Source organism: Rhodospirillales bacterium (assembly GCA_016710335.1).
GTDB lineage: Bacteria > Pseudomonadota > Alphaproteobacteria > Rhodospirillales > Defluviicoccaceae > JADJXQ01.
This window is the reverse complement of sequence record JADJXQ010000005.1, coordinates 227419-342761: the sequence shown is the minus strand read 5'-3', so window position 1 is coordinate 342761 and position 115343 is coordinate 227419. Positions and strand designations below refer to the sequence as shown.

At 66.7% G+C, this 115343-nt stretch carries 94 protein-coding genes and 5 pseudogenes (2 of these 99 only partly in view); 43 read left to right on the top strand and 56 right to left on the bottom strand.

Features of this window, described 5'->3' with window-relative positions; translation table 11 throughout:
• From IPM60_11280 to IPM60_11265, 4 genes are all read right to left on the bottom strand, one after another.
• Positions 1-1479 carry the 5' portion of a hypothetical protein gene (locus IPM60_11280; protein ID MBK8908457.1) on the bottom strand. Its footprint begins 981 nt before the window's first position, so 1479 of the gene's 2460 nt are visible here — the first part of the coding sequence; it begins with the start codon at positions 1477-1479; its stop codon lies beyond the left edge, outside the window.
• A 148-nt stretch (positions 1480-1627) separates the two neighbouring features.
• A complete protein-coding gene (gene ubiB, locus IPM60_11275) occupies positions 1628-3163 on the bottom strand; it encodes a 2-polyprenylphenol 6-hydroxylase (protein MBK8908456.1) in 1536 nt (511 codons plus the stop codon).
• Between the two features lie 18 nt (positions 3164-3181).
• A complete protein-coding gene (ubiE, locus tag IPM60_11270; GenBank protein MBK8908455.1) occupies positions 3182-4012 on the bottom strand; it encodes a bifunctional demethylmenaquinone methyltransferase/2-methoxy-6-polyprenyl-1,4-benzoquinol methylase UbiE in 831 nt (276 codons plus the stop codon).
• Between the two features lie 106 nt (positions 4013-4118).
• Positions 4119-4493, bottom strand: coding sequence for a hypothetical protein (locus IPM60_11265; GenBank protein ID MBK8908454.1), 375 nt, complete (start codon positions 4491-4493; stop codon positions 4119-4121).
• Between the two features lie 199 nt (positions 4494-4692).
• Between IPM60_11265 and IPM60_11260 the strand changes: the two genes are divergently transcribed.
• Both IPM60_11260 and IPM60_11255 read left to right on the top strand, forming a co-directional pair.
• The gene (locus IPM60_11260) at positions 4693-5211 is read left to right on the top strand and encodes a peptide deformylase (protein MBK8908453.1); all 519 of its coding nucleotides are present in this window, start codon (positions 4693-4695) and stop codon (positions 5209-5211) included.
• A gap of 34 nt (positions 5212-5245) precedes the next feature.
• On the top strand, positions 5246-6193 hold the full coding sequence (locus IPM60_11255; GenBank protein ID MBK8908452.1) for a methionyl-tRNA formyltransferase: 948 nt from the start codon (positions 5246-5248) through the stop codon (positions 6191-6193).
• Positions 6194-6203: 10 nt separating this feature from the next.
• Here the strand turns inward: IPM60_11255 and IPM60_11250 are convergent, their stop codons facing one another.
• Positions 6204-7247 (bottom strand): hypothetical protein, encoded by a 1044-nt coding sequence (locus tag IPM60_11250; protein ID MBK8908451.1) that lies wholly within the window; start codon positions 7245-7247, stop codon positions 6204-6206.
• 146 nt (positions 7248-7393) lie between these two features.
• Here IPM60_11250 and truA point away from each other — a divergent pair, with 146 nt between their 5' ends.
• Entirely contained in the window at positions 7394-8131 is a 738-nt protein-coding gene (gene truA / locus IPM60_11245) for a tRNA pseudouridine(38-40) synthase TruA (protein ID MBK8908450.1), read from the top strand.
• A gap of 191 nt (positions 8132-8322) precedes the next feature.
• Here the strand turns inward: truA and IPM60_11240 are convergent, their stop codons facing one another.
• From IPM60_11240 to dapD, 3 genes are read right to left on the bottom strand one after another with little or no spacing between them, the layout of a single operon-like run.
• The gene (locus IPM60_11240; protein MBK8908449.1) at positions 8323-8904 is read right to left on the bottom strand and encodes a hypothetical protein; all 582 of its coding nucleotides are present in this window, start codon (positions 8902-8904) and stop codon (positions 8323-8325) included.
• Positions 8901-10055 (bottom strand): succinyl-diaminopimelate desuccinylase, encoded by a 1155-nt coding sequence (gene dapE, locus IPM60_11235; GenBank protein MBK8908448.1) that lies wholly within the window; start codon positions 10053-10055, stop codon positions 8901-8903. The genes IPM60_11240 and dapE overlap by 4 nt, the downstream gene beginning before the upstream one ends.
• A gap of 47 nt (positions 10056-10102) precedes the next feature.
• The gene (gene dapD, locus IPM60_11230; GenBank protein MBK8908447.1) at positions 10103-10954 is read right to left on the bottom strand and encodes a 2,3,4,5-tetrahydropyridine-2,6-dicarboxylate N-succinyltransferase; all 852 of its coding nucleotides are present in this window, start codon (positions 10952-10954) and stop codon (positions 10103-10105) included.
• 258 nt (positions 10955-11212) lie between these two features.
• On the opposite strand from dapD, the pseudogene IPM60_11225 reads away from it, so the two are divergent.
• Both IPM60_11225 and murJ read left to right on the top strand, forming a co-directional pair.
• Positions 11213-13994, top strand: a pseudogene (locus IPM60_11225) ([protein-PII] uridylyltransferase).
• Between the two features lie 31 nt (positions 13995-14025).
• The gene (gene murJ, locus IPM60_11220; protein MBK8908446.1) at positions 14026-15576 is read left to right on the top strand and encodes a murein biosynthesis integral membrane protein MurJ; all 1551 of its coding nucleotides are present in this window, start codon (positions 14026-14028) and stop codon (positions 15574-15576) included.
• 74 nt (positions 15577-15650) lie between these two features.
• Here the strand turns inward: murJ and IPM60_11215 are convergent, their stop codons facing one another.
• Entirely contained in the window at positions 15651-16337 is a 687-nt protein-coding gene (locus tag IPM60_11215; protein MBK8908445.1) for a hypothetical protein, read from the bottom strand.
• Positions 16338-16497: 160 nt separating this feature from the next.
• Positions 16498-18036, bottom strand: a complete 1539-nt coding sequence (locus IPM60_11210; GenBank protein MBK8908444.1) for an AMP-binding protein — start codon at positions 18034-18036, stop codon at positions 16498-16500.
• A 262-nt stretch (positions 18037-18298) separates the two neighbouring features.
• On the opposite strand from IPM60_11210, the gene glgC reads away from it, so the two are divergent.
• The 4 genes from glgC to IPM60_11190 all read left to right on the top strand — a co-directional run bounded on the left by glgC (position 18299) and on the right by IPM60_11190 (position 23084).
• Positions 18299-19579, top strand: coding sequence for a glucose-1-phosphate adenylyltransferase (glgC, locus tag IPM60_11205; protein ID MBK8908443.1), 1281 nt, complete (start codon positions 18299-18301; stop codon positions 19577-19579).
• A 1127-nt stretch (positions 19580-20706) separates the two neighbouring features.
• A complete protein-coding gene (locus tag IPM60_11200; protein ID MBK8908442.1) occupies positions 20707-21099 on the top strand; it encodes a DUF1127 domain-containing protein in 393 nt (130 codons plus the stop codon).
• An 82-nt stretch (positions 21100-21181) separates the two neighbouring features.
• Positions 21182-21868 carry a CBS domain-containing protein gene (locus tag IPM60_11195; GenBank protein ID MBK8908441.1) on the top strand — a complete coding sequence of 229 codons (687 nt, stop codon included), beginning with the start codon at positions 21182-21184 and terminating at the stop codon, positions 21866-21868.
• Between the two features lie 58 nt (positions 21869-21926).
• Positions 21927-23084: a PAS domain S-box protein gene (locus IPM60_11190; protein MBK8908440.1), complete on the top strand. Its 1158-nt coding sequence runs from the start codon at positions 21927-21929 to the stop codon at positions 23082-23084.
• 175 nt (positions 23085-23259) lie between these two features.
• Here IPM60_11190 and IPM60_11185 read toward each other — a convergent pair whose 3' ends face one another.
• On the bottom strand, positions 23260-23538 hold the full coding sequence (locus IPM60_11185) for a BolA family transcriptional regulator (protein ID MBK8908439.1): 279 nt from the start codon (positions 23536-23538) through the stop codon (positions 23260-23262).
• A 155-nt stretch (positions 23539-23693) separates the two neighbouring features.
• On the opposite strand from IPM60_11185, the gene cobS reads away from it, so the two are divergent.
• Positions 23694-25325: a cobaltochelatase subunit CobS gene (gene cobS, locus IPM60_11180; protein MBK8908438.1), complete on the top strand. Its 1632-nt coding sequence runs from the start codon at positions 23694-23696 to the stop codon at positions 25323-25325.
• Positions 25326-27140: pseudogene (locus tag IPM60_11175) on the top strand (cobaltochelatase subunit CobT).
• 490 nt (positions 27141-27630) lie between these two features.
• Here the strand turns inward: IPM60_11175 and IPM60_11170 are convergent.
• Both IPM60_11170 and IPM60_11165 read right to left on the bottom strand, forming a co-directional pair.
• Positions 27631-29094: a HAMP domain-containing histidine kinase gene (locus tag IPM60_11170; protein ID MBK8908437.1), complete on the bottom strand. Its 1464-nt coding sequence runs from the start codon at positions 29092-29094 to the stop codon at positions 27631-27633.
• Between the two features lie 18 nt (positions 29095-29112).
• Positions 29113-29283 carry a hypothetical protein gene (locus IPM60_11165; protein ID MBK8908436.1) on the bottom strand — a complete coding sequence of 57 codons (171 nt, stop codon included), beginning with the start codon at positions 29281-29283 and terminating at the stop codon, positions 29113-29115.
• 176 nt (positions 29284-29459) lie between these two features.
• Here IPM60_11165 and IPM60_11160 point away from each other — a divergent pair, with 176 nt between their 5' ends.
• A complete protein-coding gene (locus tag IPM60_11160) occupies positions 29460-30731 on the top strand; it encodes a hypothetical protein (protein ID MBK8908435.1) in 1272 nt (423 codons plus the stop codon).
• An 876-nt stretch (positions 30732-31607) separates the two neighbouring features.
• Positions 31608-31772 (top strand): cell wall hydrolase, encoded by a 165-nt coding sequence (locus IPM60_11155; GenBank protein MBK8908434.1) that lies wholly within the window; start codon positions 31608-31610, stop codon positions 31770-31772.
• Positions 31773-31892: 120 nt separating this feature from the next.
• On the opposite strand, the gene IPM60_11150 is transcribed toward IPM60_11155, so the two are convergent.
• A complete protein-coding gene (locus tag IPM60_11150) occupies positions 31893-33203 on the bottom strand; it encodes an aspartate aminotransferase family protein (protein ID MBK8908433.1) in 1311 nt (436 codons plus the stop codon).
• Positions 33204-33448: 245 nt separating this feature from the next.
• On the opposite strand from IPM60_11150, the gene IPM60_11145 reads away from it, so the two are divergent.
• A complete protein-coding gene (locus IPM60_11145) occupies positions 33449-33793 on the top strand; it encodes a hypothetical protein (GenBank protein ID MBK8908432.1) in 345 nt (114 codons plus the stop codon).
• Between the two features lie 2 nt (positions 33794-33795).
• On the opposite strand, the pseudogene IPM60_11140 reads toward IPM60_11145, so the two are convergent.
• Both IPM60_11140 and IPM60_11135 read right to left on the bottom strand, forming a co-directional pair.
• Positions 33796-35015 (bottom strand): annotated as a pseudogene (locus IPM60_11140) (argininosuccinate synthase).
• A gap of 82 nt (positions 35016-35097) precedes the next feature.
• On the bottom strand, positions 35098-35760 hold the full coding sequence (locus IPM60_11135; GenBank protein MBK8908431.1) for a DsbA family protein: 663 nt from the start codon (positions 35758-35760) through the stop codon (positions 35098-35100).
• Positions 35761-35866: 106 nt separating this feature from the next.
• On the opposite strand from IPM60_11135, the gene IPM60_11130 reads away from it, so the two are divergent.
• Positions 35867-36523, top strand: a complete 657-nt coding sequence (locus tag IPM60_11130; GenBank protein MBK8908430.1) for a hypothetical protein — start codon at positions 35867-35869, stop codon at positions 36521-36523.
• Positions 36524-36966: 443 nt separating this feature from the next.
• Here the strand turns inward: IPM60_11130 and IPM60_11125 are convergent, their stop codons facing one another.
• The 4 genes from IPM60_11125 to IPM60_11110 all read right to left on the bottom strand — a co-directional run bounded on the left by IPM60_11125 (position 36967) and on the right by IPM60_11110 (position 41839).
• Positions 36967-37494 (bottom strand): translation initiation factor IF-3, encoded by a 528-nt coding sequence (locus IPM60_11125; GenBank protein MBK8908429.1) that lies wholly within the window; start codon positions 37492-37494, stop codon positions 36967-36969.
• Positions 37495-37743: 249 nt separating this feature from the next.
• On the bottom strand, positions 37744-39669 hold the full coding sequence (gene thrS / locus IPM60_11120; protein MBK8908428.1) for a threonine--tRNA ligase: 1926 nt from the start codon (positions 39667-39669) through the stop codon (positions 37744-37746).
• A gap of 68 nt (positions 39670-39737) precedes the next feature.
• Positions 39738-40685: a glycosyltransferase family 9 protein gene (locus IPM60_11115; GenBank protein MBK8908427.1), complete on the bottom strand. Its 948-nt coding sequence runs from the start codon at positions 40683-40685 to the stop codon at positions 39738-39740.
• Positions 40682-41839, bottom strand: coding sequence for a glycosyltransferase family 4 protein (locus IPM60_11110; GenBank protein ID MBK8908426.1), 1158 nt, complete (start codon positions 41837-41839; stop codon positions 40682-40684). The genes IPM60_11115 and IPM60_11110 overlap by 4 nt, the downstream gene beginning before the upstream one ends.
• Positions 41840-41907: 68 nt before the next feature.
• Here IPM60_11110 and IPM60_11105 point away from each other — a divergent pair, with 68 nt between their 5' ends.
• Together IPM60_11105 and IPM60_11100 are read left to right on the top strand one after the other, a co-directional pair.
• Positions 41908-42690: an alpha/beta hydrolase gene (locus tag IPM60_11105; protein ID MBK8908425.1), complete on the top strand. Its 783-nt coding sequence runs from the start codon at positions 41908-41910 to the stop codon at positions 42688-42690.
• Entirely contained in the window at positions 42687-43457 is a 771-nt protein-coding gene (locus IPM60_11100; protein ID MBK8908424.1) for an NAD kinase, read from the top strand. The genes IPM60_11105 and IPM60_11100 overlap by 4 nt, the downstream gene beginning before the upstream one ends.
• A gap of 9 nt (positions 43458-43466) precedes the next feature.
• Here the strand turns inward: IPM60_11100 and IPM60_11095 are convergent, their stop codons facing one another.
• The 9 genes from IPM60_11095 to htpX form a co-directional block, all read right to left on the bottom strand.
• Positions 43467-46649, bottom strand: coding sequence for an efflux RND transporter permease subunit (locus IPM60_11095; protein MBK8908423.1), 3183 nt, complete (start codon positions 46647-46649; stop codon positions 43467-43469).
• Positions 46650-46665: 16 nt separating this feature from the next.
• The gene (locus IPM60_11090) at positions 46666-47847 is read right to left on the bottom strand and encodes an efflux RND transporter periplasmic adaptor subunit (GenBank protein ID MBK8908422.1); all 1182 of its coding nucleotides are present in this window, start codon (positions 47845-47847) and stop codon (positions 46666-46668) included.
• A 259-nt stretch (positions 47848-48106) separates the two neighbouring features.
• Positions 48107-49993, bottom strand: coding sequence for a polysaccharide biosynthesis protein (locus tag IPM60_11085; GenBank protein ID MBK8908421.1), 1887 nt, complete (start codon positions 49991-49993; stop codon positions 48107-48109).
• Positions 49994-50067: 74 nt separating this feature from the next.
• Complete coding sequence (locus IPM60_11080; protein MBK8908420.1) at positions 50068-51039, bottom strand: NAD-dependent epimerase/dehydratase family protein; 972 nt, start codon at positions 51037-51039, stop codon at positions 50068-50070.
• Positions 51036-52097, bottom strand: a complete 1062-nt coding sequence (locus tag IPM60_11075) for a glycosyltransferase family 4 protein (GenBank protein MBK8908419.1) — start codon at positions 52095-52097, stop codon at positions 51036-51038. Before IPM60_11075 ends, IPM60_11080 begins: the two co-directional genes overlap by 4 nt.
• Entirely contained in the window at positions 52094-53365 is a 1272-nt protein-coding gene (locus IPM60_11070; GenBank protein MBK8908418.1) for a methyltransferase domain-containing protein, read from the bottom strand. Before IPM60_11070 ends, IPM60_11075 begins: the two co-directional genes overlap by 4 nt.
• Entirely contained in the window at positions 53362-54978 is a 1617-nt protein-coding gene (locus IPM60_11065) for a heparinase II/III family protein (protein ID MBK8908417.1), read from the bottom strand. Before IPM60_11065 ends, IPM60_11070 begins: the two co-directional genes overlap by 4 nt.
• Positions 54979-55102: 124 nt before the next feature.
• Positions 55103-56419, bottom strand: coding sequence for an MFS transporter (locus tag IPM60_11060; GenBank protein MBK8908416.1), 1317 nt, complete (start codon positions 56417-56419; stop codon positions 55103-55105).
• The gene (htpX, locus tag IPM60_11055) at positions 56416-57276 is read right to left on the bottom strand and encodes a zinc metalloprotease HtpX (protein ID MBK8908415.1); all 861 of its coding nucleotides are present in this window, start codon (positions 57274-57276) and stop codon (positions 56416-56418) included. Before htpX ends, IPM60_11060 begins: the two co-directional genes overlap by 4 nt.
• Before the next feature lie 146 nt (positions 57277-57422).
• Between htpX and IPM60_11050 the strand changes: the two genes are divergently transcribed.
• From IPM60_11050 to IPM60_11040, 3 genes are all read left to right on the top strand, one after another.
• Complete coding sequence (locus IPM60_11050; GenBank protein ID MBK8908414.1) at positions 57423-57629, top strand: DUF1674 domain-containing protein; 207 nt, start codon at positions 57423-57425, stop codon at positions 57627-57629.
• 109 nt (positions 57630-57738) lie between these two features.
• Positions 57739-60084, top strand: a complete 2346-nt coding sequence (locus tag IPM60_11045) for a tetratricopeptide repeat protein (GenBank protein MBK8908413.1) — start codon at positions 57739-57741, stop codon at positions 60082-60084.
• A gap of 300 nt (positions 60085-60384) precedes the next feature.
• On the top strand, positions 60385-62178 hold the full coding sequence (locus IPM60_11040; GenBank protein ID MBK8908412.1) for a hypothetical protein: 1794 nt from the start codon (positions 60385-60387) through the stop codon (positions 62176-62178).
• 365 nt (positions 62179-62543) lie between these two features.
• Here the strand turns inward: IPM60_11040 and IPM60_11035 are convergent, their stop codons facing one another.
• The 3 genes from IPM60_11035 to IPM60_11025 form a co-directional block, all read right to left on the bottom strand.
• The gene (locus IPM60_11035; GenBank protein MBK8908411.1) at positions 62544-63152 is read right to left on the bottom strand and encodes a transferase hexapeptide repeat family protein; all 609 of its coding nucleotides are present in this window, start codon (positions 63150-63152) and stop codon (positions 62544-62546) included.
• 31 nt (positions 63153-63183) lie between these two features.
• Entirely contained in the window at positions 63184-64056 is an 873-nt protein-coding gene (locus tag IPM60_11030) for an ATP phosphoribosyltransferase (protein MBK8908410.1), read from the bottom strand.
• Between the two features lie 225 nt (positions 64057-64281).
• Positions 64282-65424 carry a helix-turn-helix transcriptional regulator gene (locus tag IPM60_11025; GenBank protein MBK8908409.1) on the bottom strand — a complete coding sequence of 381 codons (1143 nt, stop codon included), beginning with the start codon at positions 65422-65424 and terminating at the stop codon, positions 64282-64284.
• Between the two features lie 185 nt (positions 65425-65609).
• On the opposite strand from IPM60_11025, the gene IPM60_11020 reads away from it, so the two are divergent.
• Positions 65610-66086, top strand: a complete 477-nt coding sequence (locus IPM60_11020; GenBank protein ID MBK8908408.1) for a DUF1178 family protein — start codon at positions 65610-65612, stop codon at positions 66084-66086.
• 88 nt (positions 66087-66174) lie between these two features.
• Here the strand turns inward: IPM60_11020 and ubiG are convergent, their stop codons facing one another.
• Positions 66175-66942, bottom strand: coding sequence for a bifunctional 2-polyprenyl-6-hydroxyphenol methylase/3-demethylubiquinol 3-O-methyltransferase UbiG (ubiG, locus tag IPM60_11015; GenBank protein ID MBK8908407.1), 768 nt, complete (start codon positions 66940-66942; stop codon positions 66175-66177).
• A gap of 189 nt (positions 66943-67131) precedes the next feature.
• Here ubiG and IPM60_11010 point away from each other — a divergent pair, with 189 nt between their 5' ends.
• The 10 genes from IPM60_11010 (at position 67132) to IPM60_10965 (ending at position 80114) form a co-directional block, all read left to right on the top strand.
• Positions 67132-68352: an aspartate kinase gene (locus tag IPM60_11010; protein MBK8908406.1), complete on the top strand. Its 1221-nt coding sequence runs from the start codon at positions 67132-67134 to the stop codon at positions 68350-68352.
• Positions 68342-69409, top strand: coding sequence for a nitronate monooxygenase (locus IPM60_11005; protein MBK8908405.1), 1068 nt, complete (start codon positions 68342-68344; stop codon positions 69407-69409). Before IPM60_11010 ends, IPM60_11005 begins: the two co-directional genes overlap by 11 nt.
• 49 nt (positions 69410-69458) lie before the next feature.
• Positions 69459-71777: a phosphoenolpyruvate--protein phosphotransferase gene (ptsP, locus tag IPM60_11000; GenBank protein MBK8908404.1), complete on the top strand. Its 2319-nt coding sequence runs from the start codon at positions 69459-69461 to the stop codon at positions 71775-71777.
• Positions 71778-72042: 265 nt separating this feature from the next.
• Entirely contained in the window at positions 72043-73167 is a 1125-nt protein-coding gene (locus IPM60_10995) for a helix-turn-helix domain-containing protein (GenBank protein ID MBK8908403.1), read from the top strand.
• 183 nt (positions 73168-73350) lie between these two features.
• Positions 73351-74655: a flavodoxin-dependent (E)-4-hydroxy-3-methylbut-2-enyl-diphosphate synthase gene (gene ispG, locus IPM60_10990; protein MBK8908402.1), complete on the top strand. Its 1305-nt coding sequence runs from the start codon at positions 73351-73353 to the stop codon at positions 74653-74655.
• Between the two features lie 15 nt (positions 74656-74670).
• A complete protein-coding gene (locus tag IPM60_10985) occupies positions 74671-75915 on the top strand; it encodes a histidine--tRNA ligase (GenBank protein MBK8908401.1) in 1245 nt (414 codons plus the stop codon).
• A gap of 112 nt (positions 75916-76027) precedes the next feature.
• The gene (locus tag IPM60_10980) at positions 76028-77317 is read left to right on the top strand and encodes a glutamyl-tRNA reductase (GenBank protein MBK8908400.1); all 1290 of its coding nucleotides are present in this window, start codon (positions 76028-76030) and stop codon (positions 77315-77317) included.
• 180 nt (positions 77318-77497) lie between these two features.
• Positions 77498-78571 carry a peptide chain release factor 1 gene (gene prfA, locus IPM60_10975; protein MBK8908399.1) on the top strand — a complete coding sequence of 358 codons (1074 nt, stop codon included), beginning with the start codon at positions 77498-77500 and terminating at the stop codon, positions 78569-78571.
• Positions 78568-79479 (top strand): peptide chain release factor N(5)-glutamine methyltransferase, encoded by a 912-nt coding sequence (prmC, locus tag IPM60_10970; protein ID MBK8908398.1) that lies wholly within the window; start codon positions 78568-78570, stop codon positions 79477-79479. Before prfA ends, prmC begins: the two co-directional genes overlap by 4 nt.
• A gap of 263 nt (positions 79480-79742) precedes the next feature.
• On the top strand, positions 79743-80114 hold the full coding sequence (locus tag IPM60_10965; protein ID MBK8908397.1) for a DUF4167 domain-containing protein: 372 nt from the start codon (positions 79743-79745) through the stop codon (positions 80112-80114).
• A gap of 105 nt (positions 80115-80219) precedes the next feature.
• On the opposite strand, the gene IPM60_10960 is transcribed toward IPM60_10965, so the two are convergent.
• The gene (locus IPM60_10960) at positions 80220-81305 is read right to left on the bottom strand and encodes a quinone-dependent dihydroorotate dehydrogenase (protein ID MBK8908396.1); all 1086 of its coding nucleotides are present in this window, start codon (positions 81303-81305) and stop codon (positions 80220-80222) included.
• A gap of 169 nt (positions 81306-81474) precedes the next feature.
• On the opposite strand from IPM60_10960, the gene IPM60_10955 reads away from it, so the two are divergent.
• The 3 genes from IPM60_10955 to IPM60_10945 are packed head-to-tail and all read left to right on the top strand — an operon-like array spanning position 81475 to position 82923.
• Positions 81475-81867 (top strand): DUF1232 domain-containing protein, encoded by a 393-nt coding sequence (locus IPM60_10955; GenBank protein ID MBK8908395.1) that lies wholly within the window; start codon positions 81475-81477, stop codon positions 81865-81867.
• A gap of 52 nt (positions 81868-81919) precedes the next feature.
• Positions 81920-82372 carry an NADPH-dependent 7-cyano-7-deazaguanine reductase QueF gene (gene queF, locus IPM60_10950; GenBank protein ID MBK8908394.1) on the top strand — a complete coding sequence of 151 codons (453 nt, stop codon included), beginning with the start codon at positions 81920-81922 and terminating at the stop codon, positions 82370-82372.
• Positions 82372-82923 (top strand): CHAP domain-containing protein, encoded by a 552-nt coding sequence (locus tag IPM60_10945; GenBank protein MBK8908393.1) that lies wholly within the window; start codon positions 82372-82374, stop codon positions 82921-82923. Before queF ends, IPM60_10945 begins: the two co-directional genes overlap by 1 nt.
• Here the strand turns inward: IPM60_10945 and IPM60_10940 are convergent.
• Complete coding sequence (locus tag IPM60_10940) at positions 82918-83556, bottom strand: YqgE/AlgH family protein (protein ID MBK8908392.1); 639 nt, start codon at positions 83554-83556, stop codon at positions 82918-82920. The genes IPM60_10945 and IPM60_10940 overlap by 6 nt on opposite strands.
• 102 nt (positions 83557-83658) lie before the next feature.
• On the bottom strand, positions 83659-84714 hold the full coding sequence (locus tag IPM60_10935; protein MBK8908391.1) for a DUF2125 domain-containing protein: 1056 nt from the start codon (positions 84712-84714) through the stop codon (positions 83659-83661).
• A gap of 103 nt (positions 84715-84817) precedes the next feature.
• On the opposite strand from IPM60_10935, the gene IPM60_10930 reads away from it, so the two are divergent.
• Positions 84818-85711, top strand: coding sequence for an EamA family transporter (locus IPM60_10930; protein MBK8908390.1), 894 nt, complete (start codon positions 84818-84820; stop codon positions 85709-85711).
• A 10-nt stretch (positions 85712-85721) separates the two neighbouring features.
• Here IPM60_10930 and IPM60_10925 read toward each other — a convergent pair whose 3' ends face one another.
• A complete protein-coding gene (locus IPM60_10925) occupies positions 85722-86729 on the bottom strand; it encodes an ABC transporter ATP-binding protein (GenBank protein MBK8908389.1) in 1008 nt (335 codons plus the stop codon).
• Between the two features lie 203 nt (positions 86730-86932).
• Here IPM60_10925 and gatB point away from each other — a divergent pair, with 203 nt between their 5' ends.
• A complete protein-coding gene (gatB, locus tag IPM60_10920) occupies positions 86933-88393 on the top strand; it encodes an Asp-tRNA(Asn)/Glu-tRNA(Gln) amidotransferase subunit GatB (GenBank protein ID MBK8908388.1) in 1461 nt (486 codons plus the stop codon).
• A gap of 6 nt (positions 88394-88399) precedes the next feature.
• Positions 88400-89317 carry a PhzF family phenazine biosynthesis protein gene (locus IPM60_10915; protein ID MBK8908387.1) on the top strand — a complete coding sequence of 306 codons (918 nt, stop codon included), beginning with the start codon at positions 88400-88402 and terminating at the stop codon, positions 89315-89317.
• Positions 89318-89337: 20 nt separating this feature from the next.
• On the opposite strand, the gene IPM60_10910 is transcribed toward IPM60_10915, so the two are convergent.
• Entirely contained in the window at positions 89338-90690 is a 1353-nt protein-coding gene (locus IPM60_10910; protein ID MBK8908386.1) for an outer membrane protein transport protein, read from the bottom strand.
• A gap of 138 nt (positions 90691-90828) precedes the next feature.
• Positions 90829-91563, bottom strand: coding sequence for a LuxR family transcriptional regulator (locus IPM60_10905; protein MBK8908385.1), 735 nt, complete (start codon positions 91561-91563; stop codon positions 90829-90831).
• A 492-nt stretch (positions 91564-92055) separates the two neighbouring features.
• Between IPM60_10905 and IPM60_10900 the strand changes: the two genes are divergently transcribed.
• From IPM60_10900 to IPM60_10885, 4 genes are all read left to right on the top strand, one after another.
• Positions 92056-92451, top strand: a complete 396-nt coding sequence (locus IPM60_10900; GenBank protein MBK8908384.1) for a hypothetical protein — start codon at positions 92056-92058, stop codon at positions 92449-92451.
• 179 nt (positions 92452-92630) lie between these two features.
• A complete protein-coding gene (locus IPM60_10895; protein MBK8908383.1) occupies positions 92631-92843 on the top strand; it encodes a hypothetical protein in 213 nt (70 codons plus the stop codon).
• A gap of 168 nt (positions 92844-93011) precedes the next feature.
• A complete protein-coding gene (locus tag IPM60_10890; GenBank protein ID MBK8908382.1) occupies positions 93012-94031 on the top strand; it encodes a CHAD domain-containing protein in 1020 nt (339 codons plus the stop codon).
• 3 nt (positions 94032-94034) lie between these two features.
• Positions 94035-94661, top strand: a complete 627-nt coding sequence (locus IPM60_10885; GenBank protein ID MBK8908381.1) for a ParA family protein — start codon at positions 94035-94037, stop codon at positions 94659-94661.
• A 28-nt stretch (positions 94662-94689) separates the two neighbouring features.
• Here IPM60_10885 and IPM60_10880 read toward each other — a convergent pair whose 3' ends face one another.
• From IPM60_10880 to IPM60_10835, 10 genes are all read right to left on the bottom strand, one after another.
• Positions 94690-95856 carry a thiolase family protein gene (locus tag IPM60_10880; protein MBK8908380.1) on the bottom strand — a complete coding sequence of 389 codons (1167 nt, stop codon included), beginning with the start codon at positions 95854-95856 and terminating at the stop codon, positions 94690-94692.
• Positions 95853-97343 (bottom strand): AMP-binding protein, encoded by a 1491-nt coding sequence (locus IPM60_10875; protein MBK8908379.1) that lies wholly within the window; start codon positions 97341-97343, stop codon positions 95853-95855. The genes IPM60_10880 and IPM60_10875 overlap by 4 nt, the downstream gene beginning before the upstream one ends.
• Before the next feature lie 30 nt (positions 97344-97373).
• Complete coding sequence (locus IPM60_10870) at positions 97374-98021, bottom strand: methyltransferase domain-containing protein (GenBank protein ID MBK8908378.1); 648 nt, start codon at positions 98019-98021, stop codon at positions 97374-97376.
• A gap of 59 nt (positions 98022-98080) precedes the next feature.
• Positions 98081-98422: a septum formation initiator family protein gene (locus tag IPM60_10865; GenBank protein ID MBK8908377.1), complete on the bottom strand. Its 342-nt coding sequence runs from the start codon at positions 98420-98422 to the stop codon at positions 98081-98083.
• A gap of 190 nt (positions 98423-98612) precedes the next feature.
• A complete protein-coding gene (eno, locus tag IPM60_10860) occupies positions 98613-99887 on the bottom strand; it encodes a phosphopyruvate hydratase (GenBank protein MBK8908376.1) in 1275 nt (424 codons plus the stop codon).
• An 891-nt stretch (positions 99888-100778) separates the two neighbouring features.
• A complete protein-coding gene (locus IPM60_10855) occupies positions 100779-103103 on the bottom strand; it encodes an adenosylcobalamin-dependent ribonucleoside-diphosphate reductase (protein ID MBK8908375.1) in 2325 nt (774 codons plus the stop codon).
• A 189-nt stretch (positions 103104-103292) separates the two neighbouring features.
• A complete protein-coding gene (locus tag IPM60_10850) occupies positions 103293-104090 on the bottom strand; it encodes a 1-acyl-sn-glycerol-3-phosphate acyltransferase (protein MBK8908374.1) in 798 nt (265 codons plus the stop codon).
• 11 nt (positions 104091-104101) lie between these two features.
• Positions 104102-104728, bottom strand: coding sequence for a YdcF family protein (locus IPM60_10845; GenBank protein MBK8908373.1), 627 nt, complete (start codon positions 104726-104728; stop codon positions 104102-104104).
• 3 nt (positions 104729-104731) lie between these two features.
• Positions 104732-105586, bottom strand: coding sequence for a cell division protein (locus IPM60_10840; GenBank protein MBK8908372.1), 855 nt, complete (start codon positions 105584-105586; stop codon positions 104732-104734).
• 27 nt (positions 105587-105613) lie between these two features.
• Complete coding sequence (locus IPM60_10835) at positions 105614-106375, bottom strand: ATP-binding cassette domain-containing protein (GenBank protein MBK8908371.1); 762 nt, start codon at positions 106373-106375, stop codon at positions 105614-105616.
• On the opposite strand from IPM60_10835, the pseudogene IPM60_10830 reads away from it, so the two are divergent.
• Positions 106352-106621 (top strand): annotated as a pseudogene (locus tag IPM60_10830) (zinc-ribbon domain-containing protein). The gene IPM60_10835 and the pseudogene IPM60_10830 sit on opposite strands and share 24 nt — an antisense overlap.
• A gap of 414 nt (positions 106622-107035) precedes the next feature.
• Positions 107036-107470, top strand: a complete 435-nt coding sequence (locus IPM60_10825) for a DUF3426 domain-containing protein (protein ID MBK8908370.1) — start codon at positions 107036-107038, stop codon at positions 107468-107470.
• 334 nt (positions 107471-107804) lie between these two features.
• Here IPM60_10825 and IPM60_10820 read toward each other — a convergent pair whose 3' ends face one another.
• The 7 genes and pseudogenes from IPM60_10820 to IPM60_10790 form a co-directional block, all read right to left on the bottom strand.
• Positions 107805-108101, bottom strand: coding sequence for a hypothetical protein (locus tag IPM60_10820; GenBank protein MBK8908369.1), 297 nt, complete (start codon positions 108099-108101; stop codon positions 107805-107807).
• 52 nt (positions 108102-108153) lie between these two features.
• Positions 108154-108921 carry a hypothetical protein gene (locus IPM60_10815; protein MBK8908368.1) on the bottom strand — a complete coding sequence of 256 codons (768 nt, stop codon included), beginning with the start codon at positions 108919-108921 and terminating at the stop codon, positions 108154-108156.
• 117 nt (positions 108922-109038) lie between these two features.
• Complete coding sequence (locus IPM60_10810) at positions 109039-109494, bottom strand: hypothetical protein (GenBank protein ID MBK8908367.1); 456 nt, start codon at positions 109492-109494, stop codon at positions 109039-109041.
• 590 nt (positions 109495-110084) lie between these two features.
• Positions 110085-111533, bottom strand: coding sequence for a mannose-1-phosphate guanylyltransferase/mannose-6-phosphate isomerase (locus tag IPM60_10805; GenBank protein MBK8908366.1), 1449 nt, complete (start codon positions 111531-111533; stop codon positions 110085-110087).
• Between the two features lie 130 nt (positions 111534-111663).
• Positions 111664-113578 (bottom strand): annotated as a pseudogene (cysN, locus tag IPM60_10800) (sulfate adenylyltransferase subunit CysN).
• Positions 113579-113599: 21 nt separating this feature from the next.
• A complete protein-coding gene (gene cysD, locus IPM60_10795) occupies positions 113600-114496 on the bottom strand; it encodes a sulfate adenylyltransferase subunit CysD (protein MBK8908365.1) in 897 nt (298 codons plus the stop codon).
• Between the two features lie 374 nt (positions 114497-114870).
• On the bottom strand, positions 114871-115343 hold the 3' portion of the coding sequence (locus tag IPM60_10790) for a 3-hydroxyacyl-CoA dehydrogenase family protein (protein ID MBK8908364.1). The gene runs 424 nt beyond the window's last position; 473 of the gene's 897 nt are visible here — the last part of the coding sequence; its start codon lies beyond the right edge, outside the window — the gene reads right to left on this strand; the stop codon is at positions 114871-114873.

Here is a 115343-nt window from a genome sequence, read left to right as displayed (position 1 = left end):
TGCAAAGCTGGTGGCGTCTGCGTTGCCGCCGACGCCGCCGTCGTCGCCCCCACCGCCGTTGTCCCCACCTTCGCCGCCAACGGCGCCTGATCTGGTAGAAATTCGACCCAGGCCGCGGCCCTCGGCATGTGCGGACGCATCGCCCCCCGATCCGCCATCGCCACCACCGAAGACTCCGCCCCCCGCGCCACCCGCAGCGGATGCGTTTACTGAGATATCTCGTCCGTTAGAACCTTGGGCCTTGGCGGTGGCTCGGCCGCCTGGCCCTGCTTCTCCATCGTCGTCGCAGAACTCGCAAAAAGACACGTCATCGCCCGCGACGGCGATGGCAGAGGAGGACACACGCGCCGTGCCCGACGCTTCGGCGAGGGCGTCCGCGTCGCCGCCGTCCGCACGACCGTCAAAAATGAAACCGTCGCCGCCGGCTGCATGCGAACTCGCGCTTGCGTCACCGTCCTGAACCGTCGTTTTGGCGCTCGCCCGCGCGTCGGCGCCATCGCCGGCGCCTACCTTGCCGGCGACTGCTGTCGCCCGTGAGGTGCCGGAGCCAGTGCCAACGTTGGAAGTCGCATCCGCCCGCGCGTCGCCGGCACCAATACCGGACTCGTAGAAGCCGCCCAGGCCGCCGTTGGCGGTCGCTTTTGCATCGGCTTGGCCTCGCTCTGCCGTGGCGCGGGCAGTGGATGTCGCTCTGCCGCCGGCACCACCGCTGCCGGCTTCCGACGACCCTCCACCACCGCCGTTGCTCAGAGCATCAGCCTTGGCGGCGCCACGACGCACAGTCGCAAAGGCCTCCGCGTCGGCGTCGCCTCCATTGCCACCTCGGCTGAAGGCAATCGAATCCCCACCTTCGCCACCGGTTGCAACGGCCGCCGCCGTTGCGTCGGCGTCGATGGCTTCGGCAACCGCAAATGCGCCCGCCTCTCCGCCCGCTCCGCCGAGGTATATGGGGTCGATATTTGTATCGCGGCCTGCTCCGCCCTCCGCGTCGGCAACAGCCTTGGCATGACGACCCGGAGCCGTCGTTTTAGATCGAGCCGTGGCGCTAGCAGTGCCGCCAGCGCCGTGATGACTGCCATAGCCGCTGTAAGTTGAGCTAGTAGCGCCGCCATCGCCGCCGGTGGCGTAGGCCTTGTGCCGAGGGCTCAAGGTGCCGTTCGCGTGAGCGCTGGCGTTGCCGCCGCGGCCGCCGTCACCGCCGCGGCCACCCGGAACATCAAGTGCCGTGGACTCGCCCCCATCCCCGCCGTCGCCGCCGCGGCCGCCGATGGCGGTGGCGTGCTCGGTGTTGCCATTGGCGAAGGCGTCGCCGCCGGGAGCGCCGGGTTGGCCGTCCCCGGGCGGGTTGCCGTCCGCGCCGTCGGCGCCGTCGGCGCCGGGCGCGCCGAGCACGCTGACGCTGGCGGCCCACGCGGGGCTCCCGAGCCCCACGGCCAGAGCGAACATGGAAACGGACAGAAGATCGGCGCGGCGCGTCATGGTGTCCCCCCTATTAGGCCTTATCGGTGATACGTGTATCATGAGTAGGCCGCATGAGCGAAACGTTGTTAACGGCAGGCGATCAACGTCCAGAAGCATGGCCGGCGCGCGTACACACGATGATGCCCACCGAGACTCTCTCTTCCGCTTATACGCCGGCGAGCAGGAACAGGAGAAACAGCACCGCGATGATGGCGAGCAGGGTCACCTGCAGACGCGATTCGGTCCAACCGAACGCGGGCCGCAGGCTGTTGGGATCGAGGCGGACGCCGTGCTCGGCCAGCATCTCCAGCCGGTGCTCCACACGGCGCAGCAGTTCCGGGAACCGGGACAAGCTGTCGCCCACCTCGGCCATGCGTTCCCGCATTATGGCGTTCGGGGCGAGCATGTCCCCCATCCAGCCCTCGATCAGCGGGCGCGCGAGCAGCCACATGTTAGCGTCGGGACAGAGGCGCCGGCCGGTGCCTTCGGCGACCAGCATGGTCTTTTGCAGCAACAGGAGCTGCGGTTGCGTCTCCATCTCGAAGGCCTCGGTGACGTAGAACAACTGGCCCAAGAGCTTGGCCATGGAAATTTCGTTCTGCGGCTTGTCCATGATCGGCTCGCCGACGGAACGGCAGGCCTGGGTGAAGGCGTCGACCGAGCGGTGGGACGGCACCCAGCCGGCCTCGAAATGGACCTCCGCCGCCCGCCGGTAGTCGCGGGTCATGAACGCCAGCAGCAGCTCGGCGAGATGGTGGCGGTCGCGTCGGGAGAGGCGGCCCATGATGCCGAAGTCGACGAACGCCAAGCCGCCGTCGGCGCGGACGAAGACGTTGCCGGCGTGGAGGTCGCCGTGGAAGAACCCGTCGCGAAACACCTGCAGGAAGAACGCCCCGGCCGCCTTGGCGAGCACGTCATGGGGGTCGAGGCCGTGGGCGATCACCGCCTCCCGGTCGTCGAACGGGATGCCGTAGACGCGCTCGGTGGTCAGCACCCGCTGTGCGGTGCGGCCCCAATCCACCGCCGGCACCAGGAACCCGGGATCGTCCGCGAAGTTCTCGGCGAGCTCCACCGCCGCCGACGCCTCGAAACGGAGATCCATCTCGAACGCCACCGACTCGGCCAGGGTCCGCACCGCTTCGACCGGGCGCAGCCGACGCCACTCCGGGCGCGCCGTCTCGATCAGCTTCGCCACCCACAGGAACAAGTCGAGGTCTCGCTCGAACTTGCGCCGCACGCCGGGGCGCAGCACCTTGACGGCGACCGGGCGGCCGTCGCTGTCCTCCGCGAAGTGGACCTGGGCGATGGAGCCGGCGGCCACCGCCCGATCGTCGAAGCTGCGGAACAGGCTCCCGATCGGCTTGCCCAATTCCTCCTCGATGATGGCTCGCGCTTGCGAGCCGGGAAACGGCGGCAGGCTGTCCTGCAGCTCGGAGAGATCCGCCGTCATCTCCTCGCCCATCAGGTCGGAGCGGGTCGACAGCGCCTGGCCCAGCTTGATGAACGACGGTCCCGCTTCATGCAGGGCGCGTGCGAGGCGCTGCCCCGGTCGCCCCGGTTCGGGACGGCGGGAGATGAGGCGCGCCGACACGATGATGAAGGGCGTGATGCCGAGGCTTTCGAGCGGGAACAGGGCGTCGTGGCGCGCCAGAATGCGGGCGATGGTCAGCAGCCGAACGACGTTGCGGACAGTGCGGATCACGGTCGGATCACGCCCTGATCACGTGCGCCATGCCGAATGCAGGGCAGCGATGCCTCCCGAGAGATTGCGGTAGCGCACCTGGTCGAGACCCGCGTCGCCGATCATGCGGGCGAACGCGTCCTGCGGCGGAAAGCGGCGGATGCTCTCCACCAGGTAGCGGTAGGCCTCGGCGTTGCCGGCCACCGCCTGTCCGAGCCGCGGCAGCACCCGGAACGAATAAGCGTCGTAGAGGCCGTCCAGCACCGGCAGCGCCACCCGCGAGAACTCGAGGCAGAGAAAGCGTCCGCCCGGCTTGAGGACCCTGCGCGCTTCCGCCAGCGCCGCGGCGATGCGCGTCACGTTGCGGATGCAGAACGCGATGGTGTAGGCGTCGACCGATGACGAGGCGATGGGCAGGCGTTCCGCGTCCCCGCAGATCCAGTCGAGATTACGCACCCGCCCGGCGTCGAGGGCGCGATCGCGGCCCACCGACAGCATCTCGCGGTTGATGTCGACCACCGACACGGCGCCGCCGCCGGCCTTCAGGATGCGTATCGCGATATCGCCGGTGCCGCCGCCGACATCGAGGACGTGCATGTCCGGGGTCGGCCGCAGCCACTCGACCATCACCTGTTTCCAGTAACGATGGACGCCGAAGCTCATCAGGTCGTTCATCAGGTCGTAGCGGCTGGCGACGGACGAGAACACCTCGCCGACCAGTCCCGCCTTGACGGTCTCGTCCACCTCCCGGAACCCGAAATGGGTGGAGGAACCGCCGGCCGACTGTTGGGCGTCGGGCGCGATTGCATCGCCGGTAGCGTCGGCGCCGGAGGTCAGGGCGGAATCAGGTTTGCGATCTTGGCTGGACATGGCGCGCGACTATAGCGAGGAGCACCGGCGCTGTCGCGCCCGACGACGCGGCGTCGGGCTCCGGTGTCGCGGCCGTGCGGCCGTGCGGCCTCGGCTTTTCGCGGCTTCAGCGGATGGAAAGAACGATCGCGCCGCCGCCGGTGGCGGACGAGCGGCTGAACGCGCCGCTGCCTTTGCGGGCTTCGGCCTGCAACTCCCCCGTGCCGCTCCGGTTCTCGATGCGGCAGCGAAGCGCATCGGCGTCGAACTCATGACGCGCCGGCACCTTACCCTGCAGTTCCACCGTCTCCTCCGCGCCGCCGCGCGCCAGCGCGCAGCGGGCGGTGAACCGGATGCCGGGCGAGCCGCTTATGGTAAGCACGATGGACGGCGTCGCATCCTCTGGAGCGGCTTCTCCGCCGGCGCCGGCAACACCGCGTCCGTGGGACATGCCCAGCATGACGATGGCGGCGGCGAGGCGGGCGGCGGTGCGCGGTTTCATGATCCACAGCCTACGCCCCGATTACCGTCAAGTCAGGCGAAACGTCGGGGACGGAGGTGGGCCTTTGCCCCCGCGCGCGATGGCGTGGTGGGCGGATGGGTGGAGGTGTCGCGAAGGCGCCCGGCCTTGACCGGGAAGTTTGGAGTCTCTATCTAAAACCGAGACTTTATGAATGGCACGCAGAGAGAACCGTCCTCGCATGGCTGTACTCCCGATCATCATCGCTCCCGATCCCAGGCTGAAAAACCGCGCCGGCGCCGTCGTCGCCGTCGATCCAGAGGTGCGCCAGCTGATGGACGACATGCTGGAGACCATGTACGCGGCGAAGGGTATCGGATTGGCAGCGCCGCAGGTCGGCGTCGGCAAGCGGGTGATCGTCGTCGATGTGATGGAACCCGGCGAGACGGCGGCACCGCTGCTCATCGCCAATCCGGAGGTGGTCTGGGAGTCGGACGAACTGATCAGCGTCGAAGAGGGCTGCCTGTCGCTGCCCGACCAGTACGCCGAGGTGATGCGCCCGGAGCGCATCCGGGTGCGCTATCTGGATCGCGACAACCAGGTGTGCGAGCGCGATGCCGACGGGTTGCTGGCACGTTGCATCCAGCACGAGATGGATCACTTGAGTGGCACCCTGTTCGTCGATCACCTGTCGTCGCTAAAGCGCAACATTATCCTGCGCAAGCTGGTCAAGGCGCGGAAACAGCCCGTCCCCGCCTGATTGGCCGCCGCCGGACGCCATTCCGCAGCGCGCCATGCCGCCCGTTCCTACCCCGCTCCGCATCGTGTTCATGGGGACGCCGCCGTTCGCCGTGCCGGCCTTGTCCGCGCTGATCGAAGCGGGGCACGACGTGGCTTCCGTTTACTCCCAGCCGCCGCGGCCGGCCGGACGCGGCCAGCGGGAGCGGCTGTCGGCGGTGCATACGGTGGCGGATCATCACCGCGTTCCGGTGCGGACGCCGCGATCCCTGGAAGCGCCGGCGGAGCAGGAGGCGATCGAGGCCCTCGCCGCGGATGTGGGGGTAGTCGCGGCCTATGGCCTCATTCTCCCGAAGCCGGTGCTGGATGCGCCGCGGCTCGGATGCGTCAACGTGCACGCGTCGCTGCTGCCGCGCTGGCGGGGCGCGGCGCCCATCCAGCACGCGATCCTCGCCGGCGACGCGGAGAGCGGCGTCACCATCATGCAGATGGACGAAGGCCTCGACACCGGGCCGATGATTATGCGGGGCGCCGTTCCCATCGGGCCCCACACCACCACGGCGGAGTTGCACGACACCCTGGCGCAGCTTGGGGCCGGCCTCCTGGTAGAGGCGCTGGAGGGTTTGGCGAACGGTGCTCTCCTGCCGGTGCCGCAGCCGATAGAGGGCGTCACCTACGCCGCAAAATTGACCCGCGACGCCGGGCGGCTCGACTGGACACGTCCGGCCGCGGCCCTGGAGCGTGCGGTGCGGGCGCTCAATCCGTGGCCCGGTACCTGGTTCGAGCATGACGGCGAACGGATCCGAGTGCTCGTCGCGGAGACGGCGCCGCTGCCGGAACCGGCGGCGCCGGGCGTCGTCCTCGACGATCGCCTGACCATTGCCTGCGGAACCGAGGCCCTGCGGCCGCTGAGCTTGCAGCGGAGCGGCCGGGCAGCGATGCCCACCGCGGCGTTCCTCAGGGGCCATGCGCTCCCGTCGGGAACACGCCTGACGACGGCATAGGGAGGCGGCGTTACTCCAGCGCCGACAGCATAGGCGCCGCATCTTCGATGCGCTGGATTTTTTCGATGCCTTGCCGCATCTCCGTTACCAGGAATTCTGCACGCCGCCCGGGCCCGCCGCTGTCGCGGGTCGGGAACAGACGCGCCCACGCATCCATCTTGACCGAAAGCGCACACAGCACACCGCCCGTCACGATGTGATGGCTCGAAATCAGCTTCTGAACTCGGCGAAAGCGTTCCGCGGACACGTTGCTCCACAAATCGCTGGTGGCGCGGTCGAAGCTCTCGAAGCGACCGGTGACGTTGGCCATCACCGCATTCACCGTCTCCTGCAGGAGGCGGCAGGTTTTCATGAGGTGGACGTCGTGACGCAGTTGATAATGCCGACGGATGTCGGTGATGGCGTCCAGGAAGTTGCTGACGATCGGCTCGATGTGATCGAGGGCTTGGCGATAGTAAGAGAGCGACAAGAATATGTCCCCATAGTCCTCAAGAAACTTCGGTACGTCTTCGACGGAGATTTCCAGGCGGGCGGCCATGATCTTGAGCTTTTGGAGTGCGTTCTTGACGTCGGGATCCTTGAACAGAGCGACGATGTCGTCGAAACTGTCGATCGACATGTTTTCGCTGCCGTAGATCTGCTTGATCAACGGCCGTGTGAAATCGGCCATGTAGTGGGTCAGCTCTTTGTTCTTGGACTCCGACAGGCGCAGCGCCGTGTGGTCGTTGACGGCAATGCCGTGGTCGCGCAGCAGGACGCGAAGGCTGAACACATCGAAGCTGGGCAGCAGCGCCAGCTTGCGCAGAACCGTATGGTCGGGGTGGGGCTGCGTATCCAACCAGCCGAATTCGCGCGGGATCGCCTCGACGTCGATCTGGCCGCTCCCTGTTTGCTTGCCCTCGAAAAGCTCGACGATGCTGTCCAGATGAACGTTCTTGATCATGCGCGCCCGTTTGAGCGCCGGGGTCATGAACGGGATGATGGAGAGCGGAAGGATGTGCAGAGAATCGCGATCGATGTCTGCAGTGGCTTCCCGCTGTTGTTCTAACACCATCGGTGATCTGCCCCGGTCGGCGCTGGAGGATCGTGGTCGGCGAGTTGTGGCACTCACACTGATCGCATAGAAACCTTTACGATGACTGAAAGAGCCCCGCAGCTCGCAACGTGCCCCACTATGAGCGACCTCCCCGCGAGACGCCGGTGCCGCGCTACAAGCTGACAATAGAATATGACGGCCGCGGCTTCGTCGGCTGGCAACGGCAGGACAACGGTCTCTCGGTGCAGGAGGTGATCGAGACCGGGATCCATGCGTTCTGCGGGGACACGACCCGCATCGTCGCGGCCGGCCGCACCGACGCCGGCGTTCATGCTGTCGGTCAGGTTGCCCACGCCGATCTGAGCCGAGCGCATGCCGCGGACACGGTGCGGAATGCCCTGAACTTCCATGTGCGGCCGGCGGCCGTCGCGGTGGTGCGGGCTGAGCCGGTCGGCGACGATTTCCATGCGCGCTTCTCCGCCAAGCGGCGACACTACCTCTACCGCATCACCGATCGACCGGCGCCGCCGGTGCTGCATCGCGGCCGCGTCTGGTGGAACCCGAAGCGGCTGGATGCGGACGCCATGGCCGCCGCGGCCGCCGTGCTCGTCGGCCGGCACGATTTCACGACCTTCCGTGCCGCGCTCTGTCAAGCCCGCTCGCCGGTGAAGACCCTCGATCGACTGAGCGTGACCCGCCGCGGCGACGAGATCCACGTCGAGGCGGCGGCGCGGTCATTCCTCCACCACCAGGTCCGCAACATGGTCGGGACCTTGCGCCGGGTCGGCATGGGCAAGTGGAGCGCCGCGGATGTGGAGGCGGCGCTGCAGGCACGCGACCGCGCTCGCGGCGGCGAAACCGCCCCCGCCGCGGGCCTCACCTTCGTCTCCGTCGATTACTGAGCCCCGCCGCTCATTCGGATGAGTCTGTGCACGAGAATCAAGAGTTGCGTGCAGCGACCGTGCATTCTTTGAATGCACCGCCGCACTAGTGCACAGACCCATTCAGACGGTACATCTGATTGGGTCAGATCGTGCACTAGAGTCAATTGGTTGTGTGCAGCGACCGTGCATTCTTTGAATGCACCGCCGCACTAGGACACCGGCCAGTACATCCGCGTGGTCGTCATACCGATCAGCAGGCTGAGCGCCAAATCCAAAAACACGATGCCGGTCGCCGCCATGCCGCTGACCGGCAGAGCGGTGCGTGCGATGAACCACAGGTAGGCGAACACCGCGGAAACGCCGATCAGCCACAGGAACCCGCCGGCGTCGGCCGGCACGATTTCAGTGATTCGCGCGATATTGATAGGGATCGTCACGCCGTTGGCGAGCACCATCGCCCAGTTGTAGGCGACGAGATATGCGGGAAAGCGGTTCCAGCAGCCGAGTTGCTGGGTCAGCCACGCGATGACCAGCGGGTAGGCGACCCAGGAGAGGACGTAGCCCTCGGCCTCGACGAGGATGAAGCGGAGCCCGTTCGGGGCCGGATCGAGCAGCGGAAAGGCCGCCAAGAGCAACAACGCGTAAAGCGGCGCCACGATCGCCGCCGCCCAGAACGAGCGCCAGACGCCCTCGTGGGTGGTGTTGAAGTAGCCCATTCCGCCCGCGTCGAAGTGGGCGAGGCGCCAGGCCCCGGTCAGCGAGGCCGCCGCTTCGTTGAGCAGCGTCGTCACGCTGAGCCTGCGAAGAAGCCGTCGAGAACGTGCTCGTAGATCCGGGTCAAGCGCTCGAGGTCCGCAACCAGGACATTCTCGTCCGTCTTGTGGGCGGTGGCACCGGTCATGCCGAACTCGACGACGGGGCACATGTCCTTGATGAAGCGGGCGTCTGAGGTGCCGCCGGAGGTGCTGAGCACCGGCGTTCGTCCGATCACGGTTTCGACCGCGCGCACGACCGTGTTGGCGAACGGGCCCGGCGGGTGGACGAATGCCGCCGCCGCGCTGTCGACCTGCAGCCTGAAGCGCCCGCCGCCCGCGACACATTTGTCGCGGACCCACGCCGTCAGGCTCTCCGGCGTGTGCAAGTCGTTAAAGCGGATGTTGAACCGTGCGCTCGCGACGGCTGGAATGACGTTGCCCGCGGGATTGCCGACGTCGACGCTGGTGATGGTGACTTGGGACGGCTGGAAGTGCGGCGTTCCGGCGTCGAGCGGCGTCTCGATCAGGGCGGTCAGCGCACGCATCAACCGCGGGATGGGGTTGTCCGCCAACTGCGGATAGGCCGCATGCCCTTGCACGCCCTCCATGGTCAGGACGAGATTGAGGCTGCCGCGCCGGCCGATCTTGATCATGTCGCCCAGTTCCGCCGGGTTCGTCGGCTCGCCCACCAGGCAAGCATCGAGATGCTCGCCCCGCTGCCGCAACCAGTCCAGGACCTTGATCGTGCCGTTGACGGCCGGTCCTTCCTCGTCGCCGGTGATCAACAGGCTGATGGAACCGCCGAGCGATGCGCCGCGCCCGGCGACGAACCGGTCGGCCGCGGCGACGAAGCAGGCGATGGCGGTCTTCATGTCGGCGGCGCCTCGCCCGTAGAGCCGTCCGTCGCGGATCTCCGCCGCGAACGAATCGACCGACCAGCCGCCGGGATCGCCCGCCGGCACCACGTCGGTGTGCCCGGCAAAGCAGACGTTCGGCCGCGCATCGCCAAGCCGCGCGTAGAGATTGCGTACATCCGGCGACTTGGGGTCGGAGAACACGAGAGACGTGCAGGAGAAGCCGAGCGGCTCCAGCGCCGCCTGCAGCACATCAAGCGCCCCAGCGTCGGCCGGCGTGACGCTCGGACAGCGGATGAGCGCCCGGCTCAGATCGAGCGGATCGATACGCACGGCTGCTCCTGCGGACTCGGCGTGACTTGACCACCCGCGACCGGCGGTCAGCTTCGCAACAGCTCGTTGATGGACGTTTTCGACCGGGTCTTGGCGTCGACCCGCTTGACGATGACGGCGCAATAGAGGCCCGGCCCCGGACGGCCGTCGGGCAGGGATCCGCCCGGCATCGTGCCGGAGACGACGACGGAATAAGGCGGCACCTGGCCGTAGAAGATCTCGCCGCTGGCGCGGTCGACGATGCGGGTCGAGGCGCCGATGAAAACGCCCATGGACAGGACCGAGCCCTCGCCGACCCGCACACCTTCGGCCACTTCAGCACGGGCGCCGATGAAGCAGTTGTCCTCGATGATGACCGGTTCCGCCTGCAAGGGCTCCAGCACGCCGCCGATCCCGGTTCCCCCGGAGATGTGGCAGTCGCGCCCGATCTGCGCACAGGACCCGACCGTAGCCCAGGTGTCGATCATCGAGCCCCGATCCACATAGGCGCCCAGGTTGACGAAGCACGGCATCAGCACCACGCCGGGCGCGATGTACGCCGAACGGCGGACCGTGCAGTCGGGCACGGCGCGAAAGCCGGCGGCGCGGAAGCGGCCTGCGTCCCAGCCGGCGAACTTGGACGGCACCTTGTCGAACCACGGCGCGCCGCCCGGACCTCCTTCGATCAGCGCCATGTCGTTGAGGCGGAACGACAGCAGCACCGCCTTCTTCAGCCACTGATTGACCCTCCAGCCCCCACCGGGCTTGTCGTCGGCCTTCTCGGCGACCCGCGCGGCGCCGGTGTCCAGCAAGTTCAGCGCCTCGTCAACGGCTTCGCGGATGGCGCCTTTCGTCTCGAAGCCGATGGTGTCGCGGCTTTCCCATGCCTGATCGATGGTACTCTGCAAGTCGTTGGTCATGTCCGGGGATCCGTCGAGGTGTCCGATGGCGAGCCCGGACCATGGGCAACCGCGCCGACACTGTCAATGCAGACCATCAGGTTCTGCGTCCGGAAATGAAGTCGAAGGGTTGGTTTCCAGGGAAAGCTCATGACTCGTCCTGCGACAAGCTCAGGATAAATGCTCACCATGAGGCGCCGGCATCGAGAGGCCAGCACTGAGCCAGTGGCGCGAAGACGTCGTATGGCGTAGGGTTCCATTGCCGAATCCGGAGGCACGATGCACCTCGTTGACAAGCCGCGCGCCATCATCGACCGAAAGGTTTTGCTTCGCGAACTGGAGGAGCAGGCGACCCTGACCGCCTGCTCGACCGAGACGCGTGGCAACTTTTTGCAGATCTTCAAGGCGGCGCTCCACCATGGCGTCGGCGAGATCCGCCGGCGCTTCGAGGACGAAGGCATCGACGGCACGGACGTGGTCGCTGCCAATTCCCATCTCGTCGACCAACTGGTGCGGGCCCTCTACGACATCGCGACGACGCACGCGTTTCCTGGCTCCGCACCCGAGGGCAGAGACATGGCGATCGCCGCCACCGGCGGTTACGGCCGCGCCGAGCTGTCGCCGTTCTCGGACATCGACCTGATGTTCCTGCTGCCGGACAAGCCGCCGCCGCACCACGAGCAGGTGGTCGAGTTCATGCTCTACATGTTGTGGGACATGGGCCTCAAGGTCGGCCACGCCACCCGCACCATCAATGACTGCATCACCCTCGCCCGCCAGGATCTCACCATCCGCACCAGCCTTCTGGAGGCGCGCTGGCTGTGGGGAAACGACGTCCTGTTCCACGCCTTCGAGCGCCGATTCCACGCGGAGGTGGTGGCCAGGACCGGCCCCGCCTACGTCGAGGCAAAAATGAAGGAGCGGGCTGCCCGCCATGAACGCATGGGCGATTCCCGCTACGTGCTCGAGCCCAACATCAAGGAGGGCAAGGGCGGGCTGCGCGACCTCCACACACTGTTTTGGATCGCCAAGTACCTCTACCGGGTCAAGGACATGCAGGAGCTGGTCGAGCGCGGTGTGTTCACCCTCGCCGATGCGCGCCACTTCCGCCAGACCCAGGGGTTCCTATGGAAGGTGCGCTGTCACCTGCACTACGTGACTGGCCGGCTGGAAGAGCGGCTGACCTTCGACGTCCAGGAGGTGATCGCGCGGCGCCTCGGCTACCGCATGCGCGGCCACCAGCGCGGCGTCGAGCGCTTCATGAAGCACTATTTCCTAATCACCAAGACGGTCGGCGACCTGACGCGTGTCTTGTGCGCGGTGCTGGAGGAGGAACACAAATCGAAGCGGCGCTTCCGGCTGCCGTCCCTGTCCTTCAAGCGCCGCACCGCTCCCGGCCTCCGACTCGACGGCGACCGCATCACCGTGGCCCGCGCGGAAGTGTTTGCGAACGACCCGGTCAATCTGCTCCGTCTCTTTCACGACGCGCAGCGACTCGGCGCCGACGTGCATCCGCATGCGCTCCGCCTCGTCCGCCAGAGCCTTGGCCGCGTCAATAGCGAGGTGCGCGCCGATGCGGAGGCCAATCGGCTGTTCATCGACATGATGACCTGCGGCAAGGATCCCGAGACGACGCTGCGGAGACTTAACGAGGCGGGCGTGTTCGGGCGCTTCATTCCCGACTTCCGCCGGGTCGTCGCCCAGATGCAGTATGACATGTACCACATCCACACCGTCGACGAGCACACCATCCGAGCGATCGGCATCCTGGACCGTATCGAGCAGGGGAAACTGAAAGAGCTGCACCCGACCGCCAGCGAGATCGTCGGCGAGATCCGCTCGCGGCGCGCCCTGTATCTGGCAGTGCTGCTGCACGACATCGGCAAGGGGCGCGGCGGCGACCATTCCGAGATCGGCGCCGACATCGCTCTGCTCCTCGGCCCGAGGCTGGGGCTTGATGCTTGGGAAACGTCCACCGTGTCGTGGCTGGTGCGCCACCACCTCCTGATGAGCCGGATCGCTTTCAAGCGCGACCTCGACAACCCGAAGACGATCAGCGATTTCGTTGCCACGGTCCAGTCGCCGGAGCAGCTCAAGATGCTGCTGGTGCTGACCGGCGCCGACATCAACGCCGTCGGCCCGGGGGTGTGGAACGCCTGGAAGGCGAACCTTCTGCGGGAGTTGTATCTGCAGGCGCTGGAAGAGATGGAGATGACCGGAGGCCAGCCGGCGGAACGTCGTGAACACCGGGTGGCCCGCGCCAAGGATCAGCTTCGCAAACGGCTCGCCGCCTGGGACGAGGAGATGCTGGAGCGGTTCATCGCCCGCGGCTACTCCGACTATTGGCTGGCCTACGATACCGAAACCAAGGTCAACCACTTCGACATGATGCGGAAGGCCGAGGCAAGGGGACGGACGCTGTGCGTCGAGTCGCGCCGGGACGCGGACCTGCCGGTCTCCGAGCTGATCATCTATGCGCCCGATCATCCCGGCCTGTTCGCGCGGCTGGCCGGCGCCCTGGCGCTGACCAGCATCTCCGTGGTGGAAGCCAAGATCGTCACCCTCGCCAACGGCATGGCGCTCGACACGTTCTACGTCCATGACGCGGCGGCGGGAGGCTACGATCCGGCGGAACGGCTGGAGCGGATACGCACCGTGATCGCCGCTGCCGTCTCAGGAAAGATACAGCCGGCGCGGGAGTTGGAAGCGGTGCGCGCCAAGGCGCTGCCGAGCCGCACCGGCGTCTTCCAGGTGCCGCCGGCGGTTATCATCGACAACCGGGCGAGCCGCACCCATACCGTCATCGAGGTCAATGGCCGGGATCGGCTCGGGTTCCTGCGACGTCACCTGGACCTTGACGAACCTCGGTTTGCAGATCGCCAGCGCCCACATCTCGACCTATGGCGAGCGGGTCGTCGACGTGTTCTACGTCAAGGACGTGTTCGGGCTGAAGGTGGAAGACCAGCCGAAGCTGCGGCGCATCGAAACCCGCCTGCTCCGCGCCATCGAGGCTCCCGAAGATCGGTCGGCTCCGAGCATCAAGTCGTCGGCGGCCGAGTAGCCCAAGGTCAGACGCCGGAACCGTCCGCCGCATGCTCCTGCTCCGATCCATCGCCACCGTGGGCGGCTTGACCATGGTCAGCCGCCTGTTCGGGTTCGCCCGCGATATCCTCATCGCCGGCGCGCTCGGCGCAGGGCCCGTTGCCGACGCGTTTTTCGTCGCCTTCAAATTCCCCAACCTGTTTCGGCGGCTGTTCGCCGAGGGGGCATTCACGGCGGCGTTCGTCCCGCTGTTCGCCGGCAAGTTGGAGACGGACGGCAAGGAGGCGGCGCGCCGATTCGCCGAGCAGACGCTCGCGGTGTTGGTGTGGGCGCTGGCGCTGATCGTCGCGGTGATGGAAATCGCCATGCCAGTGGCGATGCTGGTGTTCGCCCCCGGCTTCGTCGCGGACCCGGCCAAATTCGACATGACCGTGCTGTTCGCCCGCATTACGTTTCCATACCTGCTGTTCGTGTCGCTGACCTCCCTCTACGCCGGCATCCTCAACTCGCTCGGGCGGTTCGCGGCGGCGGCGGCCACGCCGATCCTGCTCAACCTCTGCTTGATAGCCGCGATCCTCGCCTTCGCGCCGCTGCTGCCGACGCCGGGCCACGCCCTGGCATGGGGTGTACCGGTAGCCGGCGCCGTGCAGCTGGCATGGCTGGTCGCCAATTGCCGCGCCGCCGGCGTCAGCCTCCGCCTGCGCCGGCCGCAGATGACGCCCCAGGTAGCGACGCTGTTGCGCCGCGCGCTGCCGGTGGCGATCGGCGCCGGCATCTATCAGATCAACCTGTTGGTCGACACCGTGATCGCCTCGCTGTTGCCGTCCGGCTCTGTCTCGTTTCTGTTTTACGCCGATCGGGTGACCCAGTTGCCGCTGGGCGTGGTCGGCGTTGCGGTCGGCACGGCGCTGTTGCCGCTGCTGTCGCGGCAGGTGCGCGCCGGCAACGACGCCGCGGCGCAGCACAGCCAGAACCGGGCGCTCGAGTTCTCGCTGTTCCTTACGGTTCCGGCGGCGGTGGCGCTGGTGGTGCTGGCCGAGCCGGTGGTCATGGTGCTGTTCCAGCGCGGCGCGTTCGACGCGGAGGAGACGGCCAAGACCGCGGCGGCGCTGGCGGCGTTCGCGGCCGGCCTGCCGGCGTTCATCCTGATCAAGGCGCTGACCCCCGGCTTTTTCGCCCGCGAGGATACGGCGACGCCGGTCAAGATCGCCGCCGCCGCAGCGGCCGTCAACGTGGCCCTCTGCGTGGCGCTGATGGGGCCGTTGCAGCACGTCGGCATCGCAGCCGCTACCGCCGCCTCGTCGTGGATGAACGCAGGGTTGCTGGCGTTCATGCTGCATCGGCGCGGCCATCTGCACATCGACGACCGTCTCAGGCGACGTCTGCCGCGCACCCTCGGCTCCACGGCGCTGATGGCGGTTGTGCTCTACGGGATGATGGCGGCGACCGCCGGGTGGCTCGACTCCGACGCGCTGCAGCGGACCTTGGCGCTGGCCGCCGTTGTCGCAGCCGGATTGGCTGCGTTCGCCGCTACGGCGCAGGTATCGGGGGCCGGCGGCCTCGACGACATCCGCGGCATGCTGCGTGCCCGAAGCCCATGAGCGGCAGCGCGGCCAGCGCCGTCGGCCGGGAGAGCGCCGTAAAGAGGCGGAGAGCCAGATTCTCCGCGAGGTGCTTACTGCCTGACGTCGCCAGGGCTGGCGTCGGGCGCCTCGTGTTCTTCGGCGGTGCGGAGCGCGTCGAGCAGCGATTCCGGCTCGCGGGTTTCGGCGGCGCCCCGCGACAGGATCTCCGCCGGAGCAAGGGACCTGCGATAGAACTGCTCGTTGAGCGCCGGGTCGGCCGTGACTTTCCAGCCGTCGAAGGCGGGGAGCAGAGTGCTCGCCTCGTTGACCTTGACGAAGGCGACCATGTGCGGCAGCGGATCCGAGAACGCGTCCGGATCGACGCCTACGTTGACCGGATCGACACGAAGCCCGTCCTCGCCGCCAAGCTCGGCCGACCCCTCCTTCAAGCGCGTAATCGCATCGGTGCGCATGATCAGAAACGTCATGGCGAGGCCGGGATACGGCGCCTTCCCGTCGCGCGACTGCACCCGATAGAACGCCGGATCGCTCCACGGCCCGATAACGCCGTCGCGCACCACCACCACCGCCGGCCGTCCGGCCTCATCTTCGCCGGGTGTAGATCCGGTCTCGTCGAGAACCGGTACGACGATGGCGGCGTCCGCCCGCGCCAACGCCGCGCTGAACCCTGACGAGGTGTGCCCGGTCCGGAAGTCCTCGACTGCGGAGCGTGCCTTGTCCAGCACCGTCTTCGGCTCGATCGTTTCCGCCATCGCCGGGACGGCCAGCGTCGCCACCAGTCCCGCCGCAACCGCGCCTGAAAGCGCCCTTGGACACCCTCGCCACCTCATATCGTCGCTCCTATCCCTTTCGTCATGGGAGCGGAGCCTACCGCCGCGGCCACGCCAGGGGCATTAACCTGGGACAGTCCGCCGGACCGGCGGGCGCTGCGGGCTCCTAACCGCCGTTCCCCGGCTTATAGGCGTCGCGCATGTCGCGCTTGAGGGTCTTGCCGGCGACGTTGCGGGGGAACTCGTCGTAGAGCACCACGTCGTGCAGGCGCTGGAACTTGGCGCCGACCCGCTCGTTGGTCCACGCGACCAATTCCGCCGGGGTCGGCGACCGGCCCTTGGCAAGGACCACGGCGGCGACCGGCACCTCGCCCCACTTGTCGTCGGGCGCGCCGAACACCGCCACTTCCTGCACTGCCGGGTGGCCGATGACCACGTCCTCGATGTCCTTGGGATAGACGTTGACGCCGCCGGAGATGATCATGTCCTTCATGCGGTCGACCAGGAACAGGTAGCCGTCCTCGTCGAGATAGCCGAGATCGCCGGAACGCAACCAGCCGTCGATGATCGCCCTGTCGGTCAGGTCCGGCCGCTTGTAGTACCCCGGCATCATGCACGGGCTCTGGCCGCAGATCTCGCCCACCTCGCCGGGCGCCGCCTCCGTGCCGTCGTCGCGAAAAATCTTGATGTCCATGAACGGCGGCGCACAGCCGACGGAGCCGACTTTGCGCATGGCGTCGTGCTTGTCGAGCACCGTCATCAGGCCTTCGGTCAGGCCGTAGAGTTCGTAGAACCGGTTCGGCAGCAGGTCGTTCAACTTCTGCTTGTAGGGAAGCGGCAGCGGCGCGCCGATGTTTTGCAGCATCTCCAGCGACCCGAGCTTGTCAGGCGCGAACGCCGGGTGGTTGAGGACGGCGATGATCTGCGACGGCACCATCACGATGTGGGTCACCTTCTCGGCGGCGATCGTCTCTATCACCCGCTCGGCGGCGAACGCCTCGTGGAGGATGTAGGTACCGCCGACGAACATCCACGGCATCAGGTCGACCATCGAGCCATTGAAGACGATGGAGCCCGAATGGAGCACGATGCTCTCCGGGATGATGCGGAACGTCTCCGCGAAGATCATGCAGTACATGGCCCGAACGTAGTGGGTGTGGATGATCCCCTTCGGCAGCCCGGTGGTGCCGCTCGAATACATGATATTGAACATGTCCTGGTCGGTGAGGCCGGCGTCCGGCGGCTCGCTTTCCGCCTGATCCGCGATCATCGCCTCGAAAGACCGAAAACCGGGTACCGGCGCTTCGCCACCACCCACCAGGACGTAGCGGTCGGCGGCGATCGCCGGCAGGCGTTCCCGGATGCGCCCGAACGTCTCCGCGAACGATGCGTGGCCGACGACCATGGCGGTGTCGGAGTCCGCGAGCAGCGTCGCCAGTCCCTCGCCTTGCAACAACGGGCTGGCCGGGACGATGACGATGCCGGTCTTGGCCGCGGCCCAGTAAGAGGCCATCATCTCCAGGCAGTTGGGCAGCACCGTGGTGAACTTGTCGCCCTTGCGAAGACCGCAGGCCAGCAGCGCATGGGCGTAACGGTTGACGTAGGCGTTCAGCTCTCGGTAGGTCAACCGCCGGTCGCCGACCACCAGCGCCACGTGGTCCCCGCGGAAGCGCGCATGGCGCGGCAGCAACGATCCGATGTTCATGGACGGGACTTCCCTTCACTAAGACCTGCTCTGATGGGCCTGCACTCGATGGGGCCTTCAGAGTTCCTACTATACCGAGCCGCATGCGGCGTTCCAGTCTTGGAGATCCGGTTCCAAGGGTGCTATCAATGGTGCGTTGCAACATCGGCCGTGAACGGCGTCCTTATGGCGATTCGATTGCTGAACTTGCGGGTGGCGCGGTTGCCCGCCGCGCTCACCTGCCTCGGGATGCGACACAGAACCGATGACCAATGATCGCCGCATGAAACATGAGGAGGAGAAGGTCGCCATGAGGCTCAAAGTGCTCGCCATAGTGCTCGCCGGGGGGGAGGGAACCCGCCTCGCTCCGCTGACCAAGGAGCGCGCCAAGCCGGCGGTTCCGTTCGGCGGCAAGTACCGCATCGTCGACTTCGTGCTGTCGAGCCTGATCAACTCGGGCATCCACTCCATCTATGTAGTCATCCAGTTTCGCAGTCAGTCGCTCCTGCAGCACCTGAACGATGGCTGGCAGACCGGCGGCATCCTGAAGAGCGCCTTCGTGGTGCCGGTACCGGCTCAGATGCGCAGCGCCGGCAAGGACTGGTACCGGGGCACCGCCGACGCCATTCATCAGAACATCAACCTGATCGAGCAGTCCCGCCCCGACATCGTTGCCGTGTTCGGCGCCGATCACATCTATCGCATGAACATCCATGAGATGATCGAGTTCCACGAGCACAAGCGCGCCCACGCGACCGTTGCGGCGATCCCGACGGACAAAAAGTACTCGAAGGAATTCGGCGTGCTGGAGACGACACACTCCGGCCGCATCATTGGCTTTCACGAGAAGAAGGCGGACGCGCCGACCATGCCCGGCGACCCCAACCGCGTCTATGCATCGATGGGGAATTACATCTTCTCGACCGACATGCTGCTCAAGATGGTCGAAGAAGATCAGAAGGACGAAAACAGCTCCCACGACTTCGGCAAGGACATCCTGCCGAAGATGGTGAGCTCGGCAGAGCTGTTCGCCTACGACTTCATGACCAACCGCATTCCCGGCGAACCGCACGGCAAGATGCCGTACTGGCGCGACGTCGGCACCCTAGACGCGTACTACGAGGCGAACATGGATCTGCGAGCGATCGACCCGCAGCTCAATTTGTTCAATGCCCAATGGCCGCTGCGGACGGCGGGCTACTCAGACCCGCCGACCAAGTTCGCGTTCGACGAGGACGGCCGCCGCGGCCAGGCCATCGACTCGGTCGTGGCCGGCGGCTGCATCATTTCCGGCGCGTCGATCCGCAATTCCGTTATCGGGCGCCATGTCTACGCCCACGCCGGCGTCGAAATCGACGAATGCGTGATCTTCGACAACTGCGACATCGGCCGCCGTTCCAAGCTGCGGCGCTGCATTCTGGAGAAGAACGTACAGATCCCGGAGGACTCGGTGATCGGCTACAACCTCGACGAGGACCGCAAGAAATACCACGTCTCGGAAAGCGGCATCGTCGTCATCGAAGGCAAGCGCACCCCGGTCAAGCTCAGCACGATCACGATCTGAGCGGCCTCAACGACCTTCGGTCTACTTCTCGGCCATGTTGGCCGAGACATCCGCGATCGCCGGTTGAGGATGCTTGAAGACTTGGCCCTCGTTGTCGCCGCGTCTCTCGCCGGCATCCTCAATTTGGCGGCGGGAGGCGGGCGGCGGGCGGCGGCACGTTTCTGACGTTCCCGGCGATCGCAAATATGGTTGCATTCTTACCGGCATCTTCTATATTTAGATTAACATGATTATGCGTCTTTGCCCCACCCGCTTTCTCTTGCATTCAGGCTCCCTGAAAACGGGCGGTCTCGCCCCGAGCGTCGCTGGCCGGGCGTAGCTCCGCCCCGGCCCGGCTCGGGGGCCAATCCCACCGAAATCACCGTTGATCGTTTCCAGTCGTCCGGCGGACCGCGGTCCGTCGGTAGACGGCTTCCGTGCTCGCTCACGAAGCCGCCCAAGAGGATGCCAACATCATGCTGTCTTCAATCCAGTGCCCTCACTGCAACGGAGGGGCGCCTTCGTCGGGAACTCGCTGTCCCGTTTGCGGTGCTCCCGTTTCCGCACGTCGTCCACAGCGAACGGCGAACCTCGTCCCGATGACGGTCGTGGCCCGGCTTAAGCCGAAATCGCGATCGCGCCCGCCCGATAACGGCTCCGGCCCGCCCCCCGCCGCGTGAACGCGGCGCACCGGATCGGCGACCGATCGCCATGCTGCAACGTGCGCGCTTGCTGCGTCCACCGCCCGACGTGCGGGGCGACCTGCGAGCGCAGACAACCAAGGAGTGACAGGGATGTATATCCACAGGACAGATGACAACACCTTCAAGACGCGCAAGCGGGCGCATGAGGGACACCCCATCATGGACGCAAGGAAAGTCGGCGACCCAACCATGTACGCCAATGACCTGTTCCATCGCTTGACGGGATACGGGGTAGTCCGTGCCCATCATGGCGCACACGGAACGCCGGCCACCGAAGACCATCGCGCACTGCGTTATGCCGAGGACACCTTAGCACGGATGAAAGGCCGCAAGCCTGGATATGAACCTGATCTCGGTCGGCGCCGCATGAATTGTCCTCGCCGCAGCGAAGCTGCTGCTGTCGCAAACACGACAGCCGGACATCACCCGGCGACAGTTCCCGCCATGGCATACGCGAGAGACCTGTTCAAACGATTGCGCGGATTGCCGGCGCTCCATCGGGATGACCCCGCGCACCGGCCGCTGCCGGAGACCATGGCCGAGCCCCTGCCGGTTGCCGAAGCGCTCCGGCGCGCGCTCAGGACAACGGCGCGACTCCTGTGGATCGGCGTCGTCGAGCGCTATCTGTGCCGGCGACGGCGGCGGGTCGCCGTCGCTCAACTCCAGGCGCTGGACGGCCGGTTGCTGGCCGACATCGGGCTTCGGCGCAACGACATCGAGCGGACGGTCGACGGCCTGATGAGGCGCAGCGGCAACACGCTGCCGACGGCCAGAGATCGGAACGGTTCGGGCGTTTCGGGCGCCGAAGACGAGAGCCGGTGGCGGCTGGCTGCATAGCCGGCTTCGGGCGCGGCCGAAGTGATGGACACGGAAGGTGCCCGGATCGGCACCGTTTAGAGAAAGACGAAGGAGAGAAGACATGAGGATCAGGGAGGTCATGAACAGCCCGGTCGACACCATCGACCCAAGCACGACGATTGCCGCCGCAGCCAGAATGATGCGTGACGCGAACGTCGGCTGCTTGTTGGTCAGCAGCGACGACCGGCTCTTGGGCGTCGTCACCGATCGTGACATCGTGGTGCGGGGCCTTGCCGAGGGCAAGGCATCCACCCGAAACAAGGTCTGGACCGTGATGTCGAGCGAAGCTCTGTGCTGCTTTGAAGATCAGCCAGCCGAGGCGGCGGAAAGGATCATGATGGAGCATGGCGTCCGGCGGTTGCCGGTACTCGATCGAGCCGGGCGTCTGACCGGGGTCGTTTCTTTGAGCGATCTGCGTGGCGGCGCATCCAGCAAGGCGCCGTGGCGGGTGACCTTCTACAAGACGCTGGCGGATGTCCGCGGGAGGTTGCACGAGGCGCCGCTCGTGATCCTCAACGTCGGTGCTGCAGTCAGCAAGACTGAGGCCGAGGCAGCGGCGCGGCGCATCTTCGAGGGTGACTGGAGCCCGAAGCGGTGGAAGGGCGCGGCGGATGGCGTCCACGTTGACGGCCGGGCGGGAGCCCGGCTTTCTCAGCCGCGCTCAACATCGAGACGGGTCGTGCCGGTGGCGCGGACCTCATCCAGGAGCGATTTTGCCCCGCAGCTTGGTGCCGCCGCGGCCGATTAGCGACCGTGGTCCGCGCTGCGGGTGACGAGGGTGACGAGGGTGACGAGGGTGAGGCAATATGAACGATCAGCCTTCTGACAGACTGGTTTGTCGCGCGTTCGAAGCGTCGACCGCCTCGATCGTTGTGACCGCCGGCCGGGATGCCGACCACGCCGTCGTCGATGTCAACCCGGCGTTCGAGATGTTGACCGGCTATGCTCGCGATGAGGTCCGCGGCCGCAACCTGCGTTTTCTGTTCGCGCATGATCGCGACCAGGAGGGCTTGCAGCTCATTCGCGATGCCCTGGCGCAACACCGCCCGGTGACGGCGGTGCTGCGCAACTACCGGAAGGACGGAGCGTTGTTCTGGAACGAGGTCCGGATGGCGCCGCTGCGCTCATCCGACGGCGACGTCAGCCACTGGGTCGCAGTCCAGGACGACGTTACCGACCGCGTCCGCAAGGAACACCAGTTGCAGGAGGCCGAGCAGCGGTTCCGTCTGGTGGCGGATGCGGCCCCGGTGATGATCTGGGTGGCGGACGCGGACAAGCGCTGCACCTACGTGAACAATGCGTGGCTGGAGTTCACGGCCCGCTCTCTCGAGCAGGTCCTGGGCGGCGGCTGGGGGGAGTGCCTTCACCCCGATGATCGCAGCAGTTGCTTCGCCGTCTATTCAGGAGCCTTCGACAACCGCCGTTCCTATCGGATGGAGTATCGCCTCAGACGGCGAGATGGCGCCTGGCGCTGGATCCTGGAAACCGGCGTTCCGCGTTACAGCGAGACCGGCGCTCTCGCCGGCTACATCGGCTCCTGTCTCGACATCACCGAACGCATCGAGGCTGAGCGCGCGCTGCGCGCCAGCGAGGCCCGATTCCGGTCGATAGCCGAGCATACCTACGACTGGGAAAGCTGGATAGGGCCGCACATGACGCCGCTATGGATCAATCCCGCGGTGGAGCGGATCACCGGCTACTCGGTGGCCGAGTGCATGGGCATGCGGCACTATCCTCTGCCTCTGGTTTATCGCGCCGATCGCGAACGCTTCGTGCAGGAACTTAAAGCTCCGCAGGGCAACGACCTGCCGTTCCGCATCGTTTGCAAGGACAAGACCGTTCGGCACGCGGCGATCTCTTGGCAAGCCATTACGGATCAGGATGGACACGCCGCGGGCTACAGAACCAGCGTTCGCGAAACCTCTCGTCAGGACGGCCCCGCCGGGCTGTCGGATCCGGAATGAACAGGGAACAGAAAAAATTTCAGAAAAAGCTTGTTTACATAACCCAATCGGGGTATACCACGCGTGTCCCGCGAGCGTCCTCGCGAACCAACAATTCAGAGCTTGGTTCGCATTGACCTCCTCCCTATCCAAACTAGGCCGCCCCTCCCCGGGGCGGCTTTTTTGGTGGCGCGCACTACCGGGCGTCGATTTCGGCCGGCGTCAGCGCCTTCAGGCTGAAGGCGTGAACGGGGCCCGCCAGTTCCTCGGCGATTACCGCCGTGACCATGCGGTGGCGGTCGACCCGGGACTTGCCGCCGAACTGCTGCGATACGATTTCCACCCTGAAATGGGTTTCGCCTTCCGGGCGGGCGCCGGCATGGCCGACGTGCTTGTGGGACTCGTCGACGATGGTCAGCAGGGACGGCTCGAACGCCGCCTGCAGCTTGGCTCGGAGGATCGAAGCTATGGTCATGACGTGCCATCTCGTACCAGTTTGCGTGACGAAGAAGTGGTGATGTCATCGTCCGGCGGCGTCAAGCCGCGATCGCAAGACTCCGGCCCGGCCAGGCGTGCGCAACGCCCGCGGATCGGGTTGCCTGTCAGCGAGCGAATGACCATAGTATGCCCATGAGATTGACGACCGGCCGCAGACGCAGCACGTTTCAGGCGCAGACCAGGGAGCCCGGTCACTGCCACTGGCCGGGCTGCCCCCAACGCGGGGAATACCGGGCGCCGCAGTCCCGCGCCGCGCTCACCTCGTACGTCTGGTTCTGTCTCGATCATATCCGCGAATACAATTCGGCGTGGAACTACTATCAAGGCATGACCGAGGACGAGGTCGAGGCGGATCTGCGCCGGGACACCGTGTGGCAGCGACCGTCCTGGCGTCTCGGGCACGATCCGCGCAGCTTCGTCCACCCGAGCGGAACCTTCAGGGACGCCTTCGGGTTTTTCCAATCGGATCCTCGGGAAGTGCGCCGGCCGTCGATTTCGCCGGAAGAAAAGGCCCTGGTGGTTCTCGACTTGACCGCGCCGGTCACCGTCGCCATCGTCAAGAAGCGCTACAAGCAACTGGTGAAGCAGCACCATCCGGACGCCAACGGCGGCGACAAGGCGGCAGAAGAGCGGTTCAAGGAGATCAGCGAAGCGTATCGCACCATCATGGTGAGCCTGACGACCCCGGGCGCGGGGGTGACCACGACCAATTTGCGGGGCCACCAACCAGAACACGGGCTGAAACGGACACTGGTCCGGGGCACCCCCGGGCGCCGGCGCGCGGCGCGGGGGGGGGGCGGGGGGCCCGGGGGGGCCATACGGGTGTCCGTCGGCCAGACGTCCGCCATCGACTGCGACATGGAGGTGCCGGCGCTCGGCGTCGCCGAGGACCATGTCCCAGACCTCGACGACGCCTACCGCTTCGATCACGACACGACGCTCGCGATCCTCGCCGGCTTCGCCTACAACCGCCGCGTCCTGATCCAGGGCTACCACGGCACCGGCAAGTCGACCCACATCGAGCAGGTGGCGGCGCGCCTCAACTGGCCGTGCGTGCGCATCAACCTGGACAGCCACATCAGCCGCATCGACCTGGTCGGCAAGGACGCCATCGTCATGCGCGACGGCAAGCAGGTGACCGAGTTCCGCGAGGGCATCCTGCCCTGGGCGCTGCAGCACCCGACGGCGCTGGTGTTCGACGAGTACGACGCCGGCCGCCCGGACGTGATGTTCGTGATCCAGCGCGTGCTGGAGGTCGAGGGCAAGCTGACCCTGCTCGACCAGAACCGGGTGATCCGCCCGCACCCCTATTTCCGCCTGTTCGCCACCGCCAACACCATCGGCCTCGGCGACACCACCGGCCTGTACCACGGCACGCAGCAGATCAACCAGGGCCAGATGGACCGCTGGAACATCGTCGCGACGCTGAACTACCTGCCGCACGAGGCGGAGCGGAAGATCGTGCTGGCCAAGGTTCCCGGCTACGACACCAAGGACGGCCGCGACACCATCGCCTCCATGGTGGCTTTGGCCGACCTGACCCGCGCCGGCTTCATCAACGGCGACATCTCGACCGTGATGTCGCCGCGCACGGTGATCACCTGGGCCGAGAACACCCGCATCTTCGGCGACCTCGGCTTCGCCTTCCGGCTGACCTTCCTCAACAAGTGCGACGAGGTGGAGCGGGCGACGGTGGCCGAGTACTACCAGCGCTGCTTCGGCCGCGACCTGCCGGAGTCGGCGATTCACGCTGTGGCGCGCTGAATGAGCCGGGGCCGCGAGGAAGACTCCACAGGCCTCGTCAAGCGTGTGACCGCCGCGGCGGTGCGCGGCGTCGCGCACCGTCCCGGCACCGAAGTCAGCTTCGGCCCCGGCCCGCCGGAATTGCGCGGCGAGCGGGTGAAGCTGCCCGCCACGATGCGCGCGACCGCCGACGAGGCCGGCTTTCGGGGCAGCGCGCGCCGCCGGCGCTGCGGCTTCGCCACCACGATGCGCCCTGCATGAGCGGCGCTTGCCGCTGGGCCGGCGGGCGCGCAGGTGTTCGACGCGATGGAGCGGGCGCGCGTCGAGGCGCTCGGCAGCCGCCAGATGCACGGCGTCGCCGGACAACCTGGGCGCGCCTCGACCAGACCTGCCGGTCGCGGCGGTCGCGGACGGTCGCCGAACGCCGACGCGGCGTCCTCGCCGACGCACTCAGCCTGCTCGCGCGAGAGCGGCTCACGGGACGTTCCGCTCCGGACGCGGCAAGGGCGCTGACGGATGCCTGGCGGCCGATCCTGGCCGAGCGGTGCGCCACCCAGTTGAGCCGACTTGCCGCGTCGCTGGAAGACCAACGCGCCTTCGCCGCTTGGCGGCCGAGATGATCCGCGCCCTGGAGCTTATCGACGACGACGATCCGTCGCTCCAGGACGACGACGAGGATGCCGACTCGGAGCCGGGTGACGACGAACGCCGGCCGGAAGACTCGCCCGAACATCAACGCGACGAAGGCGCGGCTCAGGCGGGAACGACCGCGGCGCCCCTCAGCGGCGACATGAGCGACGCCGACAGCGGCGCCGACGGTCTGCCGGATGAAGGCGCAATCGCCGGAGAGGGCGGCTTGGCGCCGGCCGGTCCGACCGCGCGGCCTGAGCGCCGGGTGGACGATCGAACGCCGGAACGGCGCCTACCAGGCCTTCACGACCGAGTTCGACGAAGAGATCGATCGCCGGCGCGCTGTGTGCCAGCCGACGAGCTGTCGCGGCTGCGCTTCAATCTCGACCAGCAGCTCGCCAGCCTGGAAGGGCGTGGTGGCGCGCCTCGCCAACCGCCTGCAGCGCCGCTTGCTGGCGCAGCAGACCCGCGCTGGGAGTTCGACCTGGAGGAAGGCGTGCTCGACGCCGCGCGCCTGGCGCGCGTCGTCGTCGACCCGCTGCCCGCTGGCCTTCAAGCGCGGAGAAGGACACCGAGTTCCGCGACACCATCGTGACGCTGCTGATCGACAATTCCGGCTCGATGCGCGGGCGGCCGATCACCGTGGCGGCGATGAGCGCCGACATCCTGGCCCGCACGCTGGAACGCTGCGGCGTGAAGGTGGAGATCCTGGGCTTCACCACCCGCGCCTGGAAGGGCGGGCAGGCGCGCGAGCGCTGGGTGAAGGCCGGCAAGCCGCAGCGGCCGGGCCGCCTCAACGACCTGCGCCACATCGTCTACAAGGCCGCCGACGCGCCGTGGCGGCGCGCGCGGCGCTCGCTCGGGCTGATGCTGCGCGAGGGGCTGCTCAAGGAGAACATCGACGGCGAGGCGCTGCTGTGGGCGCACAGCCGGCTGCTCGTGCGGCCGGAGCAGCGGCGCATCTTGATGGTGATCTCCGACGGCGCGCCGGTCGACGATTCGACGCTGTCGGTCAATCCCGGCAACTACCTGGAGCGCCACCTGCGGGACGTGATCCGCTGGATCGAGACGGTGTCACCGGTCGAGCTGACGGCGATCGGCATCGGCCACGACGTCACCCGCTACTACCGCCGCGCCGTGACCCTGGTCGACGCCGACGAACTGGGAGGCACCATGATGCAGAACCTGTCGGAATTGTTCGACGACCGCATCGACACCTCCCTTTGTCCGCACCCCTTCTCCCACCGGGCGCCCGGCGGCCCGGGCGGCGGGTGCTCCCACTCGGCCCGGGTTTCGCAGTTTGCGGGATCCAGCCCAGCACCTCAGCCTGGCAAACCCGGTACCTCACCCGCATCTCGTGGTCGCGAAGCGCGGACGCGCCAAGGCGTCAAGGGTAGTCAGGCGTCAGGGCGTCAAGGGCAGTCAGGCGGAGAGGTTACCGCTCGGGTGCTGCGTCTGTCGGTGAGTCGGCGGCGTCTTGAAGGCCTGGTTGATCTGGTAGAAATTGAACACGAGGCTGGCGACGAAGATGCCGATGCCGATGTAGTACGTTGTGTGCTCGTGCGCCCGCGACGCCACGACGAGCCCGTAGAGGCCGATGCCTGCGATCAAGATCCCGGCAATCCAGCGGTCGACATTGGCCAACGTTCGATCCTCCTGCTCTGCGACGTCGTTCCCGAGAGCAAAACTCAGTCAATCAGGAGCGTTGCGCAACTCTTTTCGTCTGCGCAGCCTCGCCCCGCGCCCCGGCCATACTCCGTTCACGGGTCGGCAGAACGATGCGGAACGTCGTCCCCTGCGGCCCGGTCGCAGCGAGCGACAGATCGCCGCCATGGGCGTGGACGATTTCGCGGGCGATGGGAAGACCGAGGCCGGTTCCGCCTTGGCGCGAGGCGCCCTCGAACGGTCGGAACAGCCGCGCTCGGGCGTCTTCCGCAATCCCGGAGCCGTCGTCGGTAACGTCGATGACGACGCGCGAGTCCTGTTGCACGGCGACGATGGCGAGCGTCCGGGCGCCGGCGTGGCCGGCGTTCAGGGCAAGATTGCTGAACACCCGGAACATCTGGTCGCGATCGACGTCGATGATGAGATCGAGGCCGCTGCCCGTCACCCGCTGGAGCGACCCGCTACGCCCCTCGGGCGCCTCGATCGCGGCCTGGACGTCCGCGAACAGGTCGCCGACGGAGACGGCAGCGCGCTCCAGCGTCTGGCTGGGATCGTGGACGAAGCGGAGTGTCTGGGTGCAGAGGGTGACGGCGCGATCGATGGCGTTGAACAGGCGGGGCGTCACCTGCTTGACCTCGGGATCATCGATGGCCGCCAGACGGTCCGAGGCAAGAACCGCCGTCGCCAGCGTGTTGCGCAGGTCATGATTGATTCTGGCGACCGCCGCGCCAAGAGCGGCAAGGTGGGTTCTCTGCCGGAGCGCGGCGCGAAGGTCCGTCTGCATGGCGGCCAACTCGCGCTGGGCGATGCCGATCTCGTCGGTGCGCCGGGTCGGCGGCAAGGTCAGCGCCTCGTCCTCCGGATCCCGGCGAAAGCCCATGATGCAGTCGGTAATGATCCGGATCGGCCGCACCATCAGCCATTGCAGGCTGAAATAGACGAGGCCGGCGGCGATCAGCGAGATGACGATGGAGAGCGACAGGATGCGCGCGGAGTAGCCGTACATTCTCTCGCGCAGCGGCGTTTCATCCAGAACCACTTCGATGGTCCGGTCCTCCTCTCCGGGAACCGCCGCGACCACCCGCATGATCCGGTTGCGGGGCTGCGCCAGGGTCGCAAAGGCTTCGCTGATCATGTCCATCAGGGTGCGGCCGCGCATGTCGAAGGTGACGTCGATGGCCGGCGGCATGTCGCCGCTCAGCATTTGCACCCGGCCGTCCGGCGACTTGAGCACGATGGCGTAGGCGCCGGCGTGGAACAACAGATCCATGGCGAGTGCTTCGGCAAGACCGCCTTCGGTGTTCGCTCTCGCGGCCAGCACCGCGATATTTGCCTTCTCCAGTTGATCCGCCAAATACACTTCGCGAAAGCGGGAGATGGAGGGGACGTAGATCAGAACCTCCGCCAGCATTACGAAGACGATCGTGAGCCCTAGAAGGCGCGCCGACAAACCAAACCGCACAGCCGGCGGCGAAGCGTGATCGTAAGGCATCATCGCCAAGCATACAGCAGTTCAGCGGCTCGGACTGAATGCGAAATCCAGAACGTCACGGACGGCCGCAGTCACGGTTGCTGGCGAACACGTCCGTTGCTCCGGCCTCTCCGGCCGACCCACCGGATCCACCAGGGCCAGATCCACCAGGGCCAGATCCACCAGGGCCAGATCCACCAGGGCCAGATCCACCAGGGGTTGTCGTCGGCGGAAGGCTTTGCTAAGTGCATACGGGTTCCACGCGCCGCGGCGATGTTCGCGGGCGCATCGATCATCCCGCTGTAGCGGACCTCTCGCCGGTCGACCGCGGTCGGCTTTCTCCAGACATTCCCATACTGGCGCGGGCGCCGGTTCGTTGCGGAGGGTTCATGAACGAGCGCTTAGGGTATCTCGCTTTTCTGGCGTCGGTGGCCGTGCTCGCTTTCGCGGTCGGCATCGCGTTCGCTCTGCTGCAGCCGCCGCCCTTCGGAATGGTAAAGCGACACATCGAAAACGTTGCCGACACTGTCGTTTACTGGAAAAACGACTTCGGCATCGCGCCTACCCGCTATCTCCGGCCCGAACGCGGCGCACGCCCGGCGAACCCCATCCTGCAGCCCGACAAGCTCGCCGAAGGGTGGCGCGTGATCGCCGGCTATGTCCGCGACCGCCCCAGCCCCGCCGGCGCCATACTGTTCGATGAACAAGGGAATGAACGATTTTTCTGGCCGATCGATCCGCAAGTCATCCGGGATGCGATCGGCGTCACCAACCCGCGGAGTCGCAACGCCGTCCTCCACGGCTTCGAACTGATGCGCGACGGCTCGATCGCGGTGAGCTTCGACGTCGGCGACATCATGGCGCGGCTGGATTCCTGCGGCAGGGTCCTATGGGGGAAGGACGACCCTTATCATCACTCGATCAGTCTGGAAGACGACGGCACCCTCTGGGTGTCGGGTCTGTCCGACGACAAGAACGGCATTTCGCAGCTCGATGTGGAGACCGGCGAGGTTCTGTGGTCACAGCGGTTCTTCGACGACGCGTTCCTCGGCGGCGACCACCGCGGCATCTTCCAGATCGCCCGGGAAGTCAGGGAGTTCAATCCCCGCTGGGACAGCGGAGATCCCATGCACATCAACGACGTCGCCGTGCTGAGCGCCGAGTTTGCGGGGGCGTTTCCGCAGTTCAACGCCGGCGACATCATGGTCTCGGTGCGGAACCTGAACCTGGTGGTGATCCTCGACGCCGGCACGAAAAGGGCGAAATGGTGGCAACACGGCCCCTGGCATCGTCAGCACGACCCTGATTTCCTGCCCAATGGCCACATCTCCGTATTCGACAACAACATGCACGGCGGGCAATCGCGGATCATAGAAACCGATCCGGTGACGCGGGAGACGCAGGTGGTGTTCGAAGGATCGGACGAGGCGCCGTTCTACACCTGGGTGATGGGCAAGCATCAGCGGCTCGACAACGGCAACATCCTGATCGTGGAGCCGGAAGCCGGCCGGGCGTTCGAAGTGACCGCAGCCGGCGAGTTGGTGTGGGACTACCGCAACGCCTACGACGAGGAGCGCAACTTGCTGGTGACCAACGCCGTCGTGCTGCCGAAGGACTTCTTCGACGCCGGCGTGCCCACGTGCCCCGCCCCCCGCCCTTGAAGTGAAGGCAAGCAGCAGCGGCGCAGGTCGGGCCGCCGTCGGTGAAGAGCGCCAGAGCAAAGGTGGCGCCGCCCGATCTCGCCGTGATGACCCCAAACGCACCCAGCGGTAGTGAAAAATCCGCGATTCCCAACATAGTTGACTTTTAGAGTTTTTTTATTCACCTTTGCGGTCATGGTCGATCAAGACCCAAGATTAACAAGATCTTGGCCGTATACATCCGGCGGGAGGCTGCATTTGGGTTCAAAAGCATGATGGGGTAAAGATTATGGTGCGGTTTGTTTTTCTGGGTCTCTGGGCATCGGTGTTTGTGCTGGCGGGTAGCTATGACGGTAGAGGGTACCGTCCAGCGCATGCCGAGCCCGTCTTCCGAGTACCAGCCACACGGTCAGTTTCTGCTGCTGCGGTCGCCACGCCCGTTCCGGACGCCCGCATCGACGAGGAAGGCTCGGCCGCCGTGCTTCAGCCCTCCGAGGCTCCGGCCATCATGGTCAGCCTCGCTTTGCTTCAGGATGCCGAAACGCGAGTTGCTCCGCCGACGGAGCCATCCACGGTCACCGGCAACTTCGATCGGTTTGTGGATCCGGTGTCGCTGCCGACGACGTCCGCGACACCCGCTGTCGGATATGGCGCCACGTTGCCGGATCTCGAAGTCGAGATTCACTGCCTCGCGCTCAACATCTACTGGGAGGCGCGGTCCGAACCGCTGCTCGGCAAGATCGCGGTAGCCAAGGTGACGTTGAACAGGGTCAAAGACCCCGCGTTCCCTGACTCCATCTGTGACGTCGTACGTCAGGGCGAGGAGACGGTCCTGCACCAGTGCCAGTTCTCCTGGTTTTGCGACGGCCGCAACGACGTGCCGTTGAATGAGGCGGCGTGGCGTCACGCAGAGGAGGTCGCCCACCTGGTGGTCTCTACGGCGCGCCGGACCCGACCCGAGGCGCCCTCTGGTACCACGCCGACTACGCCGACCCACCATGGACGCGCTCGATGACCCGCACCACCCAGATAGGTCGGCACATCTACTACGTCCAGGGCTGAGCGTTTCGGCGCCGCAGCCGCGACCACAGGCCGCCGGCCAGCCGCCGCCGCCTTCTCGCCATGGCGCCATCCGCCCCTCGCCCGCCCCGCGCCTGCGGGGATCGGGGAGACGAGCCGTCGTCATGCTCGGCGGAGCACCTCGTCCAGGATATCGACCATGTCCGCGATCTGGGCGGGCTCGGCTATCAGCGGCGGGGCCAGGATGCCGGTGTCGCCGGTCCACTTGATGAGCAGGCCCGCCTCGAACAGGCGCTTCAGGGTCCGGTAGCCGCGCGCCCCCGGCGCCCCGTCCGGCGCCAGATCAAAGGCCGCCAAGAGCCCATAGCCGCGCACGTCGATGACCGCATCGTGCCCCTGAAGCGCGAACATGCGGTCGAGGAAGTGCTCCGACAACTCGGCTGCACGCTCGAACAGGCGTTCCCGCTCATAGATGTCGAGCGTCGCCAGCCCGGCGGCACACGCCGCGGGGTGTGCCGAGTATGTATAGCCATGGAACAGTTCGATCGCGCCTTCCGGCGCCGCCTCGGTGACGGTCTCGTAAATGTCGTCCCGCACCACGACCGCGCCCATCGGCTGAGCGCCGTTGGTGAGCGCCTTGGCGAGGGTCATCATGTCCGGCGTGACGCCGAAGCTGTCGGCGCCGAACGCCTTGCCGGTGCGCCCGAAGCCGCAGATCACCTCGTCGAACACGAGCAGGATGCCGTGGGCGTCGCAGATCCCGCGGAGACGCTCCAGGTAACCCTTGGGCGGCACCAACACCCCGGTTGAGCCGGCGATGGGCTCGACAAAACAGGCGGCGATGGTATGCCCGCCGAGGGTGTCCACCGCCCGCTGCAGGTCGTCGGCAAGCTCCACCCCGGTCTCCGGCTGGCCGCGGACGAAGCGGGTCCCGGGCTGCCAGGTATGGCGCATGTGCACCACCCCCGGCATCACCGCTGCGAACGCTTCGCGGTTTCTCATCAGGCCGCTCAACGACGTGCCACCGATGTTGACGCCATGGTAGGCCCGCTCCCGCGAGACGAAGCGGAGGCGCTGGCCCTCGCCGCGCGCCCGGTGCCAGGCCATGGCGATCTTGAGGGCCGTGTCCACCGCCTCCGAACCGGAGTTTGCAAAGAACACGTGGTCGAGCCCGTCCGGCGTGATCTTCACCAGCCGGTTGGCGAACTCGAAAGCCGCAGGGTGGCCGAACTGGAACGACGGAACGTAGTCGAGGGCGGTGAGTTGCGCCGCCACCGCATCGGCGATGTCACGGCGGCCGTGCCCGGCCGCGCAGCAGAACAGTCCCGACACTCCGTCCAGGATGCGCGCGCCGGTCTGCGACACGTAGTGCACCCCGTCGCCGCCCACCAGCAGCCGGGGATCGGCCTTGAAATCCCGGTTTGCGGTGAACGGCATCCAGTGGTTTTCCAGGGTGTTCGTCGCGTACTGCATCGATGCGTCTCCCGTCTTCGTCTCTCCGCAGCCGCCGTTGCCGCCGCGCGAGCGGTCTCCACCATACCAGCCGCCGCGTTCATTGGCATGACATTGCGCACCGCCGTGCGCGGACGAAGCCGAGTAACCACTTTGTGTCATTGGTTAATATTGCGGGTTAAATTTTGCAAAAAAACACCCAACGGTGGCCGTCGCGCCATGATCCGAGTTGCCGAAAACGGCGGATGACAGCGCGGGATGCATGAATGAACGAAGATCGGGACGACCACGGCAACAGGTATGGCCTCCCTGCCCTAGGCGATCGCCGCTGGCACCAGGACCGGCGCAACGACGACCGGCGCCAGGGCGAGGATCGTCGCGGCCGCGGCCGCACGCCCATCGCGGCGGAAGACCGCCAGGGGCAGTTGGTGACGGTGCGCCCCTACGCGTTTCGCAGCTTCGACGAACGGCGCATCGCGGGTGACCGCCGCGGCCGCGACCACCGCGCCGCAAGCGACGCCTGGGCCGATCCGGGGTTCGACGGTGGCGCTGTCATTCTCACCGCCGCCGAGGTGCGGGCCTTGCTGGCGCCGCCGGAGGACGACGACTGAAATCAGTCCGGCCGTGACGCGTCCGGACGCGCCCCGAGCCGCAGTCTGAGCGCGTTGAGCTTGATGAAACCGGCGGCGTCGCGCTGGTCGTAGACCTGCTCTTCCTCGAAGGTCGCCACCGCCTCGCTGTAGAGGCTGTAGGGGGACTTGCGGCCGGTGACGATGACGTTGCCCTTGTAGAGCTTGACCCGCGCCGTGCCGGTGACGCGCTCCTGCGTATGGTCGATCAGCGCCTGCAGCGCCTCCCGCTCCGGCGCGAACCAGAAGCCGTTGTAGATCAGCTCGGCATAGCGCGGCATCAGGTCGTCCTTGAGGTGGGCGGCGGCGCGGTCGAGCGTGATGCTTTCCACCGCTCGCCGCGCATGCAAAAGGACGGTGCCGCCCGGCGTCTCGTAGACGCCCCGCGACTTCATGCCGACGAAGCGGTTCTCGACGATGTCGACGCGGCCGACGCCGTGGCTGCCGGCGATGACGTTGAGACGATCCAACAGCGCCGCCGGCGACAGCGGCTCGCCGTCAACGGCGACAGGATCGCCCCGCTCGAACGCGATCTCCAGCGTCGTCGCGGTGTCGGGAGCGTCCTCGGGCGCGACGGTGCGGAGGAACATGCCCTCGTCCGGTTCCTGCCAAGGGTCCTCCAGCGCCTTGCCCTCGTAGGAGATGTGGAGCAGGTTGGCGTCCATGGAGTACGGCGCCTCGCCGCGCTTGTCCTTCGGGACCGGGATCTGGTGCTGCTCCGCATAGGCGATCAGGCGGCTCCGCGAGGTCAGGTCCCACTCGCGCCACGGCGCGATCACCCGGATGTCCGGCTTCAGGGCGTAGTAGGTCAGCTCGAAGCGCACCTGGTCGTTGCCCTTGCCGGTGGCGCCATGGGCGACGGCGTCGGCGCCGACCTCTCGGCGATCTCGATCTGGCGCTTGGCGATCAGCGGCCGGGCGATCGAGGTGCCGAGCAGGTAGGCGCCCTCGTAGAGGGCATTGGCGCGAAACATCGGGAACACGTAGTCGCGGACGAACTCTTCCCGCAGGTCGTCGACGAAAATCTCCTTGACGCCCATCTGCTCGGCCTTGCGACGCGCCGGCTCCAACTCCTCCCCCTGGCCGATGTCGGCGGTGAAGGTGACAACCTCGCAGTCGTAGGCGTCCTTCAGCCAGCGCAGGATGACGGAGGTATCGAGGCCGCCCGAGTAGGCGAGCACTACCTTTTTGACGTCGCGGGTCATGATCGGGGGTTCCGCATCGCGGTTGCACGGGAGCGCCGGAGACGCGGCGGCAGTATAGGTCAAACCCCAGGCGGGGCAACGGTCATGAGGCCGAGGCCGCGTTCATCCAGGCTTGAAGGTGCGGCTGCAGGAGAGCGAAAGGGCGGTATCCGACGGTCAGCGGCGCGAACTCGTCGGCCTGTTGGAGGATGACGCTGGGGAACCCGGAGATTCCCGCCGACTGGGTCAGCTTGAAATCGGCCCGCGTGGCGGCGGCCATGTCCGGCGCAGCGAACATGTCGGCGAAGGCTTCGGCGCCGATGCCGAATTCGCCGGCGATGTCCGCGAGGGTGGCGGCCGTCGTGACATCGCGGCCCTCGGCGTAGAACGCCCGCTGTACCGCGTGCAGGTAGCGCAAAGTCTGCTCGGGCGCCACGCTGCGCACGGCGACCACCGCCCGGCATGCCGGTTCGGTGTCGTAGACGAAGTTGTCGCGATCGAACAACGAGAAGTCGAACGGCTGGCCGGTCTCCTTGTGGACAGCCTCCCAATGGTGGCGCACGGCGGCCTTGTCCTTGTCGCGCATCGGATTGATGGTGCCGGGTCGGAGCCCGCCCATGACGGGGCTGATCGGCGCCCAGGCGCCGAGCATGTCATGGACGGCGGCGATGACCGGCGCGAAGCCCCAGCACCACGAGCACATCGGGTCCGCGAAGTAGATCACCCGACGCACCGGCTCCCGCCCAGCGGACTCACTGTCGACCATCATGTCGCAGTTGTCCCACGAGTTCGCGGCGATTGCACGCCGGAAGCGACGGGCGCAAACTCAAGAGGCGCAAACTCAAGAGGCGCAAACTCAAGAGGACTGCAGCATGACGACGACAAGCACGGCCAGGGTCGTCCTCCGGGCGAGGAGGAACTGGATGCCGCCGGTTCTGATCATCCTCGTCCTGGTGGCGGGCGGCGCGCCGGCGATGGCGGCGCGGTCTTGGTTCGATCTTCCTCCGGGCTTCAAGACGGTGACCGAACTGGATCGCTCGGAAGACGCCGAATGGCACAGCCTCGCCACCGTTCGCCCCGACGACGGCCCCTTCTCGAACCTGAGCGCCATTCACCTCCGGGCGGTGACCGGCGCGGTGGACGATCCCGACGCCTGGCTAACCCGCCGGCTCACCGGCGACGTGGGCGACGGGGCGGCCGCGGAGGACCTGCTCGGCAGCCCCGACAGCCCGTTCGGCGACCCTGCCTTCGACGTTCTGCGGGATGCGGTGCCGACCTTGTTCAAGGGGCTGGAGGCGCTCTCGAAGCTGCCGCTGGAGTTCTGCGAAGGGCCGAACGCGGCCTACAACGCCGCCGGCGATATGCGGGAGTTGTATTGCGTCTACCAGGTGGGACCGTTCCGGCAATACCTGATCCTGCGGCTGCAGGAGGTCGACGGCCTGTGGTACTTCACCGAGATCAAGGCGATGAACGAGCGCAGGCTGCGCCACCTGATCGCCATCGCCAACTCATTCCGCCCCGCCCGCTGAGCCCGGTTCCTCCCGGTTTTGTGGCGGTTCTGTTCGCGGAGGACGGACCTAAGATATTGTTATCAAACGTTTTGTGTCCGTTTCGATGCTGAAAATGTATGCGGATGTAGTCGGATGTATGCAGGCACCGGTCTAAACGATTGAATCCAAAGGATTCTATCGGAAGTTGAGTGACTGGTATCGATCAACCGTACGGCCAGCACGCGACCAGAAGGGCACGACCGAAAAGCCTGTGCCCGGCAGACAGCGGAAAAGAACGTTATCCGAACATAGCCCCGCCGGCCACCGCGGTCAAGGACCGCGCTTCACCAGCAGTGTTTTACTTTACATGCTGGTCAGGGTGCTTGAGGCAGTCGGACGGTGAGCGATGGGGCGCCAACTCAGCTGGGCTTTGAAGTGACGCATTACCGCATCCCGCGCTGCAGTGACTGCCCGCGCCGGGGTCAGCGCGGGGAGATGACCATCACCATCTGGCGGCCTTCCATTTTCGGGATCTGCTCGACCTTGGAGAGTTCCTCCAGTTCGTCGCGGACCCGATCGAGAACCTTCATGCCCAGGTCCTGGTGCGACAGCTCGCGCCCGCGAAAGCGGATGGTCACCTTGACCTTGTCGCCATCGTCGAGGAAGCGCCGCATGTTGCGAATTTTGACCTGGTAGTCGTGCTCGTCGATCGAGGGGCGCATCTTGATTTCCTTGACCTCGATCGTCTTTTGCTTCTTGCGCGCTTCGTTGCGCTTTTTCTGGGCTTCGTACTTGTATTTCCCGAAATCGAGGATCTTGCAGACCGGCGGGTCGGCGTTGGGCGCCACTTCCACCAGATCAAGGCCGGACTCCGCCGCCAAAGAAATGGCGCGGCCGACGCTGATCACCCCTAACTGCTCCCCGTTCTGGTCGACGACGCGCACCGTGGCGTTGTCGATCTCTTCGTTGACGCGCGGCCCATCGCGGGACGGCGGCTGATTGGACGGAATCCTCGCTATAGTCGAACCTCCTCGTCTGGCGCCGCGATCCCCCTCGGACCCGCAAGCGCAGTGAGCCCTCTCCGCTCCCGGACAGGGACAGCAACCGCAATCCCGCCGCCGATGCCAATAATCATCGGCGAGACGATCGCGTTACGAATTTTCATGATGTCATGGCTGACGAGGGCGCCGTTGCCGCCTTGAACCTACGGGCGTGTGCAGCCGGATCGGAGACTCTCAAGTCGTGCCCTTCAACGCGGTTCACCCTCGCGGCCGACTTGGAGGGCCGGCCGCCTCACCGGCAAGTGTAGCAACAGCCTCATCGAGCGCAAGAACTTCCTGCGTTTTGCCGCCGAGACGTCGCAGCGCCACGGTGCGGTTCTCCTGCTCGCGGGCGCCGACTACAGCCATAACCGGAACCTTTGCAAGACTATGCTCGCGGATTTTGTAGTTGATCTTTTCATTGCGCACGTCGAGTTCGGCGCGCACCCCCGCCGCCGCCAGAGCCGCTTGCACGTCCTGGGCATAGTCATCGGCGTCCGAAGTGATGGTCGCGACCACGACCTGGACCGGCGCCAGCCACAGCGGCAGGCGGCCGGCATGGTGTTCGACGAGAATGCCGATGAAGCGCTCGAACGAGCCCAGCACGGCGCGATGCAGCATGACCGGGCGGTGCTTGTCGCCGTCCTCGCCCACGTAGCTTGCGTCGAGGCGCTCGGGCAGCACGAAGTCCACCTGCAGCGTGCCCAACTGCCAGTCGCGGCCGATGGCGTCTCGCAACACGAACTCCAGCTTAGGCCCGTAGAAGGCGCCCTCGCCCGGGTTCAACACGGTCTCGAGGCCAGCCGCGTCCGTCGCGCTTTGCAGCGCCCGTTCCGCCCGGTCCCATGTCTCGTCGGACCCGGCGCGCTTTTCGGGCCGGTCCGAGAACTTGACGATGACGTCTTCGAACCCGAAGTCCCTGTAGATGCCGAGCAGCAACTCGCAGAACGCCTTGGTTTCCGACGTGATCTGCGCCTCGGTGCAGAAGATGTGGGCGTCGTCCTGGACGAAGGCGCGCACCCGCATCAGCCCGTGCAAGGCGCCCGACGGCTCGTTGCGGTGGCAGGAGCCGAACTCCGCCATGCGCAGCGGCAGGTCGCGGTAACTCTTGATCCCCTGGCGGAAGATCTGCACGTGGCCGGGGCAGTTCATGGGCTTCAGCGCCAGCACCTTCTCCTCCGCCTCGGCGGTGAACATGTGCTCGCGAAACTTCTCCCAATGCCCCGAGCGCTCCCACAGGCTGCGATCCACAAGTTGCGGCGTGTTGACCTCGACGTAGCCGGCGGCTTCCAGGCGATCGCGCATGTAGCCCTGCAGGGTGCGGTAGAGCATCCAGCCCTTCGGGTGCCAGAACACGGAACCCGCCGCCTCTTCCTGGAAATGGTAGAGGTCCATCTCCCTGCCGACCCGGCGGTGGTCCCGCTTCTCCGCCTCCTCCAGCATGTGGAGGTACTGGGTGAGTTGCTTGTCGTCGGGCCAAACGGTGCCGTAGATGCGCTGCAGCATGGGATTGCGGGAATCGCCGCGCCAGTAGGCGCCTGCCAGCTTCATCAGCCGGAACGCCTTGCCGAGCCGGCCGGTCGACGGCAGGTGCGGCCCGCGGCAGAGGTCGAGCCAGTCGCCCTGCCGGTAGACGCTGATCGGCTCGTCGGCGGGAAGGTCGGCGATGATCTCGGCCTTGTAGTGCTCGCCGATGGACGTGAAGTAAGTGACCGCTTCGTCGCGGTCCCACTCCTCGCGGACGATCGGCAGGTCGCGGTCGACGATGTCGCGCATCCGCGTCTCGATCCGCTCCAGGTCGTCCGGGGTGAACGGCTCGTCGCGGGCGAAGTCGTAGTAGAAGCCGTTCTCGATGGCGGGGCCGATGGTGACCTGGGTCCCGGCATAAAGCTCCTGCACCGCCTGGGCCATGACATGGGCGGCGTCGTGGCGGAGCAGTTCCAGGCCGTCGGCATCCCGGGAGGTCAGGATGGCGACCTCGGCGTCACGATCGATGACCGTCGCCAGGTCCTTCAAGGCGCCATTGACGCGGATCGCCATCGCCGCCCTGGCGAGGCCAGGGCCGATCGAGGCGGCCAGATCCGCACCCGACACCGGGCGCGCCTCTTCACGCACGCTGCCGTCGGGCAACGTGATGCGGATGATGCGCTGTGCGTCCAATTGGGGTTCGACCGTCGCCATGCATCGGCAATCTAGATCGGCGCATCGGCGTGTCAAGCGCCGGCTGCCGCCGCGAGCACGCTGTCGAACGCCTCGAGGACCTCCTCGACCCCCAGTTCCGTCAGAGCCTCGCGCCGCAGGATGCGCACCGCCGGCCCACGCGGCGCGCACTGCGCGGGGTTGGACTCGCGGGAAAACAGCACCAGCATTGGACAGCCGGCGGCCGCCGCCAGATGCATCGGACCGGTATCGTTGCCGACCGCGGCGACCGCATGGCGCGCCAGCACGACAAGCTCCGCAAGGCTAGTGCGGCCGGCCAGGGAGACGGCAGCCGGGCAGCGCCGGCGGATCTCCTCCAGGACGTCGGCTTCGGCCGCCGTGCCGATCAGCACCGGCTGCAGGTCGCGCGCGGCGAGCGTTTGCGCGAGAGCGGCGTAGCTCGCAGCAGGCCAACGCTTGCCAGGCCGGTGCGCGGACCCGCCCGGCGCCAGCAGCACGAACCGCGCAGCGATGCCGAGCCCGCCGATGTCGCCCTTGAGCCACGACAGATCCGGCGGCGGAACGATGTCGATGCCGGCGAGGCGCAGTTGCTCGGCCTGGCGATCGAGGGTGTGCATGGCGTTGCGGCGGGGGTTGACATGGGGGTGCGACGCGCCGCGGGCAATGCCGGACCACTCCGGACGTGGCCCCGGCCAGAACAGCCGGAAGTACGCGCTGCTACGCCCGTTGGTCTGCAGATCATAGACTCGCGTGAACGACCGCGAGCGCAGACGCCGGCGCAAGCCGAGCCAGCGGTGCACCTCGGCCGGCCGCGGCCGGTCGTCGACCCAGATGTCGTCGAAGTACGGCGCCTGCTCCGCAAGAGCCACCAACGGCGCCGTGGTTAGCAGCACGATGCGGGCGGTCCGGTGGTGCGCGCGGATCGCCGCGCACGGCCCGAGCGCCTGCACGAAGTCGCCGAGGGCGCCGAGCTTGATGACCAGGATCGATTCGGTCTTCACGCGCGCCGTCCCCCCGCGGCTTCCCGGTAGATGGCGAGGGTCTTCCGGCACATCACGTCATTGGTGAAATTGGCCCGCACGTGGGCGATGGCCGTCTCCGCCATCCGCGCCCGCTCGTGGCCGCCCAACGCCAGCGCCCGCTCCAGTGCCGCCGCCAGCGCCGCGGCGTCCCCCGGCGGGGTGAGCCAGCCGGTCTCGCCCTCGATCACGGTTTCCCGTGCGCCGCCATGGTCGGTGGCGATGACCGGCCGTCCGAGCGCCTGCGCCTCCACCGCGACGCGGCCGAACGCCTCCGGCTCGATCGAAGCCGACACCACCACGTCGGCCAGGCGATACGCCGCCGGCATGTCGTCACAATGGCCGATGATCAGGACCTGCTCGCCGAGGCCGTGGCGGACGATCAGGTCCTGCAGTTCGCGATGGTAATCGACGCGTCCCTGGTGGTCGCCGAGGATGACGGTGCGCACGTCGCGGCGCCCAACGCGCGCCATGGCCTCGATCAGCACCGCCTGCCCTTTCCAGCGGCTCAGCCGCCCGGGGAGCAGGACCAGCGGCGCGCCGTCGCGGAGCCCCCATCGCGCCGCCAGCGCCGCGACGCGTTCGGGCGATACCCGCTCCGGAGCGAACGCCCCGATATCGGCGCCGCGGTGGATGATGCGGATGTGCCGCTCCGAAAGCCCGTAAACGCTTTGGATGTGCGCGGCGATGAACCGGGAGATGGCGATCACCGGCCGACCGCGGGTCATGATGCTGTTGTAGCGGCGTTTCATGGGATTACCGGCGCCGTAGGTGCCGTGGAAGGTGGTGACGAAGGGGCAGCCGCTGCGGCGCGCCGCGACCCAGGCAGACCACGCCGGAGCCCGCGAGCGGGCGTGCACGACGTCGACTCCGTGGCGGCGGACCAGCGCCGCGAGTCGCCAGGCGTTGGCGGCCATTGCGGCGGGGTTTTTGCTTTCGAGCGGCAGGCGTTCATGCCTCGCGCCGCTCGCCTCCAGGACTGGCGTCAAGGGGCCCCCGGCCGAGGCGACGATGGCACGGCCGCCGGCGCGGACGATGGCGGCGGCGACATCGACGCATCCGCGCTCGACCCCGCCCTGGGCGCCGAGCGCCGGCAGCACCTGCAGGATGGTCGGAAACCGGTCGTGCTGCGCCATGGCCGCGTGATTTATGCTCTCCAGCCGCTTTAGGATCATCCGGCCGTATCGGACCAGGGGAGGCAATCATGGCCGTCGCCGAAGCGCTCGAGGAACCGCCGCTGCAGACGGCGCAGCGGGTGGACGGCGCGACTATTGCTTATCACTGCACGCCCGGCAAGGCTCCGGGCGTGGTGTTCCTGACCGGCTACATGTCCGACATGACCGGCGGCAAGGCGCTCTGCCTGGAACGGTTCTGCCGGGAGCGCGGCCACGGCTACGTGCGGTTCGACTATTTCGGCCATGGCGCATCGTCCGGCGCCTTCGTCGACGGCACCATCGGCCGCTGGACGGAGGATGCCGTATTCGTCCTCGACCGTCTGACCGAGGGGCCGCAGATCCTGGTCGGCTCCAGCCTCGGCGGCTGGATCATGCTCCTCGCGGCGCTGAAGCGGCCGGAACGGGTGGCGGCGCTGCTTGGCATCGCGGCGGCGCCGGACTTTACCGAGGACCTGATGAACGAGACCCTGACCGCGGACCAGAAAACCATCCTGGAGCGGGACGGGGTGGTGCCGGTCTACAGCCCCTACGACCCGGAGCCGACGCCGGTCACCCGGCTGATCATCGAGGAGGGGCGCAATCACCTGGTGCTGCGGGACGAAATCCCGCTCGACTGCCCGGTCCGCCTCATCCACGGCATGCGCGACCCGGACGTGCCGTGGCGGACGGCGCTCGCGATCGCCGAGCGGCTCCGCAGCGCGGACGTGGAGGTGACCCTGGTCAAGGACGCAGAGCACCGGCTGTCGGAACCGGAAGACCTGGACCGGCTTTCCACCACCCTGGACACGCTGCTGAGGCAGGTCCCGGCATGAACACCTTTCGATCCGTCGCCTTCGTCGCATCCGAGCACGAGGAGGCCAGGCTTGCCCTGGCGCGGCTTTCCGAGCGCTACGGTGCGGCGTCGCCCGACGAAGCGGATGTGATCGTCGCCCTCGGCGGCGACGGGTTCATGTTGGAAACGCTGCACCGCTACATGGACCGCGAGGTGCCGATCTTCGGCATGAACCGCGGCTCGGTCGGGTTCCTGATGAACGTGTTCGATGAGGATGGCCTCGAGGAGCGGCTGGCGCGAGCCGAGCCGATCCGCCTCAACCCCCTTTGCATGGCGGCAATCGACCGCGCCGGTACGCGAAGCGAGGCCTTGGCCATCAACGAGGTCTCTCTCCTTCGACAGACCCGCTTCGCCGCCAAGCTGCAGATCAAGGTGGACGGGGTAATGCGCATGCCGGAGATGATCTGCGACGGCGTGCTGGTGGCGACGGCGGCCGGGAGCACCGCCTACAACGTCTCCGCGCACGGGCCGATCCTGCCGCTCGGCGCGCACGTGCTGGCGCTGACACCGATCAGCGTGTTCCGCCCGCGGCACTGGCGGGGCGCGGTGGTGCCGCACAAGGTCACCATCGCCATCGACGTGCTGATGCCGGAACTGCGCCCGGTCAGCGCTTCCGCCGACTTCACCGAGGTGCGCGACGTGGTTTCCGTCGTCGTACACGAGGACCGGCAGACCGAACTGACCCTGTTGTTCGACCCCGAGCACGACCTCGAGGAACGCATCATCAAGGAACAGTTCCTGATATAGCGCACTTGGTCACGGGGCGGCTGGTTGCGGCCGGGGCTTGGCATCGGGCGCCGGGTCCCGGCGCGCCGCGGGGACGAAGCGGCGGATGACGGTGTAGAAGACGGGCGTGAAGATCAGGCCGAACAGGGTCACGCCCAGCATGCCGAAGAACACGGTGGTGCCGAGGGATTGGCGCATTTCGGCGCCGGCGCCCGTGGCGATCACCAGCGGCACGACGCCGAGAATGAACGCCAGCGACGTCATCAGGATCGGCCGCAGACGGACGCGCGCGGCTTGCGCGGCGGCTTCGAAGCGGTCGAGGCCGGCGTCCTCGTTCTGCTTGGCGAACTCGACGATCAGGATGGCGTTCTTCGCCGCCAGCCCGACCAGCACGATGAAGCCGGTCTGACTGAGGATGTTGACGTCCATTCCGCGCAGCAGCAAGCCGTTGATGGCGGCAAGCAGGCACATGGGGACGATGAGGATCACCGCCAGCGGCAGCCCCCAGCTTTCATATTGCGCCGCGAGCAGCAGGAACACGAACACCACGGCGGCAGTGAACACATAGAGGGTCGTGTCGCCGACCTGCTTTTCCTGGTACGACAACTCCGTCCACTCGAACTGATAGCCCTCCGGCAGCCGCTCGGCGGCGAGGCGCTCCATGGTCTCCAGGGCGTAGCCCGTGGACGTGCCGGGTGTGGTCGATCCCTGCACCGCCGCCGCGTTGTAGAGGTTGTGGCGGGCAAGGCGGTAGGGGCCGGTGATGTCGCGGAACGACGCGACCGAGCCGATCGGCACCATCTCGCCGCCGGCGTTGCGGGTCTTGTAGTCGGCGATGTCGTCGATGTCCTGGCGGAACCGCCCGTCGGCCTGCGCCGTGACCCGGTAGGTGCGGCCGAGCAGGTTGAAATCGTTGACGTATACCGAGCCGAGATAGGTCTCCAGGGTCTCGAACACGTCGTCGGCGGAGACCTCCAGGATCTCGGCGCGCACCCGGTCGATGTCGGCGTAGACCTTGGGCGTGCGGGTGTTGAACAGGGTGAACACGTTTGCCAGGCCCGGCGTCTGGTTGGCGGCGGCGACCAGATCCTGGACGGCCGCCTCGAGCGCCTTGAGGTCCCGGCCGCGGGTATCCTCCACCATCATCTTGAAGCCGCCGGTCGAGCCGATGCCCCGCACCGACGGTGGCGCGATGACCAGGATGAAGGCTTCCTGGATGCCCTGGAGTCGCGCGTTCAGGGCCTCCCGCGTTTTGTCGGCGCTCAAGCCGGCCTCGGCGCGCTCTTCGAAAGGGTCCAGGATCGTGAAGATGACGCCGGCATTCGGCGCGTTGGTGAACGTGCTGCCCTCGAGGCCGGAGATCGGCACCACGTGGGCGACGCCGTCGACGGCCAAGGCCGTGCGCGCGGCACGCAACATCACCTCGTCTGTGCGGTCGAGCGAAGCCCCCGGCGGAAGCTGGATGACGGCGATCAGATAGCCCTGGTCCTGTTGCGGGATGAAGCCGGTCGGCGCCATCGTAAACTGCCAGCCGGTCAAGCCGACCAAGCCTGCGTATATGAGGAGCATGATCACGGGGATGCGCACCAGGCGCCGGGTCATGCCTCCGTACCCGGATGCGAGGCGGTCAAAGCCGCGGTTGAACCCGCGAAAGAAGGCGCGGAACGGGCGGGTCAGGGGCGAGCCGCGGTCGTGCGGCGTTTCATTATGGGACTTGAACAGCAGTGCGCAGAGCGCCGGGCTCAAGGTCAGCGACACCACCAGGGAGATGATCGTCGATGTGGCCACAGTCACCGCGAACTGACGGAAGAACTGCCCGGAGATGCCGCCGATGAACGCCGCCGGAATGAACACGGACGAGAGCACCAGCGCGATGGCGATTAGCGCGCCGCCCACCTCGTCCATGGTCCGGTGCGCCGCGTCCTTCGGCGACAGCCCCTCCCGCAGATTGCGCTCCACATTCTCCACCACGACGATGGCGTCATCGACGACGATGCCGATCGCCAGCACCAGTCCGAACAGCGACAGGTTGTTGAGCGAGAAGCCGAGCGCAGAGAGCACTGCAAAGGTGCCGATCAGCGACACCGGGATGGCGACGATGGGGACGATCGAGGCGCGCCAGGTCTGCAGGAACAGCACGATGACGACCACCACCAGGGCGACCGCCTCGAAGATCGTGACGAAGACCTCGCGCACGGACTCGGCGATGAACTGCGTGGGGTTGTAGACGATATCGTAGCGGAGGCCGGGCGGAAACGACTGGGACAGCCGCTCCATGGTCGCCGTCAGCCGGTCTGCGGTCTCCAGCGCGTTCGATCCCGGGCGCTGGAAGATGCCCATGGGCACCGCGACCCGCTCGTCCAGATAGCCGTTGGACTCGTAGTCCTGGGCCCCGAGTTCCACCCGCGCGATGTCGCGCACCCGGGTCACGCGGCCCTTCGCGTCGGCCTTGACGATGATGTCGCCGAACTGCTCCACGTCGGTCAAGCGGCCCTGGGTCTCGACGTTGAGTTGGAAGGCGCCGGGCGACGGCACGGGGGGCTGGTTGATGACGCCGGACGCCACCTGCACGTTCTGCTCCCGGAGCGCCGTGACGACGTCGCCCGCAGTCAGCTTGCGCGCCGCCATCTTTTCGGGATCGAGCCAGATTCGCATGGAGTAGTCGCGCGCCCCGAACACGGTCACGTTGCCGACGCCGTCGATGCGGGCGAGGATGTCCTTGACGCTGAGGGTCGCATAGTTGGTGAGGTAGAGCTGATCGCGCGACCCGTCCGGCGAACTCAGGTGGATCACCATGAGCAGGTCGGGCGACTGCTTAGCGACGGACACGCCGACGTTCCGCACCTCCTGGGGAAGCCGGGGCACCGCGAGCGCCACGCGGTTCTGCACCAGCACCTGGGCTTCGTCCAGATCGGTGCCGAGGGCGAAGGTGACGGTCAACATCAACCGTCCGTTGCTGGTCGACTGGGACGTCATATACAACATGTTGTCGACGCCGTTGATCTCCTGCTCCAGCGGCGTGGCAATGGTTTGGGCGACGGTCTCCGCGGACGCGCCGGAGTATTGGGCGCGAACGACCACCGACGGCGGCGCAATCTCGGGGTACTGGGCGACCGGCAGCGTGAAAAAGGCGACGCCGCCGATCAGCGTGATGAAGATCGAGACGACCGCCGCGAAGATCGGGCGGTCGATGAAAAAGTGGGAGAAGGTCATGTCGCGTTGCGCCCGGTCATTCGGGAACAGCGAAGTTGTCGGCGTTTATTAGCCCCTGCTCCGGCGTCACCTTAGCGCCCGGCCGGGCGCGCAGCAGACCGTTGATGATGACCCGATCGTCCGGAGATACGCCGGAGCGCACGACCCTGAGGTTGCCGTCGAGTTGCGGCCCGAGAACGATGGGTTTGGGCGCAACGGTGCCGTCGTCGGTGACCGTGTATAGGAGTTTGTTGGCCTGGTCGGTCACGATGGCCTCCTCCGGCACCAGCATGGCGGTGTGCTTTCCAGAGGCCGGGACGCGCAGGCGACCGAACTGGCCGGGAGTAACGAACAGATCGGCATTGGAAAACACCGCCCGTTTGCGGATGGTGCCTGACGAGCGGTCGATCTGGTTGTCTATGAAATCAATGGCGCCGTTCAGGGGCCATTCCTCATCGTCGGTGAACTGGCCATAAACGGTGATCGTCTCGTCGCGAGCGGACGGCAGGTCGCCGCGCTGAACGGCGCGCTTGTAGGCCAGCATGTCCGCTTCGCTGACGTCGAACACGAAATGGATGGGATCGAGGGAGACGATGGTGGTCAACAGGGTCGGGGTGCCGCTGGTGCCGCCGGCCACCAGGTTGCCGACGCTGACCAGGTGGCTCCCCGCGCGGCCGCTGACCGGCGCCTTCAGGTGGGTGAATTCCAGATCCAGTTCCGCGGCGCGGACCGCTGCCTTGGCCGCATCCACGGCAGCGGTTGCGGATCGCAGTTCCGCCTGCCGCTGGTCATAGGTGCTTTCGGACGTGAAGTCCCGCTGCCGCAACGTCTCCGCTCGCTCGAGCTGGACCTGGGCCAACTCCATCTGGGTGGTGGCCTCGGAGAGTTGCGCTTTGGCCGACTCGAGTGCGATCTCAAAGGGGCGCGGATCGATGACGAACAACAGGTCGCCCGCGTTGACCAGTTGCCCCTCGTTGAAGTGGATCGACGTCAGGTAGCCGGCGACGCGGGCGCGGATCTCGACGAATTCGGCGGCTTCGAACTGACCGGTGAACTCCTTCCACTCGACGATGTCCCGTATCGCCGGCTTGCTGACGGTCACCGGCGGCGGCGGCCGGTTGCCAGCGCCAGCGCCGCCGGCTGCAGCCTTCGCGGCATCGCCCGGCGACGCGTCGCCGGTTCCGCTCCGCATGTAGAGGACGGCCGCGGCAATCAGCATGCCGAGCACGGCGAGCGCAATGAGCCCCCGCCTTCTTGTGACGCCGGATGGTGCGGTCATCAATAATCCTGCTCTGTCGTGCGGCGACATTATGGATCGGCGCCACGTGCGCCGCCGCCGTCGCCGCAAGTCCCCTCAACAATATAATGTGTGCGATATCGTGTGTGCGAGAGCCCGCGTTGCGCTGAACATCAGATCCGGGCGGCGGTCTCTACCCGACCGCGCATCGGCATATTACAAATAGCGTATCGTCCTTCATTCACGCCGAAACCGCTCCCGGCTCAACCTCCACTTCGGTCCGGCCCCGGAACTCCGGCACCAGGTTCTGGACCAGGAGGCGCATGCGGGCATCGTTGGCGTCGGTGCAGGCGCGCGCCAAGCGCTCGAGGGAGCGGCGCATCTCGACAATGTCCGCCGCCTCGGGCGCCGCCAGCAATAGCCCCTGGTGGTCGGTCGGGATCAGCGCCTCGTTGTCTTGGAACAACTCCTCGAACAGCTTTTCCCCTGGCCGGATGCCGGTATACGCGATGGCAATGTCGGCGTCGGGACGGAGCCCCGCGAGGCGGATCATCTGGCTTGCAAGGTCGAGGATGCGCACCGGCTCCCCCATATCGAGAACGAAGATCCGACCCTCGAGGCCGTCGCGGCGCACGCCGAGGGCGGAGGCCTGGAGCACGAGTTCGACCGCCTCGCGGGTGGTCATGAAATAGCGTTTCATGTCGGGGTGGGTCACCGTCACCGGCCCGCCAGCGGCGATCTGCTTCTGGAACAGCGGCACGACGGAGCCGGTGGAGCCCAGCACGTTGCCGAAGCGGACGGTGACGAACCGCGTGCCAGGGGTTCGCCCGCCGGCGGTCAGCCCGCGCGCCACGTCGAGGGCCTGGCAGTAGCGCTCGGCGATGCGCTTGCTGGCGCCCATGATGCTGGTCGGGTTGATCGCCTTGTCCGTGGAGACGAACACCATTGCCGCGGCGCCGGTCTCGACCGCAGCATCCGCGACATTGGCCGTGCCGATGGCGTTGGTCATAATCCCTTCGAACGGGTTGGCCTCCACCAGCGGCACATGCTTGAGCGCTGCCGCGTGGAACACCAGTTCAGGTCGGACGCTCCGAAACAGCCGGCGAATGCGGCGCCGGTCGCGAACGTCCGCCAATACCGCCGGACAGGGGAGACGGGGGTGCCTTGCCCTCGCTTCTGCCTCGATGCTGTAGAGATTGAATTCGGACGCATCCAGCAGCACCAGCTCGCTCGGACCGAAATCGGAGATCTGGCGCACCAACTCACTGCCGATGCTGCCGCCGGCGCCCGTCACCACCACCCGGCCGCCGGCGATCAGCGCCGCCATGGCCTCACGGTCGAGCGGCGTCTGCGGACGCCCGAGGAGATCTTCGACGTCGATCGGGCGCACCTCCAACCGCTCGCCGGCGCCGCTGCGGAAATCCGTGAGCCGCGGCAGGCGCGCCATGGTCATGCCGAGGGCGCTGACCTCCTCCAGCAACGCCCGGACCTTCACCCCGTCCATGACCTCGCGGGTCAGGATCAGCCGCTCCGGGCGGCGGCCGGAGGCGCTCAACTCCTTCACCGCCCTGGTCAGGTCGTCGATGGTGCCGACCACCGGAACGCCCTGGACTTCCTGGCCGACCCTCTTGCGCTTTTCCGCCAGCATGCCGACGACAGTATAGATGCGTTGCGGCTCCTCCCGAAGGGCGCGAATGAAAAGCGCCGCTTCATGGCCGACACCGGCGAGCAGCACCGGCACCTTCCGCCCGGCCTCGGCCTCCAGCTTGTGGTCCATCCGCCGGTCCTTGTTGGTCCGGTAGAGAAACCGAGGTCCGCCGAGCAGCGCCATCAACACCAGCCAGTTGATGAACGGCACCGAGCGCGGCATCGGCTCCAGCCGCGTCCACAGGAACAGCACGAGCAGGAACAGCGCGATGGTGATGGTGGCGGCGCGCAGGATGGCCATCAGATCCGGCAGCGACGCATAGCGCCACACGCCGCGATAGAGATTGGTGGCTAGGAAGGTGACCGCCGCGATGGCGGTAAAGACGAGGGTCGCCTGGACGAGGGTGACGGGGGGAAAGAATAGAAAGATTTCGTCGCCGACCCGCAGGACCATGGCCAACAGGAACGACACCCCGGCCATGATCACGTCATGGCCGAACACCACCCAGCCCCGGCGCGGGATGCGAAGTCGCGCCTGGATCCACTGAGCAACTCTCACGATCGTCCCGCTTTCGTAGTGTACCACGCCGCTGTTTCGTGCATTCCTTGTAGCACGGGTACGGGCGGGGTCCAGCCTAGTTCGCGCCGGATGCGGGCGTCGTCGATCTGGAACGAGCCGGCAAGCTTGGCGAAAGCCGCGCCGCGGCCGGTCATCGTCGCAGCGAGCTTGAGCGCCGCCGTCGGGATGAAGGGCATGAGCGGGCGCCGCCCCATCGCTTCTCCCACGAGACGAAGGAGCGCCGGCGTCGACAAGTCCTCGCCGTCGCGCACCAGGTAGACCCGGCCCGCCGCGTCCTGCGCCTGCAATGCGCACCGAATCGCGTCGGCAAGATTGCCGACGTAGATCAGGCTGCGAGCGTTGCGGATCGCGCCGAACGGCAGAACCCGAGCGCGGGCGGCCAGCTTGAGCAGAGCCAGCATGTTGCCGCCGACCCCGGGGCCATAGACCAGCGGCGGCCGCACCACAACAAGCTCCATTGCATGGGCCGCAGCCACTTCGGCAAGCGCTGATTCGGCATCGGCCTTGGAACGAGCGTATGCGGAGGCAGGATTCACGGGACTCTGCTCCGACATCGCGGCGCCGGGCGGTGAGTGGTCCCCGTGCACCTTGGCGGTGCTGACGAAGACGAAGCGGCGGACGCCGGCGCGCGCCGCGTCCTCCGCCAGCTTGCGGGAGCCGTCGACGTTGATGCGCCGATAGGCCGCGACGGTCTCCGCGTCCTCCGCTTCGTCCAGTACCGGCGTGCGGGCGGCGAGGTGGACGACCGCGCCGACGTCGCGCAGCACCGCGCGCCAGTCGACCCGCGGGCCGAGGCCGGTGATCGCGCGCACGTCAACGCCGGTCAGGTGAGACGTGATGCTGGGGTTGCGGGTGGCGACGACTACGGGCAGGCCGGCCTGGACAAGCGCAGGGCAAAGCGCGCGACCGATAAAGCCGGTAGCGCCGGTAACCAGAACGCGTGTCATGGGGCATTAGCTCCCTCAAATGGGTGCTGGTGTTGCGATCTTGACACGGAGAGATTGACCAACAAAGCGACGACAATAAGACAAGCGCCTAATGCGGCGAGTACGCCCCACCCCAACGCCGCCATGAGGGCGAGCACGACGAGCGCGGCGTTGGCGACCATGACGCGGCGCACCACGGCGGCGTGGCCGAGACCGCGCCGCACCGCGCGCTGGTATACATGGTCGCGGTGCGCCTCCCACGGCCGCTCGCCGCGAATCAGGCGGCGCGCGAGCGTGAGCGTGGCGTCGGACAAGTAATAGAGTGGCAGGATCAGCGCCGCCACGGGCTGACCGCGGCTGGCCAAATCCAGCAATAGCCAGCCAGTCACGAAGCCGAGCGGAATGCTGCCGACGTCGCCGAGGAAGATCTTTGCGGGATGCCAGTTCCAGACCAGAAACCCGAGCGCCGCCGCCGCGAGAGTGGCGCCGGCAAAGGCCAGGCGGTCGCCGGCGCCGCTGTCGTGCAGGCCCGCCGTCGTGATCACCGCGACGACGCCAAGGCCGATCGCCACCGTCTCGCCACCGGCCATGCCGTCGATGCCGTCCATGAAATTGAAGGCGTTTATGAACCACAGCCACAGGCAGCCTGCCGCGAGTTCGTCAAGCCAAGGCGGCAGCAGGCCCGCCAGATAAGGTCCCTCCGCCGGAGCCACCGCGAGGACAGTCGCGACCGCCACAATTTGCGCCGCGAGGCGCAGCGCAACCGGCAACCCTCGGAGGTCATCGAACCATGAGATCACCGCCAGGACGATGCCGGCGATGATCACCCACGGCAGCACGGCGGGCGCCGGGTCGCGGCTGCCGGCGTCGAAGCAGACGGCGAACGCCCCCCACGCCACCATCAGCACCGCGATGACGGCAATTCCGCCGCCACGGGGCGTCGGCATTGAATGACTGGAGCGGAGATTCGGGTGATCGAAGACCGCGTGGCGGCGCAACTGGCCGAGGACGATGCCGGTCAACGCCCAGGTCGCCGCGCCGACGGCCACGGCCGCCGCCATGAGGACGGCCGCGCTCATTGTCCGCTCGGACTTCGCTCCACGGCGCCGGAGATGATTTTCAGTTCCGGCAGCGGCACGATGAAGCGCCCGCCGCCGGCGCAGAACGCAGCGTGACGCTCCACAATGGCGTCGGCGAAGTCCCAGGACAAGAGCACGACGTCGTCCGGCTTCTCGGAATACAGTGCATTCGGCGACAGGATCGGCACATGCAGGCCCGGCGTACGGAGTCCCTGCTTCCATGCGCAATCGTCAACGATGAAGTCGAGGGCTTCGGCGTCGAGACCGAGGGCGTACATCAGCGTGGTGGCCGTGGCCGGGGCGCCGAAGCCGGCGAAGCGCCGCCCGTTGCGCCGTCCTTCGCCGAGGACGTCGGCGAGCGCCTTCTTCAGTGCCTGCAAGCGGCCAGCCAGCGTCTCGATGTGGCCAGCCAGCACCGGAGCGCCGCAGGCCTCGCGCTCGAGCAGGCGCTCGACGGAGCCGTCGTGCGGGCGGGGGCCGCCGAGATGCTGAGCGTATCCGCGGAGGCGGCCGAGCGGCGCTGCGGTTGCCGAAATCACCTCCAGATCACAGGCGTGCAGCATGTTCACGAGCGGCGCCAGGGTGTAGTGGTCGAGCACGTCATGGCGGATGGCGTCGACCAGGAGGTGCTCGGCGATGTCCGGCAGGTAGGGAACCTCGAAAGCGAACACGCCGTCCCGCGCCAGCAAAAGCTGGACGCCTTCCAGAAACCCCTGCGGATCGCGCGCATGGACGAGCGCGTTCCCGGCGATCACCAGCGCCGCCCGTCCCGACTCCTCTTCAATGCGGGCGGCGATGGCCGGCGAAAAAAACCCGGGGAACGTGTCGACGCCGGCGGCGATGGCGGCGCGAGCGAGATCGACCGCCGGCTCGACGCCGAAGACGCGGAGTTCGGCCTCCTGGAACACCGCCGGCACCGTCCCGTCGTTCGATCCCAGCACGACCACCAGGGAACCACGGCGAGGCTGGATGTCCGTCAGGATATCGCCGGCGCGGGTACGGACCCGTTGGCACACGGCCGCCACCTCGGCGCTGGCCGTTCTCCGGCGCTGAAACGCCGCCAACGGATCGACCAGGTCGCGAAGCTGCACATGGCCGCAGCCGCGGCAGCGATGGAGGTCCAGCGGATACGTGACTTGAGGTTCGCCCACGTCATCGCCGGCAACGAAGGCATTGGCGAGCGGCGTCGGCGGCAGGGAGACGACGCGGTCCAGCCTCGTGTCGCTGCACATGCGACAACGATCGGAGCGCTGAAACAGCGGGCTCATGCGTCGTCCTCGCGCCGGAACGCCCATTTGACCTGCCCGCCGGCCTCGTGCGGCGAACCAGCGACGACGATCTGCAGGGTGCGCCGCGGCATGTCCGAGGCGCCGAGGTAGACGCTGTCTTCGAGGGCGAGGGTTCCGCCGGCGCCGATGAAGCGCCAGCCGCCGCCGCCGGCCGTCCGCAACAGCACCGCCGATCCATCCTGGATCATCGACGCCCGCACCTCTGGATGAAGGTGAAAGCGGACCTTGAACGGCACCGCGATCGGCCCTTCCAGCGTATCTTCGCCGCGAATGTCGTCCCCAGATTCGTTGACGTAAAGACGCCGGCGGTGAATGAGCTTGTACTTGCGGCGATAGCCGTCGTGGCTGACGTCGAGCCACACCTGTCCTTCTTCCTCGCGCCGCGCCGCTTCGACCCGTGCAGGCGTTCGGCAACGGCCATCCGCGGCAATGTCCGCCGAGTCGCTGTCGTCGACCGCCAGGGTAGAGTGGGCGTTGGTGCCGGCCATCGCCCGCCGCCACTTGAGATCATCCCCCCAGTGCGCGCCGCAGTTGACCACGAGGCGGTCCGCCCCGATGCTGATTTCGAACGACAAGGCGCCGGCATGGGCGCGATTGCCGTGAACCGGCGCCGGTCCGGCGTCCATGACCAAGGTGGTTCGTCCGGTGGCGATGCGCTGTACGCCGGCCTGCGGCGCATCGCTGATGGCCTTGCCCCTGATCGCCGTGCGAGCCAGCACCGCATCGATCAGGCATGGGTTCTCCTCCTTGCCGCCGTTGAACAAGGCGAGGGCGCCGTCGCCGAGCCGGAGGCCGCGGAGCATCGGCACCATCCGTTCCACGGCGCCGACAATGTCATCCGGGATCTCCTGGCGCGCGGACTGGAGGGCGGCGCGGATGTCGATGAGGTCCCGCAACACTTGCAGCACCAGCGACGGATTGCGCTGCACATGGCCGCCGTCCGGGAGCACCTGGGCGCGTATCTCGCGGCACAGGTGATCCATCGCCGCCTGATAGTGGCCGACGTCGATGCACAGCGCGCACGCCAGCCGCCCCTTGGCGGCGGCGATGGCGCCGGCGTCGCCGCGACGTCGGCCGCCCACCCGAGCCAGATGGCGGGCCTGAAGCCCCAGGCAGTCCAGGAACCGGTCGCGGAACCCGTCATCGCCGTCGGCGAGCAGGAAGTCGGCGGCGGCGATCCACATGGTCAGGCGGCGGCCGAGCACGTCGGCACGCCATGCCGGGGTGCTCCAACGACGGTTGGAGTCAATCCAGCCGCCGACCAGCGCCTTGGCCCGCTGTTGCGCCGCCTTCGAGCCGAGCGCGCGCAGATCGGCGAGCCAGCCGAATTCGTGCAGGGCGGCGGCCATCGCGTCCGACTGCAGCAGCGCCGCCCAGGGCGCCTGCCCAAGTGGATAGCGGCGGCCGGCAAACAGGAAGGCGCCGTCCATCACCGCCAGCGCCAGCTCGCGGTCGTCCGGCCACGACGGCTGCAGAGTGCATGCGATGCGCTCCGGCCGCCGCCCCCTGAGGGTCAGCGCATAGAGCGACGATCGGTAGAGCATGTCCATTGTCGACGGTGAGACCCCGGAGACGATCGCGGCGCGCCTCATCCCGAAGCGGGATCGGTGGGCCGAAGCGGGACCGGTGGGCAAATTCGGTGCGTGTCCGCGTTTCTTCTTTGGTACCAGTTTCCCCCCCAGCTCGCAAGGCGATGACCGCCGGGTTCGATGGCGGTCAGGCCCTTCGCAGCCTCACCGCGAAGAAACCGTCCATGCCGCCCTCGTCGGCCAGGTGGCAGGGGAGCGTTTGCAGCGCCCCCTCCGGCGTTACCCAGCCGCCGATGCCGCCGATCACCGCCGGGTCCAAGCGCTCGACGGCAAGCTGGTCGTTTTCCGCACCCGCCGCAGAGACCACGTCCGGACCTTCCTCCGGCTGCAGCGAGCAGACGCTGTACACGAGGAGTCCCCCGGCGGCCAGCATCTCCGTTGCAGCCCGAAGAAGCTGTTTCTGAGCGGAGACCAGCATCGCCACATCCTCGGGCGTTTTGATCCGCGCGACATCGGGGTGACGGCGGATGGTGCCGGTGGCGCTGCAGGGCGCATCCAGCAGCACAGCGTCGGCCAACGCCGGCGGCCGCCATGCCAGCGCATCCGCGGACACCGTCTCCGCCGACAGCCCCAGCCGCGTCAGGTTGTCGGCAAGGCGGGCGAGGCGGCGCGGCGAGCGATCCACGGCGGTGACGCGGGCGCCCGCGGCGGCCAGTTGTGCGGTTTTGCCGCCCGGCGCGGCGCACAGATCGATGACGTGTCGACCGTGCACCTCGCCGAGCAGGCGCGCCGGCAGCGCCGCCGCCGCATCCTGGACCCACCAGTCGCCTGTCGCGAAGCCGGGAAGGCCGATGATCGGCCCGCGATGATCGACTCGCACCGTCCCCGCCGCTACGATTCGCCCGTCCACCTGCTGCGCCAGTTCGTCGGGGTCGCCTTTGGCCGTCAGGTCGGTGTGCGGCTCGACCAGGTGAGCGGCGGCGATGTCTCGACACGTTTCCGCCCCGTATGCGCCCGTCCACGACTGCCACAGCCAATCCGGCGTGTTGAGCCGAGCGGCATCCTGACCAGCGATGACCGCCGCACCTTCGCGGGAGACGCGGCGCAGCACCGCATTGATCAGGCCGAGATGGCGCACCTGCCGTCGCCGCTTGGCGAGTTCGACGCTGGTGTGGATGGCGGCGTGCGGCGGTGTCTCCAGGAATACCAGCTGGCAGATGCCGAGGCGCAGGATGTCGTGCACCGTCTCTGCCTGGTCCCCGAGCGGCCGGCTGAGGCAATGGTCGACGAGCGCATCGATCTGGCCGAGGCGACGGAGCGTGGTCGCGGCCAGGGTGTACGCGAAGGCGCGATCGCGCCCCGCCAGCGCCTCGATGCCGGGATGCGCGTCCAGGGTTTCATCCAGCGGCTGACGGCGGCGGAGGACCCGGTGCAGGAGGTCGAGAGCGACCCGACGCGCCGCCGCTCCCGTGCTTGCTGCGCCTCCCTCCGGCCGCGGCTTCAACCCCAAGGACCGGCCTGACGCAGGTCGACGGCCATCTCGCGGAGCCTGCGCACCCGGTCGGCGGTTCTCGGATGGGTCGAGAACAGGCCGTCGACCGACCGCATGTGCAGCGGGTTGATGATGAACAGATGTGCCGACGCCGGGTTCTGCTCGGCCGTGGGGTTGTCGATGCGTCGGCTCGCCGTCTCCAGCTTCTCCAGCGCCGAAGCGAGCCACGCCGGCCGCCCGCAAATCTCGGCGCCGATGCGGTCGGCGTTGTACTCCCGGGTGCGGGAGATCGCGGTCTGCACCAGCATCGCCGCCACCGGCGCCAGGATCATGACCAGTATGGTGCCGACAAATCCAAGCGGGTTGTCGCGGTTGCCGCCGAAGAACAGGGCGAAGTTGGCGAGCATCCCGAGAGCGCCGGCGATGGTCGCGGTCACCGTCATGATCAGGGTGTCGCGGTTGCGGACGTGTGCCAGTTCGTGCGCCATGACCCCGGCGATCTCCTCGGCGCTCATCATGTTGAGGAGGCCGGTGGTGGCGGCGACCGCGGCATGCTGCGGATCGCGGCCGGTCGCGAACGCGTTGGGTTGGGGATTATCGATGACGTAGACGCGCGGCATCGGCAGGCTGGCCCGTTGCGCGAGATCGTGAACGATGCGGTAGAACTCCGGCGCGCTGCGGGCGTCGACCTCGCGGGCGCCATACATGCGCAGGACCACCTTGTCGGAGTTCCAGTACGCGAAGACGTTCATGCCAAGCGCGATCACGAAGGCGATCAGCATTCCGTTCTGGCCGCCGAGCAGGAATCCGGCGGCAAGGAACAGGCCCGTCAATGCTGCAAGAAGGAGTCCGGTCTTGAAGGTGCTCATGGCTGTCAGGTGTTGCTCTCTGTCCGTTGCGTCCGCCGCCCGGGAGAAAAGACTGGCGTCGGTTTGTCCGCAGAGTCTAGTAATCTCGCAGAATCCGCCCCGCAAGGGGACGGCAGACAAATGTAAATGTATGTGACGGAATCGCGATGACCAAACCCGACGACCACACAAGGCCGGCCCTCGACGAACCGCACGTCGAAAGCGAGCCGCCGGCGGACGAGACGCCCGTTCCGGCCGAGGACGTGGCGACGGAGGCAGAACCGGGCGCGGCGCCGGAAGTTGGCGGCCCTCCCGGCCCCGATCCGACCCGGTTCGGCGACTGGGAGCGCAAGGGGCGCTGCATCGATTTCTAGTCCGTGACGTAATCCCGACCGGCTGCGTCAAACCGGCGTGGTCTTCGCTTTCGCTCTTGGTTGCCCCGTCCTATAGTGGCTGCAACCAATTCGGGGGAGTGCTCACGACATGGCGCTGGCAGCGAACCGCTTGTGGAGCTTGTTCCGTCGGCCGACGACTATGGACGCGCTGCTGGGCGAGACGCGGCCGTTCACGGTGATGATCGCCGATCTCGCCGACGACGACGCCGATCAGCGGCACGCCCGCCACATCGAACGTCATCTGGAGAACCGGCCGGGGCTGATCGTGCAGCGCACCGGTGCGGTGCTGTCGGCGGAGGGGGCGGCGGATTCAGTCGATGGCCTGGCGGCGGCGCTGCGCACCGGCCGGGCGACCGTCCGCAACGCCGGCGCCGATTTGTTGATTTGGGGCCGCGTCGATCGGGAGCAGCGCCTGTTGTTCCTGCGTTTCCTGTCGGCCGCGCTGACGCCCCGCGGCGACGTGCGCTCGTATCGGTCCATCGGCGACAACCTGATCCTGCCCAACGACTTCGACGAAGATCTGGGCAAGGTCCTCTACATGGTGGCGCTGGCCGCATCGGATCCGATGACGGAGGATCAGGCGCGCACCCTCGCCTCGCATCTGGTGCCGGCCATCGAGGATGCCTCCCACGTCATCGAAGCGACGGCGCCCCGGCTTGCCGCCACCGTGCATCAGCGCATGCGTGCCGCCTACGGCATCGCCATCGCGGCAGCGGGCGGCCTGCTGCGGGAGCCGGAGTGGCTGCTCCGCGCGGTGGAGCTGTTGCGGGACGCGCTCGGCGATATCGACAAGGCCGACGAGCCGCAGATGTGGGCGATGACGCAGAACGCGCTGGGGCGGGCGTTGTGGTCGGTCGGCGAGCAGACGCAACAGGTGGGATTCATCGGCGAGGCGCTGGCTGCGCACCGTGAGGCGCAGACCGTCTACACCCCCACCCGGTTCCCGATCCACTGGGCGTACGTCGAGAACAACCGTGGCGTCGTGATGTATGCGTTGGGGGAACGCGGCGAGGGCGTGCGCCATCTCGAGGAAGCGGTCGCCGCCTTCCAACGGGCGCTCGGCGTGCTGACCCGCAGCCGTCTTCCGGTATCGTGGGCGATGACCCAGAACAACCTCGGCGTCGTGCTCCGCACCCTCGGCGCCCGCGAGAAGGGGACGGAGCGCCTGTATGAGGCGGCGAGGGTTCACCGCGCCGCACTCGAGGTTCTCGTCCGCGGCAGCCTGCCTCTGCACTGGGCCAAGACCCAGAGCTACCTGGGCGCCGCGCTCCGTGTCCTGGGTGAGCGGGGCGAGGGGCGGGAGGTGCTCGAGCAAGCCGTTGCCGCCTATCAGGCGGCGCTGGAGGTCTACGACCGCGACCATCTGCCGGTGGAGTGGGCGAAGGCGCAAAGCGGCCTCGCCAAGGTGTTGTCCGTCGCCGGGGCTCGGCTGGGCCGGTTGCCGGATCTGAAGGAGGCGGCCTCGCACTACCGCTCCGCGCTCGGCATCCTGACCCGCGAGCGATTTCCGCAGGATTGGGCCGAGACTCAGATCGACTTCGGCGACACACTGATGACGGTGGCGGATCGGGAGCAGGGAACGGCGTCTCTGGAAGGCGCGGTTGAAGCGTACCGCGCGGCGCTGCAGGTGACCACCCGCGGCCGCCGGCCGTTGGATTGGGCCGCCACTCAAAACCGGCTCGGCGCGGCGCTATCCACCCTTGGCCATCGCCAGGAAGGGACATCGCAACTGGAAGCCGCCATCTCCGCCTACGGCGCGGCGCTGGAAGTGTACACGTGGGACGAACTGCCGTTTCAATGGGCCATGAGCCAGCACAACCTCGGCGCCGCACTGACTGCGCTTGCCAAGCGCGAAGAGGGTGCGCAGCGGCTCCGCAAGGCGATCAACGCCCTGCAGGCAGCGCTCAGGGTGTACACGCCGGACCGTCTGCCCTTGGACTGGGCTGCGACGCAATTTGCCCTCGGCAACGCGCTCCATCTGTTGGGCGTCCGCGAAAACAACGCCCGTTATCTGGCGGAGGCGGTGGCGGCGTTTCGCGCCGCGCTCAGAGTGCGCACCCGCGAGCGCTTTCCGCTCGCCTGGTCGATGACGCAAGACAGCCTCGGCGCCACCCTGCGCGACTGGGGTGAGCAGGAGGACGGCAGCGAACACCTGGTCGAGGCGGTCGAAGCCTACCGCCAGGCACTGCAGGTGCGTGCGCACGAGCGCCTGCCGCTGCACTGGGCGTTGACCCAGGCCAACATGGCGGCGGCGCTGTGGAGCCTTGGCGATCGTGAGCAGGCGCCGTCGCGGCTCCAGGAAGCCCTGGCCGCCTACCGTCGGGCGCTGGAGGTTTTTCAGCGGGCCGGCGCCGACAACCAAGCGCGCATCGCCCGCCGCAGCGTCCAGCGCCTCGAGCAACAGATCGGGGGCGACGCCCGTCAAGCCGGGTAAGGCGGCGGGGGCACACAAGCGGGTAAGCCGGGGGCACGATAAGCCGGGCAAGGCGGGGGCACGATAAGCCGGGCAAGGCGGCAGGTGCCTGATAAGCGGGGTGAGCCGGCGTCTAGGCCAGCGATCGCGGCGTTTCCTCGATTGGTTCATCGCTGAACGCCCTTGACGCATTATGTTTCAAGGAATTAAGAACGCAATCGCGGTCGCGGGCATTTGCTTACAATTTTAGTAGTCAATACGTACGACCTGTGGTAGTGATTGCAACGTTACCGGGAATTTCACAGGATCCTAGGAGGAGTAATGGCAATAGAGACACCGCGCGCGGATGAACGTCTCCGGCACGAGGCGGAGAACGTGGCCCGCGCGCGCTATAGCATCGTGGACGAACCGAGCGCCTCCAATGGCAAGATCGTGTCCACGTATAGCGATGGCATCGGCGTCTACGACTTTCGCGGGGAGAGTGGCGCCTACGATATATATCTGCGGTATCTCGACGAGGACGACGGGCAGGGCTTCGGCACGATCAGCATCAATGGGAACCAGATCGTCCGCTGGGAATTCGACCAGGACGACGGTGGCTGGCACATCCTGCATGTTCCTGTCGACCTGACGTTTCTCGATCAGATTCGAGTGACAACGGCCCGTGACCAGAGCGAGTACGGCCGCTGGGACTTTTTCGACGTACTGCCGGAAGGTAGCCCGCCGACCACCAGCGCCGCTCCTCCATCCACCGGCGGCGGAACGCCTCCCGACGGCGGCGGGACCCCTCCCGGCGGGGGTGGAACGCCTCCGGACGGCGGTGGAACGCCTCCGGACGGCGGGGATCTGCCGGGACTGGCGTCGGGCCGGCTGGAAGCCGAAGATATGAAACTGACTGGCTTCTCGGTCAACCCGGCATCGGTTGCCTCCGGTGGAGCCTGGATCTGGACCTTCAACAAGGGAACGGCGCAGTTCGAGTTCACGGGCGCCAGCGGCGACTACGATCTGGCGGTAGGCTATCTCGACGAAGATGACGGCGCGGGCAGCGGGTCGATCATCGTCGACGGCGTGCAGGTGGACAGCTGGGCATTCGATCAGCAGAACAATTTCAATGAGCGCGTCGTGTCGGTGAGCCTCCAGACCGGCGACGTCGTGCAGCTCAAGACGACGCAAAACGCCGGGGAGTATGGGCGGCTCGACTACGCCGAACTGCGCGCTGCCGGCAGCACGCCCCCCGACGGCGGCGGCACGCCTCCCGATGGCGGCGGAACGCCTCCGGACGGCGGGGATCTGCCGGGACTGGCGTCGGGTCGGCTGGAAGCCGAGGACATGGATCTGAACGGCTTTTCGGTCAACCCGGCATCGGTTGCCTCTGGCGGGGCGTGGATCCGGACCTTCAACAAGGGAACGGCGCAGTTCGAGTTCACGGGCGCCAGCGGCGACTACGATCTGGCGGTAGGCTACCTCGACGAACACGACGGGGTGGGCAGCGGGTCGATCATCGTCGATGGTGAGCAGGTCGACACCTGGTCATTCAATCAACCGGACGGTATTTATGAACGGGTCGTTTCGGTGAGCCTGCAGACCGGTGACATCGTGCAGCTCAAGACGACGCAGAACGCCGGAGAGTACGGGCGGCTCGACTACGCCGAGCTGCGCGCTTCCGGCAGCACGCCGCCAGATGGCGGCAGCACGCCGCCAGATGGCGGTGGAACGCCTCCCGATGGCGGTGGAACGCCCACGGGCGAGGTGGTGCGCTACGAAGCCGAGAACATGCAGCTCTCACGGTATGTCGTGGAAGACCAGAATTGGGCCTCCGGAGGCAAGGTCGTCAAGACCTTCAACACCGGTAAAGCCAAGTTCGACTTCAGCGGTGTGGCCGGGACCTACAAGCTGACCGCCGCCTACGGGGACGAAGACGACGGCCAGGGAACCGGGTCGATCTCGGTCGACGGGGTCGAGGTGGGCAGCTGGAACTTCGATCAGGACGACGGCCCGAACACGTTCGTCGTCACCGCGAGTGTCAACCACAACAGCGTGATTGAGATCAGCACCACCAGAGATTACGGCGAATACGGCCGCTTCGACTACCTGGAGATGAGCGCGATCGCCTAGTGCAGAGGCCCATTCGAACGAAGCAGTCGAATGGGTCATAGTGCGCGCGGGAGTGAAGATGTTACGTGCAGCGGTGCATTCTTTGAATGCGCCGCTGCACTCGTTCCGTAAGTACATGGCAGGCGACCGCCGTGGCGACCGCAAAAACCCTCACCCTCCCGCTCCAGCGGGTCTGCCAAGGCTTGTTGGCATTACGGGAAAGTCCGGCTGACGGCTCGTCAAATCGCTTCCCTGCCGCCGGGCAGATGATAGGGCCGCGTCGTCAACACGCGGCGCGGCCAATCTTCCGTTCGAGGGTTCGTCGACGTCGTCATTGATCGCTGTCGACGGCTTCCGGCACGCAGCGGGATGCCAGCGAAAGAATATCAACGACGTTGGCGGGCGATGTGGAGGGGGTGGTGCGCGTCCACATCGAGGATGGGGCGGTTGGCCTCGACTTGGGTCCGAGCCTCGACCGCCTGCATCGTCGCCAGGCTGCGGGCAGCGATGCGCTGGTACTCCTCGGTGCCACGGCGTTTCCAGACGATCTCGTCGTCCGTCAACGGGCGGCGGATGGCGGCGGGGATGCCGGCAACCAAGGTTCGCGCAGGGACCTTGAGCCCGGCCGGAACGAACGACATGGCGGCGACGAAGGCGTCTTCGCCAATCTCGCATCCGTCCATGAGCACTGCGTTCATGCCGACCAGCGCGTTGCGGCGGACCACCGCCCCGTGCAGCTTGGCGCCGTGGCCGATATGCCCCCAGTCCTCGACGATGCACTCCGCGCGCGGGAAGCAATGCAGGACGCAGCCATCCTGAATATTGGCGCCCGCGCCGATGATGATGCGGCCGATGTCGCCGCGCAACGACGCGTGGGGCGCGATGTAGCAGCGCGGCCCCACGATCACGTCGCCGATCAGGGTCGCCTGCGGGTGGACGAACGCCGTCGGGTCGACCACCGGCACAACCCCGTCGATGGCATAAACCGTCACCATGGTGTCCGCTCCTCGTGGAAGTTGGCCGCTTTCAGCACAGCTTGTTGAGCTCGAGCTCCAGGATCCCCCTCGCGCCGGCCGCTTTGAGACGCGGGATGAGCGACCGCACCGTGTGCCGGTCCACCACCGTCTCGACCGCCAGCCACGCATCGTCGGTGAGCTGGGACACGGTCGGCGCCTGGAGGCTGGGGAGCTCAGCAGTGACGGCGGTGATGCGATCGACGGGGACGTTCATCTTCAGGACCGCCTTGCCGCGCGCCGCCAAGGCCGCTGACAGCAAAAGCGCGATCTGGTCGATCTTGTCGCGGCGCCATGGGTCGCCGAGCGCCGTCCGGTTCCCTACGAGTACGGCGTGGGTCTCCAGGATGTCGCAGACGATGCGGAGCCCGTGGGCGCGGATGGTGCTGCCAGTCTCGGTCAGCTCCACCGCCGCGTCGGCGAGACCCTCCACCACCTTGGCTTCGGTAGCGCCCCAAGAGAACTCGACCCGCGCGTCAATTCCGCGCTCGGCGAGCACGCGCCGCGTGTAGCCAACCAGCTCGGTCGCGATGGTCTTCCCATTCAGGTCCTCCAATTGACGAATTGGCGATTCCTGATCGACCACCAGCACCCACCGGGCCGGCCGTCTGGAGGCCTTGGAGTACACCAGGTCGCAGACCACCTCGACATCGGCTTCGGATTCCAGGATCCAGTCCAGGCCTGCGAGACCGACGTCGAGGGCACCGCGCGCCACGTAGGATCCCATCTCCTGCGAACGGACCAAGGCGCAGGCAATGTCCGGATCGTCGATGGCGGGAAAGTAGTTGCGGGCGCGGGGCGAAATGGTCCAGCCGGCGTGAGCGAACAGCTCCACCGTCGCGGCTTCCAGGCTCCCTTTGGGAATTCCGAGCTTGAGCTGTGGCATGGCGTGGAGTCGATGCGGTAGCGCAAAAGTCGCTCGGCGGCAAGCGTTCAGAGGCTCCCCTCGGACAGGCTCGCTCTCAACGACGCTCACTCTTGCGCGGCGCAGAGGGCGAGGTATCGGGTCGACGGGACTGTACCTCATGCCGAACGATAAGGAACGTGCACAAGCCAGTGCCGAAACTCGAGCCTATTTGCCCCAGTTCTAATCGGTCCCGCCTGGCCTGAACTAGAATCCAAGGCCGCCGGGGCCGGTCGTGATTTCACGGACCAGGTTGGCCTGGCGGGTGTTGCCGGTCTTGCTGAAAATCTGCTTCAGATGCTTCCGGGTGGTTTCGTAGGCGACGCCGAGCATTTCGGCGATTTCGTCGAGGCGGTGGCCGCGGGCGAGCAGGGCGGCGACGCGGGCCTCGGCGGTGGTGAGGCCGTAGAGTTGCTTGAGGCGGCCTTCGTCGACGTCGGCAGAGCGATCCGGATCTCCGAGGAAGACGACGGCGGCGGGAGCGTCGAGCCCCTGGTCGGGGTCGCGTTCGCGGGTCGGCCAGATCATCAGCGACAGCGGGCGGGCGCTGGCGGCGCGCGCCACGGAGAAGGCGACAAGATCCGGCGGGCGGTTGCTCTCGGCGGCGCTGGCCGTCTCGGCGATGATATCGCGGAACCGCACCTGTCTGCCGTCGCGGTTGACCTCGAGCCCGCCGCGCCCCACCGACAGCACGTCGCGGGCCGCCATCACCTCGCGGGCGACGCGGTTGGCAGCCAGAACCATCCCGCCGCCGGACAACAGGATCACCCCGATCGGCATCACGTCGAGCGCATCGAGAGCCGCCTGGCGCACATGCTGAGTGCGGCGCAGCAACTGCCCGGCCCGCAACCCCCGCTGCAGGTACGGCAGCAGCCGTTGCAAAAGGGCCACGTCGTCGCCGGAAAACGCCTCGCGGCTGGCCGGACGCGCCAGCACCAGATACAGAACCCGGCTGCCCTGGCGCTCCAGCACCCCAAACAGCTGCGGACCGAGGCCCTGAGGCTGCAGCCAGTGATGCACGAACTCGCTCGAACCCGCCTCCTCCTCGGACACCAGATCGCCGCCGCTCCACACCGTCCCCGGCGTCAGAAACGCGTCCTCCTTGTGAAGCCACGGGTTGAGCCGGCCGTAGTAGTCGGCGTAGGACCGCACCGACTCAACGTCAAACCCAACCGACTGATCAAGACCGCCCGTCCCCAAACCAAAATCATGCCACGCCAATGCACACGCGCTCGCGTCAACCGCTTCCCGCAGCTTCATCAGCGCCGTCGGCCAAAACCGCCCATCCATGCTCGCCCCGTAAAAATCCGAGACAAGATCGACCAGCGCACCGGATCCAATTGCAGCCATGCCTTGCACCATTTGCATTCTCACTCGCCGTGGTTTATACCACTCTCACGGGAATATGCAACCCCTAATGAGTAATGCTTCGGCATGAGACGGGACTGGGATGGGTGAGGGAATCGGCGCGGGGCGGCCGCGCGGCTGGCGTTTTCCGGTCACAGGGCTATATTGCCGGGAGAACAGGAAGCGCGATGATTGTTTTTGATATCGATTGCTCGCAGGGGCACCGGTTCGAGGCCTGGTTTCGCAACAGCGCGGCCTTCGAGCAGCAGGCGGCCGAGGGCGAAGTCGCGTGCCCGTTCTGCGGCGACGCCGCCGTCGTGAAAGCGCCGATGGCCCCGCACATCGCGACGTCGTCGCGCGGCGGCCGCGATCACGGGCAGCGCCAGGAAGGCGAGGGATCGGAGTCGTCAAGCCCGGCGGCTTCAGGCTCGCCGCCTTTGCGTCATGAGGCGCTGCGGGTCGCCCTGGAACAGCTTCGCCGGCACGTCGTCAGCACTTGCGACGACGTGGGCGATCGTTTCCCGGAAGAGGCCCGGCGCATCCACTATGGCGAGACCGACGCTCGAGGGATCTATGGCGAGGCGGACGTCGAAGCGGCGCGCGAACTTCGCGACGAAGGCATCGAGATCTGTCCGCTCCCCCTGCTGCCGCGCCGCAACGGATGACCCCGGCAGACTCTGCTCTCTCAACCGACTTCGTCGCGCCGCAACGACGGCATTGGGGAGTCCGTCCCCGTCGGTCGTGAACGCCAGATCAGCTTTCGTCTGTCGCGAACACAAGGTAATTGACCGCCAGGTCGTCGCTCAGGGACCAGCGGTCGATCAGCGGGTTGTAGGTCATTCCGGCCAGATCCCGCACCGCCAGGCCGTGCCGCCGCAATGCCGCGGAAAGCTCCGCCGGGCGCACGAACTTTCGCCAATCGTGGGTTCCCCGCGGCAGCCAGCGGAGGATGTACTCGGCCCCGACCTTGCCGAGCGCCAGCGATTTAAGGGTGCGGTTGAGGGTCGCCGCGACGAGAGCGCCGCCCGGCCGCATCAGGCCGGCGGTGGCGGCGACGAAGGCGTCGAGATCAGCCACATGCTCGACCACTTCGAGGGCGAGCACCGCGTCGAACTGCCTGCCCTCACGCACCAGATCCTCGGGCGCGGCGTGGCGGTAATCAATGTCGAGGTCCGAGAGTTTCGCATGGGCGGCAGCGATGCGGATGCTGTGCTGCTCCGCATCGATGGCCGTAACGCGGGCGCCAAGTCGCCTGATCGGCTCGGCAATGATGCCGCCGCCGCAGCCGATGTCCAGCACCTCCAGCCCGGCGAGAGGACGGACGCTCAACGGATCGCGTGAAAAATGCCGAACGAGGTGATCGCGCACATACGCAATGCGGACCGGGTTGAGGCGGTGCAGCGGCCGAAAATCGCCGTCGGGGTCCCACCAGGCATCGGCAATGGCGGCGAACCGGCGAAGCTCGTCCGGCACGGCCGTCGCCAGAGCGCCCTGCGGCACAATTGCAGCATCCTTACCCATCGTTCCAGGACCCTTCCGTTGGCGGCACCCTGCTTGCACCCGCAGGCGCCAGCGAGTATCTATGCGGCGCCGCAAAGCTGCAACAGGCTCCGACTTCGCTACGCCGCGAGCCGCCACAGACTCCCCTTGAAGTGGTCATCTGACCTGGCGATCCGCCGGCGGCTGGTTCTCGACAGGAGTGGTTGAAGAATGGCGCGACTGGTCCAGAAATACGGCGGCACGTCGGTCGGCGACATCGAGCGCATACGCGCCGTCGCCCGCTCCGTCAAAAAGTCGGTGGACGCGGGGCATCAGGTCGCCGTCGTCGTCTCCGCCATGGCCGGGGTCACCGACAAGCTGGTGGAACTGGTCGCCGCGGTCAGCGGCCTCCACGACGCCCGCGAGTACGACGCGGTGGTCGCCAGCGGTGAGCAGGTGAGCACCGCGCTTCTGGCCCTCGCCCTGCAGAATCTCGGCGTGGCCGCGCGCTCATGGCAGGGCTGGCAGATTCCGGTGCGCACCGACGCCGCACACGGCCGGGCGCGCATCCTCGACATCGACTGCACGGAACTGATCTGCCGGCTCGATCGGGGCGAGGTCGCGGTGGTGGCCGGCTTCCAGGGCCTGGCGCCGGACAACCGCATCGCCACCCTTGGCCGCGGCGGCTCGGACACCAGCGCCGTCGCCCTCGCCGCGGCGCTGAACGCCGACCGCTGCGACATTTTCACCGACGTGGACGGCGTCTATACGTCCGACCCGCGCATCGTTGCGAGGGCCCGCAAGCTGGATACAATCACCTTCGAGGAAATGTTGGAAATGGCGTCGCAAGGCGCCAAGGTTCTGCAGACCCGGGCGGTGGAAGTGGCGATGAACCACGGCGTGCGGCTGCAGGTGCTGTCGGCGTTCGATGATGTGCCCGGTACTCTTGTGGTGGGAGACGACGAGTTGATCGAGCAGCAACTGGTGAGCGGCATCACCTACAGCCGGGACGAGGCCAAGATCACCCTGGTCCGCGTCGCCGACCGTCCGGGGGTCGCCGCCGCGATCTTCGGGCCGCTCGCCGATTCCAGCATCAACGTCGACATGATCGTCCAGAATGTCGGCGCCGAAGGCAACACCACCGATCTGACCTTCACCGTGACCAAGGCGGACCTCAAGCGGGCGGTTGCGGTCATCCAGGGCCATCGCGACACCATCGGGTATGCGGACCTCCGCTGGGACGCGGACGTGGTGAAGGTGTCGGTGATCGGCGTCGGCATGCGCAGCCACGCCGGGGTGGCGCAACTGATGTTCCGCACGCTCGCCGAGAAAGGCATCAACATCGGGGTCATCTCCACCTCGGAAATCAAGGTGAGCGTTCTGATCGAAGAAATGTTCACGGAACTGGCGGTGCGCGCACTCCACACCGCGTACGGTCTCGATGTCGCCTGAGGCCGTCATCGCGGCGACACCGCCGGCCGATGAGGCGGCAGGGCTCCATCACCTGTGGCGGCGCGGATCTGCATTTCTGGGCACCCGCACCGCCATCATGGGCGGTGCGATGTCGTGGGTTTCCGAGCACCATCTCGTCGCCGCCATCTCCAACGCCGGCGGCTTCGGCGTCATCGCCTGCGGATCGCTGGATCCCGAAGCGCTCGAGCAGGAAATCGAAAGGACCCAGGCGCTGACGGCGAGACCGTTCGGGGTCAACCTGATTACCATGCACCCGGATCTCGACCGGCTCATCGACGTCTGCCTCGCCGCGCAGGTGGGCCACGTTGTCCTCGCCGGCGGCCTTCCGGCGGGCTCGGCCATTCGCCGGATCAAGGACGGTGGCGCGCGGGTGATGTGCTTCGCGCCGGCCCTTGGCTTTGCCAAGCGGCTGGTCCGCAACGGCGCCGACGCCCTTATCGTCGAAGGCGCGGAAGCCGGCGGCCATATCGGCCCGGTCTCCACCAGCGTTCTGGCTCAGGAGATCCTGCCCCATATGCGTGACGTCCCGGTCTTCGTTGCGGGCGGCATCGGACGCGGCGAGGCGATCTTGGCGTACCTGGAGATGGGCGCCGCCGGCTGTCAGCTCGGCACACGGTTCGTGTGCGCGGCGGAATCCATTGCCCATCCGGCGTTCAAGAAGACGTTCCTCAGGGCCAGCGCCCGGGACGCGGTGACCACCACGCAGGTCGATCCCGACCTCCCCGTCATCCCGGTGCGCGCCCTGGTCAACAACGGCACGCGGCGTTTCATGGAAAAGCAGTGCGCCGTCTCCGCGCGCTTCCGTAGCGGCGAGCTGACCCTCGACGAGGCGCAATTGGAGATCGAGCTGTTCTGGGCGGGGGCGCTGCGGCGCGCAGTCATCGACGGCGACGTGGAGAACGGCTCGCTGATGGCCGGGCAGAGCGTCGGCATGGTCGAGCGCGAGCAGACAACCGAGGAGATCATCGACGAACTCGTCGCCCAGGCTGTGGCGGCGCTGGCCGCCCGCGCCGCTCCGGAGACCAATCAGCTCTGATCGGGGTATCTCGATCATCATATCTCGATCATCATATATTGAGCGCTGAATGAACGAGAGTCGGCCGATGTTCGCGTTTCGCCAGTTGCTGGCCAAGGTGCGCGACGTGATGGCGGGCGAGGGCGACGGCCCGTCTCGCCTGGCGCGCATCGTCGTCGTCATCGCCGCGGAACTCGACGCCCAAGTCTGCTCGATATATGTCCGCCGCGCCGGGGAAGTCCTCGAACTGTTCGCCACCGAGGGTTTGAAGCGCGAAGCCGTCCATGTCACCCGGCTCCGGTTCGGCGAAGGCCTCATCGGCAAGGTCGCCGCAACGGGCCGGCCGATGGCGCTCGCCGACGCGCAGAAACATCCGAGCTTCGTCTACCGGCCGGAAACCGGCGAGGAAATCTACCATTCCTTTCTCGGCGTGCCGATCCTCGGCTACGCGCGGGTGATCGGCGTGCTCGCGGTGCAGTCCGTCGATCGCCGCACCTACCGGGAGGACGAGGTCGAGGCCCTGCAGACGGTGGCCATGGTACTGGGGCAGGTGGTGCTGGGCGGGGACTTGGTCAACAGGCAGGAACTGGCGCCGGCGGAGGACATAGCGACGATGCCGCGCCGGCTGGAGGGCCTCGGCCTGAACGACGGCATCGGTATCGGCATCGCCGTTCATCATCGGCCCTGGCAGACGATCCGCAGGTTCGTCGGCGACGATCCGCAGGTCGAGCATGGGCGGCTGCAGTCCGCGGTCGCCGAGATGCGTGTAAGCCTCGACGATCTGGTCGGCGCCGCCGGTGCGGATGCGCACGATGATTATCGCGACGTTCTCGAGAGCTATCGAATGATCGCTGCCGATGCAGGGTGGCTGCGCCGCATCGGCGACGCCATCGACACCGGGCTGACCGCCGAGGCCGCGGTTCAGAAGACCACGAACGAGATCCGGGCGCGCCTCAGGCAAGCCTCGGATCCGTACCTGAGCGAGCGGGTGCACGATTTCGAAGACCTTGCCAGCCGCTTGCTGCAGCATCTGCTCGGCGGTCCGGCGGCCGGGACGATGCCGGCGCCCGATCAGGGCATCGTTCTGGTCGCCCGCAACATCGGCCCGACGGAGCTGCTGAACTACCAGGGCAGCCGCGAGGGCAGCCGCGAGGACAATCGCCAGGGCATTCGCCAAGGCAATAGATTGTGCGGCCTGATCCTCGAAGAGGGGTCGATGACGGCGCATGCGATCATCGTCGCGCGCGCCCTCGACGTGCCCGTCATCGGACACGTCCGCGATGCTTTGGCGCGAATCGATCCCGGCGACCCGGTGATCGTCGATGCTGATCGCGCCCAGGTGTTCGTGCACCCGCGCGACGACATCAGCGCCGCGTTCATCGCCGGTCAGGCGGCGCGAATGCAACGTCAGGCCGCATACGCAAAGGCCAGGGACCTGCCGGCTGTGACGCGTGACGGCGTTCGCATCGGCGTGCATATGAATGCGGGGCTGCTCGTCGATCTCGAGCATCTTGAAGCCTACGGCGCCGACGGCGTCGGGCTCTACCGCACCGAGATCCCGTTCCTGGTACGCTCCGAAATGCCGGTGCGGGACGTTCAGGAGCAGCTCTACCGCAGGGTCATGGAGCAGGTCGGGGACAAACCGGTGATCTTCCGGACCCTGGACGTCGGCGGCGACAAGGTCCTGTCGTCGTGGCAGCACGGGGACGAGGAGAACCCGGCGATGGGCTGGCGCGCCATCCGGGTCGGGCTCGACCGCCCGGCGCTTCTGCGTCACCAGCTCTCGGCGATGATCCGGGCGGCGGCGGGACGCGACCTGGCGGTGATGTTCCCGATGCTGGCCCATGTGGAGGAGTTCAACGCGGCGCGTCGCCTTCTGGACAAGGAATGGCGGGCAGAAGCGGAGCGCGGCGGGACCTTGCCGAGGTCGGTGCGGGTCGGGGCCATGGTCGAGGTGCCTTCCCTGCTGTTTCAGCTTCCGGCGCTGTTGTCGGTCGCCGATTTCGTTTCCGTCGGCACCAACGACCTGCTCCAGTTCCTCTTCGCCTGCGATCGCGGCAGCCCTCAGATGTCGGAGCGCTACGACCCGCTGTGTCCGATCGTTCTCAACGTGCTCGCTGATTTGGTCGAGAAGTGCTCGGCTGCGAGCGTGCCGATCACGGTCTGCGGGGAGATGTCGGTGCGGCCGGTCGACGCAATGGCGTTGATCGGCATCGGCTTCCGGGCGCTGTCGGTGCCGCCGCGGGGAATAGGACCTATAAAGATGATGATCAGAAATCTGAATTTAGCCGGTGTTGAAGACTACGTCAGAACCTTGCGCACGAGTAACGAACTCAGCGTGCGCGCCAGCCTGGCGGCGTTTGCTCGGGACCACGGCGTCATCATTTGACTCTTGTGCCGGCGTAAGGCACTCTTTTGACGATAGTTGCTGGCAATCGTGGCGAAGTCCTTCAAGTCGTTTGAACCAGACGTTTCGGGCAAGACGTTTCGGGCCAGACGTTTCGGGCAAGACGTTTCAGTCAAGATGCAGTAGAACACCGGAACTTCCGCGCCGAGCTGTCGTTGATCCCTGGGGCAGTGTGGCAACCAGTGAAGCGCGCTATCGGAACTCGTCGCCGCGAGCGGTGGCCGTCGAAGAAGCAGGGGTGCGGTCGATGACCGACAGTGAGAACGATAATCAACAAGCGGGCATCGGCCCGTCGTTGCGCGCCTTCCGCGAGAAGCAGGGGGTGAACCTGCAAGAGGCGGCATCCACGCTTCGCATTCGCGAATCCTTCCTTCGATCCATCGAAGCCGGACGCTACGACACCTTGCCGGGATCTCCCTATGCCGCCGGCTTCATTCGCGCCTACGCCGAATATCTCGATCTTGACGGCGACGAGGCGGTGCGCCGCTATCGCGCCGAGGCGCAAGCCCCGGCGGCGACAGTGGCGTTGCAGTTCCCGACCCCCATCTACAAAAGCAGCACGCCGCGCACCGGTATTATCCTTGTCGGCCTGCTGTTGTCGGTGGTTGCCTATGGAGGTTGGTACGCCAGCACAACGAAAGATGGATTCGTCGCCGAACTGGTGGCGCCGGTGCCGGAGCGATTGGCAGCGCTGACGCCGAACCACGACGAGACGGCCGTGGTGGAAATGGCGTACGAGGGCCGCGCCGGAAGTGATCTGTGGGGCGACCCCTGGGAACCTCCGGCTGTTGAGACACAACTCGCGGATGCAAGCGCGACGCAACCGGGAGGGCAACGGCCTGTGGGGACCCCTGGCGCGGAGCCGGACGCCGCTGCTAATGGGCAGGCCACGATCGCCATGAACGACGCTCCGCCGCTCGACCTGCCGGCGGATCCGTCAACCACCGGCCTCGATCGAGGCGGGCTGCTTGACACCTTCAACCGTCCGGCCGAAACGGGCGTAGCGCAGGCCCCGCGCGTGGGTGCGGACGCCTTTGCGGCGGAACCGCGCACCGCGTTCAGCACGTCGGCGCTAACCGGGGACGCCGCTCAATCGGTCGCTTCGGCGCGAATCATCCTGCAGGCCAACGACACCACATGGGTCCAGGTCAAGGACAGCCGCGGCAAGCGCCTGATGAGCAAGCTTATGGAGCCGGGAGACGTCTACAGCGTCCCGAACGAGGCAGATCTTAGGATGACGGTCGGCAACGCCGGCGGCCTCGATGTGCACGTTGACGGAGACCGCCTGCCGCCGCTCGGCAAGTCCGGCGAGGTGCTGCACATCGTCCTGGATGTGGAGCGGCTGCAGCGAGGCGACGCAGCCCGGCGCTGATCTCCAGATCCTCGGACGTTGGTCGGTCCGCACGCTCTCATTTCCGTCGTTGACCCCATCGACCGTGGTGCGGCAAAAGGGAGCGCTGGACGGCACATTGGGCGGCCGTGACAAACCCGGAAGTTTATCAAGCCCGGAATTCCATCAAGGAAATCCCGTGGAACAAGCGAACGAGCTGAAATCATGAGCGCCGGGCTTGCTCCCGTTCGGCGATCGAGCGTTGCCGTTACGGTTGGCGGCGTTGTCATCGGCGGCGGCGCGCCCATCGTCGTGCAGTCGATGACCAACACCGATACCGCCGACGTGGCGGCGACGGTGGCACAGGTGGCGGCGCTTGCAGAAGCCGGTTCCGAGCTGGTGCGCATCACGGTCGATCGTGCCGAAGCGGCGGCGGCGGTGCCGCACATCCGCGACCGCCTCGACGCCGCCGGCGTCGCCGTGCCGCTGATCGGCGATTTCCACTATATCGGCCATCAACTGCTCCAGCAGCATCCGGCCTGCGCCGAGGCGCTCGCCAAATACCGCATCAACCCCGGCAACGTCGGGTTTCGCGCCAAGCGGGACCGGCAGTTCGCGGCGATGATCGAGTTCGCGATGCGCTACGACCGGCCGGTGCGCATCGGGGTCAACTGGGGAAGCCTTGACCAGGAGGTTCTGGCGCGCCTGATGGATGCCAACGCTTCGTCGCCGGAGCCGCGGCCCGCCGAAGAGGTGATGCGCCAAGCCATCGTGACCTCGGCGGTGGAGAGCGCCGCGCAAGCCGAGGCTCTTGGGCTCGGCCGCGACCGGATCATCCTCTCCTGCAAAGTGAGCGACGTTCAGAACCTCATCGCCGTCTACCGCGATCTGGCGTCCCGTTGCGACCATGCCCTGCACCTCGGCCTGACCGAGGCGGGCATGGGCTCCAAGGGCATCGTCGCGTCGTCGGCCGCACTCGCCGTGCTGCTGCAGGAGGGCATCGGGGACACCATACGGATCTCGCTGACGCCGCAACCGGGCGGCGATCGCACCGAGGAGGTGGTGGTCGCCCAGCAACTCCTGCAGACCATGGGCTTCCGCGCGTTCACGCCGCTGGTCGCCGCGTGCCCGGGGTGCGGGCGCACGACCAGCACCGTGTTCCAGGAACTGGCCGGCGACATCCAGACATACGTGCGCCACCGCATGCCCCAATGGCGCGAATGCTACATCGGCGTCGAGACCATGAGCGTCGCGGTGATGGGCTGCATCGTCAACGGTCCCGGCGAAAGCAAGCACGCCGACATAGGCATCAGCCTTCCCGGAACGGGGGAAGAGCCGGCGGCGCCGGTGTTCGTCGATGGCAAGAAGACCGTCACGTTGCGTGGCGCCGGCATTGCCGAGGCGTTCAAGCGGATCGTCGACCAGTACGTGCAGGACCGCTATCCACCGAAGTCGCCGCCGGCTGACAACGCGACGGCGGAAGCGCCGGCGGTTGAAGCGCCAACGTTCGACGCGCCCGGCGCTGCTTAACCGGATCGCCGACCCGTGGCATCCTTGCAGCCGGTCCGCGGCACCCGCGACATTATTGGCGACGAGTGCCGCCGCCATCGCCACATCGAGGGCACGGCGCATGATATCGCCCGGCGCTACGGCTATGACGAGATCTCGACCCCGGTGTTCGAGTTCTCGGAGGTGTTCCAGCGATCCTTGGGCGAGACCTCGGACATCGTCAGCAAGGAGATGTATTCCTTCGAGGACCGGGGCGGCGCCAGCATCACGCTCCGCCCCGAGAACACCGCCGGCGTGGTGCGCGCTGTCATCTCCAACGGCCTGACGCAGCAGACGCCGGTCAAGCTGTTCTACCGGGGGCCGATGTTCCGCTACGAGCGACCGCAGAAGGGGCGCCAGCGCCAGTTTCATCAGGTCGGCGTCGAACTCCTCGGGGTTGCGGAACCGCTCGCCGATGTGGAAGCGATCGCCCTCGGCGCCGACATCCTCGACGCCCTCGGCCTCAAGGATCACGTCGTACTCGAGCTGAACTCTCTCGGCGACACCGCAAGCCGACAAACCTACCGCCAAGTTCTGGTCGACTACCTGCAGGCGCGGCGGGAGCGGCTGTCGCCGGACAGCCAAGCGCGTCTCGAGCGCAACCCACTGAGAATTCTCGACTCCAAGGATGAAGGAGATCGTGCTCTGGTGGCCGACGCGCCGAACATCACCGACAGCCTCAACGACGCGTCCCGATGCTTCCTGGATACCGTCTGCGCCGGTCTCGACGCGCTCGCCATCCCCTACCGGCTTAATCCGCGCCTGGTCCGCGGCCTCGACTACTACTGCCACACCGCGTTCGAGTTCACCACCGACGCCCTTGGCGCCCAGAACGCAGTGCTGGCCGGCGGCCGCTACGACGGCCTCGCCGAGCACCTGGGCGGCCCTCCGACCCCCGGCATCGGCTGGGCCGCCGGCGTCGAGCGTCTCGCGATGCTGATCGCGGAGGCGCCACCGGCGCCGCGGCCGTTGGCGGTGGCGCCGGTCGCCGAGGGCCAGGCGCCGGCGGCGCTCGCCATCTGTCGGCAACTGCGCGGCGCCGGCTTCGTGGTCGACATGGCGTTCGGAGGCAAGTTCGCCAAGCGCCTCAAGCGCGCCAATAAGATCAGCGCGCGCGTCACAATCATCATCGGCGAGGACGAACTGGCGCGCGAGGCCGTCCTGCTGCGCGACATGGACACGGGTGCGCAGCATGAAGTGGCGCTGGCATCCCTCGTGGATGACGTCGCCCGCGTCTACTAGTGCACAGGACCCATTCGGATGATTCAGTCGGATGCGTCATAGCGTGCACGTGACTAAAGAGTTGCGTGCAGCAATCGTGCATTCTTTGAACGCACCGCTGCACTAGCGCGAGATGCACCCGGCCTCCAAGGCGGCGGCCTGTCTGGTCATGGTGGGCGCCAATCACCGCACCAGCGCGCTCGCAATGCGCGACCGCCTGTTCGTCGACGCCGAGGCGATGCCAACGGTGTTGGGCCGCCTGCGCGAGCGGGGGATCCCCCAGGCGATCGTCGTCTCGACGTGCGATCGGGTCGAGGTGTCGGCCATCCACGAGGATCCGGACCTCGCGGCGGAGCGCATCGCCGCCGTTCTCGCCGATCACGCCGGGCTGACGCCGTCGGACGTGGGCCCGCACCTGCGGACCCTGGTGGGCGAGGCGGCGTTGCGCCACCTGTTGCGGGTCGCCGCGTCGCTGGACAGCATGGTGGTCGGGGAACCGCACGTGCTCGGCGAGCTCAAGGCGTGCCACCGCGTCTCCCAGGCGCACGGCATGACCGGACCGGAGCTCGAAGCGGTGCTCCAGGTCGCCTACGCCGCCGCCAAGCGGGTGCGCAACGAAACCGGCATCGTCCGGCGCCCGGTGTCCATCGCCGCCGCTGCCGCGTCACTGGCAGAGGACGTGCACGGTGATCTCCGCGACCGTACGGCCCTGATGATCGGCACCGGCGACCTCGGGACGCTCATCGCGGAAACCATGGTCACAGCGGGTCTCCGGCATTTGTTCGTCACCCATCCGGTATCGACTCGGGCGGAAGCCGCGGCGGCGGCCTTCAACTGCCATGTCATCGCGTTTGCGGATCTGAGCCGGGAACTGGCCCGCGCCGACATCGTCATCGGGGCGCTCGGCACGCGCCGGTACGTCATCACCGAAACAATGATCAAGGCGTCCCTCAGCGCGCGTCGCCGTCGCCCGATGGTGCTGATCGACGCGGCGATTCCCGGCGACGCCGATCCCGGCATCGACCGCCTCGACGACGCCTTCCTGTTCGCGCTCGATGATCTGGAGCGCGTGGCCCTTCGCGGCCACTCGCACCGGCAGAGCGCGGCGCCGGCCGCGGAGGCCATTATCGACGCGGCGGTGACCGAGTATGCTAGAACACGCGCCGGGCGCCAAGCGGTGCCCGTCGTGCGGGCGCTCCACGAGCATTTCGAGGCGGTGCGCCGGCAGGCGGTGGCGGACGCCGCGGGCGATGCCGATAAGGCGACGCGTCTGTTGGTGGGCCGGCTGCTGCATGAACCGTCGGAACAACTGCGAGCCGTAGCGGCGGACTGCGGCGATGACACCGGCAGGTTCCGGGCATTGCAACAGGCGCTTGTCCGGTTGTTCGGGCTGCACGGCCGCAACGGGGAGAACAGAGAATGACATCAGCGAGCATTTTTGGCGGCCGTCAAGGCGGCCCCGGACGCCCCTCATCGTCCCGATTGCGCGGGCTTCTCGTCGATCCGCTTCGATGCTCGACCCCGTTAGCGAGAGCGGGTTTGGGCGAGAGCCGTCGCGGGTCGCGTCCCACGCGCCAAACCATCAGCCATGAGGCTCGTTGAGATGAGTCTGAGCGCCAGGCTTGACAAGGTCGCCGCCCGACACCGCGAACTGAGCGCGCTTATCGCCGACCCGGCCGCGCCCGCGTCCGAGGCGTACGCCGCGCTGACCAAGGAGTATGCGGATCTCACCCCGATCGCCCAGGCCATCGAGGATCTGCATCGTGCAGAGAGGGAGCGCGACGACTTGCGCACGCTCCTCGCCGACCCCGACACCGACGAAGACATGCGCGAACTGGCGGAGAGCGAATGCGCGGCGCTGGACGACGCCATCCGGGAGTTCGAGACCCGGCTCAGGCGCCTTCTCCTTCCCAAGGACAAGGCGGACGAGAAGAACGCCATCCTTGAGGTGCGGGCCGGGACCGGCGGCGAGGAAGCGGCGCTGTTCGCGGCCGACCTGTTCCGCATGTATCAGCGGTACGCCGAAAGCAGGGGCTGGCGGCTGGAGTTGATGTCTCTCAGTGAGACCGGCATCGGCGGCTTCAAGGAGGTCATCGGCTCGGTCATCGGCCGCGGCGTGTTCGCGCGCCTCAAGTACGAATCGGGCGTCCACCGCGTGCAGCGCGTTCCCGAAACCGAAGCCGGAGGGCGTATTCACACCTCGGCGGCGACGGTCGCGGTGCTTCCGGAAGCCGAGGATATCGACGTCCAGATCAACGAGGGCGATCTCCGGATCGACGTCTATCGCTCCAGCGGTCCCGGCGGGCAGTCGGTCAACACCACCGACAGCGCAGTCCGCATTACCCACCTGCCGACAGGCATCGTGGTGACGCAGCAGGACGAAAAATCCCAGCACAAGAACCGCGCCAAGGCGATGAAGATTCTGCGGGCCCGCATCTACGAAGCGGAGCGCGCCCAGGCGGCGTCGGAACGCGCCGCCACGCGCAAGAGCCAGGTGGGCTCCGGAGACCGCTCGGAGCGCATCCGCACCTACAACTTCCCGCAAGGCCGCGTCACCGACCACCGCATCAACCTCACGCTCTACAAGCTCGAACGAGTCATGGGCGGCGAGTTGGACGAACTCATCGACGCGCTCGACGAGGACGATCAGGCGGAGCGGTTGGCGGAGGTGGAATGAGTGAAACGGTCCCGGATACGGCGGGCGCTCTCCTTCTCGCCTCAGCCTGGCGCCTCCGCTCGGCGGACATCCCGAATCCCCGCTCCGAAGCCCGCCTGTTGCTCGGCCACGCCCTGGGTCTGGGCGTGGAAGCGCTGATCGCACGCCCCGACTTGCGGGTGCCGGCGGCGGCGCGTGAGGCGTTCGAGCGCGCGGTCCGGCGTCGCGCGGGGCGGGAGCCACTCGCCGTCATCGTGGGCCATCGCGAGTTCTGGAGCCTGTCTTTCCGCGTCACAGCCGACACCCTCGTCCCGCGGCCCGAATCCGAGACGCTGGTGGAGGCGGCGCTCGCTGCCGCGCGCGGTCGCGACAGGCCCATCACCGTGCTCGACCTCGGCGCCGGCAGCGGCTGTCTGGTGCTGGCGATCCTGCATGAAAGACCGGCGGCGTGGGGCGTTGGTGTCGATCGCTCTGATGCCGCGCTTTTCGTCGCGCGGAACAACGCGGACGCGCTCGGAATAGCTGATCGCGTCGCGTTCGTGCAGGGCGACTGGGGAACGGCGATCGGCGGCCGGTTCGATATCATCGTCGCCAATCCGCCCTACGTCGCGGACGCAGAGTTTGCGGTGTTGGCGCCCGAAGTGGCGAGGTTCGAGCCGCGGCTGGCGCTTTGCGGCGGCGCGGACGGGCTCGACGCCTACCGGGCATTGGCGCCTGATGTCGCCCGCCTTTTGGCGCCGGACGGGGTCGCGGTGCTGGAGGTGGGCGCCGGCCAGGCCGCGGCGGTTGCCGCCATCCTCGCCGATCACTATCTCCAAGTTACTGAAATCAAGAACGATTTGGCGGGTGTGCCGCGCTGCCTGCGCGCCGCTCCCGCCCCCGTCGGGATCTCGAAAAAAAAGCTTGGAAACCAAGAAGTTCCTGACTAGTGTCTATGCAGGTATTTGAGACAGGGTCGGATTGACGACGAGACGGTCGCCAACGACCTCGCCGCGGTGCGGCCATCAGCAGCCGAGATCCTCTACGAGAGTGACGAACCTGAACAAGGTTCATTCGGCTGGCATGAGCAAGGTTCATTGTTTTGGCGTGAACAGGGTTCATTGGGCTGAAGTATGTGGGCCAAGCTGAGCCCGATACTCAAGATTGCCCGATACTCAAGATTGACATTCACCGATCAGCGCTTAGGGGTGCCATGAAACCAGGCTCTAGTTCCAGACGGTTGCGTAGCCGCGGAAACGGTAAACGACAGCCGGGGGGAAGAGGAAACCAGACCTTCGAAAGCGCCGGACCCGAAGGAAAGATTCGCGGCACGGCGCAGCAGGTATTCGATCGATATCTGGTGCTGGGCCGCGACGCGGCGTTGTCTGGCGACCCGATTACTGCGGAGAGCTTTTTTCAGCACGCCGAGCATTACTACCGCGTGCTGAACGCGTTCGAGGACGGCGAGGGCCGGCGCAGCCCGGATTGGAACCGTCAACCCTCCGCGGAGATGCAGCCGGACACCGGCGCAGAAGGCGAAATGACGAACCGCGAGCCGGTCCCAGCATCGGCCTCGGACGGCTGACACCTGCACTAGTGCTTCGCGTAGGGGCGCCCCGTTTTACGAACGTGGTGCGCTTCTTCGATAGCGTCAGCGACCAGTGACTGCGGCCGGCGTACGCGCTGGCGGTCATTGCTCCGTCACTTCGACGCCGCTGCCGACGGCATCATGCAGATGATTCAGTCCGTCGGCACGGAGGTGTTCAACCAGTTTGCGCTGAATGCGGCTGACCAGCCCGGGGCCTCGATACACCAGCGCCGTGTAGAGCTGCACCAGCGAGGCCCCGGCGCGGATCTTGGCGTAGGCATCGGCGCCGCCGGTGATGCCGCCGACGCCGATGATCGGCATCCGGCCCCCGGTCAGCCTGTACATCTCCGCCAGCACCGCTGTCGAACCGGCCATCAGCGGCGGGCCGCTGAGGCCGCCGTGCTCGTGCGCATGCACCCCCCGCAGGCCCGCGGGCCTCGCCACGGTCGTGTTGGTGGCGATCAGGCCATCGATGTTCGCCGCCAGCGCCACCGCGGCGATGTCTTCCCGGTCTGCCGGCGTCAAGTCGGGGGCGATTTTCAACAGGAGCGGCGGCCGGACGCCTGCTGCGGTCCGCGCGTCGAGAACCGCGGCGAGCAGCGCCTGCAGCGGCGCCTTGTCCTGGAGCGCCCGCAATCCGGGCGTGTTGGGCGATGAGACGTTGACCACCAGATAGTCGGCGAGGCCGGCAAGGCGGCCAGCCGCACGGGCGCAGTCGGCGATGGGATCAACGCTGTCGCGATTGGGGCCGACGTTGGCGCCGACGATGCCGGACCGGCCGGCGCTCCGCCGTGCTTGCAGGCGCCGGGCGACGGCCTCCAAACCATCGTTGTTGAAGCCAAGACGGTTGATCATCGCGCATTCTTCCGGCAACCGGAAGATGCGCGGGCGGGGATTGCCGCGCTGCGGGCGCGGCGTCACGGTTCCCACCTCCGTAAAACCGAACCCGAGCCTCAGAACCGCTTCGGCCACCTCCGCGTTCTTATCGAATCCGGCCGCCAGCCCAATCGGGTTCGGGAACTCCAGCCCCCAGAGCCTCACCTGCAGCGCCGGGTGCTGGAACGGCGCCGGCCGCGGCACCACACCCGCTTTCAGCGCGGCGATGGTGATCCGATGCGCCGTCTCCGGCTCCAAACGCCGTAGCCCCGGACCGACGGCCCCATAAAGACGTGTGGCGAGATCAGCCATGATTGCACCATTGCTGCACGCAACTCTCGATTCTCGTGCACACTCTAAATCATTCGAATGGCTCTGTGACGTCGGCGTCGACTTCAACACCCGCCGAGCCGCCATTCGAACAACCAGTTGTGGCGCGTGAGACGCCGACTTGAATTTCGGCAGCGCGCGACCCAATGTTATGCCCATGAAACCCCTGGACGTTTCCAAGACGCTGGCGCCGCTCACCGGCCGCGAGGACATGGTCCGGCGACGGTTCTGGGCCAAGGTGCGACGCACCCTGGGTCGCGTGCCGTTCATGGACGAGGCGCTTGCTGCGTTTTACGCCGCTAACGATCCCGCGACGCCGACCCGCGTGAAGGCAATCCTGTTCGCCGCCTTGGCGTACTTCATCATGCCCGGAGACCTGATCCCGGACATCCTCGCGGGCGTCGGTTTCGCCGACGATCTGACGGTGCTTCTTACCGTGTTCCATTCGCTGCGGCCCTACATCAGCGACGCGCACATCGAGCGGGCGCGCGCCGAGCTGGCCGGAGGAGACGTGGCCGTAGACGCGCCGCCGCCGGCGGGTTGAACGCGGCGGACGCTCCCGATACAATACCGACGCCGGGGAGGAAGCGCAGGTCATGGCGGACCAACCGACGCAACTGGGACGCCCGGCCGCTATTGCATCGTCGCCGGACGCCGCGACACTGGAGACGGTCGCCAATCCGCATCCGGGAGAACGGATGTTGGTGCGCTTCACCTGTCCCGAGTTCACCTCGATGTGCCCGGTGACCGGGCAACCGGATTTTGCACATCTGGTGCTGGACTATGTGCCGTCCGCACGCCTGGTCGAGAGCAAATCCCTGAAGCTCTATCTGGCGTCGTTCCGCAACCACGGCGCCTTTCACGAAGACTGCGCCGTTGCCGTCGCCAAAAAAGTGCAAGCGGCAGCGCAACCCCAATGGCTTCGCATCGCCGGATACTGGTTCCCGCGGGGCGGCATTCCCATTGACGTGTTCTACCAGACGGGAGAGCCGCCTCTCGGCGTGTGGGTGCCCGACCCTGGGGTGCCCGCCTACCGCGGCCGCGGCTGATGGGTCGGAACCGGCGGTCCGTGGCTCTGCATTGCTGGTGCCGCGCCGCGCTGTTTGCGGCACTGGCCGGTGGTGTTGCCGCATGCGCATCGGCCGCCTCACGTCAGGCGGATGCCCCCCGAAGCGTCCAGCTTGTGGACGCCCGCGCGGCGCGCGAGTGCGTGCCGTTCGCGCGAGCGGTTTCTGGTGTGCAACTGCGGGGCAATGCGGCGGACTGGTGGGACAAGTCCGAGGGCCGCTACGCCCGCGCGGATCGGCCTGCGGTCGGCAGTGTCCTGGTGATGCGGCGCTCGTCGCGGCTTCGTCATGGGCATGTGGCGGTCGTTTCGAAGGTCGTCTCCAGCCGCCGCATTCTGGTGACCCACGCCAACTGGGTGCGCCATCGAGTGTCTGCCGACACACCGGTCATCGACGTCTCCGAGAACAACGACTGGTCGCTGGTGCGGGTGTGGTGGCCGCCAACGAAAACCATGGGACTGACCGAGTATCCAGTGCACGGGTTCATCCTGCCCGCCGGCCAACCAGCAACAACCCGCAGCGCCTCGCTATAGGGACAACCCCGCATGGTCCATGGCGTTCCGCCAGACGCTGTCGAGATCATCCGAGAAAATCAGCGACTCCTCGCTGCGCGCCGTTAGCCAGTCGTCACGAGAGAGTTCGTCCTCAAGCTGACCTGGACCCCAGCCGGCGTAGCCGAGGAGAATGGCGCTGCGTTGCGGCCCGACGCCCGCGGCGATCGCCTCGAGCACGTCCTTGCCGAACGATACGGCGACACGATCCGCGACGATTCGGGTGGACGCGCCGCTGTAGTCCGCGCTGTGCAGGACGATGCCGCGCCCGGGCTCGACCGGGCCGCCATACTGAAGACGCACCCTGCCCGACGCGCCTTCGCTCTCCACGCCGACTGCCTCCAACAGAGCGTCGAGCGGCCCCTCGCCATAGGCGCGGTTGACCACCAGCCCCATCGCTCCATCCGCGTCGTGACTGATCATGTAGATGACGGTCTCCGCGAAGCGCGGATCGCCGATCGACGACGACGCTACGAGAAGCTGGCCAACGAGGGGCGTCGCCGACGCGGCCTTTGCCGCGCCCGTTTCCGGTTCGTCGGCACGCGCGGCGACCGTGATCGCGGCACACACCATCAACGCCACTGCGAGACGCCACGCTACCGCACCCCACCTCATTGCCGGAACTCCCACCCTGCCTTCGTCTCCTGTCTTACCCTCCAGACACTTCTGCTCTACAGACACATGAGCCTGCCGCCCGGGACGTGCCACCCGGCGTTTTCACCGCCACTCGATCTCCGGCAAGCGCAACAGGCGTAGCGGCCCCACGGCGAGGAAACGGTCCTGCACAGTCATCGGTACGGTGATGACCGGCGCACCGCCGCCCTGTGGCGGACGCGCCAGCGCGCTCCACAGGAATTTGACGCCGAGCGCCTCTTGCGGGCCGATCAGCCCGTGCGCCTGAAAGGCGTCGACGGCGTCGAGCAGCCCCTGCACTTTGAGTGTAAGGGCGCCCTCCGGCTGTCCCGCGGTGTCGAGCGCGACGGTGCCGTCACCGGTCAACGACACGGGGCCGTAGACGGCCGCGAGCCTCTCGATCTCCCAGACGCCGCCCGCGTCCCGCCACCGCAACAGGCCGGCCGGCCAGCGGCGAAAATCGAACGGTCCGATCACCGTCGAGTCGAAGGATACGGATTGGATCTCCCTTCCGAGCGGGCTGTTGGCGTGCGCCGGCAGCAGGACGCGCGCTGCCGCTGCGTCGAGCGCGTAGGCGGGGCCGGTCGCCGCTCCCTGTTCGCCGGCGACGACACGTCCGCTAGCGTCGAGACGTTCTATGGTGACCTGTTCGCCGCCCTCCTCCCGCAGCGTCCAATTGCGAACGGTCAACACCCCGTCGGGAACCGCCCCGCCCAAGTCCGCATCAATGGTGAAGACCTCGGCGCGGCCATGCAGGACATCCTGCCGCGGCGGCTCGCCGAGCGTGACGATGTGGTCACCGAAAACCTCGTACGTCTGCCGTGTCCAGTCGAAGGGGTTGATCGCGGCGTCGAAGCGGGCAGCGGCCCAACTTCCCGCTCCCTCGCGGGGGGGAACCGTCACGTGCGGTCGCTCGAAGGAGAGCCGCACGGCGCCCGGATAGCCGCCCACATCGACATCGTCATAGGCAACGGCGTAGCCTTCGTTGCGCCGAGACTCGATCCACGTCTCGGCACCGGCGCGGACGTACACGGCGAGCAGCAGCCAGTAGGCGGTGTAGAGGACTGCAAGAGCGAGCATCGCGACGGTCGCAATGACGATGATGCGCCGACCGCTGCCTCGCGAGGCCGTTGACGTCATCGCTCGCCTCCGTCTCCGTCACATTTCCCGGTCCTGTTATAGATCGTTGCTCCCCGCCGAGCGAGGGACTAGCCTCCGCGCGGTCGATCAACGGTGGAAGCCCATGAACCACGTCACGGAGCCCGATCGCGTGCGCCCGCCGCTTTGGATCCTGGCGGCTCCGGCGGTGTTCGTGGTGCTGTGGAGCACCGGCTTCATCGGCGCCAAGCTGGGCCTGCCGTATGCGCCGCCATTCACGTTTCTGGTGCTGCGGTTCGCCATCGCAGCCGTTCTGCTGGCGGCGGTGGCGGCGGTGGCCGGCGCGCCGTGGCCGCGGACGTGGGCCGACGTGGGCAACGCGGCGCTGGTCGGCGTCCTGATCCACGCCGTTTATATCGGCGGCGTCTTTTCAGCCATCCATCGTGGCATGCCGGCCGGTGTCGCGTCCCTGATCGTCGGCCTGCAACCGGTGCTGACGGCGGTGCTCGCCCGCCCCTACCTGGGCGAACGGGTGACGGCGAAACAATGGGCGGGGCTCGTCATCGGGCTCGCCGGCGTGATCCTGGTCGTCGCCAACAAGCTGCAGTTCGAGCAGGGCCACATTGTCGGCGTGTTGTTCACGCTCGGCTCACTCCTGGGAATCACCATCGCCACCCTCCATCAGAAGCGACACGGCGCCGGCATGGATCTCCGCAGCGGCGCGGCGATCCAGTTCGCCGCCGCGACCATCGCGATGGCCATTCCGGCGCTGCTGTTCGAGACCATGACGGTGCAATGGACCGGGGAGTTCATTTTCGCGCTGGGCTGGCTGGTGCTCGTGCTGTCGCTCGGCGCCGTCACGCTGCTCTACGGCATCATTCGCCGCGGCGCGGCGGCCAAGGTGGCGAGCCTGTTCTACCTCGTCCCACCCGTCACCGCGCTGATCGCATACTTCCTGTTCGGCGAAACCCTGGGGCCGATGGCCATCGCCGGCATGGCGATGGCGGTCGCCGGTGTGGCCCTGGTGACGCGAAGTTAGTGCTGCGCCGTCAGATCTCGCCGGCGTAGTGGCAGGCGACGCGGCGGCCTTCGACCGGGCGGTGGGCCGGGCGTTCCGTAACGCAACGGTCGGTAGCGTGCGGGCAGCGGCGGTGAAAGGCACAGCCGGAGGGCGGATCCAGCGGCGACGGCAACTCGCCCTTGAGGACGATGCGCTGCAACCGATGCTCGGGGTTGACCTGCGGCGTCGACGACAGCAGCGCCCGCGTGTAGGGGTGGAGCGGGCGGCCGAAGATTTCGGCGTTCGGGCCCTGCTCCGCCGGCCGCCCGAGATACATCACCAGAACCTCGTCGGCGATGTGACGCACCACCGAGAGATCGTGGGAGATGAACACGTAGGCGAGGTCGAACTCTTCCTGCAGGTCCATCATGAGATTGAGCACCTGCGCCTGCACCGAAATATCGAGCGCCGACACCGGCTCGTCGGCGACCACGACCTTGGGGTTCAACATCAGGGCGCGGGCGATGGCGATGCGCTGGCGCTGGCCGCCCGAGAACATGTGCGGATAGCGCCCATAGTGCTCCGGCCGGAGGCCCACCCGCGCCATCATGTTGCGCGCTGTCTCGGCTCGCTCGCGCGCGGACTTGCCGGTGTTGATCACCATTGGCTCTTCGAGGATGGCGCCCACCGTCTTGCGGGGGTTGAGGGACCCGTAGGGGTCCTGGAACACCATCTGCACGCTCTGCCGGAGCCGAAGCCGATCGGCACGGTTCTTTGCGGGAACGGGCGTCCCATCAAGAACCATCGATCCGGAGGTCGGCGGCTCGATCAGGGTGATCAGCCGCGCCAGCGTCGATTTGCCGCACCCGGACTCGCCCACCACGGCGAGCGACCTGCCGGGCGCCACCGCGAAGCTGACGCCGTCGAGCGCCTTCAGCGTCGCGTCTTTCCTGAACACGCCGCGGCCGACCGCGTAATAGCGGGCGAGAGCGTCGGCCTGCAGAACCGGCGCTTCTGCCGCGGCTTCGTTGTCCAGTAGAGACGCTGTTTCAGGCACGCGATGCTCCCCGAGTGTCGACGCCCGCCGCCGATCATGACAGCAAACCCGGCGGTACGCATCCGAAACCCGTGAATCTCCCCCTTGGCTGACCCTTCGACAGGCTCAGGGCGAGATGCTATTTACGATGCGGAAAGCACCTCATGCCGAGCCTCGTCGACGCATGAGCTCCAGGCTGTGATAGCGATGAAAGGCTCACCCCATTGAATTACGTGATTCACGGCGAGACGGGCGATTGGGAGGTGGTGGTCGGGCTCGAGATCCACGCCCAGGTCGTTTCCGAGGCGAAGCTATTCTCGGGAGCCGCGACGGCGTTCGGCGCTCCGCCCAACAGCCAGGTGTCGCTGATCGACGCGGCGATGCCGGGCATGCTGCCGGTGGTCAACGGGCACTGCGTCGAGCAGGCGGTGCGCACCGGCCTCGGCCTCAATGCCCGCATCAACCTGACCTCGGTGTTCGAGCGCAAGAACTATTTCTACCCCGACCTGCCGGCCGGCTATCAGATCTCCCAATACCAGCACCCAATTGTCGGCGAAGGGGTCGTGGTGCTCGACATGGCCGACGGCTCGACGCGCGAAGTCGGCATTGAGCGCCTGCACATGGAGCAGGACGCCGGCAAGTCGCTGCATGATCAGGACGCCCGCCGCACCCTGGTGGACCTCAACCGGGCCGGCGTCACTCTGATGGAAATCGTCTCGAGGCCCGACATCCGCAGCCCGGAAGAGGCGGGAGCGTACGTCCGCAAGCTTCGCTCGATCATGCGCACCCTCGGCACCTGCGACGGCAACATGGAACAGGGCTCGCTCCGCTGCGACATCAACGTCAGCGTGCGGCCGGTCGGCGACAACGCGCTCCGCACCCGCGCCGAGATCAAGAACGTCAATTCCGTCCGCTTCATCATGCAGGCGATCGAACACGAGGCCGAGCGCCAGGTCGCCGCCTACGAGTCGGGCGGGACGGTCATCCAGGAAACGCGGCTCTACGATCCGAACAAGGGCGAGACTCGTCCGATGCGCGCCAAGGAGTTCGCCCACGACTACCGCTACTTCCCGGATCCCGACCTGCTGCCGCTTCAGCTGACGGAGGAGCAGGTGGAGCGCCTCCGCGCGACGCTGCCGGAACTCCCCGACGCCAAGAAGGCTCGGTTCATCCGCGAGCACGGCCTGTCGGCGGCGGATGCGGCGGTGCTGGTCGCCGATCGCGAGACGGCGGCCTATTTCGAAGCGGTCGCACAGGGGCGCGACCCCAAGACCGCCGCCAACTGGGTGGTCGGCGCCCTGTTCGCGCTCTTGAACCGAGAAGGGCTCGGCATCAATGACTCCCCGGTATCGGCCGAGGCGCTCGGCAGGCTGATCGACCTGATCGACGACGGCACCATTTCCGGACGGATCGCCAAGGACGTGTTCGAGATCATGGCCACGGACGGCGGCGACCCGGCGATGATCGTGGAGCAGCGGAACCTCCGCCAGATCAGCGACAGCGGCGAGATCGAAGCGGCCATCGCCGCTCTCGTCGCCGACAATCCCGGGCAGGTGGCGCAATACCGGGCCGGCAACGCCAAGGTCATCGGCTGGTTCGTCGGCCGCGTCATGAAGGCGACCGGCGGCAAGGCAAACCCGCAGCTCGTCAATGACGTGCTGCGCCGATACCTCTCCCAGGACTGAACGCCGATGCCCACCTTTCCCTTCGTCACTGCCGACGTGTTCACGGATCGCCCTTTCGGAGGCAACCCCGTGGCCGTGTTTCCGAACGGGCGCGGATTGACGGAACGGCAGATGCAGCTCGTCGCCCGCGAGTTCAACCTGTCCGAGACGGTGTTCGTCCTGCCGCCGGATCGCCCCGAGCACACCCGGCAACTCCGCATCTTCACGCCGGCAGCGGAGTTGCCGTTCGCCGGGCATCCGACCCTCGGCGCGGCCTATGTGCTGGCGGCCATCGGCGAGGTCGCGCTCCAGGGAAACCAGACCGACATCGTATTCGAAGAAGGCGTCGGTCCGGTGCCGGTGCGCATCGTGGCCGTCGATGACCGGCCGGTGTTCGCGCAGCTTTCGGTGGCGCGACTGCCGGATCGCGGCCCGCAGCCGCCGGCCGCGTCCGAGTTGGCCGCGATGCTGTCGCTGGAGCCGTCCGATTTCGCCGCGGAGCCGCCGGAAGTGTGGTCGTGCGGCGTGCCGTTCACCTTCGTGGCGCTTGCAGGTCTTGACCCGCTCCGCCGGGCGCGGCTGAGGCGCGACGTCTGGGAGTCGGTGCTGGCGGCGTCCGCGGCGCCGGCGGCATTCATGTTCTGTCGGGAGACGGAGCGGGAGGCATCGGACATCCACGCCCGCATGTTCGCGCCTGATATGGGTATCGCCGAAGATCCGGCGACCGGCGCGGCGGCGGCGGCACTCGCCGGCTACTTGGGCAGCCGCGCCGACCGCAGCGATCGCACGCTGCGCTGGATCGTCGAGCAGGGGTTCGAGATGGGCCGGCCGAGCATTCTGGAGGTGGAAGCGGACGTTCGAAACGGCGACACCGTCGCCGTCCGGGTTGGGGGCGCTTCCGTCCTGATCAGCCGCGGCGAGATGGAGATCCCGACGGACGTTTGAGCACCCCTTAAGCGCTTCGGTCAGAACCGGTAGCGGAGATTGACGCCGACGATGTGGGAACGGGAGTCGCCGGCGCCCGTGACGTTGACGGCGCCGGCGACCCCCGGCGCGAAAGCGAACTGACGGTTGACGTCGATGTCGATATCGTCCCACCAGGCGTAGTAGTACGCGAGGTCCACGACCACTTGATCCCACGGGGCATAGGACGCGCCGACGGCGACGGCGTAGCTGTCGGCGTCCGGCACGCTGGTCTGGCGGAAGGCATCGACGGTGGGCGTCTGGTCATAGCGGAACCCGCCGCGCAGCGACAGATCGTCGTCAAGCGCATAGTCGAAGCCGACGGAAACGGCGATGCTGTCGTCGTAGTTCTGGGGGATCACCTGGTCCGGGGAGCCGTCGTCGAACTTCACGCGAATTTCCTCGAAACGGCTCCAGTTGAACCACTGCGCCTCCGCCAGCAAGGTCAGCCCGGGATGCACCTTGTGGGCGACGGCGAGAGAGACGATGTCCGGCAGATCGAGATCGGTTTCGCCGATGCGCCGACCATTGGCTGCAGCCAGCGGGCCGCCGAGGCCGGAGATGGTGCTGGTGCCGTCAAGCCGGTGACTGATGCCGGATCGAAAATGCGCGCCGATGCGAGTCGACGGCAGCGGCTTGATCAGCACGCCGGCGTTGAAGCCGGCGCTCCAGTCGCTGCCGTCCAGTTCGCTGTAGCCGTCGGAGCCGGCGCTCGGCCCGCCGACCCGCAACACGTCCGGAACGGCGTTGCTGAGCACGGCGTGCGCGTACTGGATATCGATGCCGGCGCCGACGGAGACCAGGTCGTCGAGGGCGTAGGCGACGCTCGGGCCGATGTTCACCACCGTGAGCTTGGACTTGACCGAGTCGTAGCGGCCGAACCAGTCCCGGTCGTACTTTAGCGCGAGGCCATACGGCGCGGTGATCCCGAGCCCGAGCCACAGCCTGCGGTCCATCAGCGGATGGGCGAGATAGATGTTTGGGACCACCTGCGGAGCGAACGGATTTCCGCCGTCCCCGCCGCCATAGGCCACCGGCGCGCCGCCGGTGCCGACCGTTGCAGCGGTCGAGCCGGCGTTGCTGAAGCTGAGGCGGGAATTGAACAGGCTGGCGCCGGTGGTTGCCTCCGCCCGCGTCAGTTCGGTCATGCCTGCCGGGTTGGAGAATGCCGTGCTGGCGTCTGTCGCCGCCGCCGCGCCGCCGGCGAAGGCGCGGCCGAGACCGCTGATGCTCTGCTGCGGTATGAAGAACGCCCCCGCCAAGGCGGCGCCGCTGGCAACGGACACCGCCAATCCCAGTGCGCCGGCGAGAACCACGCACGTCCGGTATGATGCGAAACGTCGATCGTGGATCACTGCTCGTCTCCCACCATACCCAATGTTGAACGATCGGCATCGCGAGCGATTTCGGAGGACATGCTTGAACTCCCGAAACCGGTGCATTTTTTTGCTTGGTCGCCTCCCCCTCGCAGTGACCGTCACGTGGGTGTCCGGCTATGGCATGATCAAGCCGTTGCGAATGGAGAGCACCACCGCTGCGACGCGGTTGGCGGTGCCCAGTTTCTTCATGGCGCTCTTCAAGTGGAAATTGATGGTGTGCTCCGAGACGCTGAGAATGCGGCTGATGGCCCAGGCGCTCTTGCCACGAGCGGTCCAGGTGAGGCACTCCCGCTCCCTCTCCGTCAGGTGGAACGCCGGCGGCAATGGCTCGGCGGCAGTCCGAACCTGCGACGTAGCGAGCTCGAACTGCACCGCCAGCACCTGCAGCGTCCGCAAATGGGGCGCCGGATCAATCCCGTCCACATCGGACGCCAAGCTGACCACGTAGCTCTCGCCCTGAGGTCCGTGGATGGGAATGCTGAGCCCGCTCCTCAGGCCTGCGTCGCGGCTCTCTCGCATCATTTGCCGCTGGCGCGCCGACAGATGCTGATGGATCTCCACGTCGCGCCAGAGGAACGGCGCGCGCCGGGTCGGCGCCAGGAGCAGCACCGGATCGATGTCCATGTAGTGGTTGACCATGTAGTGCTCGAACCACTGCAGGGTATTCGCCTTGCGGGTGAAGCTGGGACCGGTATCGCCCTGTGCGAGCGCGTGCTGCGCCGGGGCGGTGGCGGGAGCGAAGACGACATGGGTGTAGCCGCGGTCTTCCAACGCTGTCTGAAACAGCTCGAACACCTGCTCCGGTGTTTCCGCCTCGTTTGATCGCTCGATGAAATCGGAGACGCGCATCACACTGAGCGCCTACCCCACAATTCGCGTTTGACGACTGCGCGCATGGCCCTTCCGCCGCAAGTTGGGCTGCCGGTCATGGCGACGAACGCGGGCGCATGGTTCGGCGGCCGCAGTGTCGTCGGCCCGCCCAGAGCGGCCATCGGCCACGCTCCGCCCGAACCGCACGGTACGTCGAGCGTCACCGACATCCGGCGACCCCGACCCGACACGAGCCCCACTGCCAGCCCGTGCAACAACCGAAACACACCCTTAGACATCGGATACACTGCCCCGCTTGGGGGGGTCAAGCAGGGATTCCGGGGGCTTGCTTTTGCCCAAGGCGTTTGCTTGCCTCTGGGAGTTGTGACGGTCCGACGCCGAGCGGCGTCATCAGTCACTGGGAGGCGCTCAGCGCCTACCAGATCGGGCAGGTAGCGACGGCGGGTCAAACGCACCTATGCTTTCCACAGTTTTTGAGGCCGGGCAGATGCTCTTCAAGGGAACGGAACGATGATGCTGGCGCAACGTCACATGGAGGCTACGACCGCTCGCTCGGGCGGCTCAAGCTTGGCGAGCCTGTCCGATTTGCGCCCTGATACGGTCAGTCCCCATGACCAGGACGCGCTGGAAGCCCTGTTCGACACCTGGACGTTCCAGGACCAGCTTTCGACCCTGATCCGCGGCGCGGTGCAATCGCGGCGCCTTGCCGAGCAGCACCTCTGTGCGGCGCGGTCGCTTGTGGAAGCGGCACGGTCTGCCGAACCCGCCGAATATCGGGATCATCTGGCAAGCGTCCGCGCGGCACGGCGCCGTGCCCATGAATGCAGTGCCTACGCTCGCCAGTGCGAGAACCGGGCGAACACCATCGCCATGGCCTCCGGATTTCACCCGGGGCCGGCTCGCTGACTGTCCTCGGATCGTTCGACAGCATCCGAGGTCGCAACACCTCTGCGGAATGGCCGATTCAAACACTATGGCCTTGATCGTGTCCGTGCGCTAAGTTCGCTTGGTGGGCGGTAGGTCGTGTCCGCCCAGGGCTTGTGGGCGAGACGATGATGACACGCGCAGGTAGATCCGTTTCAATCGTGGCACTGTTGATCGCAGCTCTGCTGGGCGGTTGCGGCGGTCAGGCGCAACCGCCTGATCTGGACGCGCCACCGACGGTGCGTGAAATACGCAGCCTCGGTCCGGACGCCAACGACGAGTATTTCCTGACCGCGTGGCGGAAGTGCACTCAGTGGTACTCCGACGACACCTGTCGGCGCCAGATATACGGCGGCGACGACGCGATGGAATAGGAACCGGGCCGTCGTTCGTTCAGCCGAACCCGACATTGAAGTTTAAGCCGCAGACGTGTGATGAGAGCAGAAGCAGTGACGAAGGTCCGAAGGCCGGCGGAAGCGGCCTCTGAAGTCGGCCCTGCGCCGACGGTTGTAAAAGCCGCCGTCTTGATGCTCGAGCCGGACATGGCAACCAGAACCGCCATGACGCGGATCTTCACGACCTGCATGGAGCACTGGACGGCGAACGAGGCTGCCGCGATGGACGGCGGCGATCCTGAAGGTGTTCATCAGTTGCGGGTCGGCCTCCGCCGCTTCCGATCGGCGCTCACCCTGTTCGCTCCGTTGCTGCCGCCGGAACAGCCGGCTTCGATCAAGGAGGATGCGCGCTGGGCCGTGCAGGAACTGAATGCGGCGCGTGACTGGGATGTGTTTCTCGGTGAAATGGTGCCACCTGTGTCGGCGGCTCGCGGGGAAGCCATGTTTACGCCGCTCCGCGATGCGGCGGAGGCCCAGCGAGCGCGTGGCTATGACGGCGTCGGCGCGATGCTGCGCTCCGAGCGGTATGGCGCGTTCATGGCCCGGCTCCGGGTGTGGTTGACGGAGCAGGCCGCGCCCCACGAAGTGGAGAGCGACGGGCCGAAGAACGACGGGCCGAAGAACGACGGGTCGGGGGACGACGGGTCGGGGGACGACGGATCGGGGGACGACGGATCGGGGGACGACGGGCCGGCAAACGACGCGCACGGCAGCCTCGATGCGCCGGTGACAGTGTATGCGCAAACCACGCTCGCCAAGCGCCACAAGAAGGCTCTCAAGCGCGGCAAAGGGTTCGACACGCTCACCAGCGAACAGCGCCATCGGGTGCGCATCGCTCTCAAGAAGTTGCGGTACGCGACTGAGTTCTTCCAGTCCCTGTTCCCGGGCAAGCGCACCCAGACCTACTTGGCGCGTCTCAAGAGGCTGCAGGACGATCTCGGCCATCTCAACGATGTCGCCGTCGCAGACCGCCTGCTCCGCGAACTCATCGCCGCGAGCAGCGACGGGCACAAGGTGGACCTCGCGTTGGCGGCTGGGCAGGTGCAGGGCTGGTACGCCCGCGGCGTCACGATCCTGGAACCCGACACCCGGCGCGATTGGTCTTCGTTCCGAAAGAGCAAGCGGTTCTGGACCAAGCGGGCGGACCCGTCCGTGGTCGAGTCCTAGACCATGATCTCGGTCCTCGTCGCCAACATGAAAGGCGGGGCCGGAAAGACCACCATCGCAACGAACCTCGCCGCCGCCTTCGCCTGTAACGGCCTCAGCACCGCGCTGGCGGATGGCGATCGGCAGGGCAGCAGTCTGCGCTGGGGAAAGGCACGTCCCTCGTCGGCCGCGCCCGTCGCTCTGTTGGACTGGACGCGGGCGTTGGAGCAGGCGCCGCGCGGGACGGCCCGGCTGGTGATCGACTCGCCGGCGGCAATGCGGGCCACGCGGATCGAGGAACTGGTGGCGCGGGCGGACGTCATCGTGGTTCCCGTGGTTCCCTCGGTCTTCGACCAGGACACAACCGCAAAGTTCCTCGGCAAGCTGACCGCGATCAAGCCGGTGCGGAAGGGCAAGCGGCCCTTCGCGTTGGTGCAAAACCGAGTCCGCAAGCGGTCGAGGGCGACCGAACAGCTCGAAGCTTTCATCAGCAGTCTCGAATGCCACGCCGTGGGCCGGGTGCCCGATCGCGCTATTTATCCCGAACTGGCGGCGGAAGGACGCGGCGTTTTCGATGTGACCGGCGCGCGCGGCGCACCCCTTCGCAGCGACTGGTTGGAGATCCTCGATTTCATAGAAGAGTCCGCGTGAGCGAAGCGGGCCGACGGGGGACCACGGCTTACGCCGTCTCGAACAGGGCGGATATTCCGAGGCCGCCGGCGATGCCGAGGGTGGCGAGGGCAGTGCGGGCGTCGGTCGGTCGGCGCACCAGTTCGGTGAACAGGCGGACGACGAGGATGGCCCCCGAGGCGCCCCATGGGTGGCCGAGGGCGATGGCGCCGCCGCCGATGCTGACCTTGTCCTGCGGGATCTCGAGGGCATCGAGGCAGGCCAGCACCTGCGCGGCGAAGGCCTCGTTGAACTCGACGACGTCCACATCGGCGAGACGGCGGTCCGCAAGGCGCGCAAACAGCTTGTGGGTAGAGGCGATGGGGCCGGCGCCGAGCAGGTTCGGGTCCACCCCGGCGGCGGCGCTGTCGATGACGCGGAGACCGGCCGCGAAGCGCATCTTCCGAAAGCGGCGCTCCGAGACCACGACCACCGCCGCCGCGCCGTCGTTGATGGGGCACGCGTTGCCGGCGGTGACCGTCCCGCCCGGCACGAAAACCGGCGGCAAGGAAGCCAACGCAGCGAAGCTGGTGTCGCCGCGCGGACACTCGTCCACACTGACCGGCGCCCCGTCCGCTCCCCGCATCGGCACGATCTCGCCGGCGAAGCGCCCCTCCTGCTGCGACTGAACGGCTTTCTGGTGGCTGGCGAGGGCGTAGCGGTCCTGGCGCTCGCGGCTGATGCCGTACTGGCGGGCGACGTTCTCGGCGGCGACGCCCATCTCCGGATCGCCGATCGTATCCGGCGCGAAGCGGGCGCGCTGGTAGAGGCGCGGCGCGCCATAGGGGCTACCCGGCCGTTCAAGCCGCCACGGCGCGGTGCTGGCGCTCTCGACGCCGCCGGCGATGTACACGTCGCCGGCCCCGGCAGCGATCAGGCGAGCGGCGATGGTGATGGCTTCGAGGCCGGAGCCGCATTGGCGGTCGACGGTGACGCCGGGGGTCGAGACGGGGAAGCCGGCGGTCAAGGCCGCGAGACGGCCAGGATTGCCGCCGGGACCCGCGGCGTTGCCGAGGATGACGTCGTCCACTTCCGTCGGCGTCAGACGTGCATCCGCAAGGACGGCCTGCAGAACCGGCGCCGCCAGCGCCGCCACGTCGAGATGCCGGAGGCTTCCGCCGATGCGCCCTATCGGGGCGCGCCGCGCCGCAACGATGACGGCAGCGTCGCCGGTCATGCGATGGTGGCGAGTTGCGGCAGCGCGTCCCGCAGACGGTCAAGGGCGATCTTGCCGTGGCTGCTCACCGGAAACTGCGGAACGGCGAACCAGCGGCGGGGACACTTGTGGCCGCTGAGCCGGCGTCGGCAGTGGGCCGCCAGTTCGGCGGCGCTCAAGGTGGCGCCGTTACGCCAGCGCAGCACGGCGCACAGGTCATGGCCGCGGACGGGGTCGGGCAACCCCAGCACCACCGCCTCCGCCACTTCCGGCAGAGCGCGCAATACCGCCTCGACCTCGCTCGGATACACGTTGCGGCCGCCGATCACCACCATGCCGCCGTCGCGACCGGCCAGGTACACGGCGCCGGCCCGGTCCAGGCATGCGAAGTCGCCGACCGTGGCCCAGCCGTCCACCACCCGGAACCCCTGGTCCCCGTCATCCCGCAGATAGCCGGAGCACAACATGCCGCTTCGAACCCACAGGCGTCCAATGACACCCGTGGGCAACGGGCGGCCCGCGTCGTCACGGATCTCGACCGTGACGCCATGGAACGGGCGGCCGACGGACTCGGCGGGCCAGCCTTCGGCAGTCGGGGCGACGCTGACGAAACTGAGTTCCGACGCGCCGTAGTACTCGAAGATCGCCGCCGACGGGAACAGCCGCTGCGTCCGGTCGCGGAGGTCCGACGGCAGCTTTTCCCCGGCCGACAACACGGTCCGCACCCCGGAAACTGCGCCGTCCCGGCCTTCGGCTGCATCGGCGAGCCTCGCCAGCATCGTCGGCACCGCGTGCAGGCGCGTCACCCGCTCTCGCTCGACCACTGCGAGCGCCTCCCCGGCGTCGAACCGGGCGAGCAGGCAGGCCGTCGCGCCGGCGGACAGCGTTTCGACCAGCCCGTAAAGAAACATGGATTGGGTGAGGGAGCCAGGGATCAGGACCCGATCGTCCACCGCCACCGGAAACTCGCAAGCCGCAGCGTCGAGGGACGCCAGCCACGAGCGATGCGAGCGGAGGTAGCCTTTGGGCGTCCCGGATGTGCCAGAGGTAAAGCCGATGTAGAATGGCGCCTCCGACGCAACATGCGGTGGTTCAAAGCCGGTGTCGACGGGCGGGATCCCACTACCACTTGCGGCGACGAGCAAAGCCTTCGCGACATCCGCTCCTTTCAGCCGCGACCGCTGCACTGCGTCGGTGATGACGACTGCAGGTTCCACATCGGCGATAGCGGCGGCCAGTTCGTCGTCGGTCCACCGGGGGTCCAACACCGCGGCGGCGGTTCCCGCCATGACGGCGCCCAGAAACGCCTCGACCAGCGGAACGCCGCTCGGCAACAACAGCGCCACCCGCGTTCCGGGCTGCAGATCGGCGGCGATGCAACGGGCTGCCGCGCGCAGACTGCCATAGGACACCCGGCCTTCAGCGGCCACCAGGGCCGGTTTGTCCGGTGACCTTGGCGCCGAAGCGCAGATGCGGCCGGCAATGCTGACGTCCGGATGCCAAGCCACCACCGTCCCTCACCACTGAGGACAAAGTGGTCAGGCGGTGTTGCGCAACTCGATCAGGCGGAAGAGGGAGAATGGGGGGACGGGGGAGTTGGAGACGACGTGCTGGGGGGTATTGCCGAACAGATCGCCGAGACAGAATGCGGGGCGCCACCCCAGCCATCCAGACAAGCCATCGCTCCACTTCAGCAACGACTTGCCGCCGTTGGCGAAGTGGTTGCAGATGACGATGCGGCCGTCCGGCCGGCAGACCCGCTGCATCTCGGCCAGGCATTGGCGCGGGTTGGGCACCACCGACATGACGAACATGGCGACCACTTCGTCGAAGGTGTTGTCGGCGAAACCGAGTTGTTCCGCGTCCATGCGCAGGAGTCCTGCCACGTTGCGGAGGCGCTCTTCCTTGACGCGGCGATCGGCGCGTCGCAGCATCTCGCCGGAGACGTCGATGCCGGTTATGATCTTGCTGCGGTCATAGTCCGGCAGCGACAAGCCGGTACCCACCCCGATCTCGAGAACGCGGGCGCCGCCGGTCTTGTTCATCTTCTCCACGGTCCGCTTTCGCCCGAAATGGAACGCCGGCCCGAACACCAGATCATAGAACGGCGCATATCGGCGATACGTGCGGGTGACTTCGTCCTGATCGAGGAAAGTCCGCACCTGTTTCGCAATGACTTCGGCCATGTCCCTCACGTCCATCAACTGCCGCCGGCTTAAGTCATTCGGCGGCGGCTGAGTTCCTTTTATGGTTGCCGCTGCGACGTCTTTATAATGATTTCGTCGGGACGGCCATAGCCAAGGGCGCGCCGCACCGACTCGTCGAGAAGATCGGGATCCAGCGTCTCCCGATGCAGCAAGCGTACCCGATGTTCCAATACCTCTCGCCGGGCGCGCACTTCCGCCAACTCCGCACGCGCCTCGGTCGCCTTCTGGTCAAGGACGTGCCACGCAAGAAGGCCGCGGTCACCGTGCACGACGTGATACGCGAAGTAACTGAGAATGAACAAGCCGATGGCGGGGCCCAGCACCGACCTGCCCCGCCGAACGACTTCGGCGATCAGACTTCCCGTCTTGGCGCGTCTCATCGGCCCGGTTCGGTCCATGCCTCCATTTGCGTCGTCAATCTACAACATTTTGGTAAAGCGTTCTACCGTGGCCTCTACTCCTTGACGGGAGCCATTCATCTGTTCGCTTCCCACCCTGGTGCACAGACCCCATTGGCGCATTCTTTGAATGCGCCGCTGCACTGGCGGCAACCGGGAGCAGCGGTGGCGGTCAGCGGAGAATCGACTTGCCGGCATATTGCGCAACCGACCCTAGTTGCTCCTCGATGCGGATAAGTTGGTTGTATTTGGCGATGCGGTCGGAGCGGGACAGCGAGCCGGTCTTGATCTGCCCGGCGTTGGTGGCGACGGCGATATCGGCAATCGTGGAATCCTCGGTCTCGCCGGAACGATGGGAGATGACGTTGGTGTAGTGGGCCTTGTGGGCCATCTCGACCGCCTGCAGCGTCTCAGTCAGCGAGCCGATCTGGTTGACCTTGATAAGAATCGAGTTTGCGATGCCGCGCTTGATGCCGTCGGCGAGGCGGAGCGGGTTGGTGACGAACAGGTCGTCGCCGACCAGCTGGACCTTGCCGCCGAGTTCCTCGGTCAGCGCCTTCCATCCGTCCCAGTCGTCTTCGGACATGCCGTCCTCGATGGAAGCGATCGGGTAGCGGGCGGCGAGGTCGGCGAGGTAGCGGACGTTGCCCTCGGCGTCGAGCGACTTGCCCTCGCCCGCCAACTCGTACTTGCCCTTCTTGAAGTATTCGGTCGCGGCGCAGTCGAGAGCGAGCGTGACGTCATCGCCCGGCTTGTAGCCGGCGGCCTCGATGGCTTTCATGATGAACTTCAGGGCCTCGTCGGCGCTCTGCAGGCCTGGGGCGAAGCCGCCCTCGTCGCCGACGTTGGTGTTGTGGCCGGCGTCCTTCAGCCCCTTCTTCAGCGCCTGGAATATCTCCGAGCCCATGCGGATGGCGTCCGCGACGCTGGGCGCCGACACCGGCTGGATCATGAATTCCTGGATGTCGATGGGGTTGTCGGCGTGCTGGCCGCCGTTGACGATGTTCATCATGGGGACCGGCAGTACGTGCGCTTGGGTGCCGCCGATGTAGCGGTAGAGGGGCAGGTCGGTTTCCTCGGCCATGGCCTTGGCCACGGCGAGGCTGACGCCGAGGATGGCGTTGGCGCCGAGGCGGGCCTTGTTGGCGGTGCCGTCGAGGTCGATCATGGTCTGGTCGATGAGGATCTGGTCGGCCCCCTCGAGGCCGCGAATGGCTTCGAAGATCTCCCCGTTGACGCTGGCGACCGCCTTCGAGACGCCCTTGCCGCCAAAGCGCTTCTTGTCGCCGTCGCGCAACTCGACCGCCTCATGGGCGCCCGTGGACGCGCCGGAAGGCACCGCTGCCCGGCCCATGGCGCCGCTGTCGAGCACCACGTCGACCTCGACGGTCGGATTGCCGCGGCTGTCAAGAATCTCGCGTGCGGTGACCTCATTGATTGCCGTCATGTTCGAAAGCTCCTCTTCCCCTGGCGTCCCGGAAAAATGTCAAAATGAATCGGCGGGCACCCGAAGCGGCCAGCCGCAGCGCACTCATACCCGCAACGCCCCCCGCTGTCCAGCGAGAGGCCACATGGCGCGGGCGGCCCCCCGGCCCAACCGCGAACGCTCGCGCACAACGCGACGAGGCACGATTCCGATCAGGCGCACAGCCGTCAAACCATTGAAATCGCTGAAAATGTGTCCGTCTGGGTGCAAAACATGTATGCAAATGTATGCAGCCCCCTCGTAAGCCTCTGGAATCGTGAGGCGATTCGCGCTGCCCTTGGTGGCCGTTGGCGGCATTTGTTCCTCTGCCGACCCCTCCACCTCTCCTGCTTGCGCGCGCCCAAAATCCGTTGCCCAGGTCATTTATCGCCAAAGAGGTTCTGCGGCGAGCTTTCTTTGGCGATAGCCTCAATCGTTCATCGGACGAGGGGAATGCCGGGGTCTTGGCAGATCTTGCGAACAAGAACGTCGCTGATCCCGGCGTGGCGCGGGACGACTGACCGCTTATTCGGTGCCTGATCGTGCCACCATGAATGGCGAGCGCCTCGTGCAAAGACACCTTGAGCGTCTCCAGAAGGCCTTCGCGTGTCGATTCCTGGCAGTTAACGCCGGGAACCTCCTCGATCCACCCGATCCACCAGTCCCCGTCATGCTTGACGACCGCAATGTATGTATTCAGTTCCCGACGCGTCACGCCGTCCCTCTCTGTCGTGGCCCTTGCTTCCATCATGGGGACCGCTGCACGGCGAGACAAGCTGCTCGCATCACTACGACGCCGGTGTGTCGCCTGCGAGCGCGAAGGCGGTCATGAGGGCGCAAGCGTAGGAGTAACCGAGCAGATTTCGATGCGGCCTACCCGCATTTGGAATAACCGCAACTGGTGCACGTGTCGCAGTCTTCCAGGCGGATCAGGGAGGGGGCGCCGCACTTGGGGCACTGGCGGAAGCGGGGGTCGGCGGCGAGGCCGACGGCCTTGCGCGCTCCCTGTTCCTGCGCGTCGCTTGGCCCGTGTCCCGGCTGCGGCAAGAAGCCGATGGCGATCATGTGGGTCTCGATGACGCCGCCGATGGCGGCGAGCAGGCTCGGGACGTAGCGACCATTCATCCATTGGCCGCCGCGCGGGTCGAACACCGCCTTCAGTTCCTCGACCACGAAGGCGACGTCGCCGCCGCGGCGGAAGACGGCGGAAATCATCCGCGTCAGCGCCACCGTCCAGGCGTAGTGCTCCATGTTCTTGGAGTTGATGAACACCTCGAACGGCCGCCGCCGGCCGTCCTGAACGATGTCGTTGATGGTGATGTAGATGGCGTGGTCGCTCTCCGGCCAGCGCACCTTGTAGGTCTGCCCGGGCAGCGCCTCCGGCCGGTCGAGGGGCCGGAACATCTGCACGATGGCGCCGGAGTCGCCGAGATCCTGCGGCAGCGTCCGCGCCACGGGGTTTTCCAGCGGCAGTTCCGGTTGCAGCGAGGAGCCCGCCGAGCTCGCCCTGACCTCCAGCACCGCGCCGGTGACGTCGTTGGGGCGATAGGTCGTGCAGCCCTTGCAGCCGAGGTCGTAGGCCTGGAGGTAGACGTCCTTGAACGCCTCGAAGTCGATCTCGGCGGGGACGTTGATGGTCTTGGAGATCGAGCTGTCGATGTATTGCTGCACGGCCGCCTGCATCACCAGATGGTCGGTCGGCGACAGCCCCTGCGCATCCACGAAGTAGTCCGGGAGCCGCGTCGTCTCGCCCTTCAGGCGCCGGAACAGGCGATACGCGTAATCGGACACCTCCTCTTCCTTGCGCCGCCCGTCCGGCAGGAGGACGTGGCGCAGATACTTGAAGCTGAACACCGGCTCCAGTCCCGAGGAGACGTTGTCGGCGAACAGCGAAATGGTGCCCGTCGGCGCCACGGAGGTGAGCAGCGCGTTGCGGACGCCGTTGGCGGCGATGGCGTCCCGCACGTCGGCGTCGAGGCGAGCGACGGTCTCCCCGGCGAGGTAGCGCTCCCGGTCGTAGAGGGGGAACGCGCCCTTCTCCGCGGCCAGTGCGGCGGACGCCAGATAGGCGGCGCGCTGGATGGCCTTCATCCAGATCTCCGTGAGCCGCACCGCGGAACTGCCGCCGTAGCGGGCGCGGCACAGGATGAGCGCGTCCGCGAGGCCGGTGATGCCGAGGCCGATGCGCCGCTTGGCCCTGGCCTCGTGCTCGTGCTGCGGCAGCGGATAGCCGGAGACGTCGATGACGTTGTCCAGCATGCGCACCGCCACCGTCACCAGATCGGCGAGCCGCGGCAGGTCGATGGCGGCGTCATCGCCGAACGGATCGTCCACCAGCCGGGCCAGGTTGATGGAGCCGAGCAGGCAGGTGCCATACGGCGGCAAGGGTTGCTCGCCACACGGATTAGTTGCAGAAATGTGTTCGCAGTAGGAAAGGTTGTTGAGGCGGTTGATGCGGTCGATGAACACGACGCCGGGTTCGGCGCAGGCGTAGGTGGCCCGCATGATGCGGTCCCACAGTTCGCGGGCGCCGAGGCTCTTGTAGGCGACGCCGCCGAAGCGCAGTTCCCACGGCGCGTCCTCCTTGACCGCCTGCATGAAGGCGTCGGTCACCAGAACCGACAGGTTGAACATGCGGAGCCGCCCGGCCTGGTGCTTGGCGTCGATGAACGCCTCGATGTCCGGATGGTCGCAGCGCATCACCGCCATCATCGCGCCGCGGCGGGCCCCGGCGCTCATGATGGTGCGGCACATGGCGTCCCACACGTCCATGAACGAAAGCGGCCCGGAGGCGTCGGCGCCGACACCCTTGACCGGCGCCCCCTTGGGCCGGAGCGTCGAGAAATTGTAGCCGATGCCGCCGCCCTGCTGCATGGTCAGCGCCGCCTCGCGGAGGTGCTCGAAGATGCCCGACATGTCGTCGGGGATTTCGCCCATCACGAAGCAGTTGAACAGGGTGACCCGGCGCGCCGAGCCGGCCCCGGACAGGATGCGTCCCGCCGGCAACAGGCGGAAATCCTGCATGGCGTCGAAGAACCGCTGTTCCCACAGCGTCGGATCCGCCTCCGGCATCGCCAGTTCGCGCGCCACCCGCCGCCAACTGTCGTCGATGGTCCGGTCCACCGGCCGGCCGTCCACCGACTTGAGCCGGTATTTCATGTCCCAGATCTGCTGCGACACGGGGGCGACGGGAATCACGATCACTCCACTCCTGAAAAACGCCACTCCTGAAAAACGCCGCAATAACCGCCATTGCCGCCTGTGGAACGCGACGCGCCATGGCTTGCGAAACCCACTATAGCGCCGCTGAAACCGCGATCAAAGGCATTGGTTCATGGAATGTTTCAACCATTCGATCCCCGCGGCGACGGCCGGCATCCCTCTGAATCAACGCGACGGTTTGACCTTATCCTCGCTGTCCACGGGGCGCGGTGCGGGGTGCGTTCCGGCCTGGCCGTGCGGCGCCAACTGGGCCTCGGCTTCGGCTGCGAGGCGTCTCGACTCCGCTTCGATCCGCGCACGCAGGGTCGAAGCGAAGGTGCGACGATCAAGGCCGGGGGCGATCGGCGGCAGGAACGCGAGTGTGATGAGGCCGGGATGTTTGCGGAAGCTGCGCCGCCCCCAGAATATGCCGGAGTTGAGAGCCACCGGCACCACCGGCACCGACGCGGCCTCGTAAAGGGCGGCGATGCCGGCCCGGTAGGGGCGTTCGTCGCCGGGCGCGACGCGGGTGCCTTCCGGAAAGATGACGATCTGACGCCCGGAGGCGAGCGCCCGCTTCGCATCAAGGGCGATCATCTTCAGCGCATGGACGCGCGCGTTCCGGTCGATGCCGATGCTGCCGACTTTGCGCATGTACCAGCCGATCAGCGGTATCCGGAACAGCTCGCGCTTCATCACATAGACCGGGTCGTCGAGCACCTGATGAAAAACGAACGTGTCCCACGCGGACTGATGCTTCGATGCGACGATCGCTGCGCCAGCGGGCAGGTTCTCCGCGCCCGCCACGCGATAGCGGAGCCCGCAGATCGCGGCGACCAAGGCGAGGATGCCGCACAACCAGAAGCGCGTCGCCTTATGCACCCACCGCCGCGGCATGATGAGCAGCGGCAGGAAAGCGATCGCGAGGACGGCCGACCACAAGATGGCCGCCGCGAAAAACAGTGCGGAGCGCAGGATCGTCATGATGGCGCGGCTTATACAGCCCTCGCGGCGGAAAGCCGATGGCGTATCCAGGCGTAGAGAAGTTTGTTGTATTCGGTGACCAGGAGTGCGGTCGTTCCCGGCCATCGCCACCACCGCACGAGACGCACGTGCTCCGGGAACACGGGGTGCGGAATGATGGTGACGCCGGGGAGCCGGAATCTGAATTCGAGCAGGCTCCGCGGCATGTGGTAGCTGGCAGTGACCAGCCGCAGCGACCGATAGCCGTTGCGCCGCATCCAGGCCGCCGTCTCGGCCGCGTTGCCGGCAGTGTCGGCGGCGCCGTGACCGGCTTCGATCCGTGTTCGAACATCGGTCGGAACCGCCGGCAGGGCTTTCAGCAGATCCGGGACGTCGACGTCCCGATGGACACCGGAGATCAGCAGCCGCTCGGCTTTGCCCTCGCTCAACAGGGAGAGGCCGGTCCGGACCCGATCGCTGCCGCCGGTGAGCACCACGATGGTATCGGTTTGCGCGTCCGGCTGGGCGATGGTCTGTGGCATCGCCTGCATGAACATGGCGAAACCCGCCAGCCACAACATCACGACGCCGCAGCCGACGACGAAACTCCAGCGGAGTCGGATCACCAAGCGCCGGCGTCTGGCCCTCTCCGTCAGCATCGGCTACAGGCTCCGCTTCAACGACTGCAGAACCGTGAGCCACGCGGTCAGATGCGCGACAGCCGCCATGATCAGCGGCATGGCGGCGAGCGCCGCCCAATGCCATGCTTCCCAGGCAAACCCGATGGGCGCCCCGTCGGAAAGTCGCGCCGCCAGCGCCGCGATGCCGAGCACGCTGGCAACCGCCGGCAGCAGACCCAGGACGGCGCCTGTCAGCGTCCGCAGCCCGGCGCGGCGTGCGAACTGGCGGGCAATGAAGTCGTCATGGGCGCCCATAAGATGGAGAACCTCGATGGTGTCGACCTGCACCGCAAGGCCGCTGCGGGTCGCCACCACCACCGCGCTGACGGTGACGGTGACGATCAGCAGGACGACGAACGCGGCGAGCACTTCGGCGGCATAAAACAGGCTCACAAGACGCTTCAACCAAAGGCCGTGATCATCGACCGCCGCCTCCGGCACCTTGATGCGCAGCCGCTCCGCCAGTTCCGCCGTGTCGATCTCATGGCCCGAAGCGGCCTGAACGTCGATGAGCCGCGGCAGGGGCAGATCGGCGGCGACGGCGCGGGAACTGAGCCAAGGCGCCACCAGATCCAGAACGTCTTCCTCCGCCATCGCCGCGGCGTGCCCGACGCCCGGGGTGGAGCGGGCGACTTCGAGCGCCGCCGCCACGCGTTGCTCATCGGCATCGGCGTCCCCCGAAGCGGCGAGTTGGATGGTCACCGTCGCCGTCAGGTCACGCCGCCAGGCGCCCGCCGCGTCGTGCAACACCAGCAGTGCGCTGACCGAGAGGACCGCCACGTAGATCATGAACGCCGCCAGCCATGACAGGAACAGGCCGCCGGGCGTGTCGGTCACGGGAAGGGTGCGGCGCCGCGTCATCGTCTACGACGGGGCGTCGCGCCGGCCCGGTTCGGGCTCGTCGGGCGCGGGAACAGGATGACGAGGGCGAACCGCCGGGGCCGGGGCCGGCGTCAGACGCCCGTTGTCCAGCATCAGGCGGGGATGCGGGAAGCGGTTGATCAGCGATTGGTTGTGGGTGGCGACCACGATCGTCGTGCCGAGGGCGTTCAACTGCTCGAACAGATACATCAACCGCAGCGCCATGCGGTCATCGACGCTGCCGGTCGGTTCGTCGGCGAAGATGAAGCGCGGCCGGGCAATCACGGCGCGGGCGATGGCGACCAGTTGCTGCTGCCCTCCAGACAGCGTCGCCGGGCGCGCATCCAGGTGGTCGCCGAGACCGACCCAGGCCAGCAGCTCCGTCACGTCCCGGCGGATGACGGCTTCGTCGGCGCCAACGATCCTGAGGCTGAGGGCGACGTTGTCGAACGCCGACAAATGCGGCAGCAGACGGAAGTCCTGAAACACGACGCCGATGCGCCGCCTGAGCGACGGCAGCAGATGCCGCGGGGTCGCCGCGATGTCGTGCCCGAACATGGTGATGCGCCCCGCCGTCGGCTTCAGCGCCAGGTAGATGAGACGCAGCAGCGTTGTCTTCCCGGCGCCGCTGGGGCCGGTCAGGAAATGCAATGATCCCGCCTCCAGCGCAAATGACACGTCGTGCAGCACGTCCGGTCCGGCGCCGTAGCGCAGCCCGACGCCAGCGAAGCGAACGGCCGAATGGTCAGCGGCCTCAGTGGCCATCACGCCGGCACACCGGCTGGTGCAAGACAGGGTTGGTCCGAGGCCGCGCCCGCATCGTCGTTGTCCACCTCCCACCGCTCCTTGCGCTCAGTCGACCGCACCCGTATAAACGGGAAAACGCAGTATAGTCCGCCGATTATGATTATCACCTGTCCGCGCTGTTCCACGAAGTATACGGTTGATGCGGCGGTAATCGAACCGGCTGGGCGGAGCGTGCGCTGCTCCAACTGCTCGTACACATGGTTGCAATCGGGGCCTTCGGCGCGAACCTCGCGGCCCCGGGCCCAACCAGCGGCGGCTCCCTCCGCCGGGGACGTCGGCGCGTCCCGGGGCTCCGCCGATGCAGAACCTGCTCCTGAACGACCCGCCCCGTCCGTTGCCGACGACGCATCGCTGGAAGCAAACCGATGGGCGGCGGAGCGTGAGGACGCTGCGGCTCCAGGGCCTCCCGACGACAGCAGCTTCGACCGGAGGCAAGAGCAGCACAGGCGGGCGGAAGATCTCATCGGCCCTCCCGAGCCTCTCGACGAGGTTGACGGCCCGGGAGACGAGGAGCCGGACGATGCCGCGCCAGAGCCCATTCCCACGGTTCTGTCGTCTCCGCCTTCAAGCCGCGGCTTCGAGCCTGCGAGCCGCGGGTCGAGCATCCGGGGCCGATTCATGCTTATCGCCGCCTCCATCCTGGCGGCGCTGGTGGTTGTGGCGGGACTGTTGGTCTTCGCACGCGGGCCAATCGTCGCGACGCTTCCGTTCTCGGCGGGGATTTTCAGCGCGCTCGGCCTGGGCGTCGAAACGCTCGGCGCCGGCCTCCAGATCGTCGATGTCGCCTCGGAACGCGAAGCAACGGAGACGGGCGAGACGTTGGTGGTGACCGGCGTCGTCGCCAACGTAGAGGACGTGGATCGGAGCGTCCCGTTGATACGCGTCGTGCTGCTCGATACCGATGACGAACCGCTTCAGACGCTGATCGTGACGCCCGCGCGCCGGGTCCTGTCAGCCGGCGAGCGCCTCGATTTCGCGGCGCGGCTGGACAACCCCTCCCCGCAAGCCCGGAGGATCATGGTCACTTTCGCACCCCGCGAGGATGCCGGTTAAGCCAGCCCTATGATCCGCCGCCCGACTGGGCGCGGCCGTAGTGCAGCACCTCTTGCTGAGCCTGACGAAGCGTGAGTTAAGATCAAGCGGCCCCGTTTTGCGTTCGCCTCAACCTTCGGCAGGGTCAGGGTGAGGGCCCGGTTCAGTATACCGAGCCCACCCGGTCAAGACAGGCACCCACTACATATAGAATTACCGCACACGTTCTTTTTACGGCAGCAATTAGCCAGGAGCCAACTATGGCCGCCGGCGGCAGTTCGCAATTACGGAACATCGCGACGGCCTGAAAGCGGCAGCCGCAAACTTCGGGAACGGTGGAGGAGCGGAACCCGGTTTACTTCGCGTATTTCTCGACTAGCCGTTCGGCGACCTCCGCGTCGCTTAGTTCTATCAGCTTTCCTGCACCAAGGTATTCATAGGTCTTCCCGTCTTCACCTTCATAAAGGGTTTTGGCGCTCAGCTTTGGCCAGCCGGCTGGTGAGTAGATAATTTCTGTCTCGCCCGTTGTCGTGTCTAGGCGGTAGACAGTATGTTTCGATGTCTCAAAAAGTGCGTAGCGGCCTGCGGAAGGTAAAAACTGATCGCACCCGCTTACTGCGAGCGACAGGAGGACCAGAATTAAGTATCTCATCTATTTTCCCTTTGCAACGAAGGGGGACTGACGCCAATTGCACTCCGCAGGCCTAAGAGAATTCGTGGCGCACGGGGACATCTGGGTTATTCAACTCCTCGATCAGAAAGCGGCCGAACGGGAACTGACAGTAGGGATCCCTGCCCTCAGCAAGTAACCACACTCTCAACGACTCTATTCCTGTGCGGCACGCGGCGGCGAGGAACGCGGTCGGGTACACGAGGTGCCATTCCGTATGTGGACTGCCATTGTTGCCAATCGACTCGTAGAACGGGCGCTGTTCCAAGCCGTCCTCAAAGCTCATTGTCTGCTCGCGGGCCTCGTGACTCAGCTTGCTTCTGTAACGGTAGATGAGGTTCCTATGTTGCAGAGCAGTCCAACCCAATTTTAATTCTTGGATATTTCGGTAATTCCCACCTTCCTTTGGCCAGCGCTTCTGGATCGACGCCTTTTCAGGGTCACGGTCTAGCCATAGCGGTCCACCGCTACCCCATCCTCTGAGTTCTGAATACGCCCATCCCCTTAGGTCGTCGAACGCGCAGCAACTCGTGCGCTCAAGCGCGGCAACAAGATGGGGCAAGCTGATGCGCTCGCCCTCAGACCAGTCGCAATGTTGAACAACGAAGCGAGAGAAAGCATCGGACGCGCTTCGTTCTTTAGGGTACCGCGCCTTCGCGAGTGCCTCCAGGATGCTGAAGAACAGGATTTTGCGATAGCGCCGACCGTCACGACCTAGATCGGCCGAACCAAAAGTGCTGACGTATTCGTGAAATACGGCAACGAAGGCAGTTACCCTTCGTTGCAGCATGGCACTGGTCATCGCTGGTTCCACGGCAACCTATCCTTCGGCATATCCGGCCGCCAAGCAAAGCGATGAGGGCACTCACAAGCCGCGCGTGGGGGCAGTCCGGTTTGAGGCCGTTGTTTTAGTGCTCGGTCATCGGGTCTTGAATCCACTATAGACCCAGCCTACGGTCCATCCAATAACATAGAGGGCAATGACCGGACCGATCCACCATCCAATAGCGCTAACTATGTATTGGAAACGCTCGTCGGCAGCAGTCCGCTCGACGACGGTCCAATACGCGCGGGCTGCGTCTTCCTTTTCGCCTTCGGGCAAATCCTTCGAGAAAGTGAGAAAATGCCCATTTGGCATTTCGACTTGCTCGATTAGTTCACGCCGTAGCGCTTCCTTGAGTATTTCGGCCTCTCTTTCCCCGATATTCTTCGCGAGTATCCTTTGCCGTACATCTGGGGATAAACGATCGTAAAACACTTGCGCGTGTGCAACTCGTTCCGCCTGCGGGAGCGTAGTCGACACAAGAACCACTATCGCAGCGAAATAAAGCGCCGAGATTACGATCCAAAGCCGCGACCACCCGCCTAGCTTCATGTTTCGTTCTAAAAATGTTGATGCAGTTTTGCATAAGCTCGCGAGTTTAGCGTTCCGTGATCACGCGAAGGTTTGCTCGACAATCGGGAGGCTTCAAATCGCTCTTAATGTCGAACGCTTGCAGCGGACCGCCGCAGCCGGGCACTGGTCTCACGCAGTTTGTATACAACCGCTCATAGGTTGTCTGTATACAACCGCTCATAGGTTGTCGACCGCGCTCCTGAAACCGCGGCCGCTTTGTTCAGTCCATTGGGGTAGATCATCGTTCTGTTAACGTCCTTACGGCCCTAAAGCCTCTGGGCCGTACGCATTTCGTATCACCGTCATGGGAGTTCGTCTCGGATGAAATGTCTCTTCAGGGTCATCGGCGGCCGATTGGGCGGTGCGCCGGGATGGCGCGTCGTTTGCTCTATATGTAGTGGGTGTCTGTCTTGACCGGACAGGCACGCAATATACGAGGTTCTGGTTCAATATTGCAGAACCTCATGCTGAGCGACGTCGAAGCATGAGCTATGGATTGTTCAACTCCCCTTCTCCATAGCCCCACTCTGACGAAGCCTCGCGGACGAGCGCCTCGTCGGCGCCGCTGTCTACGACCCACGGTCCGGCTGGGCGCGGCCGTAGTGGTCGCCGTAGCGGATGATGTCGTCTTCGCCCAGGTAGCCGCCGGTCTGCACCTCGATCAGGCGGAGCGGGATGCGCCCGGGGTTCTCCAGGCGATGGCGGGTGTTGTGGGGGATGTAGGCGGACTCGTTCTCGGTCAGGTAGAACGAGGCGTCGCCGCGGCTGACCTTGGCTGTGCCGCTGACGACGATCCAATGCTCGGCCCGGTGGTGGTGCATTTGAGAACTGAGCGCCTGCCCGGGGTAGACGCAGATCTGCTTGACCTGGAAGCGGCTCCCCGCGTCGATGCCCTGGTACCAGCCCCAGGGGCGGAACACGCGGGTGTGGATCTGGTGCTCGTTGCGGCCGGCGGCCTTCAAAGCCTCGACCACGTCGCGGACGTCCTGGGCGCGGTCCTTGCGGGCGACCAGCACCACGTCGTCGGTGGAGACGACCACCATGTCGTCGATGCCGACCACCGCCACCAGCTTGCCGTCGCCGCGGACGTAGCTGTTGTGCGCGTCGATGGCGATCACGTCGCCGACCGTGACATTGCCGTCGGCGTCGTGTTCGCTGATCTCCCACAGCGCCGACCAGGATCCCACGTCGCTCCAGCCCATGTCGGCGGGGACGATTACGCCCTTGCCGGTCCGCTCCATCACGGCGTAGTCGATGGACACGGACTCGATGGCGGCGAACGCCTCGGCGTCGAGCCGGAGGAAGTCCAGATCCTCCACCGCGCCGGCCAGCGCCTGCCGGCAGCCTTGCAGCATCTCCGGCTTCAGCGCCCGCACCTCGTCGAGAAATGCCGCCACGGGCAGCACGAACATGCCGCTGTTCCATGCATAATCGCCGGCGGCGACATAGGCGGCAGCGGTCTCCGGGCTCGGCTTCTCGACGAAGCTGTCGATCCGATAGCAGCCCTCGATGCCGTCGAACGCGTTGCCCCGGCGGATGTAGCCGTAACCGGTCTCCGGCTTGGTCGGCGGAATGCCGAAGGTCACCAGGGCGCCGCTCTCGGCGGCGCTGCGCGCGATGGCGACGGCGGTGTGGAAGCTCTCGACACCGTCGATGACGTGGTCGGAAGGCAGCACCAGCATGACGGCGTCCGGATCGCGCTCTGCCAGGAACAGGGCGGCGATGACGATCGCCGGCGCTGTGTTGCGTGCCGCCGGTTCCAGGACGATCGCCTGCGGCGTGACGTCGAGCGCCCGCATCTGCTCGGCAATCATGAACCGATGTTCTTGGTTGCAGACGATCAGCGGCGCGGCAAAATCCGGGTGGCGGACCCGCGACACGGTCTCCTGCAGCATGGTGTGGTCCGAGGCGAGCGCCAGCAACTGCTTTGGCCTGAGCGCCCGCGACAATGGCCAGAGGCGCGTACCGGCGCCTCCCGACAGGATCACCGGAGTGAGGACCGGAGTAGGCACTGCCATGTCGTGTCGCTTCTCCGCTTGTTCGCGCGTGTGATACCAGCAACCGTTATGCTTCGCCGCCGCGGCGGCGGCGGGACGCCCTCACCCGCCTCGCTCGGCCGCCTTGGTGTTTTTCCAGGAGGTGCTGGCGTCACTCCTCGCTGGCCAGCGGGTTGAGGACGCCCATGCGCTCGAGTTCGGCGACGATCTGTTCGGCGGCCACGGCCGGCGACGACTGGGCGCCGCTCACCCGGATCTCCGGCGCTTCCGGCGGCTCGTAGGGGCTGTCGATGCCGGTGAAGTTCTTCAACTCGCCACGCCGCGCCTTGCCATAGAGGCCCTTGATGTCCCGCTGTTCACAAACGGCCAGCGGCGTGTCCACGTACACCTCCATGAACTCACCCGGCTGCAGCATCTCCCGCGCCATCCGCCGCTCCGAACGGAACGGCGAGATGAACGAGACGAAGGTGATCAGCCCGGCGTCGACGAACAGCCGGGCGGTCTCGGCGACGCGGCGGATGTTCTCGACCCGGTCGGCGTCGGTGAATCCCAGGTCCTTGTTGAGGCCATGGCGCACGTTGTCGCCGTCGAGGATGTAGGTGTGCTTGCCGAGCGCTGCGAGCTTGCGCTCGACGAGATTGGCAATGGTCGACTTGCCCGAGCCGGAAAGCCCGGTGAACCACAGCACGCAGGGAGTCTGGCCCTTGGCAGCGGCTCGCTGGCGCTTGTCGATATCGAGCGCCTGCCAATGGATGTTGGTGGCGCGGCGGAGCGCGAAGTCGATCATGCCAGCGGCGACGGTGGCGTTGTTCAGCCGGTCGATCAGGATAAACCGCCCGGTGCCGCGGTTTTCAGGATAGGGATCGAACGACACCGGCCGATCGACTGCGATGTTGCAGACGCCGACCTCGTTCAACTCCAGCGTCTTGGCCGCCTGATGCTCCAACGAATTGACGTTGATCTTGTGCTTGAGGTCGGTCACTTGAGCGTTGGTGCACTGGGTGCCGATCTTCAGGATGTACTTGCGCCCCGGGAGCAGCGGCTCCTCATGCATCCAGATGAGCTTGGCCTCGAACTGATCCGCATGGGTGGGGCGAGCATCCGCCGCGGCCAGGAGGTCGCCCCGCGAGATGTCGATCTCGTCGGCGAGGGTGAGGGTGACCGCCTGCCCGGCGACGGCACGGTCGAGATCGCCGTCATGGGTGACGATGCGAGCGACCTTGCTGACCAGGCCGGACGCGGTAACCGCGACGGCATCGCCGACGGCGACCGAGCCGCTCTCGATGGTGCCGGCGAATCCGCGGAAGTCCAGGTTGGGGCGGTTGACCCATTGCACCGGCATGCGGAACGGCTTCGTTGCGGCTTCGTGCGCAACCTCTACCGTCGCCAAAAAGCCCATCAGGGACGGGCCATGATACCAGTGGGTCAGCGGGCTCGGCTCGAGCACGTTGTCGCCCTTGAACGCCGAGATCGGCACGCAGACGACGGTTTCGAAACCGAGTTGCGCGGCAAATTCCTGGTACTCGCGACAGATCGCATCGAAGCGTTGGCGCGAGTAGTCCACCAGGTCCATCTTGTTGACCGCCACCAGCATGGCGGATGCCCATCAGGGAGACGATGTAGCTGTGCCTGCGCGTCTGGATCAGCACCCCCTTGCGGGCGTCGATCAGGATGACCGCCACGTCGGCGGTCGATGCTCCGGTCGCCATGTTGCGGGTGTATTGCTCGTGGCCGGGTGTGTCGGCGACGATGAAGCGGCGGAGGTCGGTCGCGAAGAAGCGGTAGGCGACGTCGATGGTGATGCCCTGCTCGCGCTCGGCCTGCAAACCGTCCAGCAGCAGCGCGAAGTCGATGTCGTCGCCTTGCGTCCCGACGCGCTTCGAGTCCGCCTCCAGCGCGGAGAGCTGATCCTCGAAGATCAGCTTCGAATCCCACAGGAGCCGCCCGATCAGGGTGCTCTTGCCGTCATCGACGCTGCCGCAGGTGATGAAGCGCAGCAGGCTCTTTTCTTCCTGCTCCTTGAGGTAGTCGACGACGTCGTCGTCGATCAGCGTGGTCGTGTCCATGATCTACCGTGTCCGAGAGTGTTAGAAGTAGCCTTCCTGCTTCTTTTTTTCCATCGAGCCGGACTCGTCGTGGTCGATCATGCGGCCCTGGCGCTCGGAGGTTCGGGTCAACAGCATCTCGCGGATGATGTCGGGAAGCGTCGCCGCCGATGATTCGACCGCGGCTGTCAGCGGATAGCAGCCGAGAGTGCGGAACCGCACCCGCTTCATCTGCGGCTTTTCGCCAGGGTCGAGCGGCATCCGGTCGTCGTCGACCATGATTAACTGGCCATCGCGCTCCACCACCGGCCGCTCCTTTGCGAAGTACAGCGGAACGATGGGGATGTTGTCGGCGTAGATGTATTGCCAGATGTCCAACTCGGTCCAGTTGGAGAGGGGAAAGGCGCGGATGCTCTCGCCCTTCCTGACGCGGGCATTGTAGAGGTTCCAAAGTTCCGGCCGCTGCTTCTTCGGATCCCAGCGGTGGGTGCCGGTCCGGAAAGAGAAAATGCGCTCCTTGGCGCGGGATTTCTCCTCGTCGCGCCGGGCCCCTCCGAATGCGGCATCGAACTGGTAGAGATCGAGCGCCTGCTTCAAGGCCTCCGTCTTCATGATGTCGGTATGGATCGACGAGCCGTGGGTGAACGGGTTGATGTTCTCCCGGACCCCCTCCTGGTTGATGTGGACGATGAGATCGAAGCCGTACTCCGCCGCCATGCGGTCGCGGAACTCGATCATCTCCCGGAATTTCCAGGTGGTGTCGATGTGCATCAGCGGGAACGGCGGCTTCGCCGGATAGAACGCCTTGACGGCAAGGCGCAGCATCACCGACGAGTCCTTGCCGATGGAATAGAGCATCACCGGCTTTTCAAACTCGGCGGCCACCTCCCTCATGATGTGGATGCTTTCCGCTTCGAGTTGGCGAAGGTGTGACAACATGATTGGTTCCTGGAACGTGGTCTGGCTTGAAGGCGGTGCGGAGCCCTGCACCGCGCCACCGACCGTGGATTTCGCCGATACAACTCCTAAGACGGGAAAGAGCCGCGGCGCCTTCTAGGAGAAGGCGCATATCTATAGCAGCTAGCGACCGCGCAAGTCCACCTGCAACTCCACATTGTCCCGCGCGGCGTCCGTCGAAAACTCGCCCGAGCGCGCGAATCCTCTGTCAGACGCGCCGCCAGGTCACGCAAGTCTAATCGTCGCCATCGCCTCAGTGTTGCGAAAACTCATCACCATCATCGATGCAGGCGTGCGGGACGCCCTCGCACGCCTGCAAAACCAAGTGATGTCGGAACGGGTGTCCGAGAACCCCGTCAATGCACCGGACGCTCCAGACGCGGGTTTTGAACCGGCGGTTTCTGCGAATAGTCGTAGAAGCCGAGGCCGGATTTGCGGCCGAGGTAGCCGAGTTGCACCAGACGCGTGAGGGTGTGCGGCGGCGCGTGGTGCTCGTGGCGCACGTCCATGTAGATGTTCATCGACATGGCCTCGACCACGTCGAGCCCGATGTAGTCGGCAAGCTCGAACGGGCCCATGGGGTGCGCTGCGCCGGACTTCATGGCGTGGTCGATGTCGGAGATGGTGCCGGTGCCGCGCTCCAGCATGCGGATCGCGTTGAGCATGTAAGGCGTGAGCAGGCGATTGACGATGAAGCCGGTGGTGTCCTGAACGGTGACCGGATCCTTGTTGATGTCCTTGCAGAAACCCTCCAGGGCCGAAATCGTCTGCTCCGACGTCTCGAAGCCGTGTATGATCTCCACCAGCTTCATGACCGTGGCCGGGTTGA

What these genes read in the sequence shown, in the direction of transcription:
- ubiE (MBK8908455.1), bottom strand. Translation starts at nt 4,012, where the DNA reads ATGTCCAGCCAAGATCGCAAACCTGATTCCGCCCTGACCTCCGGCGCC.
- IPM60_11265 (MBK8908454.1), bottom strand. Translation starts at nt 4,493, where the DNA reads ATGAAACCGCGCACCGCCGCCCGCCTCGCCGCCGCCATCGTCATGCTG.
- IPM60_11260 (MBK8908453.1), top strand. Translation starts at nt 4,693, where the DNA reads ATGGCTGTACTCCCGATCATCATCGCTCCCGATCCCAGGCTGAAAAAC.
- IPM60_11255 (MBK8908452.1), top strand. Translation starts at nt 5,246, where the DNA reads ATGCCGCCCGTTCCTACCCCGCTCCGCATCGTGTTCATGGGGACGCCG.
- IPM60_11250 (MBK8908451.1), bottom strand. Translation starts at nt 7,247, where the DNA reads ATGGTGTTAGAACAACAGCGGGAAGCCACTGCAGACATCGATCGCGAT.
- dapD (MBK8908447.1), bottom strand. Translation starts at nt 10,954, where the DNA reads ATGACCAACGACTTGCAGAGTACCATCGATCAGGCATGGGAAAGCCGC.
- murJ (MBK8908446.1), top strand. Translation starts at nt 14,026, where the DNA reads ATGCTCCTGCTCCGATCCATCGCCACCGTGGGCGGCTTGACCATGGTC.
- IPM60_11210 (MBK8908444.1), bottom strand. Translation starts at nt 18,036, where the DNA reads ATGAACATCGGATCGTTGCTGCCGCGCCATGCGCGCTTCCGCGGGGAC.
- glgC (MBK8908443.1), top strand. Translation starts at nt 18,299, where the DNA reads ATGAAACATGAGGAGGAGAAGGTCGCCATGAGGCTCAAAGTGCTCGCC.
- IPM60_11200 (MBK8908442.1), top strand. Translation starts at nt 20,707, where the DNA reads ATGGCATACGCGAGAGACCTGTTCAAACGATTGCGCGGATTGCCGGCG.
- IPM60_11195 (MBK8908441.1), top strand. Translation starts at nt 21,182, where the DNA reads ATGAGGATCAGGGAGGTCATGAACAGCCCGGTCGACACCATCGACCCA.
- IPM60_11190 (MBK8908440.1), top strand. Translation starts at nt 21,927, where the DNA reads ATGAACGATCAGCCTTCTGACAGACTGGTTTGTCGCGCGTTCGAAGCG.
- IPM60_11185 (MBK8908439.1), bottom strand. Translation starts at nt 23,538, where the DNA reads ATGACCATAGCTTCGATCCTCCGAGCCAAGCTGCAGGCGGCGTTCGAG.
- cobS (MBK8908438.1), top strand. Translation starts at nt 23,694, where the DNA reads ATGAGATTGACGACCGGCCGCAGACGCAGCACGTTTCAGGCGCAGACC.
- IPM60_11170 (MBK8908437.1), bottom strand. Translation starts at nt 29,094, where the DNA reads ATGATGCCTTACGATCACGCTTCGCCGCCGGCTGTGCGGTTTGGTTTG.
- IPM60_11160 (MBK8908435.1), top strand. Translation starts at nt 29,460, where the DNA reads ATGAACGAGCGCTTAGGGTATCTCGCTTTTCTGGCGTCGGTGGCCGTG.
- IPM60_11150 (MBK8908433.1), bottom strand. Translation starts at nt 33,203, where the DNA reads ATGCAGTACGCGACGAACACCCTGGAAAACCACTGGATGCCGTTCACC.
- IPM60_11145 (MBK8908432.1), top strand. Translation starts at nt 33,449, where the DNA reads ATGAACGAAGATCGGGACGACCACGGCAACAGGTATGGCCTCCCTGCC.
- IPM60_11135 (MBK8908431.1), bottom strand. Translation starts at nt 35,760, where the DNA reads ATGGTCGACAGTGAGTCCGCTGGGCGGGAGCCGGTGCGTCGGGTGATC.
- IPM60_11130 (MBK8908430.1), top strand. Translation starts at nt 35,867, where the DNA reads ATGACGACGACAAGCACGGCCAGGGTCGTCCTCCGGGCGAGGAGGAAC.
- IPM60_11110 (MBK8908426.1), bottom strand. Translation starts at nt 41,839, where the DNA reads ATGGCGCAGCACGACCGGTTTCCGACCATCCTGCAGGTGCTGCCGGCG.
- IPM60_11105 (MBK8908425.1), top strand. Translation starts at nt 41,908, where the DNA reads ATGGCCGTCGCCGAAGCGCTCGAGGAACCGCCGCTGCAGACGGCGCAG.
- IPM60_11100 (MBK8908424.1), top strand. Translation starts at nt 42,687, where the DNA reads ATGAACACCTTTCGATCCGTCGCCTTCGTCGCATCCGAGCACGAGGAG.
- IPM60_11095 (MBK8908423.1), bottom strand. Translation starts at nt 46,649, where the DNA reads ATGACCTTCTCCCACTTTTTCATCGACCGCCCGATCTTCGCGGCGGTC.
- IPM60_11090 (MBK8908422.1), bottom strand. Translation starts at nt 47,847, where the DNA reads ATGCTGATTGCCGCGGCCGTCCTCTACATGCGGAGCGGAACCGGCGAC.
- IPM60_11085 (MBK8908421.1), bottom strand. Translation starts at nt 49,993, where the DNA reads ATGGCCGGGGTGTCGTTCCTGTTGGCCATGGTCCTGCGGGTCGGCGAC.
- IPM60_11080 (MBK8908420.1), bottom strand. Translation starts at nt 51,039, where the DNA reads ATGACACGCGTTCTGGTTACCGGCGCTACCGGCTTTATCGGTCGCGCG.
- IPM60_11075 (MBK8908419.1), bottom strand. Translation starts at nt 52,097, where the DNA reads ATGAGCGCGGCCGTCCTCATGGCGGCGGCCGTGGCCGTCGGCGCGGCG.
- IPM60_11070 (MBK8908418.1), bottom strand. Translation starts at nt 53,365, where the DNA reads ATGAGCCCGCTGTTTCAGCGCTCCGATCGTTGTCGCATGTGCAGCGAC.
- IPM60_11065 (MBK8908417.1), bottom strand. Translation starts at nt 54,978, where the DNA reads ATGAGGCGCGCCGCGATCGTCTCCGGGGTCTCACCGTCGACAATGGAC.
- htpX (MBK8908415.1), bottom strand. Translation starts at nt 57,276, where the DNA reads ATGAGCACCTTCAAGACCGGACTCCTTCTTGCAGCATTGACGGGCCTG.
- IPM60_11050 (MBK8908414.1), top strand. Translation starts at nt 57,423, where the DNA reads ATGACCAAACCCGACGACCACACAAGGCCGGCCCTCGACGAACCGCAC.
- IPM60_11045 (MBK8908413.1), top strand. Translation starts at nt 57,739, where the DNA reads ATGGCGCTGGCAGCGAACCGCTTGTGGAGCTTGTTCCGTCGGCCGACG.
- IPM60_11040 (MBK8908412.1), top strand. Translation starts at nt 60,385, where the DNA reads ATGGCAATAGAGACACCGCGCGCGGATGAACGTCTCCGGCACGAGGCG.
- IPM60_11035 (MBK8908411.1), bottom strand. Translation starts at nt 63,152, where the DNA reads ATGGTGACGGTTTATGCCATCGACGGGGTTGTGCCGGTGGTCGACCCG.
- IPM60_11030 (MBK8908410.1), bottom strand. Translation starts at nt 64,056, where the DNA reads ATGCCACAGCTCAAGCTCGGAATTCCCAAAGGGAGCCTGGAAGCCGCG.
- IPM60_11025 (MBK8908409.1), bottom strand. Translation starts at nt 65,424, where the DNA reads ATGGCTGCAATTGGATCCGGTGCGCTGGTCGATCTTGTCTCGGATTTT.
- IPM60_11020 (MBK8908408.1), top strand. Translation starts at nt 65,610, where the DNA reads ATGATTGTTTTTGATATCGATTGCTCGCAGGGGCACCGGTTCGAGGCC.
- ubiG (MBK8908407.1), bottom strand. Translation starts at nt 66,942, where the DNA reads ATGGGTAAGGATGCTGCAATTGTGCCGCAGGGCGCTCTGGCGACGGCC.
- IPM60_11010 (MBK8908406.1), top strand. Translation starts at nt 67,132, where the DNA reads ATGGCGCGACTGGTCCAGAAATACGGCGGCACGTCGGTCGGCGACATC.
- IPM60_11005 (MBK8908405.1), top strand. Translation starts at nt 68,342, where the DNA reads ATGTCGCCTGAGGCCGTCATCGCGGCGACACCGCCGGCCGATGAGGCG.
- ptsP (MBK8908404.1), top strand. Translation starts at nt 69,459, where the DNA reads ATGAACGAGAGTCGGCCGATGTTCGCGTTTCGCCAGTTGCTGGCCAAG.
- IPM60_10995 (MBK8908403.1), top strand. Translation starts at nt 72,043, where the DNA reads ATGACCGACAGTGAGAACGATAATCAACAAGCGGGCATCGGCCCGTCG.
- ispG (MBK8908402.1), top strand. Translation starts at nt 73,351, where the DNA reads ATGAGCGCCGGGCTTGCTCCCGTTCGGCGATCGAGCGTTGCCGTTACG.
- IPM60_10980 (MBK8908400.1), top strand. Translation starts at nt 76,028, where the DNA reads ATGCACCCGGCCTCCAAGGCGGCGGCCTGTCTGGTCATGGTGGGCGCC.
- prfA (MBK8908399.1), top strand. Translation starts at nt 77,498, where the DNA reads ATGAGTCTGAGCGCCAGGCTTGACAAGGTCGCCGCCCGACACCGCGAA.
- prmC (MBK8908398.1), top strand. Translation starts at nt 78,568, where the DNA reads ATGAGTGAAACGGTCCCGGATACGGCGGGCGCTCTCCTTCTCGCCTCA.
- IPM60_10965 (MBK8908397.1), top strand. Translation starts at nt 79,743, where the DNA reads ATGAAACCAGGCTCTAGTTCCAGACGGTTGCGTAGCCGCGGAAACGGT.
- IPM60_10960 (MBK8908396.1), bottom strand. Translation starts at nt 81,305, where the DNA reads ATGGCTGATCTCGCCACACGTCTTTATGGGGCCGTCGGTCCGGGGCTA.
- IPM60_10955 (MBK8908395.1), top strand. Translation starts at nt 81,475, where the DNA reads ATGCCCATGAAACCCCTGGACGTTTCCAAGACGCTGGCGCCGCTCACC.
- queF (MBK8908394.1), top strand. Translation starts at nt 81,920, where the DNA reads ATGGCGGACCAACCGACGCAACTGGGACGCCCGGCCGCTATTGCATCG.
- IPM60_10945 (MBK8908393.1), top strand. Translation starts at nt 82,372, where the DNA reads ATGGGTCGGAACCGGCGGTCCGTGGCTCTGCATTGCTGGTGCCGCGCC.
- IPM60_10940 (MBK8908392.1), bottom strand. Translation starts at nt 83,556, where the DNA reads ATGAGGTGGGGTGCGGTAGCGTGGCGTCTCGCAGTGGCGTTGATGGTG.
- IPM60_10935 (MBK8908391.1), bottom strand. Translation starts at nt 84,714, where the DNA reads ATGACGTCAACGGCCTCGCGAGGCAGCGGTCGGCGCATCATCGTCATT.
- IPM60_10930 (MBK8908390.1), top strand. Translation starts at nt 84,818, where the DNA reads ATGAACCACGTCACGGAGCCCGATCGCGTGCGCCCGCCGCTTTGGATC.
- IPM60_10915 (MBK8908387.1), top strand. Translation starts at nt 88,400, where the DNA reads ATGCCCACCTTTCCCTTCGTCACTGCCGACGTGTTCACGGATCGCCCT.
- IPM60_10905 (MBK8908385.1), bottom strand. Translation starts at nt 91,563, where the DNA reads ATGCGCGTCTCCGATTTCATCGAGCGATCAAACGAGGCGGAAACACCG.
- IPM60_10900 (MBK8908384.1), top strand. Translation starts at nt 92,056, where the DNA reads ATGATGCTGGCGCAACGTCACATGGAGGCTACGACCGCTCGCTCGGGC.
- IPM60_10890 (MBK8908382.1), top strand. Translation starts at nt 93,012, where the DNA reads ATGGCAACCAGAACCGCCATGACGCGGATCTTCACGACCTGCATGGAG.
- IPM60_10885 (MBK8908381.1), top strand. Translation starts at nt 94,035, where the DNA reads ATGATCTCGGTCCTCGTCGCCAACATGAAAGGCGGGGCCGGAAAGACC.
- IPM60_10880 (MBK8908380.1), bottom strand. Translation starts at nt 95,856, where the DNA reads ATGACCGGCGACGCTGCCGTCATCGTTGCGGCGCGGCGCGCCCCGATA.
- IPM60_10870 (MBK8908378.1), bottom strand. Translation starts at nt 98,021, where the DNA reads ATGGCCGAAGTCATTGCGAAACAGGTGCGGACTTTCCTCGATCAGGAC.
- IPM60_10865 (MBK8908377.1), bottom strand. Translation starts at nt 98,422, where the DNA reads ATGAGACGCGCCAAGACGGGAAGTCTGATCGCCGAAGTCGTTCGGCGG.
- eno (MBK8908376.1), bottom strand. Translation starts at nt 99,887, where the DNA reads ATGACGGCAATCAATGAGGTCACCGCACGCGAGATTCTTGACAGCCGC.
- IPM60_10850 (MBK8908374.1), bottom strand. Translation starts at nt 104,090, where the DNA reads ATGACGATCCTGCGCTCCGCACTGTTTTTCGCGGCGGCCATCTTGTGG.
- IPM60_10845 (MBK8908373.1), bottom strand. Translation starts at nt 104,728, where the DNA reads ATGCTGACGGAGAGGGCCAGACGCCGGCGCTTGGTGATCCGACTCCGC.
- IPM60_10835 (MBK8908371.1), bottom strand. Translation starts at nt 106,375, where the DNA reads ATGGCCACTGAGGCCGCTGACCATTCGGCCGTTCGCTTCGCTGGCGTC.
- IPM60_10825 (MBK8908370.1), top strand. Translation starts at nt 107,036, where the DNA reads ATGCTTATCGCCGCCTCCATCCTGGCGGCGCTGGTGGTTGTGGCGGGA.
- IPM60_10820 (MBK8908369.1), bottom strand. Translation starts at nt 108,101, where the DNA reads ATGAGATACTTAATTCTGGTCCTCCTGTCGCTCGCAGTAAGCGGGTGC.
- IPM60_10815 (MBK8908368.1), bottom strand. Translation starts at nt 108,921, where the DNA reads ATGACCAGTGCCATGCTGCAACGAAGGGTAACTGCCTTCGTTGCCGTA.
- IPM60_10810 (MBK8908367.1), bottom strand. Translation starts at nt 109,494, where the DNA reads ATGAAGCTAGGCGGGTGGTCGCGGCTTTGGATCGTAATCTCGGCGCTT.
- IPM60_10805 (MBK8908366.1), bottom strand. Translation starts at nt 111,533, where the DNA reads ATGGCAGTGCCTACTCCGGTCCTCACTCCGGTGATCCTGTCGGGAGGC.
- cysD (MBK8908365.1), bottom strand. Translation starts at nt 114,496, where the DNA reads ATGTTGTCACACCTTCGCCAACTCGAAGCGGAAAGCATCCACATCATG.